The 115,343-nt window shown below is 40.5% G+C and carries 84 protein-coding genes (2 of these 84 running past the window's edge); 45 read left to right on the top strand and 39 right to left on the bottom strand.

Annotated elements, in window-relative coordinates; translation table 11 throughout:
• From UABAM_RS09195 to UABAM_RS09185, 3 genes are all read left to right on the top strand, one after another.
• Nucleotides 1-1,446, top strand: partial view of an amino acid permease gene (locus UABAM_RS09195; RefSeq protein WP_229759375.1) — the 3' portion only. The gene continues 405 nt to the left of window position 1, outside the view; 1,446 of the gene's 1,851 nt are visible here — the last part of the coding sequence; its start codon lies beyond the left edge, outside the window; its stop codon occupies nucleotides 1,444-1,446.
• Between the two features lie 225 nt (nucleotides 1,447-1,671).
• A complete protein-coding gene (locus tag UABAM_RS09190; protein ID WP_151967706.1) occupies nucleotides 1,672-2,529 on the top strand; it encodes a hypothetical protein in 858 nt (285 codons plus the stop codon).
• Between the two features lie 125 nt (nucleotides 2,530-2,654).
• A complete protein-coding gene (locus tag UABAM_RS09185) occupies nucleotides 2,655-5,135 on the top strand; it encodes a helicase-related protein (protein WP_151967705.1) in 2,481 nt (826 codons plus the stop codon).
• Between the two features lie 3 nt (nucleotides 5,136-5,138).
• Here the strand turns inward: UABAM_RS09185 and UABAM_RS09180 are convergent, their stop codons facing one another.
• From UABAM_RS09180 to UABAM_RS09140, 9 genes are all read right to left on the bottom strand, one after another.
• Nucleotides 5,139-6,881: a serine/threonine-protein kinase gene (locus UABAM_RS09180; RefSeq protein ID WP_151967704.1), complete on the bottom strand. Its 1,743-nt coding sequence runs from the start codon at nucleotides 6,879-6,881 to the stop codon at nucleotides 5,139-5,141.
• Between the two features lie 166 nt (nucleotides 6,882-7,047).
• Nucleotides 7,048-7,473 carry a hypothetical protein gene (locus UABAM_RS09175; RefSeq protein WP_151967703.1) on the bottom strand — a complete coding sequence of 142 codons (426 nt, stop codon included), beginning with the start codon at nucleotides 7,471-7,473 and terminating at the stop codon, nucleotides 7,048-7,050.
• Between the two features lie 16 nt (nucleotides 7,474-7,489).
• The gene (locus UABAM_RS09170; RefSeq protein ID WP_151967702.1) at nucleotides 7,490-8,710 is read right to left on the bottom strand and encodes a serine/threonine-protein kinase; all 1,221 of its coding nucleotides are present in this window, start codon (nucleotides 8,708-8,710) and stop codon (nucleotides 7,490-7,492) included.
• Nucleotides 8,711-8,721: 11 nt separating this feature from the next.
• On the bottom strand, nucleotides 8,722-11,085 hold the full coding sequence (locus UABAM_RS09165; protein ID WP_151967701.1) for a protein kinase domain-containing protein: 2,364 nt from the start codon (nucleotides 11,083-11,085) through the stop codon (nucleotides 8,722-8,724).
• Nucleotides 11,086-11,252: 167 nt separating this feature from the next.
• Nucleotides 11,253-12,551, bottom strand: a complete 1,299-nt coding sequence (locus UABAM_RS09160; RefSeq protein WP_173013223.1) for an ATP-grasp domain-containing protein — start codon at nucleotides 12,549-12,551, stop codon at nucleotides 11,253-11,255.
• 10 nt (nucleotides 12,552-12,561) lie between these two features.
• Complete coding sequence (locus UABAM_RS09155; RefSeq protein ID WP_151967699.1) at nucleotides 12,562-13,617, bottom strand: ABC transporter ATP-binding protein; 1,056 nt, start codon at nucleotides 13,615-13,617, stop codon at nucleotides 12,562-12,564.
• 9 nt (nucleotides 13,618-13,626) lie between these two features.
• On the bottom strand, nucleotides 13,627-14,700 hold the full coding sequence (serC, locus tag UABAM_RS09150) for a 3-phosphoserine/phosphohydroxythreonine transaminase (protein ID WP_151967698.1): 1,074 nt from the start codon (nucleotides 14,698-14,700) through the stop codon (nucleotides 13,627-13,629).
• Nucleotides 14,697-15,455, bottom strand: a complete 759-nt coding sequence (yqeC, locus tag UABAM_RS09145) for a selenium cofactor biosynthesis protein YqeC (RefSeq protein WP_173013222.1) — start codon at nucleotides 15,453-15,455, stop codon at nucleotides 14,697-14,699. Before yqeC ends, serC begins: the two co-directional genes overlap by 4 nt.
• Nucleotides 15,421-16,116, bottom strand: a complete 696-nt coding sequence (locus tag UABAM_RS09140) for an MORN repeat-containing protein (RefSeq protein WP_151967696.1) — start codon at nucleotides 16,114-16,116, stop codon at nucleotides 15,421-15,423. The genes yqeC and UABAM_RS09140 overlap by 35 nt, the downstream gene beginning before the upstream one ends.
• A 451-nt stretch (nucleotides 16,117-16,567) precedes the next feature.
• Between UABAM_RS09140 and UABAM_RS09135 the strand changes: the two genes are divergently transcribed.
• The 7 genes from UABAM_RS09135 to UABAM_RS09110 all read left to right on the top strand — a co-directional run bounded on the left by UABAM_RS09135 (nucleotide 16,568) and on the right by UABAM_RS09110 (nucleotide 24,135).
• Entirely contained in the window at nucleotides 16,568-18,184 is a 1,617-nt protein-coding gene (locus UABAM_RS09135; RefSeq protein WP_151967695.1) for an acyl-CoA carboxylase subunit beta, read from the top strand.
• A 12-nt stretch (nucleotides 18,185-18,196) separates the two neighbouring features.
• Nucleotides 18,197-20,659: an ATP-binding protein gene (locus tag UABAM_RS09130; RefSeq protein ID WP_151967694.1), complete on the top strand. Its 2,463-nt coding sequence runs from the start codon at nucleotides 18,197-18,199 to the stop codon at nucleotides 20,657-20,659.
• A 197-nt stretch (nucleotides 20,660-20,856) separates the two neighbouring features.
• A complete protein-coding gene (locus tag UABAM_RS33365) occupies nucleotides 20,857-21,018 on the top strand; it encodes a hypothetical protein (RefSeq protein ID WP_173013221.1) in 162 nt (53 codons plus the stop codon).
• A 132-nt stretch (nucleotides 21,019-21,150) separates the two neighbouring features.
• The gene (gene infC / locus UABAM_RS09125; RefSeq protein ID WP_229759374.1) at nucleotides 21,151-21,669 is read left to right on the top strand and encodes a translation initiation factor IF-3; all 519 of its coding nucleotides are present in this window, start codon (nucleotides 21,151-21,153) and stop codon (nucleotides 21,667-21,669) included.
• A 64-nt stretch (nucleotides 21,670-21,733) separates the two neighbouring features.
• The gene (gene rpmI / locus UABAM_RS09120) at nucleotides 21,734-21,928 is read left to right on the top strand and encodes a 50S ribosomal protein L35 (protein WP_151967693.1); all 195 of its coding nucleotides are present in this window, start codon (nucleotides 21,734-21,736) and stop codon (nucleotides 21,926-21,928) included.
• A gap of 12 nt (nucleotides 21,929-21,940) precedes the next feature.
• On the top strand, nucleotides 21,941-22,303 hold the full coding sequence (gene rplT / locus UABAM_RS09115) for a 50S ribosomal protein L20 (RefSeq protein ID WP_151967692.1): 363 nt from the start codon (nucleotides 21,941-21,943) through the stop codon (nucleotides 22,301-22,303).
• 431 nt (nucleotides 22,304-22,734) lie between these two features.
• Nucleotides 22,735-24,135 carry a DUF11 domain-containing protein gene (locus UABAM_RS09110; RefSeq protein WP_151967691.1) on the top strand — a complete coding sequence of 467 codons (1,401 nt, stop codon included), beginning with the start codon at nucleotides 22,735-22,737 and terminating at the stop codon, nucleotides 24,133-24,135.
• Nucleotides 24,136-24,288: 153 nt separating this feature from the next.
• On the opposite strand, the gene UABAM_RS09105 is transcribed toward UABAM_RS09110, so the two are convergent.
• Nucleotides 24,289-24,768, bottom strand: coding sequence for a putative molybdenum carrier protein (locus UABAM_RS09105; protein ID WP_151967690.1), 480 nt, complete (start codon nucleotides 24,766-24,768; stop codon nucleotides 24,289-24,291).
• A 234-nt stretch (nucleotides 24,769-25,002) separates the two neighbouring features.
• On the bottom strand, nucleotides 25,003-25,764 hold the full coding sequence (locus tag UABAM_RS09100; protein ID WP_151967689.1) for an SIR2 family NAD-dependent protein deacylase: 762 nt from the start codon (nucleotides 25,762-25,764) through the stop codon (nucleotides 25,003-25,005).
• A 44-nt stretch (nucleotides 25,765-25,808) separates the two neighbouring features.
• On the opposite strand from UABAM_RS09100, the gene UABAM_RS09095 reads away from it, so the two are divergent.
• From UABAM_RS09095 to UABAM_RS09075, 5 genes are all read left to right on the top strand, one after another.
• A complete protein-coding gene (locus UABAM_RS09095; RefSeq protein ID WP_151967688.1) occupies nucleotides 25,809-26,645 on the top strand; it encodes an alpha/beta hydrolase in 837 nt (278 codons plus the stop codon).
• 154 nt (nucleotides 26,646-26,799) lie between these two features.
• Complete coding sequence (locus UABAM_RS09090; RefSeq protein WP_151967687.1) at nucleotides 26,800-28,299, top strand: TolC family protein; 1,500 nt, start codon at nucleotides 26,800-26,802, stop codon at nucleotides 28,297-28,299.
• Nucleotides 28,296-30,437, top strand: a complete 2,142-nt coding sequence (locus tag UABAM_RS09085; protein WP_151967686.1) for a peptidase domain-containing ABC transporter — start codon at nucleotides 28,296-28,298, stop codon at nucleotides 30,435-30,437. The genes UABAM_RS09090 and UABAM_RS09085 overlap by 4 nt, the downstream gene beginning before the upstream one ends.
• Nucleotides 30,430-31,839: an HlyD family secretion protein gene (locus UABAM_RS34325; protein WP_151967685.1), complete on the top strand. Its 1,410-nt coding sequence runs from the start codon at nucleotides 30,430-30,432 to the stop codon at nucleotides 31,837-31,839. Before UABAM_RS09085 ends, UABAM_RS34325 begins: the two co-directional genes overlap by 8 nt.
• Nucleotides 31,840-31,923: 84 nt before the next feature.
• Complete coding sequence (locus tag UABAM_RS09075; protein WP_151967684.1) at nucleotides 31,924-33,327, top strand: Glu/Leu/Phe/Val family dehydrogenase; 1,404 nt, start codon at nucleotides 31,924-31,926, stop codon at nucleotides 33,325-33,327.
• A 38-nt stretch (nucleotides 33,328-33,365) separates the two neighbouring features.
• Here UABAM_RS09075 and UABAM_RS09070 read toward each other — a convergent pair whose 3' ends face one another.
• Nucleotides 33,366-33,644 carry a hypothetical protein gene (locus UABAM_RS09070; protein WP_151967683.1) on the bottom strand — a complete coding sequence of 93 codons (279 nt, stop codon included), beginning with the start codon at nucleotides 33,642-33,644 and terminating at the stop codon, nucleotides 33,366-33,368.
• Between the two features lie 20 nt (nucleotides 33,645-33,664).
• Complete coding sequence (locus tag UABAM_RS09065; protein WP_151967682.1) at nucleotides 33,665-35,563, bottom strand: serine/threonine protein kinase; 1,899 nt, start codon at nucleotides 35,561-35,563, stop codon at nucleotides 33,665-33,667.
• A gap of 185 nt (nucleotides 35,564-35,748) precedes the next feature.
• Here UABAM_RS09065 and UABAM_RS09060 point away from each other — a divergent pair, with 185 nt between their 5' ends.
• Complete coding sequence (locus UABAM_RS09060) at nucleotides 35,749-36,675, top strand: TerB family tellurite resistance protein (RefSeq protein ID WP_151967681.1); 927 nt, start codon at nucleotides 35,749-35,751, stop codon at nucleotides 36,673-36,675.
• Between the two features lie 92 nt (nucleotides 36,676-36,767).
• Here the strand turns inward: UABAM_RS09060 and UABAM_RS09055 are convergent, their stop codons facing one another.
• The gene (locus tag UABAM_RS09055; RefSeq protein WP_151967680.1) at nucleotides 36,768-37,574 is read right to left on the bottom strand and encodes a DUF3592 domain-containing protein; all 807 of its coding nucleotides are present in this window, start codon (nucleotides 37,572-37,574) and stop codon (nucleotides 36,768-36,770) included.
• Between the two features lie 144 nt (nucleotides 37,575-37,718).
• Complete coding sequence (locus UABAM_RS09050) at nucleotides 37,719-38,708, bottom strand: sulfotransferase domain-containing protein (RefSeq protein WP_151967679.1); 990 nt, start codon at nucleotides 38,706-38,708, stop codon at nucleotides 37,719-37,721.
• A gap of 284 nt (nucleotides 38,709-38,992) precedes the next feature.
• Between UABAM_RS09050 and UABAM_RS09045 the strand changes: the two genes are divergently transcribed.
• A complete protein-coding gene (locus UABAM_RS09045) occupies nucleotides 38,993-40,315 on the top strand; it encodes a serine/threonine protein kinase (RefSeq protein ID WP_151967678.1) in 1,323 nt (440 codons plus the stop codon).
• Nucleotides 40,316-40,342: 27 nt separating this feature from the next.
• Here UABAM_RS09045 and UABAM_RS09040 read toward each other — a convergent pair whose 3' ends face one another.
• The 4 genes from UABAM_RS09040 to UABAM_RS09025 form a co-directional block, all read right to left on the bottom strand.
• On the bottom strand, nucleotides 40,343-41,890 hold the full coding sequence (locus tag UABAM_RS09040; RefSeq protein WP_151967677.1) for a hypothetical protein: 1,548 nt from the start codon (nucleotides 41,888-41,890) through the stop codon (nucleotides 40,343-40,345).
• A gap of 122 nt (nucleotides 41,891-42,012) precedes the next feature.
• The gene (locus UABAM_RS09035; protein WP_151967676.1) at nucleotides 42,013-42,834 is read right to left on the bottom strand and encodes an FHA domain-containing protein; all 822 of its coding nucleotides are present in this window, start codon (nucleotides 42,832-42,834) and stop codon (nucleotides 42,013-42,015) included.
• Between the two features lie 136 nt (nucleotides 42,835-42,970).
• Nucleotides 42,971-43,240: a chorismate mutase gene (locus UABAM_RS09030; RefSeq protein WP_173013220.1), complete on the bottom strand. Its 270-nt coding sequence runs from the start codon at nucleotides 43,238-43,240 to the stop codon at nucleotides 42,971-42,973.
• Nucleotides 43,241-43,306: 66 nt separating this feature from the next.
• Nucleotides 43,307-46,735, bottom strand: coding sequence for a serine/threonine protein kinase (locus tag UABAM_RS09025; RefSeq protein ID WP_151967674.1), 3,429 nt, complete (start codon nucleotides 46,733-46,735; stop codon nucleotides 43,307-43,309).
• Nucleotides 46,736-46,965: 230 nt separating this feature from the next.
• Between UABAM_RS09025 and UABAM_RS09020 the strand changes: the two genes are divergently transcribed.
• A complete protein-coding gene (locus tag UABAM_RS09020; protein ID WP_229759373.1) occupies nucleotides 46,966-50,874 on the top strand; it encodes a WD40 domain-containing protein in 3,909 nt (1,302 codons plus the stop codon).
• A 165-nt stretch (nucleotides 50,875-51,039) separates the two neighbouring features.
• Here the strand turns inward: UABAM_RS09020 and UABAM_RS09015 are convergent, their stop codons facing one another.
• Entirely contained in the window at nucleotides 51,040-52,497 is a 1,458-nt protein-coding gene (locus tag UABAM_RS09015; RefSeq protein ID WP_151967672.1) for a DegQ family serine endoprotease, read from the bottom strand.
• Nucleotides 52,498-52,880: 383 nt separating this feature from the next.
• On the opposite strand from UABAM_RS09015, the gene UABAM_RS09010 reads away from it, so the two are divergent.
• A complete protein-coding gene (locus UABAM_RS09010; protein WP_151967671.1) occupies nucleotides 52,881-54,179 on the top strand; it encodes an FHA domain-containing serine/threonine-protein kinase in 1,299 nt (432 codons plus the stop codon).
• A gap of 422 nt (nucleotides 54,180-54,601) precedes the next feature.
• Here UABAM_RS09010 and acpS read toward each other — a convergent pair whose 3' ends face one another.
• Both acpS and UABAM_RS09000 read right to left on the bottom strand, forming a co-directional pair.
• On the bottom strand, nucleotides 54,602-54,997 hold the full coding sequence (gene acpS / locus UABAM_RS09005) for a holo-ACP synthase (RefSeq protein ID WP_151967670.1): 396 nt from the start codon (nucleotides 54,995-54,997) through the stop codon (nucleotides 54,602-54,604).
• On the bottom strand, nucleotides 54,997-64,479 hold the full coding sequence (locus UABAM_RS09000) for a type I polyketide synthase (RefSeq protein WP_151967669.1): 9,483 nt from the start codon (nucleotides 64,477-64,479) through the stop codon (nucleotides 54,997-54,999). Before UABAM_RS09000 ends, acpS begins: the two co-directional genes overlap by 1 nt.
• A gap of 228 nt (nucleotides 64,480-64,707) precedes the next feature.
• On the opposite strand from UABAM_RS09000, the gene UABAM_RS08995 reads away from it, so the two are divergent.
• The gene (locus UABAM_RS08995) at nucleotides 64,708-65,526 is read left to right on the top strand and encodes a helix-turn-helix domain-containing protein (RefSeq protein ID WP_151967668.1); all 819 of its coding nucleotides are present in this window, start codon (nucleotides 64,708-64,710) and stop codon (nucleotides 65,524-65,526) included.
• An 82-nt stretch (nucleotides 65,527-65,608) separates the two neighbouring features.
• Here the strand turns inward: UABAM_RS08995 and UABAM_RS08990 are convergent, their stop codons facing one another.
• Together UABAM_RS08990 and UABAM_RS08985 are read right to left on the bottom strand one after the other, a co-directional pair.
• Nucleotides 65,609-65,845 (bottom strand): DUF5654 family protein, encoded by a 237-nt coding sequence (locus tag UABAM_RS08990; RefSeq protein ID WP_151967667.1) that lies wholly within the window; start codon nucleotides 65,843-65,845, stop codon nucleotides 65,609-65,611.
• A gap of 187 nt (nucleotides 65,846-66,032) precedes the next feature.
• Entirely contained in the window at nucleotides 66,033-67,250 is a 1,218-nt protein-coding gene (locus UABAM_RS08985) for an N-acetylmuramoyl-L-alanine amidase (protein WP_151967666.1), read from the bottom strand.
• A gap of 99 nt (nucleotides 67,251-67,349) precedes the next feature.
• Between UABAM_RS08985 and UABAM_RS08980 the strand changes: the two genes are divergently transcribed.
• Nucleotides 67,350-68,363: a phospholipase D-like domain-containing protein gene (locus tag UABAM_RS08980; RefSeq protein ID WP_151967665.1), complete on the top strand. Its 1,014-nt coding sequence runs from the start codon at nucleotides 67,350-67,352 to the stop codon at nucleotides 68,361-68,363.
• A 419-nt stretch (nucleotides 68,364-68,782) separates the two neighbouring features.
• On the opposite strand, the gene UABAM_RS08975 is transcribed toward UABAM_RS08980, so the two are convergent.
• The 3 genes from UABAM_RS08975 to UABAM_RS08965 all read right to left on the bottom strand — a co-directional run bounded on the left by UABAM_RS08975 (nucleotide 68,783) and on the right by UABAM_RS08965 (nucleotide 75,331).
• Complete coding sequence (locus UABAM_RS08975; protein WP_151967664.1) at nucleotides 68,783-69,562, bottom strand: hypothetical protein; 780 nt, start codon at nucleotides 69,560-69,562, stop codon at nucleotides 68,783-68,785.
• 67 nt (nucleotides 69,563-69,629) lie between these two features.
• Nucleotides 69,630-73,085, bottom strand: coding sequence for a protein kinase domain-containing protein (locus UABAM_RS08970; RefSeq protein WP_151967663.1), 3,456 nt, complete (start codon nucleotides 73,083-73,085; stop codon nucleotides 69,630-69,632).
• Between the two features lie 11 nt (nucleotides 73,086-73,096).
• Complete coding sequence (locus UABAM_RS08965) at nucleotides 73,097-75,331, bottom strand: serine/threonine protein kinase (protein WP_173013219.1); 2,235 nt, start codon at nucleotides 75,329-75,331, stop codon at nucleotides 73,097-73,099.
• Nucleotides 75,332-76,230: 899 nt separating this feature from the next.
• Between UABAM_RS08965 and UABAM_RS08960 the strand changes: the two genes are divergently transcribed.
• Complete coding sequence (locus UABAM_RS08960) at nucleotides 76,231-77,016, top strand: class I SAM-dependent methyltransferase (protein ID WP_151967661.1); 786 nt, start codon at nucleotides 76,231-76,233, stop codon at nucleotides 77,014-77,016.
• Nucleotides 77,017-77,048: 32 nt separating this feature from the next.
• On the opposite strand, the gene UABAM_RS08955 is transcribed toward UABAM_RS08960, so the two are convergent.
• The 3 genes from UABAM_RS08955 to UABAM_RS08945 all read right to left on the bottom strand — a co-directional run bounded on the left by UABAM_RS08955 (nucleotide 77,049) and on the right by UABAM_RS08945 (nucleotide 80,815).
• On the bottom strand, nucleotides 77,049-79,355 hold the full coding sequence (locus UABAM_RS08955) for a glycogen debranching protein (RefSeq protein ID WP_151967660.1): 2,307 nt from the start codon (nucleotides 79,353-79,355) through the stop codon (nucleotides 77,049-77,051).
• Nucleotides 79,356-79,358: 3 nt separating this feature from the next.
• On the bottom strand, nucleotides 79,359-80,162 hold the full coding sequence (locus UABAM_RS08950) for a cysteine peptidase family C39 domain-containing protein (protein ID WP_151967659.1): 804 nt from the start codon (nucleotides 80,160-80,162) through the stop codon (nucleotides 79,359-79,361).
• A gap of 233 nt (nucleotides 80,163-80,395) precedes the next feature.
• The gene (locus UABAM_RS08945; protein WP_151967658.1) at nucleotides 80,396-80,815 is read right to left on the bottom strand and encodes a (deoxy)nucleoside triphosphate pyrophosphohydrolase; all 420 of its coding nucleotides are present in this window, start codon (nucleotides 80,813-80,815) and stop codon (nucleotides 80,396-80,398) included.
• Nucleotides 80,816-80,861: 46 nt separating this feature from the next.
• Here UABAM_RS08945 and UABAM_RS08940 point away from each other — a divergent pair, with 46 nt between their 5' ends.
• The 8 genes from UABAM_RS08940 (at nucleotide 80,862) to UABAM_RS08905 (ending at nucleotide 89,671) form a co-directional block, all read left to right on the top strand.
• Nucleotides 80,862-81,956 (top strand): FHA domain-containing protein, encoded by a 1,095-nt coding sequence (locus UABAM_RS08940; RefSeq protein ID WP_151967657.1) that lies wholly within the window; start codon nucleotides 80,862-80,864, stop codon nucleotides 81,954-81,956.
• Nucleotides 81,957-82,059: 103 nt separating this feature from the next.
• Nucleotides 82,060-82,977: a 16S rRNA (cytosine(1402)-N(4))-methyltransferase RsmH gene (rsmH, locus tag UABAM_RS08935; protein WP_315854380.1), complete on the top strand. Its 918-nt coding sequence runs from the start codon at nucleotides 82,060-82,062 to the stop codon at nucleotides 82,975-82,977.
• Complete coding sequence (mraY, locus tag UABAM_RS08930; RefSeq protein ID WP_151967655.1) at nucleotides 82,977-83,984, top strand: phospho-N-acetylmuramoyl-pentapeptide-transferase; 1,008 nt, start codon at nucleotides 82,977-82,979, stop codon at nucleotides 83,982-83,984. Before rsmH ends, mraY begins: the two co-directional genes overlap by 1 nt.
• Nucleotides 83,969-85,057 carry an undecaprenyldiphospho-muramoylpentapeptide beta-N-acetylglucosaminyltransferase gene (gene murG, locus UABAM_RS08925; protein WP_173013218.1) on the top strand — a complete coding sequence of 363 codons (1,089 nt, stop codon included), beginning with the start codon at nucleotides 83,969-83,971 and terminating at the stop codon, nucleotides 85,055-85,057. The genes mraY and murG overlap by 16 nt, the downstream gene beginning before the upstream one ends.
• A 1-nt stretch (nucleotide 85,058) precedes the next feature.
• A complete protein-coding gene (gene murC / locus UABAM_RS08920; RefSeq protein WP_151967653.1) occupies nucleotides 85,059-86,411 on the top strand; it encodes a UDP-N-acetylmuramate--L-alanine ligase in 1,353 nt (450 codons plus the stop codon).
• Nucleotides 86,408-87,316, top strand: coding sequence for a UDP-N-acetylmuramate dehydrogenase (gene murB, locus UABAM_RS08915; protein ID WP_151967652.1), 909 nt, complete (start codon nucleotides 86,408-86,410; stop codon nucleotides 87,314-87,316). The genes murC and murB overlap by 4 nt, the downstream gene beginning before the upstream one ends.
• Nucleotides 87,317-87,360: 44 nt before the next feature.
• Complete coding sequence (locus UABAM_RS08910; protein ID WP_151967651.1) at nucleotides 87,361-88,512, top strand: LysM peptidoglycan-binding domain-containing protein; 1,152 nt, start codon at nucleotides 87,361-87,363, stop codon at nucleotides 88,510-88,512.
• Nucleotides 88,513-88,588: 76 nt separating this feature from the next.
• A complete protein-coding gene (locus UABAM_RS08905; RefSeq protein ID WP_151967650.1) occupies nucleotides 88,589-89,671 on the top strand; it encodes a hypothetical protein in 1,083 nt (360 codons plus the stop codon).
• 63 nt (nucleotides 89,672-89,734) lie between these two features.
• Here UABAM_RS08905 and UABAM_RS08900 read toward each other — a convergent pair whose 3' ends face one another.
• Entirely contained in the window at nucleotides 89,735-91,360 is a 1,626-nt protein-coding gene (locus UABAM_RS08900; RefSeq protein ID WP_151967649.1) for a hypothetical protein, read from the bottom strand.
• Nucleotides 91,361-91,759: 399 nt separating this feature from the next.
• Between UABAM_RS08900 and UABAM_RS08895 the strand changes: the two genes are divergently transcribed.
• From UABAM_RS08895 to UABAM_RS08880, 4 genes are all read left to right on the top strand, one after another.
• Entirely contained in the window at nucleotides 91,760-94,480 is a 2,721-nt protein-coding gene (locus UABAM_RS08895) for a protein kinase domain-containing protein (RefSeq protein ID WP_151967648.1), read from the top strand.
• A gap of 90 nt (nucleotides 94,481-94,570) precedes the next feature.
• Complete coding sequence (locus tag UABAM_RS08890) at nucleotides 94,571-95,533, top strand: hemerythrin domain-containing protein (RefSeq protein WP_151967647.1); 963 nt, start codon at nucleotides 94,571-94,573, stop codon at nucleotides 95,531-95,533.
• An 8-nt stretch (nucleotides 95,534-95,541) separates the two neighbouring features.
• Nucleotides 95,542-96,609, top strand: a complete 1,068-nt coding sequence (locus tag UABAM_RS08885; RefSeq protein ID WP_173013217.1) for a right-handed parallel beta-helix repeat-containing protein — start codon at nucleotides 95,542-95,544, stop codon at nucleotides 96,607-96,609.
• Nucleotides 96,610-96,630: 21 nt separating this feature from the next.
• On the top strand, nucleotides 96,631-97,221 hold the full coding sequence (locus UABAM_RS08880) for a hypothetical protein (RefSeq protein ID WP_151967645.1): 591 nt from the start codon (nucleotides 96,631-96,633) through the stop codon (nucleotides 97,219-97,221).
• Nucleotides 97,222-97,276: 55 nt separating this feature from the next.
• On the opposite strand, the gene UABAM_RS08875 is transcribed toward UABAM_RS08880, so the two are convergent.
• From UABAM_RS08875 to UABAM_RS08865, 3 genes are all read right to left on the bottom strand, one after another.
• On the bottom strand, nucleotides 97,277-98,098 hold the full coding sequence (locus tag UABAM_RS08875; protein ID WP_151967644.1) for a peptidylprolyl isomerase: 822 nt from the start codon (nucleotides 98,096-98,098) through the stop codon (nucleotides 97,277-97,279).
• A gap of 199 nt (nucleotides 98,099-98,297) precedes the next feature.
• Complete coding sequence (locus tag UABAM_RS08870; protein ID WP_151967643.1) at nucleotides 98,298-99,584, bottom strand: MFS transporter; 1,287 nt, start codon at nucleotides 99,582-99,584, stop codon at nucleotides 98,298-98,300.
• A 128-nt stretch (nucleotides 99,585-99,712) separates the two neighbouring features.
• Nucleotides 99,713-100,570: a hypothetical protein gene (locus UABAM_RS08865; protein WP_151967642.1), complete on the bottom strand. Its 858-nt coding sequence runs from the start codon at nucleotides 100,568-100,570 to the stop codon at nucleotides 99,713-99,715.
• A 99-nt stretch (nucleotides 100,571-100,669) separates the two neighbouring features.
• On the opposite strand from UABAM_RS08865, the gene UABAM_RS08860 reads away from it, so the two are divergent.
• Both UABAM_RS08860 and UABAM_RS08855 read left to right on the top strand, forming a co-directional pair.
• Nucleotides 100,670-101,356 carry a hypothetical protein gene (locus tag UABAM_RS08860; RefSeq protein WP_151967641.1) on the top strand — a complete coding sequence of 229 codons (687 nt, stop codon included), beginning with the start codon at nucleotides 100,670-100,672 and terminating at the stop codon, nucleotides 101,354-101,356.
• Nucleotides 101,353-102,015 carry a class I SAM-dependent methyltransferase gene (locus UABAM_RS08855; RefSeq protein WP_151967640.1) on the top strand — a complete coding sequence of 221 codons (663 nt, stop codon included), beginning with the start codon at nucleotides 101,353-101,355 and terminating at the stop codon, nucleotides 102,013-102,015. Before UABAM_RS08860 ends, UABAM_RS08855 begins: the two co-directional genes overlap by 4 nt.
• On the opposite strand, the gene UABAM_RS08850 is transcribed toward UABAM_RS08855, so the two are convergent.
• Both UABAM_RS08850 and UABAM_RS08845 read right to left on the bottom strand, forming a co-directional pair.
• Entirely contained in the window at nucleotides 101,991-102,815 is an 825-nt protein-coding gene (locus UABAM_RS08850) for a TIGR02452 family protein (protein WP_151967639.1), read from the bottom strand. The two genes, UABAM_RS08855 and UABAM_RS08850, sit on opposite strands and share 25 nt — an antisense overlap.
• Nucleotides 102,816-102,896: 81 nt before the next feature.
• Entirely contained in the window at nucleotides 102,897-103,313 is a 417-nt protein-coding gene (locus UABAM_RS08845) for a Fur family transcriptional regulator (RefSeq protein ID WP_151967638.1), read from the bottom strand.
• A gap of 380 nt (nucleotides 103,314-103,693) precedes the next feature.
• Between UABAM_RS08845 and zigA the strand changes: the two genes are divergently transcribed.
• From zigA to UABAM_RS08815, 6 genes are all read left to right on the top strand, one after another.
• On the top strand, nucleotides 103,694-104,908 hold the full coding sequence (gene zigA, locus UABAM_RS08840) for a zinc metallochaperone GTPase ZigA (RefSeq protein WP_151967637.1): 1,215 nt from the start codon (nucleotides 103,694-103,696) through the stop codon (nucleotides 104,906-104,908).
• A 2-nt stretch (nucleotides 104,909-104,910) separates the two neighbouring features.
• Entirely contained in the window at nucleotides 104,911-106,056 is a 1,146-nt protein-coding gene (locus tag UABAM_RS08835; RefSeq protein ID WP_151967636.1) for an FAD/NAD(P)-binding protein, read from the top strand.
• Entirely contained in the window at nucleotides 106,053-106,454 is a 402-nt protein-coding gene (locus tag UABAM_RS08830) for a MerC domain-containing protein (RefSeq protein WP_151967635.1), read from the top strand. Before UABAM_RS08835 ends, UABAM_RS08830 begins: the two co-directional genes overlap by 4 nt.
• Nucleotides 106,455-106,457: 3 nt before the next feature.
• Nucleotides 106,458-107,501, top strand: a complete 1,044-nt coding sequence (locus UABAM_RS08825) for a metal ABC transporter substrate-binding protein (protein ID WP_151967634.1) — start codon at nucleotides 106,458-106,460, stop codon at nucleotides 107,499-107,501.
• Nucleotides 107,502-107,539: 38 nt separating this feature from the next.
• On the top strand, nucleotides 107,540-108,094 hold the full coding sequence (locus tag UABAM_RS08820) for a phosphatase domain-containing protein (protein WP_173013216.1): 555 nt from the start codon (nucleotides 107,540-107,542) through the stop codon (nucleotides 108,092-108,094).
• Between the two features lie 143 nt (nucleotides 108,095-108,237).
• Nucleotides 108,238-108,897 carry a PEP-CTERM sorting domain-containing protein gene (locus tag UABAM_RS08815; protein ID WP_151967632.1) on the top strand — a complete coding sequence of 220 codons (660 nt, stop codon included), beginning with the start codon at nucleotides 108,238-108,240 and terminating at the stop codon, nucleotides 108,895-108,897.
• Nucleotides 108,898-109,005: 108 nt separating this feature from the next.
• Here UABAM_RS08815 and UABAM_RS08810 read toward each other — a convergent pair whose 3' ends face one another.
• A complete protein-coding gene (locus UABAM_RS08810; RefSeq protein ID WP_151967631.1) occupies nucleotides 109,006-110,529 on the bottom strand; it encodes a Na+/H+ antiporter NhaC family protein in 1,524 nt (507 codons plus the stop codon).
• A gap of 131 nt (nucleotides 110,530-110,660) precedes the next feature.
• Here UABAM_RS08810 and UABAM_RS08805 point away from each other — a divergent pair, with 131 nt between their 5' ends.
• The 3 genes from UABAM_RS08805 to UABAM_RS08795 are packed head-to-tail and all read left to right on the top strand — an operon-like array spanning nucleotide 110,661 to nucleotide 112,939.
• Nucleotides 110,661-111,284 (top strand): tetratricopeptide repeat protein, encoded by a 624-nt coding sequence (locus UABAM_RS08805; protein WP_151967630.1) that lies wholly within the window; start codon nucleotides 110,661-110,663, stop codon nucleotides 111,282-111,284.
• Between the two features lie 44 nt (nucleotides 111,285-111,328).
• Nucleotides 111,329-112,054 (top strand): acyl-[acyl-carrier-protein] thioesterase, encoded by a 726-nt coding sequence (locus UABAM_RS08800; protein ID WP_173013215.1) that lies wholly within the window; start codon nucleotides 111,329-111,331, stop codon nucleotides 112,052-112,054.
• Between the two features lie 36 nt (nucleotides 112,055-112,090).
• Nucleotides 112,091-112,939, top strand: coding sequence for a LysR family transcriptional regulator (locus tag UABAM_RS08795; RefSeq protein ID WP_151967628.1), 849 nt, complete (start codon nucleotides 112,091-112,093; stop codon nucleotides 112,937-112,939).
• 25 nt (nucleotides 112,940-112,964) lie between these two features.
• Here UABAM_RS08795 and UABAM_RS08790 read toward each other — a convergent pair whose 3' ends face one another.
• Together UABAM_RS08790 and feoB are read right to left on the bottom strand one after the other, a co-directional pair.
• Nucleotides 112,965-113,150, bottom strand: coding sequence for a hypothetical protein (locus UABAM_RS08790; protein WP_151967627.1), 186 nt, complete (start codon nucleotides 113,148-113,150; stop codon nucleotides 112,965-112,967).
• 2 nt (nucleotides 113,151-113,152) lie between these two features.
• On the bottom strand, nucleotides 113,153-115,343 hold the 3' portion of the coding sequence (gene feoB / locus UABAM_RS08785) for a ferrous iron transport protein B (protein ID WP_151967626.1). Its footprint extends 164 nt past the window's final position; only the last 2,191 of its 2,355 coding nucleotides appear in the window; its start codon lies beyond the right edge, outside the window; the stop codon is at nucleotides 113,153-113,155.

Raw genomic sequence — 115,343 nt, 5'->3', positions numbered from 1 at the left:
AATCTTGTTTCCGTAAAAAGCGTTGGAAGACTTCAGGCGATACTCGTTTTTTCATTGCTAGGTATTCTCTCATTACACAGTTTCTCGGGGATTATTGTGGTAGAAAGTGCCAAATACTCCCCATTTCTGCATGCAGATCTTCAAACTCTTTTCGCTGTTGCGGGCATGATATTTTTCTCTTTTGGTGGCCTAACCAAAGTTGCGAGTGTTAGCGAAGAAATTCATAATCCTGGACGTAGTTTGCCCCGAGGAATGTTTGCATCATTTGCCGTTGTAAGTTTTTTTTATGTGTTTATCGTTTTTATTACGGTGGGTACCGTCGAAGCAAGTGAACTTTCTGGCTCTCTTATACCCATTGCTTTGAGTGCAGAACAAATATTTGGAGAACGGGGGATTATTGCGATTGAGGCTGCTTCGCTTTTAGCCTTTGTCACAACGGCGAATGCGGGTATTCTATCTGCTTCGCGTTCTCCTTTAGCGATGAGCGAAGACGGTTTATTACCCGAAGTATTCTCGCACACCAACAAATGGTTTGATACTCCTCATATTTCCATCTTTTTCACCTCGGGTTTTATCATTTTAGTCGTGGGGGTTTTGTCTATTGAAAATCTTGTCAAAACAGCTTCTACGATGATGATACTCCTGTTCATTTTAGTAAACATTTCGGTCATTGTGATGCGCAGTAGCAAGTTGCAAAGTTATCAACCTGTTTTTCACTCACCGTTTTATCCATGGTTACAAATTATTGCAATTGTTTTGTACACATTTCTCATTTTTGAAATGGGTATTGTTCCCCTATTGATGACCGCTATTTTTGCTCTATTGACCGGTTTTTGGTACATTGGTTACGTTGGGAGAAGGATTGACCGCGAGTCTGCCTTTGTGTACATGGTAAAATCCATTACCGCAAAAGACATTGACCGCAGTGACTTGGAGGATGAACTACGGCACATATCCCTAGAGAGACACGGCGTTGAGTTAGATCATTTTGATCATGTAATTAAAGAGAGTCTTATTTTAGATATCGAGGAAGCCATAAGTGGCAAAGAATTGTTTCGTCGGATGTCAGTAAAACTATCTCAGCGTTTAAATATTGATGAAGAGGTATTGTATCAGTCATTTCTTAAGCGAGAAAGAGAGTCTAGTACGGTTGTGAACCCTGGTTTGGCAATTCCTCATGTTATTGTGGACGGGCAAAATATTTTTGATATTTTGTTAGTGCGATGTAAAGGTGGTGTAACTTTTTCTGAACTGCACCAACCTGTAAAAATGATTATCGTATTGATCGGCTCCGCAGACCAATACGACGCACATTTGCGGGCATTGATGAGCATTGCACACTTAGTCAAAAATCCAAAATTTAAGGACGGGTGGTTGCATGCGCGCAACAAAGAGCAGTTACGTGATGTGGTTTTACTTCTGCGTCCACGCGAAGGTTTGTCGTAATAAAATTTGTCGCTTGTGAAGGCTTGTTGTGTTTTAGCGAATAATGTACTTTTTTTTGGACACTTTTACGCTTGTTCGTATGGATTCAAGATAGGTAATATGTTTCGATCGCTTTCTTTAGAAGGCTCTGGAGAATTTGCATTTTTTTTGGCACGCTATTTGTTAACTAAAAAAGGCAATATATTTAGTGATAAAGTCCGTACCCCTCTTCGAAAGGATTTTAACATGAAGAACCTAACGAACATATTATTGATTGTTTGCTGTGTAAATGTTTTCGCTGAACCACAATATTCTCCATGTGTACAAAATGAAGTCGTGATATTGCAACTACAAAAATTACAGGCACAGTTACAAGAATTACAAATAGAAAATACCAAGCTCGTTACAAAAAATCAGCAGTTGCATAATGCTCTTACCATCGTACAAAACGATTGGGTACAGATGTCTCACGAAAATAGTAAGTTAAAGAAACAAGTGGTGCATTTACAAACAAAAATACAGAGATTTCTGCCACAGTCAAAAAAATATGATAGACTTTATAAAGAGCATGCGAGCTTGAAGACAAAATATAAAGAAGTTCGCGATAAAGTGAATCTTGACGAAAAAAAATACAATGCTGCGCTCCGTCTTTACACAAATAATGAAAAACTACAGTGGCAAAATTCACAGTTGACAAAGAAAAACGCTCATTTGCAAAAAAAAGCCGTTGCTTTGCAAAAAAATTGTAAGCAGTATCAAAGTAAGTACGACAAACTGTACAAAGCCCATAAAAAACAATCTAGGAGTTTTGTAAAACCCCAAGCAAACTACGCCATTAAGTTTGTCGGTGAAAAAATGCAACGAGCATATATTGAAAGCGAAATGTTTAAACTTGCAAATGTGGAGTCTTTTTCCGTTGTGGCAACCGAGAAAGACGATAGTGGTGTCGAAGTAAAAATCCACTACGCAGATAAAAATGTCCAACATCTTGCAAGGGTTATTGTGCGACGATTTGCCAAACAAGGAATATATACCGGAGTGACAAAAATAGCAGCACAAGAAATAACGATGAGAATTTCTCCTTGGAGTGTGTACTCTTCTTAAAGTGATAATCTTTATTTAAGCCCAGTGTTCACTGGGCTTTTTTTTTTGAAAAATTTGTGGTATTATTAGGGTGTGTACACGTCCTAATATATTTTCAAAAAAACGAGTCTATAAGGAACAAATAATTGAAGTCCACGCTACAAATACAGCGTTTTATTTTAGAATCTCTTGTAGAAGCAGGTGGTCAAGCACACGCCAAAAAAATCAAAGGTTTACCGAATAAAAAAAAAGCAATTCATTTATTGTTGAAAAACGGAAAGATTACCGAAAAAAGTGGCGTTTATACGATAACTGATAAAGGGATAGCAGCATACAAAAAAATGCTGAACTGTGATAACAAAACGCACGATGATTTTTCCAAAAAGTACCAGCAACAACAAGAAATACACGATAAATTTTTGTCGATCTTGCAAAGAGAGGATGTTTTATCTGCGGCGCAAGTAAAAAAACTATTTCCAAAAAATCGCGATTATCGATACATCTATAAAACATTTAAAAACACCAGTACACAGTCGAAGTCTCTTACTCACGATGAGTGTCTGTGGTTTTACTTTGGTGAAGAGAAAAAAGCCTTAAAAAAAATTCGCGCAAATGTACGCGAAGTGACGATAAGAAAATGGCATGGTTTTATCGATGACATGTGCCGTAAATACAAATTTGCTCTTCCCACAAAGAACATCACCACGGTAAAAGGTGCAAAGACGTGGATTGCACAGTACGCTCTAAGTTTACATAAATTGCACAAAGAAATAAACATGCCAATGTCTATTTTGGAAAGGTATGTCCAAGAGTGTGAAGTTGACGCAATTGTTACCCCTGAGGGGACAACACTTTACATTCTAAAGTTCTTCGAAAACGTCGAAAAAATGGAGGACTTTTACACTCTCACCACCGCACATATTGCCGCCTATTTTGATGTGACCCTGCCAACGGTACGTGGTTGGCTGAAGAAAAACGACATTTCACCGTATCAAACCTTTACTTTTGGTAGTTATCTTTATCTGTGGCGTGATATAAAGATTCTTTTTTCCAAAACACAAATTCACCCGCAGCAGGTTATTGAACATTTTGTGCGCCAGAAGGATGTATTTTTAGCCAAACAAAAACAACGAAATGTGGAAAAAATACAGCAAGAAAAACGTAAAATTCTAGAGTTGCGTGACCGAGTCATTACCATGTTTCCCATCCAAATACGCAGCGATGTGCCTAAGATTTTTTTCCACGTTGGTCCGACAAATTCTGGAAAAACATACAAGGCGCTACAACGATTACAATCATCACAAAAGGGCGTATACTTAGCACCACTGCGTTTACTGGCTTGGGAAGTATATGAAAAAATAAACAACACTTCTGCATGTACTTTGCTAACAGGAGAAGAGGTAATTTACCAAGAAAATGCTCGTTTTGTGTCGGCCACTGTAGAGATGTTTCCCCAAGACACCGACTGGGATGTGATTGTACTCGACGAAGCGCAAATGGCCGCTGATCCAGAGCGCGGGTGGGCGTGGACGCGTGTTCTGGCACAGGCAAGAGGTAAAGAGCTACACATTTGTTGTATACCAGAAATACAAGAGTTTCTAGAAGAGTTTCTGCGGGAAATTGGTTACAAAGATATTGAAACACACACCTACGATCGCCTAGCACCTTTGCGTACCGCAAAAAAAACCTGGAGTCTCGCCGCACCGCCACCGCAAACTATTTTTGTGGTATTTCGCCGCTTAGATGTTCTCGATTTGATGAATCGCTTCAAGAGAAACGGTATCAACACTTCCGTTATCTACGGCTCCTTACCTCCAGAAGTACGCAAAAACGAAGCCGAAAAATTTCTATACGGAGAAACCTCTATCTGTGTCGCCACAGACGCAGTGGGAATGGGTATGAATCTACCCGCACAAAATGTATGTTTTGTGAAAATAGAGAAGTTTGATGGTTATGAAGTGCGTAAATTAGACCACTTTGAGGTAAAACAAATCGCGGGAAGAGCGGGACGTTTTGGCCACCATGAATACGGAGAAGTAGGTGCCACATCGATAGAGATACTCGATTACATAGACGAAACTCTACGCGAAGAATTGCGGTGGACAAAAAAATTGCGCATCAGTCCCAACCTCTTAGATTTACAAATTCTCAATGGTTCTCTACATCGCAGGCTTGTTCTATGGCAAGATATGGGCGCTATCCCGCAAACCTACCAAAAATTTGTCGAACCATGTGATATGCAACAAAAATTAATGCTATCACAAATGCTCTCCTACGAGTACGAAAGAGAGTTGGGTTTAGAGATTTGCTTTACTTTGGTGAATGCTCCGGTAACAAAAAACACCGAGGAGTATTGGTTGTCGACAGTGGAAAGTATATGTGACTATGGTTCCATTCCCATTCCTCGTGAACCGATAAAGACTTCTCTATTGTTTGATCAACTGTACGAATGGGAGATTTATGTACGCAAACTAGACATTTTTTTGTGGCTTACAAATCGTTATAACATTCGCGCCAAGCTTCGAGACTATGAAGATGATGCTGTTTTTGTTGCCGAATGCAAAAAGGATGCGGTGGAAAAAATCAATGAGTTGTTGTACAAAATCAGTGAAAAATTATCGCGGTAGCGTTTAATTAAAAATAACCGGGTAGTAATTGAATATATACTGTTTGGTTACTGGTTCTTTGTCTTTGAATTTTTTAATGAGTGTATTGATTAAAAATTTGTTGTGAGGATCTTTTTTTGTTTTTGGTAACCTGTTGGCTTTCTCTAAGTCCTCTATCGCAGTTTTTTTGTCTTGGCGCAGCCAAAAATGATATGCTATTGCTCTATTACAGTAGTGAGATTGTTTTGGTTCGCCATACTGGAAACAAAATTCGAAGGCCTCAAGGCATCGTCTTTCGTCACCCATAAGAGAGTAGCATACACCGAGGTTACTGTATACATCGGCGAGTGTTTGTTTGCGCTTTGCTTCATCTATCGATTTGTGTTTTGCTTTTTCTACCGCTATTTTAAAATTTTCTACCGCCTTGTTCAGGAAATTTATGTTTTTGTCGTCGTTGATCGCTTTGACTAGATACGTTACTCCTCTGCCAAAAGGGATGTTGGGGTCGTTGCTATAGTTTTCGGCAATATTGTAGATTTTTATTGCGTCATCGTATTTTTTTTCTTCCTTACGTCTTGAGCGAGCTAATTGATGTAAGTCGTTTATCAATTTGTTTCTGCTCAGTTTAAAGTTCATGATTTGTTCTTGCAATTTGATCAATTGTCGATCTTTCACCGAGATCTCTTCTTTTAATTTTTGAATTTGTTTTTGACCAACATTTTGCAATTTTTTTTGTAATTCATCTACCTTTAACTTGTTAAGATTTTTGAATTTGTCCTCTAAGTCATTTATTGTTGTTTTACTGAGTTTTTTATGGTTTTCCATCTCTCGTTGTTGCGATCTATTCTGAAACCACAGAACCACGCATAAAGAAATGGCAAGTAGCAATACTATTTTTTGAGTGTAGGAAAATAGTGTTTTTAGTGAGGCACTTTCACTACGTTTGGCCTTAACTCTACGATCATTTCTGAAGTTTCGCAAATCGCGCAGTAGTTCAAAAGCTGTTTGGTAGCGGTTCTCTAATTTTTTTTCCAGGCATTTTATGCATATATTTTCAAGTTCCATGGGAATCTGTGGATTTATTTCCCTAGGTCGCTTTGGAGCTTCATTGAAGATGTTGTATATCGCTTCGTATGTTGACTCGCTGGAAAATACCTTTTGTCCAGTGAGACCTTGATACAAAGTCGCTCCCAGGGAATAAATGTCGCTTCGGAGCTCTGCTTTGCCTCTGGCTTGTTCTGGTGACATATAGGAAACACTACCGAGAATTTCTCCGGTAACGGAGAGTTGGTCGTTGTGTAAATCACTTTTGGCTAGACCAAAATCCATCAATTTGGGCTGTTTGTTCGCCGTTAACATGATATTGGATGGTTTTATATCGCGGTGGATGATTTTCCTTTTGTGTACTTCGCATATCGCTTCGGTCACTTTTTCGACAATTTCTGCGATTTCTTTAGGTGAAAGACCAGGATTTGTCTTAAAAAAATCACTGAGGTTCTCTCCCTGGACAATCTCCATGGTGAAAAAAGGAGTGGGGGTTTCACCATACTCATAAATACGAATAATATTTGGATGGTGAAGTTGTGAAAGAGCGCGTACTTCATGTATGAAACGCTTGATGTCCTTGCCGCTCTTACACTTTTCGAGGATTTTGAGTGCAACCATTCGATCTAGGCGGGTATCGTGGGCTTTATAAACGACTCCCATTCCACCACGTCCTAACTCTCCTAAAATTTTATATCGCGAAACCATAAAATTAGAATCCACTACTACACTCCTATATTAGGACAATGTTTGTATTACGGCGTTGATTTTCTTGAGTAGAGTCACTGCGTCGATAATCAGAGAGTAAATCACTGTGATGGAAAGGTTACGATGTGTTATTTAGGGCGGGTACTGTACCGCCCTGGATTCAGAGTACTTTGAATGATGGTTACTTCACCAAGTTTTTCAAATCATACCAGGCATCAATGAACTCTTTTTCAACGGTCAAAGAGTTAAAGCCACCGTCATTTACTTTTTCGCGCCCTTTATCTTCTAAGTTTTTCATCGCATTGCTGAGTTTCTCGTTTTGTGACTTGTAGTCATTGACACTGAGTTTTTTGTTACGTAGACCTTGGCGCAAAGCGACAACTTTACTTTCGGCTTTTTTGGCAATTTGTTGCTGTTCATCGGCAACGTTCTTATCGTAAGAAAAGATCCATTCGTATTTTGCTCTGTCTTGGGAGACGGTTTGTCCGTTGTCATCGGTGTAGTTTAGGTCACCAACTTTTAAGACGAAACGCGCGGAGAAAAATCCTCCTGGACCAGCGCAACTACAAATGCATACAGCGAGTAAGAGTAAAAGTAATTTGTTCATCGTTTTTCCCCTGTAGTTATCCATTTACCTTGTTGAAAAAAATGACAAGTGCCAGTGACGAGGTTAGAATGGCGGTAATGATAAAGAAAATAGTAATAATAATAAGCCACAGTTGATCAACAGTTTTTACCGGAAGTTGGTATTCAAAAGTTCCGGAGATGCTATCTATTTCCTCTGTGGAGGAAACCGCGGCGGCGGTAGTGACTTGTGGTGATGTCAATGTCTTTTGCGGAGTTGTCACCACTGTTTTTTGCGACGCAACGCGTACTTTGGTATTGTAGGCACTACGGTCTCTCTTTTGCACCATTGGCATGCGCTCGGTGCTAGTTTTTAATGTATCAATCTGTCTACGGTTTCGCCGTGTGGATACAGGCTTTTTTTCCACAATTCCTTTGCGCAGTTTCTGTAGGAAAGTATCGAGAAACGTGGCCACATAGTTTGCACTCTGTGGACGATCTTGGGGGTTTTTTGCCATTAGCTGTTGTACGAAATCGTCTAGTGCCTGAGGCACCTCGGAGCGTATACTGCGCACAGAAGGAATGGGGGCTTTGGCGTGCTTGTTAATGACAGCGTATGCACTCTCTCCTTGGTATGGCAGTTTTCCGGTTAACATTTCAAACAATGTGATTCCCAAAGAATACAGGTCAGAGAAAACAGTCGGATTTCCCTTCATTTGCTCTGGAGCAGTGTACCCCATCGTTCCCACAATAGAACCAGTATCGGTTAACTTGATATTGTTTTGTGAATTTAAACGCGCTAGGCCAAAATCGGCTAATTTGACAACTTCGTCTTTACGACTAATGAGTATATTTGCAGGTTTCACATCGCGATGCAGAATATTTGCCGCGTGTGCCGCTGCCAACCCTTCGGCGGCTTGCTTTATTATTTTTATAGACGTTTTTATGGGAAGTGCACCTTGTTTTGCTAGGTAATCATCTACACTTTTTCCATCGACGTATTCCATCACAATGTAATGAATATCTTCCTCTTGACCTATGTCAAAAATCTTCAATACATTGCGATGTTCCAAGCAGCCTGCGGTTTTCGCTTCTCTCTGGAATCTCTGAGTTGTTGAGCTATTAAAAAAGGAGGTTTGGGGCTTTAACAATTTTACCGCGACATCGATATTTAAGGTAAGATGACGTGCACGATATACAATTCCTATCGCACCTTTTCCTATCTTCTTTTTTAAACGGCATTTTCCAAAAGTTTTTCCTACAAAAGGGTCTGCAGCCAAGTTTTATTCCTTTAACGACGAATTTTCTTCAAAACGTTTTGTAAATCACTAACGAGTTCGGCGGCAGTGCTATGACGTTTTTTGACGTTTTTGTTCATCATTTTTTCGATGACACTGCATACTGGTTTTGGTAAGTCAGGTTTTACTTTACCTGGTCGCGGCGAACGTTCCAAACGTTTTTGGATTACGTCAATGGGGTTATCCCCTGGGAAGGGAACTTCACCTACTACCATGTGGTAATATGTTGCTCCTAAACTGTAGATGTCACTGCGGATGTCTACGTTTGTTTGATATGTCTGCTCCGGAGAAAGATAGTAAGGGGTTCCTAGAATAATACCTTCTGTAGTCAATGAACACGTGCGATCGGTCATTTTAACAATACCGAAGTCCACTAGTTTAGGTGTACCTTTGTCTATGACGATGTTTGCAGGTTTCACATCGCGGTGTACCAGACAATTTTCTTCCAAATATTGTAGCGCTTTTGCGATTCCCCAGATAATTTCAGTGGCTTCGATAACATCCAGTATGCCTAAATCATCTAGCATATCTTCTAGAGATTCTCCATCGAGGAATTCCATTACAAAGAAAGATAAGTCTTTACTTTGCTGTAAATCATTACCCGAAATTAGGTTTTCGTGATCAAAAGAGATGATTGTACGTGCTTCTTGTACAAAACGCATCAATACCTTTAAGTCAGACATTCCTTCAGGTAGTAAGGTTTTGATAACAACAATTTCTTGGTCTGTACTACGAATCGCAGAATAAACCATACCCATACCACCGCGGCCAAGTAACTTCTGAATCTCATATGACATTCCATTACTACCAGGAAGTACAGCGCCTGTTTCTAGTTCTCCATCTATATAGAGTTGTTGCACGCGTTTTAATTGGCCTTGTAGAGCTTTTAGCTCTTCTTCTAAAGCAACCTTGCTCACTTCAACCTTCTTAGCATTGTCTTGAGCAGCTTCAAGCTTTTGCTTTATTTCATCTATCTCTTTGTCTTTATCATCCCATGCAGCCAAAGATTCTTGATATTGATCGAGTTTGGCTTGAAGACTTTCATTTTTCTGTTTGTATTGCGACACTTCACTCTCGTATGTCGATTTTTGCTTGTACAGCATTTCCTCTGCCTGAGCTTTTTCCGTTTCGAGGTTATCTTCTAAGGTACGCAATTGTTTACGCATATCCTCGCTATTTTTCATTTGCTCGTCTTTGGCATGCTGTTCTGTTTCTAGCTGTGTTTTTAAATGACTAACTTCTTCGTTATATTTCTTTTGTAGTTCTTCAAAATCTTCTTCGAGCTTCTGTTTGCGCTCTAGCTCTTCTTTTAGCTTCGCATTTTCTTCTTCGTGTTCTTGTTTTAGCTCGTCGGCAACATTGAAGAACTCTTGGTATTCCTCTTTGTTTTGTGAGCTTTTTTGTATCTCTTCTTCCAACTTGGATATTTTATTGGAAAGATCCTGTTTGTCGCCTTTTAGATTTTTGATTTCGCCTTCCATGTCGAGGCAAGTCTTTTGTGACTCTTCATAGTATTTTTTGAGTACATCTAATTCATTCTGCGTTTGCGCTAACTTGTTTTGTAGCTGAATGTACTGGTCTTCGGCATTTTGATATTTTTCTTTGAGTTTTTTGCGCTCTTCCATCTCTTTTTCGGCTTTGTTTTTAATGAAGTCAGCCGAATTTCTGTATTTGTCTAGCTCAGACTCAAGGGCGACAAATTTCTCTTCTGTGTGTTGTAGGTCTTCTTGTAATTTTGCCATTAGCTTTTTTAAGCCACTGGAAGTTTCTTTTTCCTTGCGAAGGGTCTCTTCGTAACCTTTTAACTTATCTTCGTTGCCCTTTGATTTTTCGTAAAGCCCTCGGTAACAAGCCAACTCAGATTCGAGACTTTCTATTTGCGATTGTTTTCTACCCAGAACTTCTTGAACAGCCTGCTTTTTCTTTTGTTCAAAATTTGTGAGTAGTTGGTTTCGCTCGTTTAGTTTTTGTTGTAAACGTTCCAGCAAGCGGTCTTTTGCTGCTATCAAGCGTTCGTATTCTTCTTTTTCTGAAGTCGTTATTGATACCGGTGGAGGCTGCACTACAGTTCTTTGAGGTGCGTCATCTTGAGTTTTTGGAGCGCGTTTTGCAGCCAGCCCTTCTCCAAAAGCTTTCGCTATGGATTTGTCCATACGCTTACTCATCAAGTGATTTACTTGAGAAGGCTTTAGGTAGCCCTTTTGTTTACAGATGGTGAGGAGCGGTATGGGGATTTCCTGTTTTTCGAGTTCATCAATACACGAAATTAGGTGGTCTTGTGTTAAATAACCTAGCTCTACAGCTTGGTAAACAAATATTCTTTCTAGCGCTTTTTTCTTACTTATGGCAGCATCCATAAATCATAACTTTCTATATGTATCTATCGTTATTTGAGGGACGGGCGGACACCGGGTCCGCCCCTACATCGCACTGTGTTAAAGTTCGATTTTTGTTATGTGCAGTTCCTCGATCGCGTTACATTCGTACCTTTATTTTGTATCACAATGTCTTCTACGACCAAAGACTATTTCTTTTGGCTTTGTAATCTTTTTTCTTCCATACTTAACCAGTAGTGATGTATTCCTCGATAATGTTGTTTTTTCTCTGGTCTCTCACTTGGAATATTAAAATAGTAGTCGACCTCTTTGTCAATGATAGAAAAGAAATCTTCACTGGCAAAAAACTCGTGGGCTTTTTCATCAAAGGAACCAAGATATTTGCTACAGAACTCATCGAATTTTTGGGTTTCAAAATATTCGTCGGCAATTTCTGTGTATTTGTCGAGTTTTTGTTTGTAAGATAAGCTACTATCCTCGGCAATTTCGAAGTAACGCGGCCAGTTACGTGCAAAATTGTAAGATCTTTTCTTTTCTGTTACGGCGCAAAAAATTAACCATTTCGCCATACTTTTTACTAGTGTAGGAAAATGGAAATGTAGAGAAGTCAAAGTACTATCAGGGTATGCATTGGCAAAGTCAATGGGGTAAATGACATTGTCATGGCCAATTAGGGCTTCACAGGAGTTGTGGTCCCAACCATAGAAAGAGTTGATGATTTTACCTATTTTCTTGATTTCGTCTTCTTCTTCTGCGGTAAGGAAATCGAATTCAACCGCTTCAAATTCGCTACGCATATAGCGGTCATGAGAATGTTCCGCACTTGCGTTATAGTGCATTGGCATCATTTGTGGTCCAACACCTACAGTTCTTACAAATTCGCGATAGTCTATGGCTTTTTGTAAGTTCATCGGCTTACTTCCTGACTTGTTGTATGCTTCAACAAGTTCCTCTGGGCTCTCTACTTTTACAACACCAACCCAACCACCACCAGATTGAGGTTTTAAAAAAGCAGGATATCCTACTTCTTCTCCGAGTTCTTCTAAAGAGAAGAATTCGTGTTCAGAAAAAATCAGTTCAGGTATTGCCTTACTATCTTTTTTTAATTTTTTGTAACTTTGCTGTGGAAGAGCGATGGTTTTTGGTATATGTAAACCCAATTTGTACATGTGACCATAGCTTGTGTTTTTGTTAATGGCCTCAAAAGTAATCATATCGTTTAATAGGTATGTTTGATAACCTATTGTCATAAAGAAACTGTTGTGGTGAGGATTCCAGTGAGCACCACGGTTTATAATTGCTTTGTAGGGGCATTCGGCATGTAGAATATCATAAGGGCGCGTCGCGATACGTCGACTTGTAACATGATACGATTTTTTTTTGTATTTTACTTTGGGATCTACAAATGCAAGTAGTTTTTCGAAAGCCACTCGGAAAGAATAACTATTCGGGTCCATTACACCAATAAGTGCATTTAACTGTTTCATAAAAAGTCCTTTAATTAATACGTTTTGTTCCATCTTTGCTGAATAAATGAATGTTTTGTTTGTTTACACTAAAGGAAATATTTTCCCCTTCTTTGACTTTCGGTAGTCCGTCGCATTTGGCAACCCATTGTTTTCCTTCTACGGTGAAGTATATATAGGTTTCGCTACCAATGGGCTCTACTATGTCGATTTGCGAAGTCAAAAATGCCTGATCGCTGTCTAGAGTGATTTGTAAGTCTTGTGGACGTATTCCGAGTATGATTTCTTGTGGGGGAAATTCGTTGTCTAGCGTTAGACTAAACCCTTCACCTGTTATTTGCGACTTATCTACTTTTCCTTGGACTTGGTTCATTACTGGGCTACCAATAAAGCTTCCCACAAAGGCATTTGCTGGTTTTTCGTAGAGTTCAATAGGTGTTCCCACTTGTTGGATATAACCGTCCTTCATTACCACGATTCTGTCAGCAAGTGTCATCGCTTCTATTTGATCGTGTGTTACATAAACGATAGTTGTATTTAACGTTTTATGCAGTCGTGAAATTTCGACACGCATTTGCACGCGTAACTTTGCATCTAAGTTGGAAAGCGGTTCATCAAACAAGAAAACTTTGGGATTACGTACAATGGCACGTCCAATAGCCACACGTTGGCGTTGTCCTCCGGAGAGTTGCTTGGGCTTTCGCTGTAGAAGTTCTTCTAGTCCCAATGTTTTCGAAACATCAGATACTTTGTCTTGTATCTCTTGTTTTGGGACACCTTGCATTTTTAGACCAAAGGCCATATTGTCGGCGACAGTTAGGTGTGGATATAGAGCATAATCTTGAAACACCATAGCTATATTGCGGTCACGTGGTGCGACCTTATTGACTATAGTGTCTCCAATCAGTAGTTTACCGGAACTTACTGTTTCCAATCCCGCGATCATACGTAGAGTTGTCGATTTACCGCAACCACTAGGGCCAACAAGTACGAGAAATTCTTTATCGCGAATTTCTAAGTTAAAGTTTTCCAAAATGGAAGTGCTTCCATACCTTTTAGAAACATTTTCGAATTTTACCTGAGCCATAAAATATCCTTAGCTATTTTTTTGCGCGAATTCTTTCATGAATTCTGTTAATTTTTCTATCGCCTCTAACGGCATCGCGTTGTACATTGAAACTCGAACTCCTCCTACGGAACGATGCCCTTTTAGTCCTGAGAAATTTTTTGACTCAGCAAGTTGTATAAAATCTTTCTCTAGTTCCTCGGAGGGTAAACGAAAAGTTACGTTCATGAGTGAACGACTATCTTGTTGCGCTGTTCCCTTGTAGAAGTCAGACAAACTATCCATGGTCTCGTATAGTAATTTTCCTTTTTGGATATTGCGTTTTTCAATTTCTTCTATCCCGCCTTCTGCGCTGATCCACTTTGCAATTAGTCCCACTAGGTATATTTGGAACACTGGCGGTGTGTTGTAACAAGAATCTTTGTCCGCGTGTATTTTGTATTGTAACATTGAAGGCAAGGATGTGTTGGTTTTTTCGATTAAATCTTTGCGCATAATGAGAATAGTAACCCCGGCAGGGCCAGCGTTTTTTTGTGCCCCTGCATACACCACATCGAAATTTTCCACATCAAATTTTCGCGATAGAATGTCTGAAGACATATCGACAAATAATGGAGCACTTCCACGTTGTGGAAACTGCGACCATTGCGTTCCAAAGATAGTGTTGTTGGAAGTTATATGGTTGTAATCAACATCTTCTGGCAAAGTAATGTTTTGTGGAATATGGTTAAAATTTTGTTCTTCTGAGCTAGCAGGGACATTGACATTTCCAAACAGTTTTGCCTCTTTGATGGCTTTTTTCGACCAACTCCCCGTATTGACATACCCGGCTGTATTTTTCAAAAAATTCATTGGCAACATGGCAAATTGCGTGCTTGCTCCACCTGTCAAAAACAGTACTTCGTAGTTGTCAGGTATTCCAACAACTTCGCGAAGAGCTGTCTTGGTTTCTTGCAAGATAGTGGTGAAATCTTTTGATCTATGACTCATTTCCAAAACAGACATGCCAGCATCTTTGTAGTTTAACAATTGTTGCTGTGCTTCCTCAAGCACTGGTAGTGGTAATGTTGCTGGACCAGCACTAAAGTTGTATTTGCGATTCATCTTAAAAATTCCTTTACTGAGATATATGGATGTAAGTGTCCATAAATGATTTTTATGTTTTGGCTGTTTTTGCAAATTATATTTGCCAAATTCCTTGCTGCTTGTATACGGTTATTACTTTGAATTTTGTTGATAAATACAATTTTTTTTGCATCTTGAGGACTGTGAGCAAATAAGCCATCTTGGTCTAAAAACAAACGCGATATTGCGTGTAAATTTAGTGGTTGACCAATATTCATTTGCGTTTTTTGGGCAAATAGTTCTGCGCGAAACACATTTTTTTCTTCGAGTGTTTTGCCAAAACAATCTCCACCAAGTACTGCAATCACTGTAGTTGTACTTTGGGGAATTACCGGTTCTTTTTTGGTGTCAGGCCATTTTACATCACATCTTCGTGATCCATCTGCTTCTACGATGACATAATCAACTTGTGTTTCTTTTACCCAAGAATCAACAACTTGCGGAGAGAAACCACATACTTTGCTATTGGGTAAGATTTTGTCAATAATAGTAATATGGCGTCCTTTAGTAAAGGATATTTCTTTACTACTACGACAACCACGCTTTATTATAGATGTTTCTTGTGGCGATGGGTAGAAAATTTTAGTGGTAGTTGTGGAGATTACGTTAAAACTTTGTGACAATTGTTTTGCCAAGGCAAACATCAAAGTTGTTTTGCCTCCACCTCCCACAAGACTAATTACTTCGCGTGATTCTAGATTAAGAATTTGTTTCCACACGGTGTTGGTAGTCAATACTTTCTCCATTGGGGAATGTCATTTTCCCTGTTTCGTGCGGCTCTCCATTTTTGAAAGTGCCTTCAAACTTACGACCATCAGGCCAATAATATGTTCCTTGCCCATTATATTTATCGTTGGAAAAATAACCAGTATATTTTTCTCCGCCAGAGAGTACAAGTTCTCCATGGCCGCTGTACATGTTTTGTGAAAATTCTCCGTCGTAAGTTTCTCCCGTGGATAATACGAGTTTCCCTTTCCCATGGTATAAATCATCTACAAATTCACCTTCGTACACCTCTCCCTCACTAGATTGGAATTTTCCCGTGCCGTGGAAATGGCCTAGGTTGAATGTACCTTCGTAAACATCGTTGTTTGGCCATATATATTTACCTTGGCCTGTGCGTTGGTTGTCTTGGTACTCACCTTCGTAAGATTCTCCATTGCTCCATGTGTAGATACCTACACCATTCATGGCGTCTTCGTGGAAGTCTCCGCAGTAGGTGTCACCGTTGGCGAACAAAATATTGCCACGCCCATGGCGTTTCCCATTGTAAAAACTTCCACGATACTCGTCACCGTTTGCATATTGTAAAACCCCCTCGCCGTGCATTCTGTTGTGTTGCACGTTGCCGGTGTATACAGCGCCATCTTTAAATTTAATCGTTTCCTGATCCATGTAAGCCTCCAAAATCAAAAATTATAGCGTACAAATTTTTTTTTGTCAAAATAACATAATCACAATCAACATAAAAAATACGACTCTCGCTATTCGAAAAAGAATAAATCAATGCGGTTTCTGAATTCTGATCCTGTTCGCGGATAATTTACAAACAGTACAATTAAAGTGATTTTTTATACAGAAGATAATGAAAAAATTATGGAAATTATAAGAAAAAGAAATGTTTAATGAATGTGGAATCGTAAATTCTAGTCAAGGACTTACAACCTTTTTTGTTTCGGTATTAGGAACGGGAACGAAATCCGAATCGTTTTCGATAAATGAATAGCGCAAGAGGTAATATTTTCTTTGCTGTAAACTTTTTGCTAGTGCCTCTATTTGGAATTTTGTAAACTCTAGCGCAGTTAACTAAAAAGTAAATTTCAATTTCATAATAGGTAAATGTGCAATGTCTGACAACGAAATACCTCTAGCAAAACAGCTTGCAGTAAAAGAACTAAAACTATTTACTGCGAAGGAAAAGGCAGCAAATAGTACTTTTGCAGCGAAAGAAAACCTGTTTTCTGAAAAACGCAGTCTCGCTAAAAAAGGCGGGGGAGAAAGAGCGGTTCGCGTTTACCACGGATCAGGGAAAAAAACAGCACGTGAAAGAATACAATCTTGTGTTGACGGCGGTGCTTTTTACGAAATCGATCAATTTGTGGGAAAGACGATTCTCGGTGATGGCGTCGTTACTGGTTGGGGATTTGTCAAAGGACGTAAAACTTTTTTTGTCAGCTGGGATTTTACGATCATTGCCGGAACATGCGGACATGACAATGCTAGCAAGGTCGTGAAAATACAAGAGATGGCTCTTAAGGAAAAGTGTCCTTTGGTGGTACTTAACGATTCGGGGGGAGCACGTATACAAGAAGGAATGCTCTCTTTAGCGGCGTATTCGCGTATTTTTTATGGAAACTCCAGTAAACTCTCTGGCCGCGTCCCCCAAGTTTCTCTCATTATGGGAAATTGTGCTGGTGGTGCGGTTTACTCACCGGCAATGACGGATCTCATCATAATGACGGAAAAGTCATTCATGGCGATCACCGGTCCTGTAGTACTCAAAGCCGCCACAGGGGTCGACGTTAAAGCTTCGGAACTTGGTGGAGCTCATATACAAGAGGAACATGCCGGAGTGGTCCATTTGGTCGCAAAAGATGACGACGATGCTTTACGTATGGCCCAAAAATTTCTTAGTTTTTTGCCGCAGAGCCACCGCGAAAAACCGTTGGTGAAGGACACTGCCGACTGTAGTGAGCGCGAAACGAAAGTTACCTACGAACTTTTAAAAGAGGTCGGCGAAAATGCTTTTGACATGCGTGTTGTTATTAAAGATGTTGTCGACGATGGCTACTACTTTGAGATACAAAAAAACTTCGCACCGAATGTTTCTGTAGGATTTGCTCGCGTTGCAGGTGTTCCTATTGGCATTATTGCAAATAATAGCCGTTACAAGGCGGGATGCTTGGATATTGATAGCTCATGTAAAGCCGCAAAATTTGTCAACTTATGCAATTTATTTAACGTTCCCATTGTAAATTTTGTTGATGTTCCCGGGTTCTTGGCGGCACTTGAACAAGAGCGCGGTGGAATTATTCGTCATGGTGCCAAACTACTTTTTGCACAATGTATCGCAACTGTTCCAAAAATTTCACTGATTATCCGTAAATCATTTGGTGGTGCCTACTGTGTGATGTTGAGTAAAGACATTCATACCGATCGCGTATATGCTCTTCCAAATGCAACGTTAGCGGTTATGGGAGCGGAAGGGGCAGTTGATGTTATTCATCGTAAGATGCTGGCAGGGATAGAAGACAAAGACGAACGCCAGAAAAAACGTCAAGAGCTTATCGATCAGTACAACGAAGAGCACCTCAATCCTTGGGAAGCGGCGCAATATGGTAAAGTGGATGATGTTATTGAAGCGAAAAACTTGCGTCGTGTAGTTGCACGTGAACTACCGCAGCTGTTTCGTAGTTACGAACCGCCTGTTGCTGATCGCAAATATCCGAATATTCCTTTGTAATGGTGAGTTAAAATGAAAATATTAATTATTTGCCGGGGGCCTATTGCCGATGAGGCTCTTAGAGTTATAAGTGAAACAAGTTTGCCACGGCCACATATTCTTATCTCGCGACGTGAGTGGCTTGACCATCTCGAAACCCAGGCTCCATGGCTTTATAACTGGTCGCGATTTGCTCAGATACATCTTGTCGACGAATATTCAGATATGGATGCCATTATCAAAATAGTCCAGGAAAATGGTTTAGATGCTGTATATCCTGGTTACGGTTTCTTAGCTGAAAACCCTGTTTTTGCAGGTAAATGTGAGAAGGCGGGAATTCGTTTTATAGGTCCAAGTAGCGAAACCTTGGAATTAATGGGGCTAAAAGACCGCGCGCGATGTATTTGTAAAGAAATAGGTGTGCCCGTAACGCCAGGGATTGATTCTTTAGAACGCGTAATTCTCGAAAAAAATGAAGGCGAGTGGCGTGAAAATTTGGGAAAAATACTTCGTGAAAAAGGTATTGATTGTGAAGTCGCAGAAGAGTTTTCTCAGGCGATAGACAAAGCTTATGATGCTGCCGCACAACAACATATAGATCTTTTTAGTGAAGACGAACTCATTGGTGCGGCGAAACATGCTATTGACGACTTGTGGAAAAAACATGAGATGCCTATTCGTATTAAAGCAAGTGCGGGAGGGGGAGGAAAAGGACAACGTGTTGTTACTAGTGATAGCGATATCGCCAAAGCAATGCGCGAAGTGTGGAACGAAGTCGGAGACAATTCGAAGTCGGTGATTTTAGAAGCGAATATTGAAGGTCCACGCCACATGGAGGTGCAGATACTCGGCGATGGTGAAGATGTTATACACTTTGCCGTTCGCGACTGCTCTCTGCAAACGATGTTCTACCAAAAGCTAATTGAAATTGGTGTGCATGAGGGACAAATTGATACATTGTTGGCCCAAGAATCCGCAGGAAGTGAAATGTACAAGGAACTGGAGGCCGAGAAGCAACTTATTGCCAATTTACAAAATGCCGCAGTGAAAATATGTAAACATATTGGTTACCAAAACGCTGGTACGGTAGAGTTCCTTGTGGATAAAAATCGCAACTTTTACTTTATGGAAGTGAACGCGCGTATCCAAGTAGAACATGGCGTTAGTGAAGAAATTTCATATGTGAAAGGGCAAAAGCCACGTCTGATTTCTGAACAAATCCGTATCGCCTCTGGAGAAAAATTAGGGTACACGCAACAGGATATTGCTTTTCGCGGTTATGCCCTAGAATTACGTATAAGTCTACTTGACAGCTTTTCTTTACAACCAGCTCCTGGAGCGGTTATTGAAAAATTCTTTTTCGATGACAATGAATGTGTACGCGTGGAAGACAGTGGGATCGCTGCAAGTTTGCGCCAACACCGCGTTGTGATGTCTCCACCACAGTACGATGCCAATATCGTTCTCAATATCTATCGAGGTGAGGATTATGGTGTTATGCTGGAAAATGCTGTTGATAATTTACAGAATGCAATGATCGAGGGACGGGATCTACATACGACCATTCCCTTTCACATGGCAGTTTTGAGTTGGTTAAGAGCAAACCAGCCATTGCCACATGTCACGACAGATTTTGTGGAAATTCATTTGTGCTTGTTGCGTTTGTACCATAAAAATATCAAAGAGTTGCACGAAGAAGTTTTGACCATGTGTAAAAAAGAACGTCGCAATCCGTTTGCTCTTCTTTCTTGGGTACGGCAAGTAACAACTCGTTTGATGGAAGATCCATCACACATTATTGCATTTTTTACGCAACGAAATACATTTCGTGATGTATTTCAATTTGTTAAGAGTACTAGCGAGTGGTTGGGTATTTCGTTGTGGAACGAAGATAGCGAATATCTGGAAAGTTGTGAGTCTTTTTACAAAAACTTGTGTTCTTTGACCGAGGATTCGCTACCTATGGAAGATTTACATGGCGAAAATCCTACAGATTCGTGGCAAGAAACGGTGTCGTTAATTGCACAAATAGAACAAAAGTCCACACAAGAAGTATGGGACAAATTACAAGGACGACATAAGAGCATTGAAGAAAGTGCCACGTTTGCTCTATTGAAAAAACTACAGAGCACATTGCTGAATGTTGCACATAAAGATCTATATAAATTGCCAGAAAAAACGGAGATACACGTACCCGAAAGTGTACGTTCCAAAGAAGAACGCCGCACAATTTTGCATGCAACTACAGTGCAAAAACAAGATGACAATCATATCGTTTCCCCAACTTTGGGAGTTTTTTATGCGAGTCCTAAGCCAGGAGAACCTCACTTTGTGGAAGTAGGACAGCAGGTAAAAGTGGGACAAACAATGTTTCTGGTGGGAGCGATGAAGGTCTATACCGAAGTACAATCACCGCGTAGTGGTGTTATAAAAGAAATACGCGTCGAAGATGGTACCCTTGTAAAACAAGGTGAAGTGGTGATGATTATTGAGTAGATGTTTTCTAGTATGCGATCCCCGCCGGCGAATCGCCGGTTGTGGGGCATCGTATCCCTAGAGCCGCAGTACCTTAAAATTTATTTTGACATTTGCCAATCCATGGATGTAAGATGTATACTATGTGGACAAGCGTGTTGAAGTGAAATATCGTCCTTCTGATTTTCCCATCCAATTTCTAGTTAAAGGAATAAAATATGCCTGAAGATACAAACAAAGATGATGATCGACATAGCACACATGTTTTTTCCAATGAGGAAGTTGCGAAAATTAAAGAAGCTAGTCGAAAATCAGATACCCATGTTTTTTCAAGTGATGAAGTAAACGAAATAAAAGAGGCTAGCAAAAAATTGAAATAAGCGGATTTTTTTGTGGTCGCATATTGACTTTTTGTGAAAATTTGTGTATATATTAACTTTTTATGTTTATTTTATGGTGCCCTTTGTAAGGGGTATACCTACTCCCACTATGGCTAGATATAAGTTATTATTTTGAGTTTAGGAGATGGATTTATTAGCCAACAAAAGTATAGAATTAACGACAAGATTCGCGCTCCCCAAATTTTAGTTATCGATGGTAATGGACAAAATTTGGGAGTTATGACTGTTGAGGATGGTTTGAAAATAGCAGAAGAAACAGGGACAGATCTTGTAGAAGTATCCCCTGATGCTAATCCACCTGTATGCCGCATTTTGGACTATGGAAAATTAAAATATCACCAAAAGAAAAAAGATAAGAAGAAAAAGAACCCTCAACAAAAAGAAATTCGTTTACGACCCAAAATCGGAGAACATGACAAGTTAGTAAAATTGAAAAAAGTAAAACAATTTATTGGTCAAGGTGATAAAGTTCTCATTAGCATGAATTTTCGCGGAAGAGAGATGGCGCATGTGAGCATGGCTGAATCATTATTAAAAGGCTGGGTTGAAGAGTTATCCGAAATAGCCAAAGTGGAAAAAATGCCCAAGTTAGAAGGCCGACGCATGACAATGTTAGTTGCTCCTAAATAAACTGAACAAAATAACTTATGATATGTATATATGGAGGCGCAGTATTCTGGTACTGTGATAAACTATGCCAAAGCAAAAAACAAATAAATCAGTTGCTAAAAGAGTCAAGATAACGGCAAAGGGAAAGTTGAAGCGCAACAGACCTGGAAGACGTCACTTGCAGGCAGCAAAATCGCCTAAAACAAGACGGCAATTGAGAAAAAAACGATTAGTAAGTGATGGACTTGCGAAGAAATTCCTGGATAGTATCGCAAAATAAAGGAAAATTAAAATGCCAAGAGTAACGTGTAGCGTTGCAAGACACAAGCGCAAAAAGAGATTAATGAAAAACGTAAAAGGGTATCGCGGAGGACGCAGCAAACTTTTACGTACAGCTAAAGAGAGTTACACTCGCTCTCAAAATTATGCTTACAGAGACCGCAAAGCAAAAAAGAGAGAGTTTCGAAAATTGTGGATTATTCGCATTAATGCCGCAGTAAGGGATAAAGGGCTTCGATATAGTGAATTTATTAATGGTTTGAAAAAAGCCAACATCGAACTTAATAGAAAAGCTTTATCTGAAATGGCAATCAATGATCCTCAAGGTTTTGAACGCCTAATCGACATGGCGAGAGAAACTTTAAAAGCCAGCTAGAGAAAAACAAGCATTGTTCACAATGCTTGTTTCACCCCACATTTCATTACTCCACCACACCTTCAAAATTTACAATGACTTAGTTGAATTATCCCCCCCTGAAATCTGCGCAAATTAAACCAGTTTTATTTTGGCCGTTAACATAAATTTTGTTATATTAAAAGAAATAATACAACTTGTGTTGATTGGATTCGTGTGTATTTTATACATACCTAATCCCACACCTGTGTTGTGAAACAATTATCACCCTCTTTTCCTAAAAACATTATTGAAATTTGGGGCAGGAGTGGGATTGAGTTTCTAATGACCACAAATGTAAACAATATATTGACAAAATAGGGATATACCCTAGTTGACGGTTATTTTACTCTCAGAAGGGAGATACGGGGTTTAAGCTAATACCTTTGCGTAATAAGAATCCTCGTCACGACATGATGAAAATAAGTAAAAATCGCTGTATTACAGCACTATGTTTTTCGATAGTGTTGTTGTGTTTCGCTTGCGAAACTCAGCAGCAACAAGCAAATACTGAAGAACAACCAGTACAAATCGTAATACAAGAAGTGGATACCCGTCCACCATCATTAAATAATATCGAGCCTGCAAACGGTTCTGTTTTCAATCATAGCACCGAAAACATTACTATATCTGGAGTAATTACCGATGCTAGTGATATAAACACCATGACAATAAATTCGCAAAAGGTTAACTTCGCGCAAGTTGCAGAAGAAAACAGTCTTAAAATATACGGATTTACAACAAATATGGATATCAAAGAAGGAACAAACTCCTTCGTTCTTGAAGCGACTGATCAAGATGGTAATAAATACGAACATCGTTTTTCTTATGTAAGAAAAGAGCCGGAGTTTGTTAAAGAACTTATTGTCAAGCCAGAAGTAAAAGAATTATCTCTTGCAGGCACCACTTTCGTTGAAGTTTTTGCTACTGACGGCGAGAAACAACGACCATTGACCGCTGCCGAAGTAACTCTTAAAGCGCAACAAGGATATTTTTCCGGTTTTCAATACCATGCACCTGCTTACGGTGGAATGGATGTCATTACTGCAACATACCCTGATCAAAAAGCCAAAGGTAAAGTGTATTTGGTTATTCACTCTCCTAAGTTAAAGCAAACTGTAACTGGTCCGGATAACATCCAAATTGGCAAAACAGGAAAGTACAAGATTAAAATCGAGAATCCTGGAGATCGCGATGCCGTTGACGCACGCATTGCGGTTCAACTACCTGATTTTCTAAAAGCGGAAGATATCAACAGTGGCAAATTTATTGCTGCGGTAAACGAATTACACTGGAGTCTTGGGGATATGAGCTCTGGTGCAACAAAAGAGATCGAATTTTCCGTTCGTGCATTGAACGCGCAAAGAGGGAAAATAGTTGTTTCCGCATTAAGTGCCAAAGAAGAGATTATCAAAGAAGCCCATGCTGTAAAAGTTACGGGAGAGGTTGCTGTAGAACACTTTTGCGTACCAAGCATCGCGGAAATTGAAAAAAATATTACGACCCAAGTGCAAATCGTGGCAAATGAAGATGTGAAAAATTTAAAATTGAACTACGAATTTTCTGATGAGTGTGTGTTTGTCAGTGCAGAAGTTATCGTTGACGGCGCCAAAGTAGGATCTGCTAATTCAGGAAAAAATATTCAATTTTCTGCCGTTGCGAGTTTGGATAAAGGTAAGTCTGTTACTTATAAACTTACTTTTTTAGTAAAACGTTATGGACAAATGAATAACACCGCTAGAGTAACCTTAGCAAGCGAACGCGGCGAAGAAGTAGAAACCGCAGATGTTTTGACTATTCCTACTTTAGACTAGTTTTGTCTTTTAGGTATTGGGTATTCGTTGGTATGCGGTGCCCCCACATCGAGGCGTTGCCTCGATTGCTCCCCCACAGGGGGAGCCTAATACATCTAACACACACAAAAAAAACGACATGTTAATGCGTTACAAGTGTCGACTGTGGCTTTCTTACCTACTCATTTTCCTTGCTTGAATATCAGCAATGACCTTGCACAAGATATTTTCCACATAGACACGTATTCCGGCGAATTTGCTCTCACGCGAACCTGCGATGTTGAGTATTCCATCAAAGTTCACAAGTAAACTGTGCAACAAATGCATATTTTCGCTTTTGGGGCATAGTATGTCGAAGTGATAACAATTTTTGTTATGTTTTCGTGCGTATTGGATTGTTTGTAATGAACCACCAGTGGCTTTTCCTGGCGTAAATACCAGTGTTAAGTCAGCATCTACGACATTTTTTTCTGTGCGTATGCGATAATCGCGACCCGCTGTTTCTTTTAAGTGATAACGTGAAGAAATACTGCCATCTTCAGCGCGCCTTCCTTTGGGACACCAACCGCCGTGATCTATATTTAATTTGATGGCCGCATCTAAACCACCACGATCTGCACCTGTTTGTCCACCAGAGATTATTTTTTGTATCATTATTTATTCCACTATAGTTTAGAATAGCAAATGTTCTATTGTAGAACACCATGGTTATTTTTGCAAATAAAACCGTACAATATTCGTATTTTTATTGAAAGTTTATGGAACTGTGATGATGAAAAAGTTGACAAATAAAATAGACGATGGGAATTTGGATGAAAATGTAGGGGCGGACCTAGTGTCCGCCCGTTCCCTCAAATACAGGTAGATGCACTGTCTACGAGCCAGTAATTATACGATTTTGTGCAAGTACGCCTCCCAGATATCCTGCAAAGATTTACTTGCCCCTGATTTTAGATGTACATTTGCCAAATCGGAAACGTCAGTAACTTCAGGGTTTATTTCGGTAATAAACGCTTGTTGTTCATACAATTTATAGATTGGGGAAACAATGTACACAAAGCGACTGGATGTTCCGATTACAAATACCATGTCAAAGCCACATGCCATTTCTTCGCCAAAAGCGGACATTTTCTTATAGCAGAGCATTTCGTTAAAAAAAACAACATCAGGGCGCATGATTTTTTTGCACTTTTCACATTTAGGTGGGATAGATAGGTTGGCGATATCGATAACGTTGCTTCTGTAATCACAGTTCATACAGCGCAAAACACGCATAGTGCCGTGAAGTTCAATGACATTTGTCGAACCAGCTATACTATGAAAACCATCGACATTTTGTGTGCACACGCAAACCGTGAAATATTTTTCCATTTCGGCGATAATTTCATGTCCGCGATTCGGCAAGGCTTCGCCAAAAAAAGCACTGTTTTTTTGTAAACATTCCCAAACGAGCCGTGGATTGCTACGAATCATTTCTCCGGACATAATTTCTTCGATTGTCTTTCCTTCCAACAATTTGTCATTGTTGTAAAGTCCACCGACACCGCGATAGGTAGGAATTCCTGAATCCGCCGACATTCCTGCTCCGGTAACGAATAAAATACGCTTACTTTTTTGTAGTGTCTTGACAATTGTTTCGATATCATTCATGATAAATCCTTTGTAAGGCAAAGTTTGTATTCAAGGAGTGTACGATGAGATACAAGATGTTGGTGATCTGTTTGTTCGGTAACTTTTTTTTCTGCGCATGTATAAATACCAGTTCTTCTGTGGTTATGTCAAACGGCGAACAATATTGTTTCTCAAGCCGCCAAGATTTCCATTCTTTTATGCAGCAGCATGTTCATCCTCAGAAGAAACTTGTTCTTTATGTAAACGGCAAAGGGCCTGAGCCAATACGCAGCCAGATATCGGTAATTCCTTATATTGAAAAAAACTATGATGTGCAAGTATGCATGTTTTGTTGGCCTTCTTTTAGCTGGGTAATTGGCTATCCTTTGGAAAGCGCAAAGCAATCGGGAGAAGACCTGGCAGTTTGTCTTCGTGAAATAAACGCATATTTGATAAAACATAATCGCAAGTGTACATTGTTTGCGCACAGCATGGGAAATATTGTTGTGCAGAGCTTTATTGAAAAATATGACGGTTCTCTTCGTGGGGACCTATTCGATAACATTATCTTAAACGCCGCAGACACTCATTTTGCAAATCACACGCAGTGGTTAAAAAAGATAAATTTTGGCAAACGTATTTATGTAACTTATAGTAATTGCGATCGCGTACTGCGTTTATCGCAGATATTCAAGAATCGCGGCAAGCTACGTTTAGGACAAAGAGGTTTCGCAAAAAATTCGCCGGCAATATATGTCGATTTTACAAAAAACACCGGCATTTACCACGAATATTTTCGTGGCCCTTCCCCAAGACGTAAATTGGCAATACGTGACTTTTTTTACGATGCCTTCCACGGTGAAAAAGTTTCTATGCATCACTTTAAGGCCAAGGGCAAAAATCACTATTCGTTGTTTTAGTCCATGTAAAAATATAGCGTTCTAAAATTTCCCTAAAAAAAAGTTGTTTTTTTCTTGATTTGCGATGTATAATAATTATTATATTAACGATTGTTAAAGTGTTAAAATTATAAAGTTAATAAAACATAAACCAGGGAAGTGTTAGGAGCCGACCGTGATTTATTGCATGATAGTAGTTATGTTGGATGTAACGTTGTTTATGGGTGATCATAAACCTGTAGAATTATCTCTACAAGAGAGCATACAAAGAGCGATTGCTAATAACCTTGACCTAAAAGTAGAAAGATACAATCCACGTATAGCCAAAAGAGATATTACGATTCAGGACAGTAAATTTGACCCTGTGTTTTCTTTCAATTTTGGATACGACAATTTTGAAAAAGAAAAGTTCGACAAAACTAGCTCTAGCGACGGTTTTGACGTGGACGTAAATGCTAAATTATACAAAAAATACTTTTCTGGTACAACGACGAGTTTACAATACAGCAATGGTTACGATCGTTACTACGATTCGAATGATATTATTGGCTTTGAAGGCACAAATACGTTTTGGTCACAAGAACTTTCGTTTAAGGTAACACAACCACTACTGCGTAACTTTGGCGTTGCAGTGAACACTACAGACTTAGTAATTGCAGAACGCAATAATAGAATACGAGAATACGAACTTCAACAGAAGATATTAGAAGTTATCACTGAAATGCGATTTTTATATTTGGATCTTATCACTGCGCGGGAATCTGTGAAGTTTCAGGAACTTTCGCTGCAGTTTGCACGTAACTTTCTTGAGATGACGGAACAAAGCATCGAAGAAGGAATGATGGCGCCAGCTTCGTTAGTTGAGGCAAGAAGAATTGTGGCGGATCGTCAGCAAGAGTTAATAGGAGCAGAGAAAAAATTTCTTCTCGTGGGTAACAAGATAAAGAAGTTTATTACACCGCTTGATCGCAATTTTTACAGTGAGGTTGTTCTTTTGCCAATGGATGCACTTAACTTTACCGATTTGAACGTTGATTTTTCAATGAAAATTACCAATGCTCTCAAATACAGACGAGATTTATTTAGTGGTCGTCTTTCATTGGAAAATGCCGAAACACTTGTCAATTTTTATCGCAATCAATTGTTACCAAAGTTGGATGTTTCTGCCAGTGTTGGTGTACAAGGACTGAATGAAGAATGGTCACAAAGTTACGACTCGGTATCTCAGGGGGACTTTTTTACTTGGAAATTTGAAGTTGCTTTTGAAATTCCGTTGGGAAACAGACTAGCAAAGTCTAAATATGAACAGTCGCAATTAAAAGAACGACAAACACGTGAGAAACTAAATAAGATTCAAAACCAAATTATGTATGACGTACAGCAATCTATTGTTACACTACGTGCAGAAGCACTACGAGTGAAAGCGGTGAGACAGAATCGCGAACTTGCCGAGCAGCAGTTGCGCAACCAACAAATAAAATACGAAGAAGGTTTGATTCCTCTTTTCCAACTTCAAGACACAGAGCAAAAGTTAACCAAAGCGCGTATCAATGAAGTAAAGGCAATTGCCGATCACGAGAAAGCCATTGCGGCCCTTGATTTCGCAGAAGGAAACATTCGAAAAGTTATGGAACAATTTTTTATTCGCATAGACAATGAAGAGTTTAGCCAATGAAAAAATATACACAGCAAGAGTGCTACGATGAGTTCGTTAGCGTTTTAGAATTTTTATACAGCAATCTTCACTTAGACATTGACTACGAAGAATTTCGTAAAGCCATTGAACAAGGTGACCTAATTGTTGATTCTCAAAAAAGTTTGTACACAGAGTTAACTAAGGTATGCGCTACTCTAGGTGTACAAATATACAAGATGCCGATACGCATAGAGCAAATATTTACCACAAAAAACAAGAATGAGCCGTGGTTGTTTTTTAACGATCGACCAGGGAAATTTAACGGATGGCTAGGAATTTCGGAAGTGTATGGTCGAAAAGCCAAGGTTCATTTTTTGACAAGTGGTGTAACAAAGTGGATCTCCTTGTCTAAAATTAGGAAAATCATCGGTGAAGAAAAAGTTTCTCTAGGAAAAACTTGGCTTGCCGCGAGTTCAGGTTTACCTCTGTCCCCACTGGAATCAAGGTATCATAAGAAGGCCTTGTCTCCGCAAAGACGATTGTTTCAATTTTTAAAAATTGAAAAAAATGATTTGTACGCTGTTTTCATATATTCATTGGTTGCTGGATTTTTCTATTTAGTAACACCGATTGTTGTACAAACTCTCGTGAATACAATTGCTTTTGGAACGCTTCTGCAACCGCTACTTATTTTAACAATAGCACTGTTTTTTATCTTGGCCTTTGCCGCAATCATTGGGACTTTAAACTCCTATGTTGTGGAGCTTATCCAGCAGCGTCTTTTTGCAAAATTGGCTTGCGACCTTTCGTACCGATTACCACGTGTAAAGTTTTCTTCGTTTGATCGCCACAATCCGCCAGAACTCGTCAATCGTTTTTTTGACATTGTGACGGTACAAAAAAGTGCGTCTTCTTTGGTAATCGATGGTCTGTCTATCGTTTTGCAAACGATTATCGGTATGATATTTCTCATGTTATACCATCCTATACTACTCATTTTTAACGTTGTACTTTTGGCCTCCATATGCTACGTACTTTTTGCACTTGGATACGGTGCCATACGCACAAGTGTTAAGGAGTCATACGCCAAATACGATGTTGTTGGCTGGCTCCAAGACATTGTACGCAACCGCATTGTTTTCAAATCTCAGGGAGGGTTGAATTATCTGTCGAAACAATCGGACGCTTACACGCGCAACTACTTAAAAGCGCGTAAAAATCACTTCCGCATTTTATTGTGGCAAATTATTGGTTTTTTCGGTGTTCAAGCGTTCGCCAATGCCGCTGTCTTGGGTTTTGGAGGCTACTTGGTGATTCAAGGCGAATTAAGTCTAGGACAACTTGTTGCTGCCGAAATTATTATTGCACTGATTACTTTGAATTTGACAAAATTCAGTAAACACTTGGCGGTGTATTACGACTTGGTGGCTGCTACCGATAAATTGGGTTATCTGATTGATTTGTCTATGGAAAGAAATAATGGTGACTTTATCAACATCGATAAACCTATCGAGGTAAAGGTGAAAAACTTGACATTCTCATACAAGACAAATACTGTTTTGCGCAATGCCGAGATGGTAATTCCCCAAGGGAAAATGGTAGGACTCGTCGGAAAAACTGGCTCTGGAAAGAGCACACTACTCGAAGTTCTTTACGGTTTACGCACGCAAAGTTCGGGACGGGTACTTTTTAACAATGTTGACAACCGCTATTTCTTTTTACCTAACTTAAGAGCGCATCTTTCCCTGTCACGTGGACAAGAATTGTTTGCGGGAACAATACGTGAGAATATTTGTCTAGATCGTCCCCTGGAGATTTCCAAAATAAACGATGTACTTTATGAGTTGGGAATTTTAGATTTTATACAAAAAATGCCCGACGGACTAGAGACAAAAGTTACCAGTTTAGGTAATCCGTTGTCCCAAGGTTTGACGTATTGTATCGTGATCGCACGTGCAGTACTTTCTGGAGCAAGATTGATTATTATAGACCAGCTACTAGATAGTATCGATGGGGATTTACGCAAAAAGATTGCGGACTATCTAAAGAGCTGCTGCGAAGAAGGTTTATTTACCGTACTGATTAGCGCTTACAACCTGGACTCTTTACAAGATTGTGACTTGGTATACGAAATTGTAGATGAAAAAATACAATTGATAGAGGGAAAAAATGGATAATTTAACAGAGTATAGCTCACATTCAGATAGCGAACACGACAATTTAACAGATTATAGTTCATTGTCGGACAGCCAACTTGTGAGATACAACACGTATCCTCATGGGGAAGATTTACCCGCTCTACGCTACATTAAAACTCCTAGAGTAGTTTCTATATTAACCAAAACACTTTTTTTAGGATTTTTTGGAGTGGTTGTGGCTTTGATACTCACCCCTTGGGTACAAAACGTCGTTGGTCAAGGAGGGGTAATTGCGTATGCGCCTTTAGAGAGAAGGCAAACGATTGCGGCTCCCATAGTGGGAGTTGTTACAAAGTGGTATGTTCAAGAGGGGGAACTTGTTGAAAAAGGCCAGCTTCTTGTCGAAATTAGTGACAACGACCCACAATTGATGGTACGACTAGAGCAACAAAAAACTGCTTTAGAAAACCAACTTCTTGCGGCAAAAAATAAATTGCAATCTTACCGTACGCAATATATCGCATTAGAGAGTTCCCGAGATAGCGCTCTAACAATCCAAGATGCCGAGATCAAAGCCGCTATCGCAAAACGCAAGGGGACAGAACGTGAACTCGACGCTAAAAAATCCGATTTTACGACAACATCACTCAACTATAAACGCCTTTTAGCATTGAAAGAAAAGGGGATTGCTTCACAAAGACAAATAGAAGTTGCCACCTTTAAATATGAAAAAGCTCGCGCTGATGTAAGAAAAGCTAAGCAAGACTTAAACGCAGCAATCAATTACGTGAGAGGTAGTTACTCGAAAAGAAAAAAAATTAATTTCGATGCCGAAGCCAAAATGAGTTCTACACAGAGCTACATTGCCTCAAGTGAATCTGATATTGCAAAAATACAAGCTAGTATTGCGAAGTTAGAAACGTCGATTTCGCGACAATCTACACAAGTGATTAAAGCACCACGTAAGGGTTATGTATTTAAGATACTCAAAGCACCAGGTAGCGAACAACTGAAAAAAGCGGATGCTGTGGCTATATTTCTACCCTACACAGAAGAAAAAGCGGTAGAAATATATATTGATGGGAATGATATTCCGCTGATAAGTGAAGGGCGCAAAGTCAGATTGAAATTCGAAGGATGGCCTGCTCTTCAATTTGTTGGATGGCCATCCGCAGCTATTGGAACCTTTGGTGGAGAAGTGGCGGTGATCGATTCCACTGATAGCGGCAAAGGTAAGTTTCGTATTGTTGTGGTGCCTGATAAGAGTGATGTTCCATGGCCTGATGGCCAATATTTACGTCAAGGGGTACGCGTTGTCGGATGGGTACTCTTGGATGAAGTTTCTCTTGGGTTTGAATTATGGCGTCAGTTTAATGGTTTCCCACCAACGGTTGACAAACCAGAAAAACTAAAAACATCCATATACAAGAAGAAAAAGTAAGTTTTGTATTAGACCTTGGTTACGATTGGGCAGTCCTCATTTTGCGAAGAGTTTAACAGCATGATTTTATGATGGGAGCAAATAATGTCAAACATAAGTTTTTTCGAAGAAGTCAACAATTGTTTTGATAAGGCATCTCGCCATACGAGTATTGATCAGGGACTATTGAAGTGCATAAAGGTGTGTAATAGTTCCTACCATGTGACTTTCCCACTTGTAAGGGATAACGGAGAAGTTGAAGTCGTTCAAGCATGGAGAGCAGAACATTCTCATCACAAGTTGCCCACCAAAGGAGGAATTCGCTACAGCGAAATGGTGAACGAAGACGAAGTGATGGCTTTGGCCGCTCTTATGACATACAAGTGTGCGATTGTTGATGTTCCCTTTGGTGGTGCAAAAGGGGGAATTCAAATAAATGCCCGACAACTTTCAGAGAAGGAACGAGAACGGCTTACGCGTCGTTATACATATGAGTTAGTGCGCAAAGGCTTTATTGGACCAGGTGTCGATGTTCCCGCTCCTGATTATGGCACGGGTGAACAAGAGATGGCATGGATTGTGGACGCATTTGCGGCGCTGAATCCGCAAATGGATGCCGATGCATGTGTTACCGGCAAACCTGTCGCTCTTTCTGGAATTCGCGGACGTACTGAGGCCACAGGACGCGGCGTGTTCTTTGGTATTCGCGAAGCGTGCGCAGTGAAAGAGGACATGGAGAAATTAGGACTTTCGCCAGGGTTAGAGGGCAAAAAAATCATTGTACAAGGCCTGGGAAATGTGGGTTACCATTCGGCTAATTTTTTTGAACAAGCAGGTGCCATGATCGTTGGGGTGATGGAATACGAAGGCGGCATTTACAATGACCAAGGTTTGAACTTACAACAAGTGGTGGATCATCGCCGTGCAAATAATTCTATTCTTGGATTTCCTGGATCTAGAAATATAGAAGACTCGAAACAAGGTTTGGAACTACCATGTGATATTTTGGTTCCCGCAGCATTAGAGCATCAAATTAGCGAAGAAAATGCACCGCGTATACAAGCGAAAATAATTGCCGAAGCCGCGAATGGACCATTGACATCAGAAGCACACGAAATTCTGGTCAAAAAAGGCGTTTTGATCGTTCCAGACATATACCTCAATGCTGGAGGGGTCACGGTTTCGTATTTTGAATGGCTAAAAAATATTTCCCATGTGCGTTTTGGACGTATAGGGAAAAGATTTGAACAAAGTTCGCAAAATAGTATGTTGCAAGCTATTGAGATGGCCACAGGTCGCAAGTTTAGTGAAGAGGAACGCAAACTTCTCTCGAAAGATGCCGATGAGGTAACACTTGTGGATTCTGGATTAGAGGATACGATGGTGAATGCATATGGCGAAATATGGGAGACACACAAAAGACACAATGTCGACTTGCGTATCGCTTCTTTCATCAATGCGATTAACAAAGTCGCGGTTATTTATCAACGGCGCGGAATATTTCCCTAAAGGTGAACTAATTTGGTTATGTAGACGATCGCTGACATTTATAGTAAATAGATGATCGTTTGGATCAACCACACCAAGGTTCCTAAAAACATGAATGTCGATAAAAAGGCAAAACGAATTGCCCAATTCTTAGGTAAGCGAACGGCGATAAGGTTGCCTATCACAAAAGACGGAAGGGGAATTAAATTTATGGCTAAGTATATATAAAAAACCCCTACCATTTGTTCCAAAAGCGTTGCTTTGTTTACAAACGATGCAATTTTTTCAAGGTACTGCCGCGTATGTGTTGGGATCATGCCATCGAAGAATGTCAACATGTACTGCGGCTAAGTTTTGTTTACTCAGAAGCCAGTGTTGTGTGAAATTTTACTTTACGATAGATGTTAACATATGACATCACCGATACGACGACGAGTATAGATATAATAAGAGTGACGAGCGATAAACAAATAAAACTTCGCCAAATATACGCCTCAACTGCCAACATTGTTCGATTATCAATCATGACAAAAAATTCGTCTATCGGACGGGTAATCGTCTGTTTATTTTGCTGATATTTTTCATCAAACATTAAACGTATAGCGCGTTGTTGCTGTCCGTCTTCCACAGCTTGCATTGCTTTTACTTCGGTGGCGACGAGATCATTTGAGTAATCTTCTGATTCTTTTAGTTTGGCAAACTCTTCTGTTGTAAATCCCAATTCTTTCATAATGTTTCGTAGTGGAATGGTTCTACCGTCTGCACGCGGTTTTTTGCCATTGCGAATGTCAAGAATTTCACGGTACATTTTTTTGTATTTTTTATCCCCAGTGGCAACATAACTACGCGCCGTTCGTGTCAAATCGTCGGAGCTTTGGCGCAACTCCTGAGCCGTAAGATGAGAAAGATAGCGAATTTTTTGCTTGTTGTTGAGATCTTTTTGTACATCAAACATATACACAACAAGGCTTCCCAGAATAAGGAGCAGTACGATATATATGGAAGAAAGGAACAGAAACTTTAGGCTTTCGCGGTTACGTAGGTATTTATTTACGGCCTTTTGGAATTCTTTTACAGACGGATAACGATCCTGCGGTTCTCTGGCCATCGCCTTAAGGCATATATTTCGTAGTTCACGGGGAAATGCATTGTCAAATTCTGGCATGTTGCCTTTGTAAGATGAAACCAAAACTTCCCACATGGTGTCACCACGATGGGGAGGCTTTCCGGCAATAATTTCATATAACACCGCACCGAGTAGATATACATCTGTCCACTCACCTATTTTGTCTCCCTCTCCACCAACAAGTTCTGGAGCTATATAGCATGGCGTTCCCATCGGAGCGGCGACTTCTGAGCGATGTATCGTGCGCGATTCTTTGTGCTCTTTGATGTTCACCGCAAGTCCCCAATCCATGACTTGTACTTCGCCAAATTCTCCAATCATAACATTTTCTGGTTTGATGTCGTTGTGCACGATTCCTTTGCTGTGGGCAAAGGCAATCGCATTGCACACCACAAGTAGTATACGTAAATGTGTATCGCGATCAAAATTTTGCGCTTTTTGCACACTATCTTTTTGGGTGGGATGGAGTAGTTCCTTCCATGAGGTACCACCGACCATTTTCATCGCCAGCAATATTTCATTTTCTGTACCCCTACCAAGATCGTGAACAGGGACGATATTGGGATGTTCGAGAAACGCCGTCACCAGGGCTTCGCCGATAAACTTCTTTTCCTGATTTATCTTTTCTGGACGCAGTTTTTTGATGGCGATTTCGCGTTGTAAATTATTCTGGAATCCACGAAAAACAATTCCCATTCCTCCTTTGCCAATCTCTTCATTGCAATGATAATTTGCTGTTGTCACATTGTCCCTAACTTCACGTACATACTTAGAGGTTTCTGCAACGAAATTCATTGTTTCTGATGCATCTTGAGTGACATCTTGCGTTACTTTATTGGCGTAGTTCACTGTGGGAGCATGAGGAGAAACGTCGGGCTCACGGTCATGACCATCAATGCGAATGCTGTTTGGCAGTGTCTCATTTCTTAGAGCAACTGTTGTGTCGTGTGCATCGATAGTTTGTACTGGTTGTGTTTCTTGGTAACCTAAATGTAATATCGGTAAGTTGTTGGGGTCACCCATTGTACGAGTAGTGTTTATACTTTCATACGTTACGGAGGTGCGATTTTGCTGTAGTTGTTGCGCAGAAGCGACTTTTTCCCAAATTTGTCTCAGTTTGTGCTCATCCATACCCGATCCTTTTCCCAATAGATAATTTAAATGCGCCCTAAATCATACAAAATAATCGAATCGGTAGCAAACGATCTTCTAAACTTGCTATGGCGATAAATATCTAAATGTATTTACATTACCATAGTTTCATCATAGAATAAAATATTGAATTAAGTCACAAGCTTTTTTAGTGGGAAACAGCTATGATTAGAACAAGAGGTGTGGAAAGAACCATAAAACGTGGTCGTTTTTTATGTCCAACATGCAAAGAAAAATGCAAGTATAAGCTGGTAAAAGTGGAACGCTACGTTTCCGTACATGTTATCCCTGTGATCCCCAAAGGAACGGCGGGCAATTATGTGGAGTGTCAATCATGTAAGGGAACTTTTAAAAAGAGTGTTTTGGCTCTTGCGAAAAGGCAAGAAAAAAAAGTGAGTGAAGAGGTCGAAGAGCAGGTATTTGAAGCACAGTACAAGCAAGCAATCAAAAATGTAATGTTTTTGATTATGACGGCTGACAGAGTGATCGAAGAAAGTGAAGTGCAGCATATCATGCTTGTATACAAACAGTTGACAGGTGAAGATTTGCAAGCGCAAAATATAAAACGCAGCGGTATTGAAATGGCGATGCAGCAAAAAAAATTACGAGATTACTTGAGCGATATTTATCCGTCGCTAAATCTTCAGGGGAAAATGAAAGTGCTACAATCGGCAATGGAGGTCGCCAGTGCCGACGGACGATTTCAACTAGAAGAGCAGCAAATGATTCATGATCTCGTTAAAGTATTACAAATTCCCGTTAAAAACGCCAATTGTACTATTCAGCAATACTTTGACGTAGATGTTGTCAACATCGCCTTTGCGTGTCCTCACTGTCAAAGACCTACACGCATTAAGCACAGCCTAAAACCTATCGGCAAGAAAAAAAAGTGCAAAGGCTGTCAACAAACATACCAATTATCGCGAGATGTGGTGAAACCAACATCACTTATTTGTGGGGTAGGGCAGTTCGTTACCAAACCATGTGATGTTTGCGAAAATCAGATTCACATCAAACCTGGAATCGCTATTGACAAACAACGGTGTACTTATTGTTGTAATGAACAAACCAGACCTATTCCTGAGACATAACATGCCCTAACAACAAAAGGTACATTTTGGATATTTGAGGTTCCATATTCGATCACGAATCGCAAATATCGAGTTATGTCATTAATATAATCTTAATCTTTGTCGGTTTGCAATATAAACCGTAGCCACGGAATGAAAACCATCAACATAAGGATAGATAAAACAGATAGTCGCGACAGTGCTGCCTGCAAATCAGAGTATGGAGAAAACGCGGTGAGATAACACTCATAAGCGGCGACAACAATACCTGAGAAATACCAAACAAAAGTGAGGGTAAATCGTGTTAGCTTCGCACGACGTGTGGCACTAAACTCATTGCATTGTGGCCAACGTATTGCCAAAATGGGAAATAAAAATAGAATGACTAGGTGAAAAGGTAGTAGTAGAGACAGCCAAAAAATGTAAGGGTAGGGATTGACGACTTTCAATAAGAACGTTTTTTGCGGATCTTGCGCAGAACGATACGCACTAAAAGATTCCCCAACGGGAAATTGATCAATGACTTTTTCGACCATACGTCGTGGCATATCCATTGTTTCGGTATCAGGTAGTAGGCGTTTACTCGTGTAGGTTTGGCCATTTTCTTCATAACTGTACTGAACTTCCGGAGAATAAGAAGGGTTGTTTTTGTCTTCCTGGCCAAATTTGTTTAGTGGATATGTCTCTTTGATTTGCGTTTTGGTAATCGTAACGGTTACTTGGTTTTCCATCACAAAAGAAACATGCTGTTCATAAAGCATTTCTCCTACCTTGTAGACACAAAACACACCTGTTGCAAAAAACGCAAGCCATGCGATAAATGCCACACAAAACCCTAGAGTGTTTGGTTTTTTCTTTGGTAAATGCTTCTTAGAGGATTTTTTGTTCGACGACTTTTTTTTTCGTTTGTTTTTTGCCATTTTTTTCTCCTGTACATTATGACACCTAATCGCAAAACGCTTTGAATTATTCAGAATAGAAACACAACTCTATTATTGAAAATAACAAATTTGTCAAAGAATCGCAGTAAAATTTAGGGGGACATCAATTATTGATGACATGTTCTATTGCAAAATATAATTCTCATAAGGAAAATCGCAGTTCAATTCTTGCAAATGTTGACGACAGTAGTCATCTATTTGTTTTTGCTCTTTTGTAGAAATGAGTTCTTGCGAATTATTTTTTTTGCCGCTGCGAATCATACTTCCTTGTGTCAGAGCAAACGGAGTAAGCGGCCCAGGGTAAAATTTATGGTCAATGGATTTCATGTACTTATACGAACTACGATGTGCAACATTGGCAAACTGCTCTTCGTTTAACTCCACCCCCATTACTGTCGCGATTTTACGTATCGCTTCAGGTAAATCGTCCTTCATTTCTTCGAAGGTAATAAACAGCACATTTTTCCTATGACGCCACTCCCAATATCCCGCGGTAAATTCCGCCCAAGGACCATGTAAAGCGTATTTTCCCATGTATGTTTTTAGCCATGTTTTTGGGAGTGGCATCAGTTTTCCAAAAAACAATGAGCGCACAAAAAAGTAACTGGACACAAAGACGTCTTTGGGATCACGAACGACGCATATATATGTCGCTTCGTTGTTATAGGGCATGTTTTTCGCTTGTAGATGCGTTTTAATAACCCGCAAGTTGGTAGGGGAGTCAAAAGGATCTTCTAGTGAAATACTATAATGGGGAATAGGAGAGTCTGGCCAAGGAATCACATTATGGATGTGGTCGAATTCCGCTTGACCACGGTGAGCAATTTGTTGGGCAATGTGCATTGTCCAATTTGTACCGCTCTTAAAGTAAGAACATATAAAAACATCATGCTTTTTGGGAGTGTAGTCTTGGAGTCTACAGTTTATTTTCGCATGTGCTATCGTAGAAACCGCGCGAAATGGTAGGTAGATCAAAAAATATTCTAGACCCAAAAGTCGCGGAATAAAAAAAATGCATTGTATGAGAAATGCAAGTGGCATGAAAACAATGCGCAAGCTTTTCATGAGCTTTTTGCGGTGTTCGCGTTTTTCATGAATGATAGTTGTATGCATGATATTTTCCTGCTATTTCTGATGAATTAGATGGTCATTTTTTGACCGTTGTTTTTGTAATTTAGACCTATTATAAATTGGTTTTTTATAACAACAAACGAAAAAGTTTTCGCAGGATATTCATCCATTCGTGGCGACGAACGACAAATTTGCAAATTTGAGATAAAGTTGTCGTCCGCTATGGTTTAATTATTTGAAAAAAAAGTCAAATAAAATAAAATAAAACATACCCAGATTATTTAGCGCGACAAAATGACGAGTTGTTTGTCAAGAAAGTGGATTATATGAATGAATTGAAGGCAAAACTACAAGAACTCAAAGATTTATATGAGAATAAACTGATCACTAAAGATGTTTATGACAAAATGTGCTCTCATCTTGTCAATGAACAACAAGTCCACTCTGCCAGTACAATGACCATGCCACAGGAGACGACTGAAAAAAAACCTGTGGTTCGCAATGCTGCGCACAGACCATATGACAAACTACGTGTGGGAGACGTGATCAACGACAAATATCATATTGAATGCTTGCTAGGAAAAGGAGGAGTGGGAAGCGTTTATCGTGCACAGCACTTGCTTCTTGGAAAAGATATTGCCTTTAAAGTGCTAAATTCACATGGCCGCCGTAATCCTGAGACGCAAAAGCGGTTTATCAGTGAAGTAAAAATGGCAATGGAATTCATCCATGAACATGCATTGCAAATTCGCGATTATGGAGAAACCAAGGAGGGTCTTCAATATTTTACGATGGACCTCTCGGATGGGATCTCTCTAGAGAAACTCATTGTGCAACAAGGTGTCCTCGAAGAAAAAAGAGCCCTGAATATTGCACGACAAGTTTTGAGTGCCCTTAAAATTGCTCATGAAAAGAGTATCATTCACCGCGATTTAAAACCAGCGAATATTTTAATCGAGAAACGTTTGGGACGCGATCACGCGTTGGTTTTAGATTTTGGGATTGCAAAGTCCATCTCTTGTGAAGATGCGGAGATGACAGGGGATCGGATAATAGGTACTCCAAAATATATGTCTCCCGAACAGGCCGGAGGAGAAAGTGTCGACCATCGCAGCGATCTATTTTCTGTGGGAATTATTCTCTACGAAATGATCACGGGAGCGTGTCCTTTTAATGGAAAATCGGTGCGTGACATTGTGATGGCGATTATGACGCAAAAACCACAGGCGATGACAAAACTGAATCCCAAAATTTCGCGTGGTGTGAATTCTTTGGTGAATAAGTCTCTGCGTAAAGATCGTCGCGAACGCTTTTCTTGTGCGGCAGACTTCATCAAGGCGATTGACAATGCTTTGCAAAAAATTGACTCTCGCGTTGTGCAAAACAATAAAAAACCAGCCAAAACAGAGTCGTCTAAAAAATCTTATAGCAACATATCAGCAAAAGATTTAAGTTTGCAGTCGCAAATTAAAGCCGAAATTCACAAACAAGATCAGCAGAGTAAAGTTTGGTATCGCTTTTTCCTACGTGTTGTCAGACCTCAAGTATTGTTGGGCAAAGAGATTGGTTTTCATGCTTTACTCTTTTTAGATGCCTTTATCGTGGCGATCTTTGTAGGAATTATCTATTTGCTGTTTTTCTTTCTGTAGACAGGATAGACTACCCTGTCCAAATTTCTATACAAAGAAGAATACCATCGCCACAGCGCCAACCATGGCCAAAATCATCGCATACAAAACACCTTTGAGTCCATAAGAAATTACCTGCCAAATTTTTAAGTGCATATTCCATGTCGTTATTTTCTCTTTGTAGAGCATTTTCATTATATCTGCGAAACAGTGTTGTTCTTGAATGTCTTTGACTTCGCGATAATCGACCGGTATTGATAATGATTTTGCTAACGTATTTGCAAGGCTTAAAGCGTGATTGTACAAGCGCTCACTATTTTTATACACCTCTTCGCTTTTTGTCAAATTGGGTATTTTTGTGATGACATGAGGTGTTTGCGCAATCACCACAGGTTGTGGGGTGATTCCTTCGATGACAACTTCGGCTTTACTGTAGTATTTGTTTGAACGGCGCTGTAGCAAAAGTCTGTCTAAATGTTGTACTCTTACAGTACGAATTTTTGATGTGTCAAAAGTTTGTTTGTGATTTGCGCACTCCAGGTATAGTTTTTTGCGTGCAAAATCAAAATTCCATATTGTTTTGGTGAAGCGTTTACTGATAAGCCACTGCCATAGAATATAAAGGGCACCACCCATAATAACTACCGCAAGCACTGGTCTTTGAAAATAATCTAGCAAAATAGGAAACAATAAGAAAATCACGGGGCCGATGATAGCACTTACGAGTAGCGTAGCGATAAATGTCGGGGCCATGTTTTGCCATGGGTAACGATATGCGATGGTGAGCTGCTTTTGCGGTTGATAGTGAAGTTGATTATTCGCGAACTCATGGAGTTGTGGATTGAGTTCTTCGCATACAATTTCGTTGAGGCTTTGAACAGCTTTTGTACCAACATTTTCTATATAATCCTGCTGCCTATAAAAATTGACGACCATTGTTTTATGTGTATTGTGTTTGATCGCCAATTGTTCGCATCCGCAAATTCCTGCCAAGTTTTTGGCAAATTCCAAGAGTTGATCGCGATTGCAGATTGTTTTTATTTTCCACTGTGTGGAAATTGTCGTGTCTTGTAAATGAAAATCAATCGTCCATAACAGACGGTGTGATTTTTCTGTAACGGTAAATCCGTTTAAATTTGAGACCTCTATGACATGTGACTGGATTTTTTTTCGTGTTTGTTGAATAATGAGTGTAATTTGTTGCGCGTTAATTTGCGCATCACAAACATAGGGTTGCCAGGCAAATTTATCGGCAATGTACGCCGCAATACTGGGACCAACGATAAGACCTACCGTAGATATTGCCTGATGTTGTGACCCAGATAGACCTACAATCGGGAAATACCAAAACCAGAATGCCATGACGATGAGCCCCATCAAATGTATGGAGGTGGTGCTGCGGAATACCAAAGCGTGTATACCTAAGTAAACACAAGTGGCGATCCAGTACAAAAAGTGCGGCGGAGTAATTGTCGAAAGAAATAGGCATGCTACGCAAGTGTAAGCTACTAGTAAGAAAACGGCCTGTAAGCCCACGACATGTGTTTTACCGGAGACATGCATTTGTTGTTGTGGAGTGTAGTGCTTGATATTCATACATCACCTCTATCTCAAATAGTTATTGTTGACTTTTCAATGATGTATTGGCAATAACATTGCGAAAGGTGATGAATAAAAAATATTTTATTTAAAATAATCTTGTTTGCTAGGTTACGCGCTTAGTTGGAATCACGTTGCGATTCATCCTCGCTTTGGGCGAATTGTAGAAGTAAGTATTCCACATCATCGTTCATGGTTTGCTCAGGAGCTTGTTTGTCTGGGACAAACACAAACTTACCATTCTCACACCCCATAATGATAAAAAAAGCATCTTCGCCTTTTATATCAGTTACTTGGCTATGGACAACAATCCCTCTTTCAAAGTAGATAAAGGCGCGTATTTCTTTTTCCGTAACCTGCACATAACCCGTTTTCTTTTTAGAAGCGACCATCTGCAAAACGCTACCTAAGTCAATAACCTTTAAGTCTCCTTTGAATAAGTTTTCCACTTGGCCAAAGGTGGCTTCGCGTGTTTTGCGCACCGTGACTTGTTTTGACTGCAATCCTGGGTATATCTTGGTTGGGGTGACAAGACTGATGTGATAAAAATAAATTTTATGTTCGCCTATCTGGATAATATCTCTGTCTTTTAGGGCGGTGGTGGTGCAGTATACACCGTTCACCAATAGGCCATTGACACTTTGCAAATCGGTAATGATGTAGCTATCTTCTTCAATGTTCCATTTGATGACAGCATGTTGGCGTGACACATCCTCTGAGTTTAGGGATAAGTTGCAACTGCTTTCACGTCCGATGACAAATTCTTCGAGTTTGTTTAGTTTGACACGTGGGGCAGGAAAACACTCTAGGTAGTAGCCTGGCATGATTTCATTGTTTTGCTTGATGGAAGCTATTTCATTTTTTGAGCTTGTGGTACTACTTCTTTGTATAACAGGCATTCTTTTTGTACGGTGAAATTCTTTTTTATTTTTATCAGACATATTTCAATTATTTTTCAAAAAAGCGGTTTTGTTACTTTAAAATTATATTTACACTATGATAACAAAAATATTTGTATTCACATAAAAAAAATAACTGTCGTACACTTGAAAGACGAAAAAAATTTACTGGTAAAGACTACTCAAACTTTTTTTGCATACATGTGCGTGATACATGAAAAATTTCGCGAAAAATTTGTTCGAGCATTTGGGCGGATAGAGGTCCGTCGTTATGTTCTTTTAGATGATCTAACATGTGTTTTTCACGCGCGGGATCAAAAAACTCTACACCTTGTTGCTTTTTGATATCTGCTATTTGTAGGCTAAGTGCAATTCTTTGATTCAAAAGACCTAAGATATCGCCGTTGACTTTTTCTATTTGACTACGTAGAGATTCCAACCTATCCATTTTTTTACTAGGCTCCATAAAAAATAGGGCGCAATTTGCGCCCTATTTTATGTTGTACTTGGTGTACTATTCGTTATTGCCTCTTTTTCGGGCAATTTGTAAATACTGCTTACTATTGCGTTGTACATTTTTCGATATCTCTTTTACCCAGCCTTCATCGAGCGTTCCTGTCAATCTGAACTTGGAAAATAGCGCTCGTGAATTGGAGTAAAGGCCCACATAACCCTTGGTGCTGCGAATTTTATCTGTTCTGGTTTTGCGATCAGCAGCATAGGCATATATGTAGTTCTTCTTTACTTCTACAGACAACTTTATTTCTTTTTGATTCACCACTTTACGCAAATTAATTTTCTTGATGGGAATTTCGTTGTACTTTTGTTTAAAACGTAGATAAGCGGCTTTTCCGTCTACATAACCGAGAACAGCCATATCTCTTTCTTTAGGAATTTGCTTAATTTGCGCTTGGTAAGAAATGGCATTACTTACTTTGTTGTTGATTTCATGTGTTACGAGTTGCTTTGCAGAGTAGTTCACAAACAATAGGTGTTTATCCAGTGCGATTAAATCTTCCGATTTTTTGAAAAAGCACAATCCTATGTTACTCGTTTCGTCATCGTTAGGTGTAACGAAAACTTCTACATTGATATTTCCACGTACTTTACCTTTCCAATAAATCTCAAAAACATCTTTGGTTTGATTGGCAAAACTGTGCAGTTGTAAGTCTTTAATGCCGCACAGTTGTTTTTGCGTGGTACCGAAGAAATCTTGTAAATGCTTGTTACTATCAAATGCATAGTCAACGGTAAACTCCATGGTTTTGTGGTCTAGCTTGGTGAATGGATTGGCAAAATAAAGTTCTATCGCATACTTTTTTAAGTAGCTAGACTCTACATTTTTTTGTAGACGATTAATTTTCTTGGCGTTTTTCTTGTAATAAGTGGTTTTTTTGTACTTGCGCGATTGTAGTTTACTTATGTAGGAAAAGGCCTTTTTTAGATCGTTCTTTAGGGCTTTGGAAGCCTTTTTATACAGGATCTCTGTATCTTGATTGGCAATCTTTTCCGAAAGATAGTCGGTATATATTTTGTTATTGTATGGATTTTTACTTAAAATCTCATAAGATTCGCGTACATAACCGTAAGGAATGACCGCAACGGCAAGTGCCCATAGGCTGGAGTCATTGACATCTATACGCATTTTGCGCAATGCGCTTTTACCATTATCGAGCTCTTTTAACAGTTTTTTATTTTTTAACTGTTTGGCCACTTCGGTGTAATAGCGTAGTTTTTGTAACTCTTTTTCTACAATGCTCTCAAAACCCGGTTTATCTTGGTAACTTTTGCAATGTTCTTCTGCTTGACCATAGGAGTCAATGCCTTTTAGTAGTGGACGATCGATTCCGGCGCGAAATGCGGCTCCTTCTTTTTTTAGCACGCGTCTTTGTAGTTTTTTGTATTCGTTTTTTGTTTGTTGTAATGCTGATTTTAAACGCAGTTTGTCGGCATCAGGAGCGAACAGCAACATTTTGTTATAGATCTTTTGTGCTTGCGGATACTTTTCTTTTCGACGTAAGATTTTGGCTCTTTTTTCATCGCGTTGTAGTTCTTGGTTGAGAACATATAATATGTTGTCTTTCTTTTGTAGAATTTCTTTGCCTTTTTCTGTTTCATCCAGCCCCTTGGGAAAAGACTCCAAAAGATCGTAAGCCGTTTTCAAATCGATCGAAGGATCATTTTCATCTTTGCGTTCCCAACGCTCTTCGGCTTTTTTGACATCCTTCATTATTTTTTCATAGTGTTTTTGCGATTCGATCTTGAGGTTATTTACGAATTTTTTTTCTTCGTCATCAATTAGGCTTAAAATACGCTTCTTGTAAGGCTGTAGTTTCTCATCTTTTTCTATTTTTGTCTTATATTCTTTTTTGAGATCGGCGTATTTGCTTTGTTCCTCTTTTACAACTTCGCGGTTATTGAGATCTATGACACTGGTGTTTGGCAAAGACACAACAATGGCGGCTTTGATTTTTTCAAAGTCGTCTTTTTGCGTAACGGGATTGGTATTTTTTTGTGGTGGTTTTTTGCCTTTGTCGGCAATGAAGTATGCGTAAATAAAGTAGCCGGTACCAGCAAATAAAATAAGTACCGAGAGAACTGCAACGACAATGGACGACGTTGAATAGCTTTTGGCAGCAACAACTTGACGTACGGGAACAGGGCGGTAAACCGCGCGTCGTCTCGCTCTGCCAGAACGCTGTTGTTGTTGTGGTTCATCGACAAATTCCAAGGGTTTTTCTGTTTCATCGTAATCGTCATAATCATCGTAATCGTCGTAGTTGTCTCCTTCGCTTTCTATATCGCCCTGGAAAGGTGTATAGCCATCAAGGAATTGACGCAAATCGTTTACGATTTCTGCGCAGGATTGGTAGCGCTTGTTTTGTTTTTTCTGCGTACAGCGCTCTATGATTTTACATACTTGTTGTGGAATACTCTCATCGATAGAATGCGGATGTGGGAATGGTTTTGTGGCATGCATCGCACAAACCACTGCCGGATTTTTTTGTGGAAAAGGTGGGCTACCTGTGATCATGTGATAGAAACTTGCCCCAAGGGAATATATGTCAGAGCGGTGATCAATGCTGTCGCGAAGACCGCGTGCTTGTTCTGGAGATATATAGTGAGGAGTACCTAACGCATGTCCTTCCATGGTGAGGCGACTATCATTTCCAAAATCTCTTACTAATCCGAGGTCACATAGTTTGGGAATACCTTCTTCTGTTAGGATGACATTGTCTGGTTTAATGTCACGGTGAATAATGCCTTCTTGGTGGGCATAATCTAGAGCGTCCGCTATTTGCAATACAATATTAGCTGCCTCTTCTACTTCCAATTTACCTTCTGCATCTAGTAGGTCACCGATGGATTGCCCTTCGATAAACTCCATGACAAAGTAGTGAATGCCATCTTTGGTTTTTCCGGCATCAATACCACCAATGATGTTGTCATGACTTAAACGAGCTGTGGTACGCGCTTCTAAAGTGAAACGATCCACTAGGTTTTTATCCTTGCTGAGTTTCTTTTCCAGAACCTTAATAGCAACGGGACGTTCCATCGAAACTTGTATACCGCGATATACACTTCCCATGGCACCTTTACCGATTTCTTCGACAATATCATAACCATCAATTACAGGAACATTTTTTGTGGGAATTATCTCTCTTTCTATTGAAGGCACTGTTTCGTCTGATTCGCCTAACTTTACTGTTTTATGAGTAGAGTCGTTGAAAGGATTTCCATCAAATTCCATTATGTTATTTGCAGTCTCTTGCCAATTTTCTTGAGAGATGTACTGCTTGGATACAAGGATTTCTTTCAGAGTTTTTTGGTCCATTCCCAGAGAACCGATGTCTTCTTGTATCTTTAGACATTCGTCTAATTGACTCTTTGAAATTAATCCGATCTCTATTGCTTTTTGGGCAATTTTAAATTCGTTAACCATGGTTGTATTCCTGTATTTATCGGTTAGAAAGTTTATCGCAAGTTTTTTTTATTATAGGCGGTAAATGTGTTTTTCGCAAGTGCTTTCTTTCACACGGTGCATTGGGAAAATTTCATAAAATAACTTTGCAAAAAACAAAACTACGTAATAGATTAATAAAGTTGTACTCACTTTTGTATCCTTGGAAAGTACCCTAGAAAGGTTGCGCTTGTATGTACGTGTGGAAGACCGTGAAGATTTTTATCAGCTCTACATTTAAAGATTTGGAGTTGGAGAGAGACAAACTGGCTCAAATTTTTCGCAATTTGCAGCAAAAATTTTACGAACGCAAGATAGCGATTGTTCCTTATGATTTACGTTGGCGGCAAAAACACGACGAAGAAGATCTGGTAGGCTGGTGTTTGGAAAAGATAGATGAATGCCAGTATTTTGTTGGAATTTTAGGCCATCGTTATGGTTGGCGTCCCGAAAAAAACGTTGCGGGGCAAGAGAACATAGAACGTTTATCGATTACCGAAATGGAAATTCGCCATTCACAGGAAAAAATAGATCGCGATAAACGTTTCTATCTTCTCGAAGACCGAGAACGCGACGATGTCGATGAACTTGCCGAAGATTTACAATCCATGAAAAAATTAAAGCAAAAATTGCGCGACGAGGGTGAAGAGGCTTTTCCCTATATATCTAGCGAAACCATTTTACAGGTAATCGAGAGTGAGTTAGAGGCGCGTTTGGAGCGCGATTATCCACAACAGATGAGTTTTCAAGTTTCGTCTATGGCGGATTCGCGCGTAGACATCATCAATGAGAAAGTCAAAGGTTTTGTGGGTCGTGAAGCGTATTTGCAGCAGTTACGCGACTTCGTAGAGAGTGAAGATGCGCATAACTACATGTGCGTTTGTGCCGTTGCTGGAACGGGAAAGTCGGCACTGTTGGCGTATTTTATCCATGAACTTTTAGAAAAAGAAGCTAAAGTTGTATGGCATTACATGAGTATGGGGGGAACGAGCACCGCACAGGTGAACAAAATACTGGAAAGTATTGGCGAACAGTTACAAAAATTACAGATCTTAGACGAAGACTTTAGCGAAGATGACTTACGTGGAACGATTGCGAATGCATTAGAGACGACAAAAAACAAAGTAGTTCTATGTATTGATGGCCTTGACGAAGGACAAGGCAGAGCTCTTGAACTTAACTGGCTTCCACGTAATTTGCCACAGAATATACGCGTTATTTTGACGACGCGTCCTGTAGAACCGTGGCCAAAAATTTCACAAATAACCAACCTGAAGACAATTGACCTTCCCCCTCTTCAAGAAGAAGAAATCGAAGCGCTGATCAAATACTACGAAGAAAACCACAGTTGTGAATTGGATTACGCGGATAAGGCCATTCTCAAAAAACGCGCAGCGGGAAGTCCTCTGTTTTTAAAAGTGGCTTTCGATGAAATGTTGTCTTCTGGTATGGCGGTAGGACAACTGGCAGAAAGCATTGACAAATTATTTGAGCAAGTTTTGTTGCGATTAGAGAAAAAATATGGCGAGAATTTAATCGAACGTTACCTCGGATGTATTGCGGCAAGTCGTTCTGGTCTTTCCGAAAATGAAATTGAAGAAATTTTGTCATGGAAAAAAGGCGATGAAATGGTCGGCGGGGATCTTGTTCTTGTCATTCAAAAGTCCTTGGCAAACTTTATCACGAGGCGTAACCATTTGTTTACTTTTTTTCATCCTGAATTTGAACGTACAGTAAAAATGCGTTTGGGGAAAGCAAAGTTACGTTTCTATCATCAATTTCTCTCTGAATATTTACAACACAAAGGATTTGATTACGAACGAACACAGTACGAGTTGCCATATCAGTTGCAGTGGGGGGAGGAGTATACAACTCTTATTGAAATGTTGACGGATATTTCTTTTCTCGAAAAGAAAGCAAAGATGATGGAAGATTTGGCTGAAGATTTAAAACGTGTTTTGTTTGAAAAATCAGTACCTGTCCCCAGCGATATAGAAGTACAAAACAAATTTTCTTTGTGTTCTAACTTGAACCTAATCTCTGATTTATATCGTATTATCCAGTCACAACTACCTTTTTTACGCCGTAATCCGCAATCGCTTTTCCAAACAGCATGGAATCTTGGCTATTGGACAGAAAAGCAAAGTGCCATTCACTTATTCGTTGAAGCATGGCGCGAAGAGAAAGAAAAAACACCGCACTACTGGATTCGTAGTTTAAAGCCACCGCAAAATCTTTTACATTCTCCTTTAGAAAAGAACTTGCGTTTTCACTTCGGAAGAATCCACGATGTGACTTTTTCGCCGGATGGGGAAACCATGGTATCCACCGGTGGATTATACGATATGAAAATACGCGTGTGGGATGTGGCGACTGGAGAGTGTTTTCAAGTCTTGCGTGGTCATCAAGCCGGCGTTACTAAAGCGCGTTACACTTGCGACGGTGACTATGTCATCTCGACAAGTCGCGATGGTTGCGTTAAGGTTTGGGATTTTAAAAGTGGTGAGTGCTGTCACACTATTGAGGAAAATCTCGATAAACTAGAATGCCTTGATGTAAATGGCGAATTTTGGGCATGTGGTGGTCGAGAAGACAATTCCATTACCATAAGACGTATCTCTTCACATGAAAAAGTCGCTAGCTTGCATGGACATGAAGATTGGATAAAAAGTGTGGCTTTTCATCCAAATGGAAAATTTTTAGCGTCGGGATCAAGAGACGCAAGTGTACGTATTTGGGATTTGGAAAGCAAGCAGCAAGTTGCGAAGTTTCAACACGATGCGGAAGTGTGGAGTGTGGTATTTCATCCTACGCAAAACAAAGTCATTTCTAGTTCGAGAGATAAATCGGTTCGCATATGGAATCTGGACACCAATGAGTGCGAAAAAGTATTACTTGGCCATACCGTTGGTGGCGTAAACGCTGTGGATGTTTCTCCTTGCGGAACACTGATTGCTTCTGGTGGTGAAGATAAACACATACGCGTTTGGGATTTTGCCAGCGGAAAATGTTTGAGCGTATTACAAGGGCATCAATCGCGTTTGCACGGTGTCGATTTTTCTCCTAGGGGAAAGTATCTTGCTTCGTGTTCAAAGGACAAATCCGTTTGTCTATGGAATCTGGAACAAAAAGCTGTTATCGAGCAAAATGATGAACACCAAGATAAAATATGTGAAATCAGTTGGCAAAAATCGCAGCACTTCATCTCGGCTTCGTGGGACCGCAGTGTAAAGTTGTGGAAAGAAACTGGGGAACTCGTGACCAGTTTCTGTGGTGGAGAGGGACGTATTAATACGTTGGCATACGCACCAAATTCGCAGAAAATACTCGCTGCAGGTAATGATCGCCACATCTATATATGGAGTGATGATGAACATCGCTCTATTCGCACAAAACACAAAAGCGGTATCACGCACATTTGCGTAGACAAAGAAGAAAAACTAGTTCTTTCCGCGAGCCGAGATAAGACAATATGTTTGTGGGATATCGCGAGCGGAGAGTGTATACAAAAATACGTAGGTCATGAAGATTGGGTACAAAAAGTTATATTTCACCCTGCGAATCAGCAAATTGCTTCGTGCAGTAAAGACAGTCGCGTTCGCATTTGGAATCGCGATTCTGGTGAGTGTTTATTTGTGCTACATGAACATAAAAAATGGGTGAGAGATATTGACTATAGTCCCGATGGAAAGCATCTCGTCTCTGCTTCGGAAGATTGCCGTTTGTGTATATGGGATACCGAAAATGGCAAGTGTCTTCACAACATTGCTGGTCACAGACGCAATATCTCCAGTGTACGCTACAGCAAAGATGGACAACGTCTTGCTTCGTGGGGCTGGGATGGCATGGTCAAAATATGGAATGTGCAAACCCTAGAATGCATGAAGGAAATGTATGGCAAAATTCATATCGATCATGTATTGGATGACGATGTACGTTATCTTGCTTCCTCTACGAATCTACGCACGGTAATTATCGATCGCGAGAGTGATGAAATCGTTGCATGGTGGCCACAGAGCATTGATTTGATTTGTATGAACAAAAATAATGTCATTTCCGGAAGTACAGGTAGTGGGTATTTGCCTATTTTCCAATTGTGTGGTGGGAATGGTTCGTTTTAAGAGTTGTCCGAAAGTGTTTTCTGCCCACATCAAAGATGAAACCTCTGATGTGTCACTCCTACGAAAGCACATGGCTGTCAAGCTAAGATATAAACCCCTTATGGTGTCATCCCTGCAAAAGCAGGGGCGACACCCAGAGGGAATTTTTCATGTATTTATTTGTGGTTAGTTGCCTTTTACAACAACATAGCGACGTGAAACGCCGGTGATGACGCGGAACAAGTATAGTTGTTTTTGCTGAGACAATACTTTCTTGGCATCACTGATTGTTCTAATTCTCATACGATTGATTTCACTAATTACATCGTTGGTACGTAGTGAAGATCGCGACGCAGCGCTGCCATCGGTGATAGCGGTGATGACCACACCTTTGTCTGTTTGTACTCCGAGAGCTTCTGCTAGGTCTGGCGTCAATTGTTGAATTTCAATTCCCAGACTTTCGATAATGGCAGAATCTTGAGTCGGTTGCTCTTGAGGTTGTGGTTGAGTGCCTTGTCCGTTCCATGTGGCTTTTTTGATATCACCCAATACAACATAGATGGTTTTGCGTTTTTGGTTGCGGAAAATTTCCACAGGAACTTTTGAGCCTGCAGGTGTTGTCGCTACTGTGTTACGCAATTGTGCTGAGCGAGTGATTTTTTTTCCGTTGAAGTAAAGGATAATATCACCCGAGCGTATTCCTGCTTTTCGTGCGGGACTGTTGGGAAAAATTTGTTGAACCAAACAACCGAAGGCTTCATTTAGTCCAAATGCCTGTGCCATGTCTGGTGTAACTTCTTCAATTTGTACACCTAACCACGAACGCTGCACCTTTCCACTGGCAATGATTTGCTTCATGATTGTGCGTGCTTGGTTCACAGGGATGGCAAAACCAATTCCTTGGTATCCACCACTACGGCTAAGAATGGCAGTATTAATACCAATAACTTCTCCGTGTAGGTTGATAAGCGGCCCACCGGAGTTTCCAGGGTTAATCGCTGCATCTGTTTGGATAAAGTCTTCGTATTCGGTGATTCCAACACCTGAGCGTCCTTTTGCACTAACGATACCAGCAGTAACGGTTTGGCTAAGGCCAAAAGGGTTACCAATGGCAAGTACCCATTGCCCTACTTGTAAAGACGATGAATTTCCGAGAGGAGCGACGGGAAGATTTTTAGCCTCTATTTTAATTACCGCAACATCTGTTTTGGAGTCAGATCCGATGACTTTGGCCTTGAATTTACGACGGTCATTGAGGGTGACGGTCACTTCTTCTGCATTTTTCACAACGTGATGGTTACTCAAAATATATCCACGTGGATCAATGATGACTCCTGAACCAGCGCCTTGCTCTTTTCTTTGACGTGGAGCCTTTTTGGAGCGTGGATTGTCGCGGAAAAATGGATGATTGCGAAAAAAATCCATGCTTCCATTTCGACCAGAGACCTTACGCACTACAGCAATATGCACAACTGCGGGGGTGGTTCTTTTCGCTACTTGTACAAATGCTTGAGACTGCTGGTGCAACTTGGCAATCGCAGCATCTTGGGAATCATCGGCTTGGATACTTGGAGTGTGGAAAGCAATAACACCAACTGCCATTATGGCAATAACACATGTCATAATGAATATTTTTTGTCGCATTTTTATTTCCTTTCCTAATAGGAATTAAATGAACTATTGCTTGTTGTTGTGTAACAACATGTTGTTTGTGCCGATTTGCAAAGTACTGGACAATAGTGGTTTGCTTAACGACTATTGTCTGGTATTGGCATCGCACAAAACCGAATTGTTATTGTGGAATATAAGGAAATTTCCTACTTGAAATGCAAGTAGTGTGCCAATTGTGCGTAAACATGAAAAATATAATGATAACTCCTTTTAAAATTTACTCTTAGGAATATTTTTGTTATATTTTGTACTTGTAGTGGTTTGGAAACTATGTATTCAAAAAACAACACTTTTTTGCCATAAGTATACACAAAGGATTTTTCAATGAGATCATTCCTTAGAGGAAAAATACAAAAATGAAGATTTGTTTGAAAGTGGTAGCGGGAGCTTTAAAGGGACAGACTTTTAGTTTTGAAGATTACAATCAAATATCCATTGGCCGTTCACCAAAGGCGTATTTTTCTTTTCCTCAAGATCCGAAAATTTCACGTTTGCATTGCTTGTTGGAGTTTGTGCCGCCCTATAATTGTTACATCCAGGACTTAGGTAGCAGTAATGGCACTTTTTACGGAATACCAGATAGTAAGACGCAAAAAATTCTTTTTCAACGCATTACCGAAGCACATGTCGAAAACAATCACTACATACGCGTGGGAGGAACGACATTTCGCGTGCACATACCACCGTTTAAGATTACCCGCCATTGTGAAATATGTAAATGCTTAGTCAAAGATGACTCCTTTGCTAAAGGGGAGGCCAGTTCTTTTGGTAACAAATATTATTGCCAAAAATGTAAGCCAAAAGAGGAAAAACCTATTTCCATCATCGAGGATTTTGAGGTGTTGCGCCGTATTGGTAGTGGGGCGATGGGAGCGGTTTATTTGGCAAGACACATAAAAACAAAACGCTCTTTAGTTTTAAAAATTGCGCATCCAAATATGCAACCGAATGAAAATCAAATCAAACGTTTCTTGCGTGAAGCGGAATACGGTGCCGATTTACGCCATAAACACATCGTGAACTACTATCGTGCTGGTTATTCTAGGGGGCATGGTTTTTTCTACATTCCCATGGAATACGTACCAGGTATTGATTTACAGCAATATATGAATAATAACAATGGTCCTTTAAGTCTCAAGGTGGCAAAAAGATTTATACTACAATTAGTAGAGGCCATTGAATTCTTGCACGAAAATAAAATCATACACCGCGATATCAAACCGTCGAATATATTGGTGGTGAAGAAAAAAAATGATTTTAACGTGAAACTAGCAGACTTAGGGTTGGCGAAAAGGTATGAAGAGACAGGCCTAGGTGGGCTTACCATGTCGAACAAGGGGTTAGGTACACCTGACTACTTAGCTCCCGAACAATTGGAAAACGCCAAGGGCGCTGACGAACGCTCTGATATTTATTCTACGGCCGCGACTATTTATCACATGGTCACAAATCACAAAATTTTCACCGGCAACTTACGAGAGATGTTTACGAAGATTCTCAATGAAGAGCCTATTTCAATGCGCGAGTATATTCCGTCTCTTCCCGAAAATTTTGAAAAGATAGTGATGCTGTGTTTAAACAAAGATCCCGATCATCGCGTACAAACCATGAAGGAATTTCGTGTGTTGTTGCAAGGGGTTTTGGCGGGGTATTAGGTATGGGTGCAAGTGTGGGGAATTTATGATTGGTGCTTCTTTCTTCGTATTGATGCCCTCACCATCGAATTTAAGGTTTTAGCTTCGCTAAAAGCCTCAATTCTCATGCCTCTCCCACGGGAGAGGCTTAACACGTCTTAATTTGCTTCCATTTGTGTTATTTTGTGCTGCCGCATGCATAAGGATAACTGTATAGAAATAGTAACACCATACTATTGTCTCGCAACTCAAGCGAATTTAGTTTTTAACAAAAGAGAAGCATTACACCTCTCCCTGTGGGAGAGGTATGAGAATAGCAGCTTACAGCGTAGCTGTAACTGCTTTTTCGATGGTGAGGGCATCAATACGGAGAAAAAATCACTAATCTTTCCCTCAATTCGATGGTGAGGGCACCAATTCGGAAGAAGAATATCACCCAAAAATCACCCCTCCAAAATCACAAATCCCAGAGCATAACCTTTTTCATGTGAAATGCTCACATGGATGTTTTTTATGCCCATTTCACGAGCAATTAGATCCATTTGTCCATGTAAAGATAGATATGGACGACCGATGTGATCTACACACACTTCTATTTCTTTGGCGATCACATTTATTTTGCGATTTTGGTGGAGCATCGTTTGGCTAATCGCTTTGAAGAAAGCTTCCTTTACTGCAAATCTGCCTGCCAAACGATGTGCGGTCGGTACGGGACCACGTTCACTGGTGGTAATTTCTTGAGCAGTAAATGTTTCCTGGATGACACTGGTCTTGTTGTCATTTAAACACTGCTCGAAAAACTGTATATCCGCTAGGTCGGTCCCAATACCTTTGATCATTACTTACTCCTGTGATCTGGAGAGAAGAGCATTTTTTTCTCTTGAACATTTTCACCGTCGGCGTTAGCGACAAAAGGTTTCTTATCGCGAATAGCGAGTAATTTTTCTTTTCCGATCAAGAAGTTTCTCTCGCGCTTATAACGATGTTTCCATCTTTCGCTGCGTAGAGCCACATACTTTTCCTTTTGCTCACTAGAGAGCATTTTGAAAAATACATCGGGGTGAATTAGGCACAACATGGCACCTACGTGTCCAAATCCCAGACTTGTGATGAGAGCCGCTTTGATGTTTTCGCTACCCACATGTGTTGCATGACTGTTGTATTGTAAGAACGTGTGTTTTTTCATACGAATGTCAACATCTAGGAGATTTGCATTTCCAGGAACAATACCACTTTGCATTGCTTGAAGAACACCGTTGATCTGCCACGCCGCAGCGCCACCTTTACTGTGTCCGGTGAGTGACTTTTGCGAAATCACCATCATAGGTAGCCCTGGGGTTCGCCCCAGTTTTTGCATGAGTGAATGGTACAGCTCACTTTCGTTTTTGTCATTGGCCTCTGTCGAGGTGTCGTGTTTGGATACCAGTGCAACGTCGTCGGCAGTGAGCCCGTATTGTTGCAGTGATTGGCGCAACACCGATGGATTTTTGTCGTCTTCGCATCCTACGCTCAAAAGTCCTAAGCCCGGCGCGGGAATTGATTGGTTGATACCATCGGTTGCTGAGTAGCTCATAGCAGCGACGGCGTATACTGGTAAACCAGCTTCTAAGGCGACAGATGCACGGCAAAGTAACATAGTTCCCCCACCTTGGGCTTCGACAAATCCACTGCGCATTACGTCATTCGGACGCGACATCTCCTGTGGAGTAAAACCGCGCTCGCGCATATCGTCATTGTTCGCCGTTGCGTTCATATCTTTGAAGCCAAGAACGCCGGTGTCGGTCAAATCGTCATAACTTCCGGCGACGATAAAGTCGGCCTTACCTGCGAGAATTTTTTCCATGGCTATTTCCACCGAGACGGCAGCAGTTGCACAGGCATTCGCTGGCGAAGCGACGGTACCATAGCTCCCCACATAGCTTTGTACGTTGTAAGCTCCCATGACGTTTACCAGAGTTTCTTGTATACGGTCTCCTTGTCGTGGAGTGTTTAAGGTAACATCTCTCGCAAGGTGTGCTAGAGATTCTCCACCACCAAGTCCACTTCCCATGGTGTTGCCTACTTTACTTGGATGGATATATTTGTACAATTCTTCTGGCTCAATTCCAGCACTCAGGAAGGCATCTGCTGTACCTACTAAACTATATTGGGTGTTGTAGTCCATTTGTTGGCACATATCGTTTGGTAGACCCATGCGATTTGCGCTCCAACCGCTTGGTATTTGCCCGGCGACGTTGCGATCAAAGGTCATGCGTTTGGGTACGCGAATCTTCATCGCTTTGCGTAGTAGAACCCAGTAACAGTCCATTTCCACATCGTAGAAAAAGTCGACTTTTTCTGGATTGGCCTCTTTGTAACTTATCGCGGTCTCACGGTCATCTATGCGGAATTTTACTTCGTTTTCCAGAGAAACTTCCGTATAAACATCTACATTTTTCGGATCAAAGTGCGTTAGCTCTGGGTCCATATCGCGAATTCCAATTGCCGAAAGAAGTTGATCGCGATATTTGCTACCTACCTCATCTTCGTTGATTGGATTCCCGGTTTCGCTATCCAACCAGCCGACGTATTTCGGAGTGATGGAAAATTCTACAAGACCTATGATGCGCGCTAGTTCGAGTGCACGTGCATTCGAAAGTTGTCCTGTTGTTTCTTGGTCCCAACGTATTTGTGCATTACCAAATGTTCCCACTTCCCCGTAACCCACAATGACGACGGTATCTTCTAGTTTGACCTGAGTTTCGTTCCATTTCTTTAGATGTTCATCTTCTGGAATCTTTGGAAATTGTGAGACGTCGAGTGGAAGCACTTTTTGTTCGTTACTTGCTGTGGTTTTGACCTTTTTCTCTGCAAGTTGTTTTTGCAAATCAACACGAATGTTGCGTAGTACTGCGCCTAAGTCGTCTACGTCTTCCATGCCGCCCATCAAGTTGGCTTTGAGTGGTGTCTTTTGTGCGACTTTACACATATCTTCGTGTAACAAGCCCGTTAGTAAAAATGCCATTTCATCGCATGAGTACGTGCGTACAGATCTTTGCGATTCTAAACCGGCGGCAACAACATCATTGGCACTCATGAGACCTGTGCCACGTACCCAACCAATTTGCGCACCGACAATACTACATGTTTTACCCCAAATATCGTACTCGGACTTCCACTTATTGAGAAGTACTTCTAAGCCTGCTTTGGTCTCCGCATACATACCATCGTTACCAAATTGACCATGGTTAGGTGAAAGAGGTAAGATAACCTGCATTTTTTTGTGCACATCAGGACCTTCCAGTGCTTGCTCAGCTATTTTGCCAAGTAAGTACTCTAAGCCGAATAACATAACGCGCATCGTGGCCACAGAACCTTCGTCGAGTGTCAGAATGTTATTTTCTTCTGGCACAGCGCCAAAGGGAATAAAGTAGTCTAGTTGCCATGCCGCACGTCCTTCTTGCGGTTGGTAAATCCAGTCGACGATGGCGCGGATGTCCGATCCACAGCCTTGGTTAAAAGGTACTATGTGTAGTTCAGCTCCCCAGCCAGCGTTTTGTTGGTAAAGCTCACGATAGTAGTTTAAACGCTTTAGAGTCGGTCGTGTGGTGGTCACAATCACTTTTGCTCCGCCGCGCAACAAGTACTTCACTACCGATGTGGCGATTGCTCGCTCTCCTGCACCGGTAACTAGTGCGACTTTGCCTTGGAATTTGACACCTTGACTCGCTTGTTGTCCAAGTACCTCGGCAAAAGTATTGCTTGCATCTTTGTTCGAACATGCTTTGGCGTCTTTTGTGGTGATTTGTAGTTGCAAGTTATTGACAAAATCATCGGCGTTTTTTTGCTTGTCGCGCATAACTTCAGAAAAATGTAGTCCTGAGGCGTCTATCTTTACTTGTGGAGCCGTAGGATGTAAATTTACAGCGCGTTTGCCTTCGCGGTCGGCATTTTTTACCAAGTCATGTAGACATTCAAAAATGTCGCTGGTTTCTTTGTCATTGTCTTTTTGTGCTTTGGACTTCAAACCGCTAATCAGTAACTCCACTTCAGGTATAGGGTTTGCCAAAACGCATTCTTTGACGAACTGATATTTTTCTTCGTTGCTGTTGTTGTTTTTTAACGCCCAGTACAAAGACATTACTTGACTACGTGTCCAGTTCCATATAGAAGTGAAACTGCGTATTTTGCGTTGTGAAAATCGCGGACGAATAGAACGTTCGTATTTCGGTCCATGCTCACTTTTATACAGTTCTAAACGATCTTCTTCTAAGAATTCTATTTCGCGTTCGATAATACCCGCATAAGGATCTTGCCCGAGTAACTGTTGTGTACAACGTGCCACTTCGGCGAAAACCCCGTGAACACCAAAATAGCGTTCGAGTATTTTGTCGATGGCGGCAGAATCTACCTGAGCTCCTGAACTTTCTGCAGATTTACGCGCAAAACTCCAGCCATAGATATCTTTATAGTGCATGAGCACACTTTCGATAAAAGTGTGTGCGTCTTTACGGTTCGATATATTGCTGTCTATGGGGCTTTTTTCGTTGCTGCGCGATGAGGCGTCGATGCCCTCTATCACTGCTATTGTCGATAGAACTTGGAAAGTGGTGGCATCATCGATAATCCAGTTTTCCTGTAGAAATTTGATGATATCGCGCAGGGTAACGTTACCGAGCTTATCAAAATTGCGCTTGATGGCTTCGGTATGCGCTACTTTTAAGTACGCTCCTGGAGAGGTATAACGACCCGCTGTTGCCCCTTCTATGGCTTCTTCTAATTGCGAAAGCGGAATTTCGTGTCCGCCGTCGATGGGGGCTGTATTGAATTCTGTCCAAATGTCGACAACTGTTTGATTGCGTCGCGAAGAGTTTCCTCCGAGAAGTTGATCAATGCTTTCGTCATCGGCCATTTCTTCGGGCCATATTTTTGTTTGCAAGGCTAAAATGGTGCGCAAAGCATGTTTGACGGCAGATGTTTTTGGCGGAGCGACACTTCCGGTGTCGGAAGCAGGAACAACAGGGAGCTTTACAATTGGTTGACTTTCTTGTGTTGCCACTTGTGGTGCCTCTGGTTGTGGTTCGTCTTCGACTACATTGCGTGATGAAGGAAGTTCTGTTTCTCCTTCGAGAAAATACAGTACTGCGCGATCTCTCTCAACGTTAAGTATCGGTTTTGCTAAATGTGACTTTCCGATGAGGGTCTGCCCAAACATATTGGTGAGAGTTGGTTGATAACTTACACCTACTTCCCATATTTGTGTGACGTCAGAGTTGTCGAGAAGTAGATCCTGTGTTTCTATCCAACGCACGGGAAAAGCAAATTGATAAGCAAGGAGTTCAATAACCACTTTGCGTGCGCACTGCGCTTCGTTTTGCAAAGCTTTCTCCACATCGTTGAGAATTTCGCCCATCACTGGAGATTTTGTCAAATGATAGACATCATCAAAAAATGATTTAGAAAGCTCAAAGGGACGTGCGACCAAGTTTGGTATGTAGCGATGTTGCAATTTGCTGAGGTCGTCTTTTTCGTCGAATGTGTCAATGAGTACCTTGCGAAAGTGATCTACTCCGCGGTGTAGTACCGAGGAGTGAAATGGTACATCCAGTCCTGGTATATCCATATATGCTGGTTTTTTAGGAGAAGAGAGTTTTGCCAAACGTTGCTGCAACACACTAATGGCGTCGACGTGTCCGGCAACGGCGTATTGACGTCCGCGGACGTTGTAGTTGACGATTTCTAAAGTGGTATTGGTATCTTCGCGAATTTCATCTACCAATGTGATGGCCTGTTGTTCTGTCATTTTTGCGCGGTGTGGACAAACGACTCCCATGCGATATGGTGATTGACCTTGGTCATCGCGTGGCACAAAGTTTTGCATAGTTAGACCGCGTTGATATACAACTGAGATTACTTTTTCAAGTGCCAAAGCGGATGAACAAGCGGCCATTGCCGAATATTCCCCAATACTGTGACCGCAAAAATAGTGATCTTCTATGTAGATTCCCGCTTCTTTCAATTCCACGATACTCGCCATTGCGTGAACAACAAGTGCTACCTGCGTGAATTGCGTTAAAAATAGCACACCTTTTTCATGGCGCAGTGTTTCGCCTTTTACAATCAATTTTTGTGGATTTTTTTGTACGATTTGTAAAATGGAAAATCCAAATTGATCTCGTGTATACGCGTCAGCGCGGTCCCAAATGTCGCGTACCGCAGTAGAGCGAGCATAACCCTCCATTCCCATGCCTTTGGCTTGAATTCCTTGTCCTGGGAAAATTAGAGCTATTTGCGGGGTAGAAGTGAACACCTTACCTGTTACCGTTGCAGTTCGTTGTCCATTTTCTTCTGTCGCACAATTGATTTCATATACCTTTTGACCTTGGTTCATCGCGATGTGGCGACCATAAGTCCATACCTTACTTGCATGTACTGCTGGAGCAGAGAATTGTACTTCGATACGCGAAATGCTTTTGTGAGGTAAATTTTCTTGTTCACGTAAAGTTTGCAGCGCCATTCCTTTAGACCACATTCCATGTAGAATCGGCGAATCAAATCCCGCGATGCGTGCAATAAGAATGTCACGGTGTAGTGGGTTAAAATCGCGACTGACAATAGAGTAAGTGTCGCCACTACGTGGGGCTTTTACACTTTTTTCGTAGGCGTAGTATGGTCGTTCTAAGGCAACTTGTTGTGCCTTAGGATAAGTGAATGTCGTATCGAATGTTTGTTCTTTTCCTAGCTGATTTCCCACTTTTTCACGGATGAGAAACTGACTTTCTAAAACAACAACGGGCTTATTGTCATGGAGAATCTGGGCCACAGCAACAATTTTTTTGCCTTCACGTCCATAGCTTATACTAGATAGCTCTGCTGCGACATTATAGGTTTTACCCGCTTGTAATCCAGCGTTGTCGACTTTGGCGACGTTATTGGCTAAGTGCACTAGAGTGAAAAAATCACCGATGCAATCTGGATCGAGTAGAATGCTAAAAAGCGGCTGCCAAGCAATCACAAATGACATGCTCAGAGGGGCTACGGAGAAATCATTGTCCTTGCCACCTATCGCGGCAATATATTGGCGAATACTTTGCTCCGTTAATTCAAATGTTGTCTTGTGCTGTTTTCCTGGTTTTTGTTCTGGGTTATCTAGTAGTAAACCAGCGTAGAAGTCGGCAATGCGTTGTACGCGGTTTTCTTCTATTTCCATGACATTATGCGGGGCCATTTTATTGGTGTCACAATGAAAGTATGTGGCGAAACTGCTATTTTTTTCACCATCAATGGTTAGGACACTGTGTAGTATTTTGAGTTCGACTTTGTTTTCGTGTTGGGTAATTTGCAAGATGTCTTTTTGATCTCGCTGCATCGCAACACTGGTAATTTCACCGCCAGTATGTTTGATTTGTAGGCGTTCATTTTCGGCAAGAACCAATAAGTCATGAACAAAATTTTGGCGAATTTCGCGGCCGCGCACAATCGATTTTGCTTGCAAGAGCAGCGCTATGTCACCGCGATAGTGATTCCAATTGTAGTTGTTGACCTCTTGCGCTGTTACATAGACTTCGCCTTTTTCTTCTCCGAGAGAGGTGGTTTGCTCTGCGGTGTTATTCATGAGATCTTTATGATAGCGATGGAAAAGAGCAGCGATGGGCTCATCTATGGTGCGAATGCCGCCTACAGCACGTGGGCCGGGTGTTTGGAAGACTTCGCTGGCTTGGTAGCGTGAATCATTACAAGTGTGTAAGCTATCGCTTTTATACCACTTGCGAATATTTTCGTCGATAACAGGAATGAAATTTACTGGTTTTCCCGGGATCTGGCATACTTGGTATATGAAAAAAGCCTGGTCTTCGGGAGACAGTGGAATTTCATTTACTTGTGCACACGCGTCGCTGACTTCCTGCAGTAGTTTTTCTGGTTGTTGTAGCTTGTCGTCATCTATGGCAACTTCGAGGCTAAATCTTTGTAAAACGCGGTGTAGCATTTTTTCAAAACGCGAACGGTAGGTAATGTCCACCCAACGACCATCTTCATAGCGACCGTTATTACCCACGGCCATATGTTCTACCATTTTACGCAGTAATTCGCCGTAGGACATGGTTTCTAAATCACCGAGATACGGACGAGATGTTTTTGCGAGCATTGTAATAATTTTCTCGCGATTATTCGCAACCGCCTCTTTGTCTCCGGCGACGCGATCTAGAAGACGACCTATCTTGGCGGCGTCGTTTTCTATGTAGTAGATATCGGCATCTAAAGGGCTTTTCCCCGAAGTCATGCTTCCTTTGATTTGCCCATTGGCGACTGTGGTTGACCAATCATCAATTCCCTCTGTCTCCACAAGAGCTTTTTTACAATCATCGGACGCTTCTGATTCGCGGCATGCCATGACCACTGTTCCTAAGAATACACCATCAAGAGGCATGACGGGTAAGTCGAATTCTTTGTTCCAGGTTCCCATGATGAATTCTGTGGCGTCTTTTTCTTCGCGGATACCACCACCACCGAGAACCAATACATTGTCATGCTCGCGAATGCGGTGATAGTTTTTTAAGAGTACATGGCGCACATCATACCAACCGTGGTGTCCTCCGGCAAGTCCACCTTCGACATGCATGCAAATAGTGTACTGCGGACGTTGGGCGGCGATGGCGAGAATGTGCTTTATTTGCTCATCCGTTCCTGCCTTAAAGGCGTTTAAGAACATACCGTGCTCATGTAATTTATCGAGAAGAGCGACACCCTCTTCTACTGGTGGTAGACCTGCAGAGATGGTAATGCCTATGAATGGATAGCCTTCGTCTTTGAGTTTGAAAAGCAGTTGTTGCTTGGATATTTGTAAACCCCAGAGGTAAGGATCGAGATATAAGGTGTTTAAAACAATTCCCTGATGAGGGTCGAGTGTTTCGGTAATTTCGTCCATGCGTTTGCGGAACATTTCTTCGGTTACCTGTCCGCCACCCGCCAATTCAGCGAGATAACCGGCATTTGCTGTGGCAACCACAATTTCTGCTGTGGCAGTTGTTGGAGTCATTCCCGGAAGAATGATGGGGGAACGTCCACAAAAGTGGCTAAAACCGTTATGTAAAAATTTTTCCCCATTTTTTTCTACGATTTGCGGTGCGTATTTTTCCCAAGAACTGCGAAACGGGATATCTTGTTGCTGCATGCTGATGATGGTTGTGCGCTCTGCGGGATTTGAAACGCAGAGTACTTCTGTTCCGAAACCTGTAATGTAGGCACGACTTAGTTTAGCAATGCCGTCACCAGGACCAAAATCGAGAATGTGAGTGAAACGGCCTTCACTGACAAACTTTAGTGCTTTTTTCCACGAAAGTTGCCGTACTGCCTGTAAGGAAACAAGTTCGCGCATTAAATCAGGATGAGAACGTAAATCTTTTCCGTCGCTGAAGGAATATAACGGAATTTTTAAAGACTTGCCATCAATTTCCCAACCGACGCGCTGTAAGTCTTGGAGAACGCGATCAATACACTTTTCAATTAGTGGAGAGTGAAAAGGTGCTGAGGTGTTGAGATAAGTAAAACGGGCATTTCTAGCAGGAAATGGATTTTTCTTCGCATGTTCATTTTGTAAATAAAGGCGTAGCTTTTCCAATGAATCTGGGGCCGCAGATACTACTTTGCGTAGAGTCTCATTATCGAGAGATAAATAAATGAACTCCTGTGGTGAATGGTTTTTATTGAACTCATCCAGAATGTTTTGTAGTTCTGTAGATGTAAAACCTTGTATTGCGGCCATGTATTTTGGAGTAGTTCCCAACTCTTTTTCTACTTCTGCGTTAGGGGTGGGAATAAAATCATGGGCGTCTTCCATGCGTATACCTTGCCATAGCAAATAGCGTGTAGCAAAAACAGTTTGCTCTATGATGCCATCGAAAGATAAACCCATCGCTGCGATCGCCGCAGGAATGACACCTTGACTATGTCCTGTGGCTCCTTCTGCCCACGCTTCAATATTTTCGCTATCGTAACCTTCCATGCAGATACTTAAATAGTTGGCCATTTGCGTTAGTAAAACAAGTGGTTGCGATATGGGAGACGAGAATAAATACTCTGCTTCAGGAACAGTAGTTTCGTCGCGTAGCCATTCTTCGACAAAAAGTCCTTGGGAAAAATAACCCGATAGAATGGCTTGGGGCGTTTGGGTTTCTTCGCGCAAAGATACATCTACTTTTTGCACTAAAGTTTTCACAATAGAGTAGCGCTGCCACAAATCACGCAATTCGCGAATGTAATCATTCGCTTGCCCAGCAAACGTAAGTGCGATACGGGCTTTTTTTTCTGTGGCTAATTGACATAGCGCTGTTGTTGAGTTCATTTTATTACCTTAATAAATGTAATTATGAGTTCTGGAAAGATTTGGGTACCCTACAAAATTTATTAAAATTTTGTACTCTTTCGCATTTTGTTATTTTCATTATGAACATTTGTTTATACAATAATTTCAATTGTTTGGTATGTTAACAACATTGTACGTGATTGAAAATTCACTATTTTCATAGTAAATGCGTTACTAATGCGTTACTAACTACTTCATAACATTAATATGAAACTTTCAACAAAAATAAAAAAACAAATTGCCAACTATGTGATCGATCATTATTTTTGCAATGCACGTATTGAACGCATTGTTTTAGAATATTTGATTGACAATGCCATTGCCAACGAAGTTGTTACCACAAAACAAATCGTTGAGTACTTGGAAAAGAAAGAATTCGCTACTTCAGACGGGGCGATTCGCGGAACCATTCTGCGCATACGTCATAAGCTTTTGAAATACAGAGAAGAAACGGCGGATCATCCTAATCACCTCATTTTCCCCGAGCCACAACGTCGCAGAGGTTATTTGCTACAGTTTGAAAAAAATCCCAATTACCAAGTATCGCGCAATCAATCTTTTGATCCGTGGTTGATGAAAAACTGGGAAGTATTACGCGAGGGAAATTACCGCGGGTTGTGGAAAGGTCTTAGCCTGCCAGATGGAGGAAGGTGGCCTCTGAAACTATATGTCTGTGTACATTCTATACGCGATGAAGGGACACAACGCGAAAAATTTATGTTTTTAATTAATTCGCCATCGAAAAAAAAGCCGCGGATGGGTATTCTGGAAGGGGAAGTAAAAAATAGTATTTTACATATGCAAGGACATTGGTCGACTCGCTACGAAGACAAAGGAATTATTGATTTTAGCATGAAATCGCAAATGTGGCCCTTTCGGCGAAGCGAAGATGAGGCGATATGTTTTTCTGGAAGATTTTTTCTCTACACTCAGGACAATAGTTTATACCAGGAAGGTCAAGTGGAGTTAAAGTATTGTCCGCTAAATAGTTTGAGTGAAGAAGATATCACTTACCTTTCTCAGTGATTTTGAGACCGCTTCCGATATCGAGCCGTTTCCACAATAGTATTCCATTTGGACGGCTCGCAAACGGATTCGGGTTTGGGGATTATTCTTTGCCTTTTTCTTTTTCTTTCCCCGCAGCGCGTCCTACCCACACTGCTGCAAAAACCGCAATGACCGTGACTATTGTTGCATAAACTACTTGCGCAGATAGTCCTTCCCCGCGATTGGGGTAGTACTGTTCAAACATTTTCTTTATAGCATCATTCCACGCTAAGGCGGCGACTAAACCAAAGGCACTTGTGATAAGAGTTGCCATTTTTTCAATGATTTGTTCTTTCATTTTTTCTCCTTTTGAAGAGCGATTTATAGATATTTCCTGGTATGCGATGCCCTTCGCCGGCTAATCGCCGACTGTGGGGGCATCAAATGCTAGCGAATATCTATACTGAAAAGCACCTTAATCAATCTAGTAAACACAATTTTTTTGTCAAAGTAAAGCACGTTATTTTGATATAGGTTGGTATTTGTTATTTACTCGTGGTGCAATAAGCGACAATGGCTTCAAAGTACGCTTCTGCGACTTGGCGAACACGATGAGATGTTTTTACGCCGGCGATTTCATCGTCTTTTTGCGCCAGTAAGTAGGCCTCCTTGAAGTTATCCTGATACAGAGATTCCCCATAGCAAATCGTACCGTGTACCAAACGCGTCAAAGTCAAGTTTCGCGCATAAACTCCTGAAGCAGAGGTTGGTAAGCAATATTTATGTAAATAGTCGGCTTTATTGGGATCTTCAAGAGGAGGCACGTTAAGTTTTTCGGTGAATTTGTGCACGACTTTTTGCGAAAGTTGCAGCGAACTTTGGAGATCGTTACTCAAAAGTAAACGCAGAAAATGATAACGAGCGACGGGGGTGACCAATTCACCTTGTAAAAAGCTTCCCGGAATAAACGCCATGTTGAAATTATCCTTGCTACCAATATTTTGTCCACGCTCATTGTTTCCTGCACCGACGTTGTAGTGAATGATGATAGTTATGTGCGGACGAAAAGCATTTATTTTTTGTGCGCGTGCTTTCAAGTCCCGTGGATTATAAAATTTGCGAAATATCGACCACAGATGACTGCGTGTTAACCACCAAGTGCGCTCCTTGGCTCGCTCTTCTAAATTATTTATTTTCGCAACGTAGTCTTCTACATCATTGCGAAAATCTTCGCGTAGCCATGTAAAGAAGTCTTTTTGGTACACACTTTGACCTAAATGTTTTTTGGTGAGCATGACATTTGCTCCTTTTTCTTGTAGGAGCTTTTGCAAATGCAGTGCTGTTAAAAGAGCCAGTTGTCCCTCGTGAAAAGTGACGTCTTCTCTGCCTCCCACAGATTTGGGGTCCATCCATATGTAGCGACTCTCTAAGAAACAACATGTCTCGCCACCGATGTGCCCCGGATCAATGGCAATGCGCATGTCTTGTAAATTTTTTGGATTGATTTGTGCTGTTGTTTGCGTTGCAAGTTGTATTTGGTATTCATATTTATCTTGGTTTTTGTCTTCAAGTGAAGCATATATTTTAAGAGAAGTTTTTGTTAGAGAATAATGATCTTTCAACTGCGGGCTTTTTTGAAGAAGCGCAAGATTATCGCGAATGTGTTGATACGTGATTTTGTTTTGATAAATGTCAAAGTCTTTATAATCCTGTGCAAATAGTAGGGGAAGAACGCAACACAAGTATAATATATTTTTAAACACCGATTTCTCCTTTGAGTTAGAGCTTTATACTTAAAAGTTGTCGCAAAGCATGTTATCATAAAAGTATATTTATAGACTATATAATTCAGGAAGATCAAAATGAAAAAATACCTACTATTACTATTTGTTTGCGTTTCGTGTATACATGCACAACAGTTAGAGGCTGTGTGCAACGAAGAGTACCCTAAGGCACTAAAAAAAATCTTAAAAAAGGCATCGAAAAGTATTTCCATTATTAGTTTATCCATGAAAACCAATACGCGTCTTGGTCGAGAAATTATTTCTATTCTCGAAAGAGCTAACAAGCGCCGTATAAAGGTACGTGTTTTGTTGGAAGGGGATTATAAATCTTTGGGCAAACAAAATGAGGAAACGTTGGCGTATCTAAAAGAAAGAAACATCGATGCGAAACTGGATGGTGAAAAATATATTACCCATGCCAAGTTGATCGTGGTGGATTCCCTACACGTACTCGTTGGTTCTACAAATCTTACCTACGCTTCGATGATATATAACAATGAATCGAACATACTCATTGAATCGCGCGATGCCGGAAAGTTTTACCAAAAGTATTTTGATGCGTTGTGGAAAAATGACAACAAAGAGTACTCCTTTAAGGGCTACAGTAGAGATAAACGTTCGATTTATTTTACCGATGACAATTATATTGATTTTGCCGGAAAAGTGATTGATGGAGCGCGTAGGGAAATATGTATCATGATGTACATGATAAAAAGACTACCATGGAAAAAGCAACACCCTGTTGAAAAGCTACTACAAAAATTAATTAAGGCACGTAAACGCGGTGTTCGTGTACGCATTGTCGCCGAAAGAACCCCCAGGGATGCCTTTAATTCGCATGTAACGAAGTTTAATAAGGAAACCGCAGAGTATTTACGCGAGTATGGTATAAAAACGGTTTTTGATGATTTGGAAACAACGACACATAGTAAAATTGTTTGGGCTGATGGAAAACAAGTGGTGATTGGTTCATATAACTGGTATAGCCAAGAAAAGACGAGTAATCATCAAACAGGGATTGTCACCGGAAATCGCAAAGTGGTGCAGCAGTTTAAAAAATATTTTGATGAGATTTACAATAAGTATAAATAGTTTGGAGGTTGGGGTTAGGGTTAGGGTTAGGGATTCTTTCTTCGTATTGGTGCCCTCACCATCGAATTTATGGGGATTTACGATTGGGATTCTTTCTTCGTATTGGTGCCCTCACCATCGAATTTAAGGTTTTAGCTTCGCTAAAAACCTCAATTCTCATGCCTCTCCCACAGGGAGAGGCGTAACACGTCTGAATTTGTTTCCATTCGTTTTCTTTGATGCCATTACAGGTATAAAGCTAATGAAACAGTTTGTTACATCACTACTATTGTTTCGCAACTCAAGCGAATTTTGTTTTTAACAAAAGAGAAGCATTATACCTCTCCCTGTGGGAGAGGTGTGAGAATAGCAGCTTGCAGCGCAGCTGTAACTGCTAATTCGATGGTGAGGGCACCAATCCGGAGAAAGAAACAATTCGCTTAATTGCTACCTTCTTCCTTAGCATCCGCCTCAGCTTTTTTGTCTTCCTCTTTTACGTCAGACTCAGCCTTCTTGTCTTCCTCTTTAGCGTCCGCCTCAGCTTTTTTGTCCTCTTCCTTAGCGTCTGCCTCATCTTTTTTATCTTCCTCTTTAGCGTCAGACTCCGCTTTTTTATCTTCCTCTTTAGCGTCAGACTCCGCTTTTTTATCTTCCTCTTTAGCGTCAGACTCAGCCTTCTTATCTTCCTCTTTAGTGTCAGACTCAGCCTTTTTGTCCTCTTCTTTTTCCTCTTTTTTGGGGTTTAACCCCAGCCTTTCTTTTAGTTGATCGACCGTCGCTTTGGCGTCTGCCGTTTGTTTTTTGTATTTGTCTAGTTTTAGCTCTTGTAGTTTTGTGGAGCACTCTTCCAATATGGCTAAATTTTTCTTGAGTCTTTTATGCTGCCAAGCGGGAATTTTTTTTGCTTTTAGAATACGCTTTGTGGCATCGAGAGGTCCACGCATTTTTTTTAACAGTGCTTCTGCGGTGTGTACCTTTTCGACTTGTAGATATTGTTTCTGCAATTCTTTTACTTGTGGGTGATCAGGAGCTTCTTTGACTAGTTGGTCTAAGTGTTTTTTTATTCTCTTTAAAATGAATGAATTTGATGTATTTTTTTGCGCGCGAGTGAGTAGTTGATTGGCTTTTTTTAATTTATCTTGTTGTGAGAAAGTGAGTTCTTCTGCGTTTAAACTAAAGCTCAACATCATTGCTAGTAGGATAAAAAAAGTTTTTTTCATAAAATTACTCCATCTTGTATGTTCTGAAATATTGGGGCAGTTTATATTGTTAACATCTTGCATCAATTTACATAAACATTCTAGTTAATTTTTTTTGTAAATGAAAAGAGCGATGTAGGCTTGTTTTCTCGGATGCCTGTAGTCGTTTGTCGTCATCAAATACTATGTTGTGTTTTTTTACAATTTGTGCAACGCATTTGGTTAGGCGTATTTCCCATTCCAAAAGTAATAGAGGATCACAATCTTCATTGCGACGTTTGATCTCAGCGGTAAGGTCTTGTAAACTCCACTTTTGTGGGTTAAAAAATACTTCGGCTTTGCATAGCGCCCATATCATTTTACGTAGCGTTGTGCGTGAAGCGTTGATAACCTCGTCGATATTTTGTGGGGTGTCGGTTTGTCGTTGATAAAAACTTTGCTCCTGATAAAGCAGTAGGTAGTTGTGATGTGCAGTAATATCGTGTTTGTCTTGGAGTTTTAGCATTAACTGGTCGTAGTTGTGTAGCAGCAACACGTAAAGTTTGTTGATTTCATTTCGTGAATAGTTCATGGCAAATGCCAAGATAAAGAAATCTTTTATGGGGGCGAAAATCGAAATTGGATTGGGGATAAAACTCAGCATAGCGTCCTTTATGGTACTTTTCGTGGTGTTTGATATTTCTTTTTCGGTGATAAAATCTAAATCGCGGCGCATTTGATCTAAATGATGACGTGTTTCTAGAACAAGCTTTAGGACAATGTCTCGTTTGTAATCTTCTTGTAAGAGGGCAATTTGTTTTGTGGTGGCATTGGAATTATAAGTTAGTCGATACAGCAAACAACGCGCTTTTGTGTAATCTTGCCAAAGTTCGGAATGTAATATATTTGGGTCACGTCTTCTCATCGCTCTTTTTATAGTGTGCGCCATTTTCCAAGCGCGAAAAATTCCTTGTACATAGCTGCTTACGGTGTCAATAAACATATCTATGGCATTGGCAAAAAGAACAAAATATAGTCCGAGTGTGGCTTGCATTGTTTGGAGCAGTAAACGGCTATGTGCGACGAGCCTTTCTACCGGACCGGGAATGCCAGCATCGTCATTTAGCCATTTTTCCCAATTTTTGTCCACTTGCGCAATTTGTGGCGGCTCAGGTTTGCGGGTAACAACTACTTTTTCTTTGGCGTCTTTGAATTTTTTCTTACCGCTTTCGACTTTCGATATTTTCTCTACAGGTTTTTCTTCCGCGGTTTTTTCTAGGGTGACTTTTTTGCGTTTTATTTCAGGTTGTGGTTGCGCTGTTTTGGGAACTTCTTTTTCTTCTTCTTCCGAAAGGAACCCCAAGGTTACATCTGTTGATGTAATCTCTCGTTGTGCCGCTTCGTCGTCATAGACGGTTTCTTGTGGCTCTATGCTGTAGTCAGCCGCTTCGGCCTCTTCGAATTCTATCGCCTCTTCGAATTCTATCGCCTCTTCGAACTCTATCACCTCTTCCTCTGCGTACACCTCTTGCTCTACCTCGTCCAAATCGGCAGACGTGACGATTTCATACATATCTTGGAGTTGTGACGTGTCTATTGTATAGTATTTCTCAATAGCTAATTTCATCGCTTGTGGGTTTGTGAGTACAGTATCGACTTCGCAACCAAGTAAAAATCTTAAATCTTCGATTGTGAACAGGTCTAGAGGGTCTGTGATGGCTACGACGAGAGAGCGTGCGGTTTTTGTTACGGGACAAATATTTCTTTCTACTACGACGTTTCGTGGAACACACTCAATTACCTCCATGGGAATGTCTTCTTGTGAAATATCGATAAAAGGCAAGGAGAACTGCTGCGCAAGAGCTTTGTATAGTTCTGTTTCTGAGAGAAACCCCAGTGTAATTAGTGCTTCTCCAAGCTTTTTGTCATACTTCCCATCCTCTTGCTGTAAAAGCGCAATTCGCAATTGTTGCTCGGTGATGAGGTGTAAGTCGATGAGTATACGACCAAGTTTTTTACGGGGACGGTTTTCTTCGGGAAGATCATCGATACTCTGTTGTGTTTGCGATGGCCGTTCTTCATGTGTAGGTTGTGATTTTTGGTGTTGTTGTAACTCTTCGCCTTGTTTTGGTGGATCATCGTTGGATGGGCTTTGTGGTGTTTGCAAATTGCTATTTGAATCATCGCTCATTTGTACTTCTTGTTGTTGATCTTGGTTTTCGTTTGTGTGGGTAGCCGGTGTTGGGCTTCGTTCTTCTTTCGCTTTATTTTTTTTCAGTTCTTCTACGAAAGACTTTTCTTGTTGCGCCACGTATTCTAATGCTTCTTGTCTTTTTCGTAACTTACTTTGCGTCTTCTCTATCTTCCTAATCTTAAAAGAGTCTAGCGCAAAGTCACAGTTCGCAAAAATGTCATGATCGTCACCGCCAGATGGATTTTCAAAAAAATGTGGATCTTGTAGAATACTTTTTTCAATAAAATCTTCGATTTTGCGATTTGTTGTCGGGACACTAGAATTCATGAGCAGAGTTTTTATTTTTTGGACGCCGCGTCTCAATTTCGAAGTCTCGTTTGTATTGTTCACCGTCAGTTTACCATGGAGAAATAGCAATTCATCTACATGGTCACTTGTTGCGTTTTGTTTGATCAATTTTATTAAATATTTTTGGGTTTGTAATAAGTTTTTCGTACTCTGACGTGCAACGGCCAATACTTTTATGGGCGCACTTGGACTTGTTGTTATTTCTGCGACTAGTTTTTTGGGCTTTAAGACGTTTTTATTGGAAACGGTTGTACTATAAATGAGCTTTTTACTTTGGGGGCTAAGTATACAATCCAAGTCGGCAAGAACATCTTCAGCATTTTGATAACGTTGCTCTTTGTCTGCGTTTAGCATTTTCATAACAATTTTTTGTAGTTCGTCGTCAATGTGCGGCGAATGTTGTTTGATATCGGTTGCTTGTGTGTCGAGGAGTCGATTGAGATAAGCAAGTCCTTCGCCTTTTCCCAATGGATAATGCTTCGTTAACAAATAGTAAAAGAGGACTCCTGTAGAATAAATATCTGCTCTTGGATCGAGCTTTTCTCCCGCGTAAAGTTCGGGAGACCAAAAATAATAGCTTTCTTCTTCGGAGATTGTATAGGTTCCCTTGTTTTTATGAGAAAAGCTATCTAGCTCAAAGCCACTTTTACCTGTGACTAAGTTTAGGCCAAAAGCACTCATTTTGACTTGACCACTGTTTTGCAAAAATATTTTTTTGGGATGGATGGCGTGATTGAGAGCTCCTATTTTGTGACTGATGGATAGACCTTGTAGTACCTGATAGATAATCGCTATGGTCCAAGCTTGCGAAAACATTCCCTTTTTCTCTAGCCACGTGTGAATAGAGTCATCGTCGATGGTCTCTAACACCATGTAATAGTTTTCACAATCTTGCTCTATGGAGTAAACTTTTTGAAAACTGCGCGGCGCAAGTTGTAGCAAACTTTGAGCAGCATTGAGTAAGTTTTGGCTTTGATGGCTGTTGTTTTTCGGAACTTTGGTTACGTGTAATGATTTTGTCATATCGGGCTCCGCTATTTTCCATATTGTTTTTGCAAGTATTTTTCTACTCTCTTGTTTGCTTTGTAGTATTTTTGTATTCTTGTGCGTACTTCTTCAAAGTTGGCTTGTTGCTGGGCGAGCATTTTGCCTTCGATCGTTCGGTAAAAGACTAAATTGGCACGATCGTACCAAAATATGTTGAATTGTAACCAACGTTGATATGATTTTACCAATTGTGGGGTGTTAATCCACTGATGTGGATTTGCGGCGATCACTGTCCACTGCTTCCACATTTGTTCGTTGGGAATCCACGCAGCATCTGACATGCGCCATGGATGTCCTTTTTGGGGATATTCTTGCCCAAGAAATCTTTTGCTATAAGAGAAGTAGTTCTTTATTTTCCCTTGTAAATTGATTGCCAAATTTGTAGACCTCATTGTAAGAGGAGCAAACGCCGCTGCTTGTACGATGTGATTATCTCTTTTTGAAAAATGCTGTTGAACGTATGCGACAAGCGATGCCGCGAACAGGTAGTCATCGACATGTGGCTTTTCTTGAAAAAGATTTTCGATATCACGAATGTTGTGTAGGGGATATTCTGGGTGTAAGAATTTTACAAAAAATATCCATGTTCCGCGCCATCGGGTATTTTTGGGCTGTTTTGTAAACCACTCATAGCTTAAGTTACTGGTATTTATCCATAACTTTTTTGCTTGTGTTTGTTTGTGTGCTAATACGTTTTGGGCAAGATATTGTATCGGTAACGTTGTAGATACTTTTTTTACAAAATGATAGGCGTTGGGAGTATGTTTTTTGAGATGTACGTTTTTGAATAAGTAGTTGTATATTTGTTTATACTTTTTGGTGGTGAGCGGTACCTGCGGAATGTAGTTTTCTACTTGGCGTAAAACGATTTCTTTTTCACAACTAATGCTAAATTTGGCAATACTAACTTTCGCATCATAGCTAAATGGTTTTTTACTCCACACCTCATCGAGTTTTTTATGGAGCGAAATGCACAAATCAAGGGAAAGCGCTTTGCCTTTCCACAGCGGAAGTAATTCGTTGATAACTTCCTGTAAACGCAAAGGGTTTGCTGTCGCTTGTGCCGCGTGTTTTCCAATAAAGGAACACAAAAAAACAATGTCTTTTTGGTAATTCTTAGCCGAGAAATTGGCATCGAGTTGCTGCTGTACATTGATAAATTGCAAAACTTTCTTTAGTGTTGTAATTGCGGCGTACCACTCGTTGAACGTCACTTTTTTATAGTCGCGTATCACATCGACCATTTTTGCATAGGGCCCTTTTTTTGTTGGGGGGAGTTGTGTCGTTGTATCTCTGGGATAACAAAGGTAAATTGTCGTAGCGAGAAAAACAACTGCAACAAGTGATAAGATTACTGGACGAAAATAACTACGATTTAGGGCAAGTACTCTTTCACCACGTGAAAATCTTTGCAAATCATCGGCAAGATCCTGCGCAGACAGGTAGCGATTTTCTTTTTTTTTGGCCATTGCTTTGAGGCAAATAGCCTCTAAAGATTTTGGTACACGCGAATTAATTTTTGACGGAACTACCGGATCTTTTTCAATGACTTTTAGGAGAACCTCAATGGCAGATTTCCCAAAAAAAGGTACGCGGTCGGTGAGCATTTCATAAAGAATAATGCCGAGTGAGTACACATCGCTACTACAGTTAATCGCTTTGGTATCTCCGTGTGCTTGTTCTGGCGACATATAGTACGGCGTACCAATAATAGACCCTGACTGCGTTAGCCTTTTACTTTTGACATTGGTAATTTTTGCCAGACCAAAGTCCATGACATACGGTGTTCCTTCACCATTAAGCATAATATTCGACGGTTTTAAATCGCGGTGAATAACTCCATTGTTGTGGGCAAAGTGTACTGCACGAGCGATGGTTTCGAGTAGAAGGACTTTTTTACGCAAACTGTACTTTTTTGTCTTTATTGCTTTGAGTAGGCTGTGTCCTTCGATGTAGTCCATCGTAAAAAAATACACGTTATTTTCTTGTCCCAAATCATATACACGTACAATATTAGGATGCAATAATCGCGCACTGGCTTGTGCCTCTTTTAGGAATCTTTCAATATGAGTGTTGTTACCGTCATTATTACTGAGCAAGATCTTTAATGCAACGAATCGTTGCAAGTGTGGGTCCCAGGCTTTGAAAACTTGTCCCATACCACCTTGACCAATTTTAGCGACAACACTGTATTTTCCAAATTGTTTGTGTGTAGCACTCATCGTAATATACATCCCACAGGCAGAGGTCAAATACTTTTATCTTAATGCGCATAGAATAAAACAATAAAAGTAAATGAAGACGTGTTACGCCTCTCCCTGTGGGAGAGGCATGAGACTTGTTGCTTTCAGCGAAGCTGAAATCTACAAGGCGATGGTGAGGGCACCAATCTAAAATACGAACACACTTTTATTGTAGCGAATCTAGGCACAACTTGCTAATAAAGAACTGTGATAAGTTGTTTTTTTCATAATGATTACTCTGTGATGTTTGTTTTTGAAAGCTTTTTGTTGGTTGACACGTTCTTGTGTTCTGTAAAATAAGCGTTTGAGATTTTGAGATTTCTGAAAACCTTTTATTTTAAGGCTTTGGCGTTTTGGGTGATTGGGCAGAGTTTTTCCGGTAATATATAAACATAATAATTAATTAACGACATCAACCACTTACAAGGAGATAAGAATGAAAGCTATCAAATCATGTTTGATCAAATTATTTGTTTGTTTATTTGTTTTAACTTATTGTTTGTATACTTCTAACTGTGAAGTAAGTTTTGATACAGTTGCTTTATCTATTTTATCTTGCCGTTATTTTGCTATTTTGTGCATTGAGTTTTTATATATAAATCTAGATTCAGAAGTTCTACCAGTGTAATACCTCTTTACTAAATTTTTATAGTCTCAATGTAAGAAATGCTATAATCCATATGGATTATAAGCATAATCTTACTGTGATTATCCCTCTCTTTAAAGCCCCCTAAACCCCACGTACCAAAAACTACAATCCTCCAGCCAAACCACAAAATACCTTCGCGATAATATACTTGTTGTTATTCTACACCAATGATAATATCATTAATATTTACCAAGTTTACTACAATTTATCATTGCAGGTTTGGAAATTTATGGCAAATGACAAAGTTATTATTCGTATATACTCACCTATTCGTAGAAAAAAAATTCGCTTTCGGGGAGACCGCGGGTTTGCACAATTTTTAAAGCAAAAAGTGGAGCCTCTATTTTTGCAGTCGCCGGTTGCGTCTGTTTTGCATCAAGTTGTGGAGGACACTTCAATTCGCGATGGTATGATTGCGGAGTTTGGAGTATTTTCGGGGCGAAGTATCAATATGATTGCGGCACATTATACCGAGCATACAGTGTGGGGATTTGATAGCTTTGAGGGATTTGAGCGTGATTGGTGTCCCACAAGCTTTGCGGTTAAGGTAGATAAAAAAACATTCGATCGCCACAATACTTTGCCACAAGTCCACGATAATGTACGTCTTATCAAAGGCTTTTTCCAGCAGTCACTACCTCCTTTTTTACAGCAACACCACGATACATTTTCTTTTCTCCATATCGATTGCGACACATATGAAGCGACAAAAACAATTTTTGAGCTTTGCAAAGAACGAATTGTGCCAGGTACGGTGATCGTGTTTGATGAATTTTTTGAGTATGCTCACGAAGCACAGGCATTTTATGAATATTTGCAAGAATCTGGACGTTCATTTTCGTGGTTGTGTTATGGGGGAGATACAGGGCTCCTTTTTGATAAGGAAGCCACAAAGTTGATGGAGAGAAATTTTTCCTTACCACTACTCATCGGCTGGAGGCTAATGCATGCGTTTTTACCGTTTTTTTATAAACACAAGTATGTATCAAGTGCCGCGGCGGTGGTGATTGAGTAGTGGTAGGACATTTGTCCTACCACGAAAAAGCTTTACTTCAACTGTAAAACAGTAATCGACCATGGTTTTACAGAATACTTTCCTTTAATAATCGCTTCGCCTTGTGGCCAAATATTATCGTGCGCCTCTGCCCAGTGAGCGGTGTCGATTACACGACGCCAATTTCGCGCACTGATTGCCGGAATGGTGAAAGACACATTTTCACGCCACATATTGACGAGCAAGATAAAATGAGTTCCGTTTTTCCCATCGATATGAATGCGCATTGCGCGATCGTAACCTTGCAAAGCACCACCATCTGCTTTGGTAAAGTGGTAGGGAACGCTGTAGTTATCTTGGCGTAAGATGTCATGCCTCTTACGTAGATCAATAATTTTTTTGGTGAAAATGAACGCGTTGTTGAGATCGTCGTTTTTGCTATCGCGTCCGAAATTGTCGGTGTAATTTATGTTGGGTTGGATATGTGGAGTGTCGCTATTGATCATATTGTAGTTATTCCATGTGGCGATGGAATCGATATTGTACGGATTATTGTTGCCGTTTTGTGTGCGGGCGAACTCATCTCCCCAAACCGACATCGGAACACCACGCGAAAACATTTGAATCGTCCATAGATTGCGCAATTGTTGACGACGAAGTTGTTTATCACCACCACAATCCCAAGCATCATTGCTATTGTTTCCGCCATCCGATGGACCAAAAGGCCATGCATTGTTATTATTTTTTTGGTTGTATGACACCAAATCCATTAAGGTAAATCCGTCGTGGGCGATAATGAAATTGACGCTTTTGTGTGGACCACCTTGGTCCATATACAGTGAGTAACTTCCGTTGACAAAGTTGGCAAAACCAGTTCCGGCACCATCTCCCTTGACAAAACGACGTACGGCGTCGCGGTACTGACCATTCCACTCGCCCCAACCATGTGGAAACTGGCCCACTTGATAGCCTCCTGGCCACGCAACATCCCAAGCTTCAGCAATCATTTTTGCTTTTGTCTGTTGTTGCAATTTTACGATATCTTTTAATAGTTGTGCGTCGCGGTTGAAGTCAAAGTTTGGTAAAATGTCGCGACCTAGTACTGTGGCAAGGTCAAAGCGAAAACCATCCACTCCCATTTCTTCCGTCCAATAACGCAGCGAATCGAGAATCATTTTTTTGACCACGGGTTTTGCACAATTCAGATTGTTTCCACATCCCGTAGAATCCCAATATTTATTGGGTACGCCAGAAGGAATCGCATAGTATTCCGCGTTGTCAATGCCGCGAAAGAACAATATATCGGCGGTGTCACCACTCGCATCCCATGTTCCTCCTTCACCGGAATGGTTATAAACCACGTCGAGATAAACCTCAATACCTTCGCGGTGAAAAGCAGCGACCATTTCTTTGAATTCTCTTGTCGGTCCTCCGGGAGATTTATCGTAGGCATAACGACGGTCAGGAGCGAAGTACCCATAAGTCGCATATCCCCAGTAATTGCCTCCTGGGTTATTGTCTGGATTACCATCGTTGTCGGTTTCATGAACCGGTAGAAGTTCTATGGTATTAAATCCCAGAGCTTTGAGATATTTGGCAAAGTAACCAGCGCCTTTGTATGTTCCCAAATATTTTTGTGGAACATTTACCACGTTTTCAAAACCGTGAATGCCGGAAACAATATCGCGCAAACGCATCGCTGATTTGTGTTTGGTGATACCGCGTACATGCGCTTCATAAATAATCGCATCTTTTTGTGGAATATTTGGTTTGTTGTCGGAAACTTTAACATTTTTGAACAATATGCTCTTTGGAGCCCATTTTCCGGTGTCGATATTGCGGCGTGGTTGACCTTTAAAATTTCCGTCTCCCGAAGCAAATATTTCCGTTTTGACCTTTGCCCCGGATTTGTCGTGAGAAAGTTCGCGTGCGTAGGGATCGAAAACAACTTTGTTGGGGTTGAAGCGGTGGGCATTGTCGTCTACATCGCAAACGAATCCCGCAGCGCTATTGCCTCTTTGCCAAGTGTTATCGTATTTCCAGTTAGGGCCCCACAAACGAAATCCATAGTAAACAACATTATCAACATTGCGTAGCTTGATCTGCCACACGTTATCGTGTTTTTCCATCCAGTAATCGTATTTGGCCTCTTTTCCCAAAGGGCTGTCGTAAATTTCCAAAAGAACACGGGTGGCGTTTTTGGCATACAGGGCAAACGTAGCATCGTTGCCCACAAAGTGACTACCTGGAGAAGCGTTTTTTACGCTGGTAGGAGAATATGAACCTGAGTTAGGGTGTGTATTACCTATATCGGCACAAACCCACGTGATTATCAATACATATATAAAAAACAGTCTCATTGTTTACTCTTTCTCATCAATAACGATACAGCGTTGTAGCCAAATATTCTTGTAATCCGCTCGTTGGCGTTTCACGACACCACAAAGCGGGTCGGCTATTGTCAGTTGTTTTCCATCTATAGTTTTGATCATGATCCAGTGCGCAATCATACCATTTAAACGAATCACTCCTAGAAATGGCTGCGGCTGTTGCTCTATTTTGCGAAATTCGATCGCTTTCATTTTGAACCGAAGTGGCGAATTGTTGCGCTTCGCGAGAGAGTTCATCACACTGCATAACACAAACTCGTTCGTTCCCGTTAACGGAGATACTCCACACATACGTGCTACCTCACTCTCCGAGGCGGAAATGCCGTGATGCAACAATAATGTCACCGCCGCCGCCGGACCGCAAGTGTGCCCAGTAGATTGCATGCAACATCCATCTTTGGTAATTCTTCCCTTTAAGCTTTGGTAATCAAAGGTAACGACATTTATCTGAATGTACAAATAAGCCACCACACAAAAACCGGCAATCGCAGAGTACAATACACGCCGCGATGGATGTTGACGATACTGCGCGGCAATTCCCATCAAAAAAAGCAAAGGCAGCAACGGTAGAAAAAATCGCAAGCGGCCGTAAAAATAAAATGGAAATAGTAAATAATCCGCCGTAGGAAATTTTGACAGTAAATATAGAACTAGTATGAACAACATCGGCGGAATTGTCCACAAAATTTTCCGCTTTTTACCTCCGCAAATCCAACCAGCGTAAAAACACAGGAGGAATAGCAGCGGTGCACAAATAAAAATAACCATATTTTCCATATTATCGATCCTAATTTTGCATACGAAATATTCGCAAATCCGATCCCGACCCCGATCCCGACCCCGATCCCGACCCCGAAATTTTATATAATGAAATATCAAAAATCGACGAATTGTTTGTATTTATCGAACTTCGCATTTGCAGGTAGAGAAAGACAGGATCGGGAACGGGATCAGGATCGGGATCGTAAAAAGCCGTCTCCACATACCATTAAAATAACTCTACTTCCGTTTTAATAAGTGAATTCGATATCATGTCTTTGAACATCCATCAATTTTTCAACAACGGGAATGTCTGCGGGGGCCCATGAGACCGTTTGCAAATCTTCTTTTCTTAACCATTGATATGCGATATGCTCATTCAAACAAAGCTGAGGAGATTTTGTTGTGCATAGATAGCTGTCCATGGTAATGGCAAAATCGGGATATTCATAGTAGACCGATGCAAATAATTCACCGACTTGTATATCCATTTGCAGTTCTTCATGAATCTCACGGCGCAAAGCGACCGTGTTGCTTTCTCCGGGTTCTACTTTTCCTCCGGGAAATTCGTATTTGAAGGCAACATATGGATACTTATTCTCCCCACGTTGTACGCATAGATACTTATTTTTGTGGCAAATAATGGCGGCGACGACATGGTGTTGTTTCATAAGATAACTCCGTTTGTGATTGCTAACTTGCGTCAATGATGTGCTTATGATAACATCGTGTGCAGAAATTTGCAAATTAGATGGAAACTTAAAGGAACAGAATTCGATGGTGGTTAAAAAATACGTTAGTAGTAGTAAACAGCTGGAGCAACGTGCTCCTGATTATGCGCATGAGGTGTTGTCTATTATTCCCATTATCAAAGATATTTTTGCGGCTTTTCATCACCAGGAATGTCTGTATGCCATTATTGCGAACCTTGATGAAGAAGAGGTGGCTGCTGACTTGGTGGTGGTCACACGTCGTGGAATTGGGGTGGTGGAACTCAAGGGAAATTACGGTTTAGTGCACTACAATGAAAAGCGTGGCCATTGGCATGCGGGAAAAGTGGTTGTTAAGGGGGGGAGCAATAACAAATATGGCAATCCGCATAAGCAGGTGCAAATGTATGCAAATAGAATCCGTACATTACTGCAAGAGGCGGAGGCGGCCTCTTTTCCGTGGGACAAATTCCGCTTCAATACCGCGGTGTGTTTTACGCACAAGAAAGCAAAGTTTGGCAAATTTCGCGATTGGTATATGCAAAAGCAGGAGTTTTGCGAAGAGTGGGAGCAATTTAATATTCTTTCTCCACAAGAAATTCCCGACTGGGTTGCGTCACTACGCTTTGAACACAAGAGAAATTTTGCGGAAGATTACGAACCGTATTCGCTATCCAATGAACAGATTGAGCACATCGTAACGCAGTTGTTTCGCACCGTAGAATGGTCGGAAATCGATCAACTTATGCCCGATGGAAATCCTTACGGATATTTGACAATTGCCAACAGAGGTACGGTGGGCAATCACAGTTTAAAATTTGATTGCGAAATTATCGGGCGCAGTGCTAAGAAGAGTAATTTTATTATTCCGGCATCTTTTGAAAAAGTAAGCGGCAAACACTTGGAGATTACGCGAACGGTTGCCGGAGTGTTTATCAAAGATGCGGGCAGTAAAAACGGAACGTATATGGATGGTGAAAAAATACATGAGAAAATTTTACTCAAAGACCAACAGAAGATCTACCTTGGTGGTAAAGATGAGAGGGAAGCGTGCATCCTAAAGTTTTCCTTAACACCACCAGATGCTTCACAGACAATTTGAAGTACGAGGTGGATTATGTTCCGAAATTTTGAGCACGCCGTGCGAAACTATTTTTTATTGTTTTCCCTATAAAAAATAGTAGACTAATAATTTTGTACATAGGATTTTATATGTTTGTATTTTTGTATGGGGATTTGTCATTAGTATTCACCAATCAGTTTTGATGGATGAGGTACTCTCTTTCTTGAACCTCAAAAAAGGTGGTATATATGTAGACCTTACGTTAGGGGCTGCGGGCCATAGTTGTGCGATTTTAGATCACCTACAGGGAGACGCTCACCTTGTAGGCGTGGATCGCGACGCAGGTATCTTAGAATTTGCCAAGCAGAAACTAGAAAAGTATGGCGGGAAATTTACTTTGTGTCATGGAGCATTTGTCGATATTTGCAAAATTTTAGAAGAGCACAACATTGGTAAAGTCGATGGAGTTTTGATGGATATTGGAGTTTCTTCGTGGCAATTAGATCAGGGACAAAGAGGTTTTAGCTTTCGCAAAGAGGGACCTCTTGATATGCGTATGGACAGATCGCAATCTTTGACAGCGGAAAAAATTGTCAATAGTTATCCCGAAACACAACTCGCCGATGTCATTTATCGCTATGGCGAAGAACACCGGTCGCGGCAAATTGCTCGGGCGATAGTTCATTATCGCGATCGTAAAAAAATATTATCGACACTAGAATTGGCAAATCTTATCCAAAATACCTTGCGCTATCGCGGTAAAATACATCCCGCAACAAAAACATTTCAAGCGCTGCGCATTGAAGTTAACCAGGAATTGCAACAACTACAAACAACATTAGAAAATTTACCCAAGGTTCTCAAAGATAAAGGACGCGCCGTCGTGATCTCTTTTCATTCATTAGAAGATCGCATTGTGAAACACGCCTTTAAGAACAAGGAATTTTGGAATAACTTAACAAAAAAACCCGTTATTGCCTCTCGCGAAGAAACTAGAGAAAATCCGCGTTCGCGTAGTGCTAAATTACGCTGTGCGGAAAAATTAAGTGATGGCGTGTAATGTTGTATTATTTTTCGCACTCGTTAAGTGCCCGAGCACTGTACGCTTTTTTTATCGCTTTTTTTTGTGGGATGGTATTTCTACCGCTTTTTATTCGACTGAGCAAACGCCGTAGACTTGTCGAGAAGATTAAGGTCGAAACGGAGGTGATGAAAAAGCAAGGTGTGGGTAAAAAAAACACGCCGACGATGGGTGGGGTTATCATCGTTTTTAGTTACTTACAAACTATTTTGCTTTGTGGTAATTGGCACAATATTTATTTGCTGATTGCGCTGGTAATCGTGGTTGCTTTTTCTTCTTTGGGAATTAGTGATGATCTCATTAAGACATATACAAAGCGCAAAGGTTTAAAAGCGCGTACGAAACTCGTTGTGTCATTGATTTTTGCGTTGGCGATTTGTTATTTTATGCATCTATTTGTGCAAGATACATCTGGTGCAATTGCATTGTGTCCTGTTCCCATATCAACGGGCATGTGGTTTATTTTGAGTACGATTGTTATTGCTGGTTCGTGTCATGGGGTAAATTTGACAGATGGTATAGATGGACTGGCGGCGGGTTGTTCTCTGATGGTAATCGCTTTTTTTACAGGACTGTTGATTTTGTCTCCGGAAAGTGCAAGCGAGCAGGTCCGCGAAATCATTGTCAGTAATTTCGCGCTATGTGGAGTTTGTTGCGCTTTTTTATGGTTCAATAGCTATCCTGCGCAAGTTTTTATGGGAGATTGCGGAGCATTGATGCTCGGCGCCTATATAGGTTACGTCGCGGTTATTACACAACAGCATCTTCTTCTGGTGATCGCCGGAGGTGTTTTCGTCGTGGAAACCTTGTCATCGATGATACAAATGTTTACCAAAAAGTATTTGGCGCGTAAGGTCTTCATATGTGCACCACTTCACCATCATTTTCTTGCAAAGGGAATAAGCGAACCGCAGCTTGTGGTACGCTTTTGGATTTGCCAAATTTTTTTAATTTTTGCGGCGATTTCACTATGTATACATCTCTAACAAAAACAATTTTATTTGTTGGCGGAGGAAGTGGTGGGCACCTATTTCCTGGAATTGCCGTAGCAGAAAAATTGCGTTTGCATGCAAAAAATTGTAGAATAGTATTTTTTGTAACAACCAAGAGAATTGATGCAAAAATTATACAACAAACACCATATACATGGTATACTTGCCCGACAATTCCTTTTCCAAAGCGTCGTAATTTGACAAACTGTACATCGTTTGCGCAAAAATTTGCGATGGGATTGTGGAAAAGTGAGCATGTGTTGCGTATGACAAGACCAAGTTGCGTTGTGAGTTTAGGTGGATTTGGAGCTTTTGCTGCGGTTATTTTAGCGATACTACACAAAGTTCCTCATGTTCATCTAGAAGGCAACGCCATTGCTGGAAAAGTTGTGCGTTACTTGTGTCCGTGGAGCAATGCTGTTTTTTGTCATTACGAAAACTGTTTTGGGGTTTTACAGGACAAAATCGTCTGGAGTGGTTTACCGATACGCTCTAATATTTTCAAAGAGATGAAGTTGAGTACTACGTTTACCATTTTGGTTATGGGGGGAAGTCAAGGCGCAACGTTTATGGAAGAAAATGTATTGCGCAGTTTACGCCACCTAACAAAAAGTCGTCACAAGATATCTTTTATTCATATTGCGGGAAAAAAATCGCAGCGTAGTGTTGTTGCGCAATACAAAAAATTTGGTTTTCGCGCCAAGGTTTATTCGTTTGTTTCCCATATGAAAGATATTTACCGCGAGACAGATCTGGCGATTAGCCGCGCGGGGGCAAGTACCATTGCCGAAGTGACAGCTTTGGGTATTCCTACTATCTTAGTGCCATTTGCGAAAGCAGCGGATAACCATCAGTATGAAAACTCACTTTATATGGAAAAGAGAAATGCGACAATTGTTATGGAAGAAAAAGAGTTAACTCCCGAGAGCATTGCTCAAAAAATTGTATATTTAACAAATAATAGACAAAAACTTTCGCGCATGTCTTTTGCGGCAAAAAAAATAGCAAAACCTCACGGCGCAACAATAGTTTCCGACTACATTGTAAAAAATTTTTTAGGTTCTTAGTATGAGGCATGTACATTTTATTGGAATAGAAGGTGTCGGTTTAAGCGGAGCAGCGAAAATTCTCCTTGAGTCAAATGTTCATGTTTCTGGTTCTGATTTGCGCCCAGGTAATCTAGCGCGTAAACTGGAAAAAATGGGTTCAATGATCTATTGGGGTCATTCCGATAAAAACTTAATGGACACGGTGGACACTGTTGTGGCCTCTAACGCGATCAACGATAGTAATCCTGAATATTCCGAGGCAAAGAAGCGCAATATACCTATATTGCGTTATCCGGAACTTCTAGGTGTACTCATGGCCGAAAAACCCATTGGAGTCGCTGTAGCGGGCACACATGGCAAGACAACGACCTCCGGACTGATTTCTTATATTTTTAAATACTGCAAACAATTTCCGTCGTTTATTATTGGTGGTTACGTGCACCAACTCAGCGGCAATGCTGGTAAGGGAACAGGATTACATTTTATTACCGAAGCATGCGAATACCAGCGTTCTTTTTTATGCCTGAAGCCTAAAATAGGTGTCATTACTAATATTGAAAAAGATCATCTCGATTACTACAGCAATATAAACGATATACGCAAAGCTTATATTCAGTTTGCTCAAAAAATACCCAAAGACGGTACGCTAATTATTGAGAAAAAAGCATGGAATAAAATCAAAGACGATATCCACTGCCGCGTTTTGACATATGGTCTAGATGAAAAAGCAGATTTTAGTGGTAAGATACGTGACATTACGACGAAATATTCGCATTTTGCGGTGAAAACCCCTGGAGATGTACATTCGTTATTCACACCCCTTTGTGGACGGCACAATATCGAAAATTGCATGGCCGGATTTGCTGTGGCCTACACGGCGAGAATTCCTGTAGGAAATGTGATTAAATCGATCGCGAAATACCGCGGAGTACGCCGAAGATTCGAGATTTTGCAAGAAGACCCATTTGTGATTGTTGATGATTATGCCCACCATCCAACAGAAATCGTATCGGTGCTAGAGGCGGCGCGAGAAAAGTACCAAGGAGCCAAAATATGGTGTATATTCCAACCTCATCAAGCAAGTCGAACCTACTACTTATTGAAAAGTTTTGCTAGCTCTTTTTATGACGCAGATGAAATTGTCATCACCGATATTTTTTACGCACGCGATAGTCAAAAAGATCGTTCGCGTGTTAGTAGCCAACAACTAGTACAAGAGCTGCGTAACAACGGCAAAAGTGCGTGTCATATTTCGCGATTTGATAGTATAAAGAGGTTTTTGATTCCTAAGGTAGCTCCAGGAGACGTCGTTTTGTGTCTCGGAGCGGGTAACATCGACAATCTTGCGCACAATCTCACAGAATTTTCATGAACGAAAAATTAAAAAAGCACATGGGAAGCTGGTCGCAAAATCATGGTATTCCCATCGCTTTTGATGTGGATTTAAGAAAGTTTACATATTTTTATATTGGCGGCAAAGCCCAAGTTTTATTCACTCCAACGAACATCGAGCAAATGCAACAATGCATTGAATTGTGCACAAAATGGCAAATCAAACCAAAAATTCTAGGCAAGGGTAGCAACTTATTGATTGCTACACAACAAATTCCCGTTGTCATTGCGACAAAAAATCTATGTGGTTATAAAATACAAGACAATATTATTATTGCCCACAGCGGGGCTTCTCTTGCAATCGTAGTGCGGAAAGCCGTTTTTGACGGACTGTCTCTCGAAAAGTTAGTGGGAATTCCTGGTACCGTAGGAGGGGCCGTTTATGGAAATGCAGGAACGAAAATAAATAATGAGTTGTACGCTATTGGTGACTTTGTCGAAGAGGTGAAAACAGTTTCTTTGTGCGACGCGAAGATGAAGCGTTGGCAGAGATCAGAGATGGAATTTGCATATCGCAGTAGTGGTTTGTGCGATGAGTTAATTGTTGAAGTGCAAATGAAAATACCGCGCAATGAACGTCAATTTCTGATTGCGTCTTGGAAAGAGTTGGCGCGCAAAAAGTCTGCCACTCAGCCGTACAAGAACAAAAGTGCTGGATGTATTTTTCGCAATCCTCCACAGTTGTCGGCATGGAAATTAATTCATCAGGCGAAATTGGCCGAGTTGAGTGTTGGAGACATCATGGTTTCCCCACAACATGCAAATTTTATCATCAATAAGGGAAATGGCTGCGCGCAAGATGTTTTACAAGTTATTGCAAATATTCAACAAAGAATCTACGAAGAATTTGGCATCCGTCTTGTTTTGGAAATACAAATATGGTAATCTAGATTCAAATGGTAATTTAGTTTAGCAATGTGGAGAATGCAATGACTCATATAGAAAGACGCGCGCGAATCATTCGTAAAGCCAGGCGAATCGTCATTCTTCTTTTAATCGGTGTTACAATTGCAATTGCCCTAATTGACATTACGGAAGAACAACCACAGAATACTACTACGAATGTCGTTACAGAGCATAAAGCACCACAAGAAGATGTTCCTCAACACAATGAGGTTGTGGTAAATAAAGAAAAAGTAACAACAGAAAACGAAGACGAGAGTGCGCCGCAAAAAAAAGCTAAAAAGACACTTGAATTTGATAATAGCGACAATAAAAAGCGAGTGGTGTCGTCAGAAGTCGATGATAAAAACGAACGCAAAGAAGCAGTTGCAAAAATTGAAGATAAAAAAAATGTAGATCGAAAGACAGCGAAAAAAACGCCAAAAATTTCCGAACAAGAATCTACTGTTAAAAGAACCAAAGAACAAAAAAAATCACAGACAGTTGAAAAACAAGAAGAAACAACAGAGCATTATCGCGACGTTAAAGAGTATAACGAAAAACCTCAAGTTGCTGAAACTCCAAGACAACCTGAAGATAATCGTCGTGAAGAGCCACCTGTACTTGAAGAAGAAGTTAGTGAAAAGCGCTTTGTTGAAGAAACGGTGGAAGAAAAATACGAAGACTCAGTGGATAATACTGTTGAAGAAGTAATTGTTGAAAATGAAAATAAACGCCAAAATGTAGCATATGAAGACAAGAGTGCTTCTTCGGAAAAAGAAACATTTGTTGATGCTAAAGCAAGTGAGTACATTGTACAACCAAATGACACCATGTCACATATTGCGTTGTATTATTATGGTAAAGGAAAGTCTTACTATTGGAAGTACATTGCCGCTTACAATAATATTTCGCAAGAAAAGCGTTTGAAAATCAAGCAACATTTGTACATTCCGACCCTAGAGTTTATTGAAAAACACTATGTTGTAAAAAAGCCTATCGAAAAACTACACAAAAAGACAAGTGAATATGTCTACTACATTGTCGAAAAGGGCGACAGTCTTGACAAAATAGCGGAAGACAACAAGACAACATGTAAAAACATACTAGATTGCAATAATTGGCTAAAGCGGAATCCACAAATAAAAGTAGGGATGATATTGCGTGTGCCCAAAGGGAAGAAGTTAGTAGGAAAATAGGAAAATGTATCGATTGTGTATACTATTAGTGTTTGTAGTTGTTTCTTGTCAAAATTCAAAGCCTCAAGAAAAGTTGATGGTTGATGAGACCCTTCCTCCCAAAAAAGTGGTAAAGGTCGAAAATAAGCAACCTGTGTATGAGGCGGAAGTGGTCGAGAAACAATCTATAGACTTATCAGCAGGTAATGAATATATACTGGACCCCTTTGATGCCGAAACCGCTGCGGCAAACGCAAAGTTAAAGTCCCAAGTGAAAGATCAACAATTACAGATTGCGAGACTACAGCAAGAAAACATGCACTTGCGCGATCGGAAAAAGCATGTGAAAAAGACGCATGCAAAACAAACGAATACTACAACAAAGCAACCGCGAAAAGCAGGTACGACGGAAAAGACACGTGCACCGCAAAAAGTAGCGAAATCTGTAAAAAGAACAGCAAAACCCACAAAAAAAATTCGGAGATCGAAAAACGTATCACCGAAAACAGAGAATATTTTGGAAAAAGATCGCGATGTGATTCTCGGGGAACAAACTGTACAAAGAAAGATGATTGTGGAGACAGGTGCTTTACCTGAAAAGCCTGTGGTAGAAGAAAAGCTTGTGGTAAAAGAAAAGCCTGTGGTAGAAGAAAAGTCTGTGGTAGAAGAAAAGTCTGTGGTAGAAGAAAAGTCTGTGGTAGAAGAAAAGTCTGTGGTAGAAGAAAAGTCTGTGGTAGAAGAAAAGCCTGTGGTAGAAGAAAAGCCTGTGGTAGAAGAAAAACCTGTGACAGAGGTAAAGCCTGTGGCAGAGGTAAAGCCTGTGGCAGAGGTAAAGCCTGTGGTAGAAGAAAAGCCTGTAAGAGAACAGTTAGTTTACAAAGAACAGGACGATTTTCTTAGGCAAAATGTCGCGTATCATGCCCGTAAACATTGTTTGCGGATTATTTCTCTTCCGGCATACCAAGATGAACGCATTGCTGAAGATATAGTTTTATTTTTGAAACAGCAAAATATCGAGGCGGCATACACCACGATACAGAGGTATCGCGTTGTGGATATCATCAATATACCTGCTTTTGGAACGCTGGAGGCAAAAGAGTTTCAAAAGAGAATACACCAACTTCGCTATCAAGGAAGATTGCAGTTTAAAGACGCATACTACACCGTACGTAAATATTAATATTTCTATCGCCAACAAAAAAAGCCGCCCATTTTTGGGCGGCTTTTTTTGTTACCATTTTGATTAAGTTGTTTGGGCGTGTTCTTCTTGATCTAAATTTGCAAAGCTAGACATCGCTCCTAAAGCAAGTAGAATAAAGCTAATGGCTATTACAATCCATCCTTTGTTGTTCAACAAAAACTCTCCACTTGAATATAGAAAAGTTTGTCCATTCACCATTGCTGGTAAAATCGTAGGGGCGAAAGCTTTGAAGTCGCGATAACGCCACGAAAAAATTCCACCACAGAAAATAGCGCCTAGGCTTGAAATTGCCGGTGCATAGAGGTCTTTAATATTTGCGTCGGCAAAACAGCCATGTATTCCAATAGCAAATAGTATAGAGGCGATGACCAACACTTTTTTAGGGGTTTTTTGTGGAACCAGTGCACACAGTAGTAAGGTCATTGTACCTAGTAATAAGCAAAAAACTTTTACATAGGACAAACGAATTTCCTGTGCAATATGAAGAAATTGAGGTTCGACAAATATGTTTGTCACAGATAAGAGTGCGACCGTGACTGCCCAATAAAAATTTTGATAGCGAAGCATCAACATAAATGCAATTAACAAAGCGACGCGGAGTAGCCATATAAAAACAAGACTGTTGTTCCACACAACTATTGCCGATAAAAAGTATATCGCGGCGATGTATAAGAAAAAGTGTTTGTATTTGGCGATATAAGAGCGCTTTGAAAAATGTAAAAATAAGGTTGCAGCGCTTGTTACTCCAAGAAGTAACGCTGGATACGATGCCAACTCATAAGCACTTTGCGCTGGTTGGTTTGAAGCAACGACAAATGCTAAAACAACAGGACTCAGTATCCATGATAGGTCACCTATGGCAAATTTTTTCTGAAGAACACGTTTAAACTCAAATCCAAGAAAAATGCCGACTATAACGAGTGGAAGAACATTGGCAATGGAAATTCTCAAGTCAAAAGAAAAGCTCATGGTATATTGGTGGCAAATAGTTCCCGTAAATACTATTAAGCTAAATATCCACTGCATAACACGACGTGATAAAAATGGTTTTACTTTATCGTTTACAATGTCTTGGGCCGAAACTTTTCGTGCTGTGAAGACAAAGAGTATTCCTGCAAAAATTGTTAAAAACCACCCAATACTCCAGATGGGAATAAGTTGTCTATTGTTTTTTAATCCGTTTTCTAAAGCGAGTCCCAAAATACCTGGCATGATAAAATTTGGTAATAATAAAATAATTAGTGCAATAAATAATAATATATTGTTGTTTCCAAGTATTTTTTTAAATAAAAGATGAAGCTTTAAGAAGACAAATAGGAGACTGATTATTCCGAGAATAAGGGTTGTTTGCGCGAACTCCACCGAAACAGTATCGAGGGAGATTGTGGAACCGATGATAAATATACCGAGTAGACATACGAGCGAAATAGCGTCTTTATTACTTTTTTTCCAACGACATACTAGTAAAGACACACATAGAAGGGCAATTTCGTAACTGTGAAGAACCCCTACCAAATAAAAGCGTTTTGCTAGCAAATTGCTATTTTCGTAAAGCGGAATGGTGATCATCGCTGCGCCTAGTAGAATACATGCAGCACTCAAAATGTAGAAAAAGCTTGGTCCGGCTTTCCATTTCAATAGTTTAAGCACATTTTTGGAAAGATCCATATGTTTCTCCTTATATCAAAATTATTTCATGCTTTTTCCTCCAAAATAGCCACTCTATTTTAAGAGGGTGTAATAGTTAGTTTTAACTACTGCACCATCTCAAATATAGAAAAAATAAGTAAATAGTTGCTAACAGTATACCCCAAGAATGGGGGACATGCAAGAAACGTTTTTATTATCGTAGCCGTCACCGTAGTCGTCGCCGTGACCGTGACCATGACCGTCACGGTGATGGGGACGGGTCAGGGTCAGGGTCAGGGCAATCATGGCACTTATTTTTAGTGTAATGTTTGAGTTTGTTTTCCTGTTGGTTTATGCAATGCTTACTTTCTTGACGTATAGTACTGGGTTTCGTATTATGAAGTACATAGTATTGGCTATTCGTATTTAGGAGGCGGCATGGACGAGAATTTGGAAAATTCTGGAACAAATGAATTTGATAATACAATTTTAGAGGTGGGAAAGTCAACGCCTACGGGAAAGTCTCTCGAAGGACGTGAGTTTGGATGCTACAAGGTTTTAGCGGAAATTGGTCGTGGGGGAATGGGGGTTGTTTACAAGGCCTACGATTCTAAATTAGAGCGTGTTGTTGCTCTTAAAGTATCGTTACAGGAAAACGACGAACGGTTTTTACGCGAAGCGACAACGATGGCAAAACTTTCGCATCCTAATATTATAGGTATTTATGGTTTAGGTACTGAGAATCATCGTCCTTATTTCATTATGGAATATATTGATGGTATTTCATTGCGACAGTTTTTGGAAAAATATTCACCTTCTTATAAACAAATAGCTGAGTGGATGGCTGCCATTGGTCGCGCGGTGGATTATGCTCACAAACAAGGGGTTATACATCGCGACCTTAAACCTTCGAATATTATGTTGGCGAACGAGAAAGATCCCAAGGTGATGGACTTTGGCTTAGCAAAAGATTTTTCTGAACAAAAACAGCTTTCTCAGACAGGAATGATCATCGGTTCGTTATTTTATATGGCGCCAGAACAAGCAAATGGGGACATCCACAACACCGATGCCAAAACAGATATTTATATGCTGGGGGCTATCTTATACAATATGCTGGCCCACAGACCACCACATGAAGGTAGCCATGTTGAGATTTTATACAAAATTCTCCATGAGGAACCAATACCACCAAAAGATCTTATCGCCAACGTACCAGTTGAACTTGAGGGAATTTGCTTAAAAGCGATGGCGAAAGACAAAAACAAAAGATACTCTTCGGCAGAAGAAATGGTGGATGATTTAGAAAACTTTCTCAACCATCAAAAAATTAGTGCTCGTCCACTGGGAAAATGGGGACGTAGCGTTCGCAAATTGAAAAGAAATGCTCTGACCCCGTGGCTTTTTTTAGCATTACTTGCTAATCTCGTCTTACTATATATGTATTACTTTCAAACACAAGAAAAATTTCCTATCGACAATGTGAAAGTTGGCGTTGTCGACGAGAAAAGACAAGCTAAGGCAGTTTTTAGCGATAATGATACCGTTTTACTAGATATCTCGTGGATGGCAAGCAATGTGGGTAACTATACGTTTGTCGAAGTGTATGGCAAAGATATACTCTTTTCTAGTACCAAACACAAAAATACCGTAGGGAAAAATCAAATATACATTCCTGTCTCTATGACCGAAGATATCAGCGAGGAAGCGACAGTTCACGTTGTTTTTGACTTGGGGAAAGAACACCTGAAAAAAGAGGTAGCTGTAAAGTTGAATTTTTCCAATATGGAAGGGTTTCGTGGCGGCCCAGAACGAACGGGTTCTTTCAATGAAGAAGGTGTCGAAACATTGACGGGTGTTCTTTGGCAACAAAAAGTGAACTTTTCGGTGAATAAGAGGTTGTCTTCTTCACCGGTGATCTACGGAAATAACCTTTATGTCGTTGGACAAGGAGTCGGAATTTCATCACAGTCGTTGTTCTGTTTAAACAAGAACACGGGAAAAGAAAATTGGCGGCACAATGCGATTATAAAACGCGATATTGGAGCGACAATACAATCCTCTCCTACGATCACACCACGTTACATTTCTGTGTGTATGAATGGGGATCTTTATTGTTTAGATAAAGAGTATGGAGATTTACAGTGGCGCGTTATCGAAGTAATGACTCCAGAAGAAAAACGTCGTTTTGGCAATGTATTTATCAAAAGTAACGGTTCACCACTTGCATATAAGAACAAGATTTTCCTCGGAGGAGAAAATTTTCACTTTGTGATGAACGCCAGAAATGGAAAACCGATGTGGCGTAAAAATAAGTTTGCGTGGTCAAGGCATATCCAAGACACCGGTTCAGATAGCCTGGCAATGGATGATGAAAAGCTATACTATTATCAAGGTTATACCAATTTTATTCCTGAGAAATACGACTATGTCGGTGCACGCAAGCGCAGCGACGGAGAAGAACTTTGGCGGTGGAAATTACCGACACGCTCTTTTTCTCCGACAATACCTGCGGTAGGTGAAAAGAATATTTATGCGTTGGTCAGCAACAAGTTGTATTGTATCAACAAGTTAGAGGGGAAGTTGGTATGGGAATACAAGCCCAAAATACGGCGTTTTGTCTGTGACATTCCTGCAAAATATTCACAAGAGTTTGATCAAGGGAAAATAAGCAGAACCCTAGAACGCGAGTTGGGAAGTCACTTTCGCGTATACTACATTCGCGATAGCTTGAAAGTCGTTGAAAAAGGGAAAAAGTGGACAGGAGTAATGCAAAACAGTGGCAAGACTTATAGCTTTGAGCTTGAGGGGGATTTAATCAAAATATGGGGAGAATTTACCAATGTCTCTTGTCCAGCATTAACAGAGGATAGTGTGTACTTTGCAAGCCAAGATCAACATGTGTATGCCGTGAATCGCCAAGATGGTAAACTACGATGGAAATTCAAAGGTGGAGCGGAGTTTTATTCTTCGCCGACGGTTGCTCGTGGGATTGTGTACGTGGGATGTGACGACAACACTTTCTATGCTCTAGACGCCAAAAATGGTACCGTAAAATGGAAGCACGAAATCGAAGCGAAGATTCGCTCCTCAGCATGTGTTTCCGAAGGAAAAGTTTATTTTATGAGTGTTGACGGTATCGTTTACGCCTTGCATTAACGAAAGATAAAAATTAAGGTAGAAATGTCGGGACGGACCTAGTGTCTCTCGTTCCTTCAAACACAATTAAATATACGTTTGAAACCATGAATGGAAAAAATATATCATGGAAACCGAGGGCTGCAAATGATATTGTTTCACGGAACTTTGGAAGAAAATATTAAGAATATTAAAAAAAATGGCCTTTTGAGCCATACTTTAGATCAATGGATTGTCGAAGTTACGAACAAAAAGGTATGCTGTGTTAGTAATCAGCCAACTTCGGGAGAAGGTGGTAATGCCTCTTTTTTTGCCTATGGCAATGCCCAAGTGAAAAATCAAAATGGTTATTTGGTCGTTATTGAGATGGAACAGCGAGATTTTGCGCAAAAATTGATTACCATTTTTGACAATAAAATACTCGATGATTATGTGCGCTACCATTTTTTTGTTCGTGAAGAATTTCGTGCGATTGGCTATGATCTTTTTCAGGCAATGAAAGAACATAGTCGTAAAGATCATCTATTACGTCGTTTAGATAGTTATTTTGCAGAAATGGATACCTCTGAAGTTTCCTATAACCAAGACCAAAAACATTACTATCGCAAGCTTTATAAAGGGAATAGAAAAAATTATCGGATATGCGATATCATTATCAGTGATGAGTTTTTCGATTTTATACAATTGATCGGTAAATGGAAACCTTTTTATCGCTTTTTGGAGTTGCATTTCTCCAATATAAATGAAGAAACATACCGGTCATTTGTCGAAAAAAATAATCATGTGGATAACAAAACATATTGGACAAATTTTTACACATTTTTTCCTGTGGAAGCAACACAGGCAAAAGAAAACTATTTTAAAAATTGGTTTTCGCCACAGTGGTTGGAAGCCAGACAACAACGGGAAGTGTCGGATAATTGCCAAATTTTGCTTAGCGATATCGAGGCATCTTTCCTCAAAGGATTTATCCATATTACAACTCCTTCCGGCTTTGCCGGTAAATTTCGTTCGTGCCGTTCTAAATCGGGCTTTGCTAAAGAAGTTTGGAAAGAAGTTCATCGTTTAAAATGAGGATTTTTATGAAAAAATATTTGTATAGTGCCATCGCCGTCATGTTTTTATTTACTAATATTTATGCCACGGATTACTATGTTCTTCAGGGAGCAAAACGCGGCAAGGGTACAAAGGAACGTCCGTACAAGGGCATTTATAAAGCATTGAAAAAAGCCGCCAAAGGTGACGTGATCCATGTAGCAGCAGGCGTATACCACGGAAAATTGAAGATTGGTTACCTTACGCTCGATAAGAGCGGTATTACGCTACTCGGAGGTTACGATAAAGATTTTTCACAGCGTAACCCATGGGAAAATCCTACATTTATCGGCATGCCAAAAAAGAAAAAAACTTCGGGGGCCGACCTTGGGATCATCTACGCGACCAAAGATCACTCAGGGCTTGTTATCGATGGTTTTATTTTCGACAGCGCAACGCGCAATGTATATAAAGACGACTCGTTGGTGTTGGGTATGTCGGCACGACGTCCTGCCGTACTTCTTTCAAGTCCTGATTGTGTGGTGCGCAATTGCGTTTTTATGAACTCAGCCTTAGGCGCTTGCCGTATTAGTGGTGCCAATTCACGCATTGAAAATTGCTTATTTGTCAACAACGTGTACTATGCACTTGAATTAGATGCTACCGGAAAAGTGGCCGTTATCAACAACAGTTTTATCCGAACATACAAGCAACGCTTTACTGGTGGTATTGGTGTGTCTATTGGTCGGCGCAGCAAAATGCAGATTCACAATAATATTTTTGCATTTAACGACGAAACAGCGATCAGCAATAAACAAAATAACCCCCATCACTCTTTTGTGAACAACATTTTTCATAAGAATAAAAAATCATGTTATACGTTTTACAGTAGTGAAAGTAGAAATACCATTGAAGTGGAAGATGCCGAAGATTTAGAAGATGCTGAGCTAGAAGAAGCAGAAGACAACTTTTTACTTGACCCACAGTATAATTTTGCGGAAAAAAAAGGGGAAAAGAAACTATATGCACCACCCCTAGATTACGCTAGAGTAAAGGCATACCTAAGTCCACAAGAAAGCGAAGCTAAAGGTATTGGAGTACAATTAAACAAGTAGGTTGTAAAAGGAGACTTTTATATGAGTTTAGATCTACATCAAGTTATCTCGGGTTACATGGAAGTTGCTGTTGGGGTTGCGATCGCCGTGGCGATATTAGTTTTAACGCGCCGTCATGAAAAACGCAATATGCGTTCGCGGCGACTACTTGATATCCATTCAGGTGTTTCCAAATCCTATCATCTTATTTGTGATGCACGTTGGATTTGTCGTCCACGTCCTACGAATGTAGAGGCATACTACAAATTACTCATTGCCATTGGCGAGCAGAGAGGTGTGTTCATTGATGCTTTGAATGAACTAAAAAGCGCTTCCTTGTTGAGCACTGATGATCTTTCTGTTGCCAACGATACACTATGTTCTATTGATAAATATCTATTGGAATTATTAGAAGAATCGACGCATTTTGACGCGAAGAGCGGTATTCCTATTCCGAAAGACGGTGAATTACAACATCTTTTCACTGACGAGGGAAAATTTCCATTATACCGCGATTTTGTTTCGGTGTGGTCAACACTGGCAAAGTCAGAAAAGGGGTGTATGGCCAACGATCGTTTTCGCGTACCATATAAAAAATTAGCGGCATTGTTAGAGAAATATTTACAAGAATAACCATTGTTTTACATGTATAACGTCGAGAAACGTTATACATGTAAACACAGCAAAACTATTTTACCTCACGGATGGAAATGATTTTTATTGCTTCACGAGGTTTGTTTGCTGGACTTGTTTTTACATTTGAAATCGCATCAACAACATCCATGCCTTTTAGAACCTTACCAAAGACAGTGTGTTTTCCTGCCAACCATGGGGTGTCAATAACGTTAATGAAAAACTGTGATCCGTTGGTATTTGGACCTGAGTTTGCCATAGCCAAAACACCGCGCGAAGGTTGGTGAGACTTCAGAGTATCGTTGTAAGAGTACCCTTGGTTTTCAAAACAGTCCTGTACTGTGAGTGCTTCAACAGCTTTTTGTACTTCTGCCGAGCGTTTTTGTAGCTCTTCTTGCGAACTAATACCTAGTTTTTTAAGTAGAGGCATTAATACCACTTGGTAGAACTGTTGCTGCGAGCGAATGCCTAAATTTTGATGAGGACGACCGCCTTGAAAAGCTTTTAGTTTGTGTAATCCTAAAGACTTTGCGCTTATTTCATCTTCAAATTTGTATCCTGGACCTCCGGTACCAACCCCTATTGGACAGCCACCTTGGATCATAAATTTCGGAATAACGCGATGGAAAATGAGACCATCGTAATAGTTACGCGTAGCTTTTTTTTGAGTTTTTGTTTCAGTAAACTCTTTGCGACCTTCCGCTAAATCTAGAAAATTTTTCACGGTTTTGGGAGCTTCTTTTGCAAAAAGCTCAATATAAATGTCACCCTTGGTTGTTTTCATTAAGACAACAGGGTCATCTGCATACTCTTTGTTGAACTCTTGGGCAAAAATAACAGCAGAGATAGACAACAAAGAAATAAGTAACAATTTCATCAAACTCTCCTAGACTGAGTATTGGTAATAAAATAAGTATTGCACTAAATTTTGTGCACTACTTATGATTATGTACTATGATTACGCTAAGTACATATTTTTTTCTGATTATAGCAGAAGTGGTGAAAAAAAGATAAGAATTAAATGTTTATTTTCGACCAAACTAGGTCCCGTTCCCGATCCTGTTTTCCGCACCCATTTATCCCTGTTTACGCTGTAAATACTGCTGGTGCCATTCTTCGTGTTTTGCTTCGCTATAAGGGATAAAATAAAAAACAACCGCTGACACCACCAAAAAGCAACCCACTCCCGGTCCAAACATGTACGCAATGTACGACGCGACTTGTGGTGTTTGCAATGTGTTGGGTTTGAAGCCAATGTAATCGAGCCATAGTCCGCACAGCGCAATGGCGGCAGCACGTGATGCCTTTGCTCCCATACGCCATACGCCAAAATATAGGCCTTCTTGACGTTGTCCGGTTTGCGCGGCGTCGTAATCTACTGTGTCAGCAACAATCGCATCCAAGAGAGCCGTAGCCCCCACCATAATCCCACCTAAAACGGCAGCGCAAAGTGGAAAGAATATATTGTGTTTTGGAAAAAAGGGGTATGTGGTTACGGTCATAATCGCCAAAGCTAAAATTCCGCCAAATGCAGGCCATTTTTTTCCATACTTTTTAGAAATTTTTACCCAAAATAGTATGGAAAGGCATACAACGAGAATAAATACGCCGATAACTATTTGAATTTGTTGCTCGGGTAACTGTATGTAGTATTTGTAGTAGTACATAGCAAATGTGGAATTAATGGCAAGTCCGATAGTCGCGATCACATAAGAAATGAGTAAATATAAAAATACGGTGTTCTTTAGTGCTTGAGGAATTGCGGAGAGCAGTTTTGTCGATTGGCCTTTATCAATAGGAGTATGATCGTATTTGTTTGTGGAAATAACCGTAACGAGGGCCGAAAAAAATACAACACCTGCGATGAAGTGACCATTTGGTAAAATAGCGGCAATTAGTGCACCAAGATTGGCAAATAGAAAGCGCCAACCGTAAAGTTCCGTTCGGTCGTCGTTGTCATCGCTAAGCTCTCCACCAAGTGCGGCATGTGGTATCGACAGTATGGTCATGCTTGTATTTAAAATAATGTAGGTGATGAGAAGATAAGTGAATTTTTGTGACTGTGTATCAAGTTGCGGAGGTGTGAGGATGATTAAGACCGACGCGGCCAGTAAAACGCCACCACAGAAAATAAAAGGTGTCCTTTTCCCCCACTTTGTGGTAGTACGGTCAGAGATCACCCCAACAATGGGGTCGGTAATTGCATCCCAAATGACGGCCAGCGCCACGGCATATCCCGCATACCTAGGATTTAGTCCAACAGTATCTGTATAGAAAATCAGCAGATACAAACGCATGACCATTTCGACACCAATGATACCTAACTCAGCGGTACCATAACCTATCTTTGTACGTAAATACATGTTGTTCCATTCTATTGTTAGTTGTACGGATTTGGTAGTGTTCTAAATGTCGGCTTCTTAACCGTGACTTGATATGAACAATGATATGTACATTGTGGAGGAATATTTCCCCCACAATATATTTTACACTACTTACTCTTCGTAAGTCGCGCACTTTGTTGTTCGCGAATTTCAAAACTGTGTACTAAAGGTATTTGGCCTTGGCCTCCTGTTGTTTGATATGGAGTGGCATTGGAAGTGGTTACGTTGAAAAGTAATTCATTTCCTTCAAATCTATATGTTGTTAGCAAGTAGCCAAATGTGGCGCCAAAATGGGTGTATAAAGTACCGTTTATCATAAAACTCGACAACATGATCGAATTTTTTTCATCGATGGTGTAAATTCCGCGACGGCGATCGATGATAATGAGTTCGTAGTTGCGCGCCTGTCCATCATAAACAATTTTCCACGTCCAACGGTTCGGGTCATCGGTTTTTTGAATATGGAGTTCCATGTTGACTTTGCCGATGATACCGTTTGTGGTTTGTCGTACCAGAGTTCCAGAGTAAACTCCGGCCCAATCATCGGGAAATGTACGTTCTTTTTTACTAAAAACTTGTTCCATTGTCAGTTGTGGCCATTTTTTCTTAATGCCAGCAAAATTTCCAATGTGGTATTTCCCGGGTGATTTTACACTTTTGCATTTGAGAACGGCAAAATTTAAAATAACCACACCGAATTCCGCATTGACATGCCCTTTTATTGTGTAGGTCTTACCTTTCTCGACTTCCATCGGAAGCTTTGGACCATATGACAAACGAATTTCGATTTCTCCCGTAATCTGCGAAGTAAAACTTTCCAAGAAAAATCCTGCAGGAGCTTTAACGGAAATACTGGCGATACGGATTTCTGGAAAATCGGGGTCTATGGTTAAGTCGACGCGGTAGCTTTCCGATTGCGCAGCAAGAGAAATGGTCATTAACATTAAAAGAATGTATTTTTTCATTAAACTCGTATCCTCCCTTGTTTTAAATTATTGGTGAAAATGCTATTATAAGAGAATGAGAAAACAAAGTCCAGGCTTACATAGAGGGGGTTCTGTTATATGAAAAAATACATTCTTTTATATGTACTGTTTTCGTTAATTTTTGCCGAGAGTCAGGTGATTGAGGGGTGGTACAATATTCGTCGCCAGGACAACAACAAAAAGATTGGTTATGTACACCATCGAATGGTCATTTTCGGTGATCGTATCGAGCAAAATGAAGATGTCTATATATACCGGTCCGCGTATAATAAATATATCCTTCTTGTTGCTGCTAGAGAAACGATGGAGCGCGACTTGCAAATGCGTGTTAAACAAGTTATTCGCTATCGCGAAGGAAAAAAAACGACAACAAAAACTGTTGTGCAAGGTAATGTTGTCAAGTTTTTTGAAAATGGAAAGTTGGTTCACGAAAGAGAAAAACCTAAAAAGTTATATGGTAATTTTGGGGCACGCCTAGTCAAAGTTATGACCAAGTTTGTTCCTAAAACAAAAGGCAAAGCATTGGTGGCGCAAAATGGTCAAGTGGTGGAAGTGACATTTGAGGTTTTGGCTGAAAAGAGCATAATGGCAGAAAAACAGCCTTTTCATGTGTACCCAGTTAAATTTTCTGGCGAAGGATTTGTGGGAACCACGTATGGGAGTGACGATGGTCGCGATATCATGTTTGAAATGGAAGATCCCTACTTACGGTGGCTCATAACTTCAAAGCAGGATGCACTCTCTTTAACGGAAGTGGAAAAGTGAAATTAAAAGCACAACAAAATCTCGATGATTCGGATGTGGTGGCCAACAACGCTATGAATCGTGAACGGGGACTATCAGGAATAAACAGCTACGAAAAGGAATTACGTTTTTCCATCGTTGATTTTATAAATAAGCGGTTGGAAACGCAGCCGCAAGTGGCATGGTTGGATTTGTGTTGTGGCAAGGGGTATGCTCTTCAGCAAGCTTCACAAAGATTTTCTTCGGATAAACTCATTATTTACGCTGTCGATTTGGTCGGAGATTTTGTACATGTTGCCGGGGGAAAATTTACGGTGGGTTCTTTACCTGAGGCGCTTCCGGATCGCTGTTTTGATCTCATCACTTGTGTTCACGGACTTCATTACATTGGGGACAAATTGCAAGTTATTTTTCGTGCCACTCAATGTTTAACTTCACAGGGAATTTTTCTCGCAAATTTGGATCACCGCAACATTAAATCAATTTCGGGAAAAACGTTACGCGGTATTGTCAAATTACTGCGCGACCCCCCGTGTAAGTATTCTGGACATGTACTGTGTATTTCGTCGCAAATATCTGCATTTCCATTTGCGTTTATTGGTGCAGACGACAAGGCCGGTGCAAATTACACGGGCCAACCTGTCGTCGACTCTTATTATGATTTTCGATCAAAAGCATGAGTGAAGGGTTGAATATTTTGGCCTTTTTTCGAGTGGTCGGTAATGGCAAACGATACTTTGCTAAACACACCGCTAAAGAGTTGCAATTCCTCGTAAAACAAATGGGCAATGGTAGTGCTGTCGTTGCCAAATACTCCGCAACCCCAGGCTCCTAAAACAATAGCGTCGTGTTTATATAGGGCCGCAATAGTCAATACTTTATGAATACGTTGTTGCATTTCATCACAAATTTGCTGTGCATTCTTGGTTTTTCGTTTGCGTATAACACCGGCGTTTACCGCAGGAGACGTAATGAAAGAACATAGGTACGGTTGATGTAGTAATTCTCCGCTATCGCGTTTAAATACAGGAACATCAGGAGAATACAACGCATAGTTCGTATAAAACGGATCCTTGCGTTGACGATGAAACGTGTACATCTCGTTGTTGACAAGACATGGATACAATGCCGACGAGCGCGCTAGTGATTCTTCTTGGGCACGTGCGCCGCTGCGAAAACCACCGCCGGGATTTTTTGCCGAAGCAAAATTCAGGGCCACGGTATTTAATCCTTCTTCGACGACCAAGCGCTCTGTGGCACTCAATGTGGTTTCATTCGTGACCTGTATTTGCGTATTTTTTTCCCCTGGTTCTATGGAGGGGAGTTCACTGTGTGGTGGATAAGAATATGTACCGGCAATGGCCCTTTGCATTTCTTTGTCTATGGGAACTTGTTCTTTTCCAACAGTGTAGTAACCTTGTTCGATGATTTTTAGAGTGTCTGTGGCAATTTCTGCCGCTTTTTTTCTATTCACATGCATTATTTTTCCACCAATGTATGAATGTTATGTTGTCGTAGTCGATTATACCATAAAAAAGATGTCGTTTCACATGCAACTGCTCTATTCATTTTGACAATCTTGACAAATACCAAAAAACTCTAAGGTATGAGAAACATCTTTGTAGCCCTGATCTGTAAGCATTTTCTCCATTTCCTTCAGAAAACAATACTCAACAGTGGTGATTTTTTGGCAGCTACGACACATGATATGGTGATGATGATGATTGCAATCTTTGTATTCATAACGTGAGATGTTATCGCCAAAGTCACATTTTTTCACAATCTCGTGTTCTTCGAATTTTTTGATACAGCGATACACCGTGGCGTAGTCACCATTTGAAATATGTTTGTGTATGTCATCAATAGAAAATGGGCCATGGTTTTGCATAAGAAATTCTAAAATAGACTTGCGAATCTTTGTATTACTGAGTTTTGCGTCTTTCAATACTTGTGTGCTATTACGGTTGTCTTTGCCCATTGTTATCCTCTTTTTCCAATATCAAAATTGTAGTATCATCACAATTACTATTGTAAGTTGTTATCTCTAAAAATGCAATTTTTTAGCAAAAGCAGCTTTAATGCAATACTATTGCTTTTTTTGTCGCGTGTTATTTCATTTTTTTGCTAAAAAATGCAAGTCAATTGCGTTTTTTAGTTTGACACACCTATGACAAAGTGATATCTTACCAAAAGTTTAATATACTCTAAAGACCTCCAATCTTTAACTAAACAAAACCCTCATTGATAAATGAGGGCTATTTTATTTAGTGTTGTTAACTAGTAGTCCGCTTACACGGAGTGGGTCGATAAATTATCGCCTATTGCTGACTACTAACTCAGTGGGTTAAGGATAAAAACATGAAAAAACTTCCTGTTACGGTGTTGTCTGGCTTTTTGGGCGCAGGTAAGACAACTTTATTGAATCATGTACTCAATAATCGCCAAAATTTAAAGGTTGCGGTTATTGTCAACGATATGAGCGAGGTAAATATCGATGCTCAGCTAGTGGAAAAAGGAGAAGCGTCCCTATCGCGCAGTAAAGAAAAGCTTGTAGAGATGAGCAATGGGTGTATTTGTTGTACTCTTCGCGAAGATCTCCTTATCGAAGTAAAAAAATTAGCGGAAGAAAAACGTTTTGATTATCTGTTGATTGAATCTACAGGTATATCAGAGCCGATGCCGGTCGCAGAAACATTCACTTTCGAAGATGAGAATGGCAACATTTTATCTGACTTTTCCGAGCTAGACACAATGGTAACGGTTGTCGACGCATACAATTTTTTACATGACTTTAATGAAGCTCAGTACTTAAAAGCACGTGATCTGGCCCTTGACGAAACGGATGAGCGCACGATTACCGACCTGTTAATTGATCAAATTGAATTTTGCGATGTGATTGTACTCAATAAGACAGATTTGATTAGTGAAGACGAAGCGCGAGAGTTAGAGGCCATTCTACATAAACTCAACCCCCAAGCAAAAATAGTTCATACACAACATTCCAACATTGATTTAAATGAAATTATCAATACAAAGCTATTTTCTATGGACAAAGCGTCTTCCTATGCTGGGTGGCTGCAAGAACTTAGAGATACACCCAAATCGGAGATAGAAGAATATGGGGTTTCTAGCTTTGTTTATCGGGCGCGTAAGCCATTTCATCCTAAAAGGTTATGGGAAGTAATACAAAAAGATCTTCCCAAAACTTTGCGCTCCAAAGGATTTTTTTGGGTCGCAACACAACCTGAATTTGTGGGTGTTTGGTCACAAGCTGGTGGAGTAATTGGCATGGAGGCCTCAGGATATTGGCACGATGCGATTCCACGAGAAGAATGGGATGTCGAAGAAGAAGACCTTAAATATTTAGAAGAAATTTGGGATGATCGTTTCGGGGATCGCCGCCAAGAAATCGTCTTTATTGGACAAAACATCGAGAAACGTGAATTTACCAATATTCTAGACAGTTGTTTATTGAGTGATGACGAACTACAACTTGGACCGAAACATTGGGCGGATGCCAGAAATGAGTTTCCGGTTATCCTCGCACAAAACCCCGAATATACGGAAATTTAGTCATGCTAGAGTGGATTATTATTGGCGGAGGAATACATGGCACACTACTCGCCAACTTTCTGATTTCTTCGCGTAAAGTACAAGCGCATCAAATACAGATTTTAGATCCTTATCCGCGTTTATTGTCGCGCTGGCAACACTGTACAAGCAACTGCGGAATGGAGTTTTTGCGTTCTACTTTAGTGCATCACATTGATGTCGATCCTTTTTCGCTAAGAAAATACAGTCGTAAAAGCCCTGTGCGTCATCGATTTATAGAACCGTACAGTCGCCCATCGTTAAAGTTATTTAATGAACATTGTGAAAGTGTGATACAAAAAAATAAGTTAGCAAAACTACATCGGCAAGCAGCGGTAAAAAACATTCATGTAAAACGCGGATATCTACAAGTGGAATCTTGTGCAGGAACTGTAGACACAAAGCGCGTTCTTCTCGCGATAGGTTCCGACTCTTTGCATTTACCCGACTGGGCGAAAGAAGTCAATGCACAACATATATTTTCTCCTACATTTCACCGACAAAAATTAGATCATTGTAAAAGTGTTGCTGTTGTTGGTGGTGGGATCAGCGCAGCACAAACAGCCATGGCCATGGCGCGGCAATGTGCTGAGGCCAAAGTTGTGCTTGTAACAAATCATGAGCCCGACATTCACCGATTTGATAGTGACCCTGGTTGGATCGGCGGTTATCTAAGAGAGTTCCATAAGATAGAAGATTATAGCGTACGGCGCGAGACAATTAACAATGCACGCCATCGTGGTTCTATGACACAAGAGGTGGCAATGACATTGAAGCAAATGATTGCAAAAAATAAAATTCGCATGGTGGTTGATCACATAAAAGATGTGCGTTCGCGCGACGATGATTACGTATTGCAAACCGCAGAAGAGTCTATAAATTGTGATCGTGTAATTCTTGCCACAGGTTTTGAGAAAAAGTGTCCTGGTCAGTGGCTACAAAGCATTATCAGTCAGTGTAACCTACCGCAAGCCGCGTGTGGTTATCCCATCGTTGACAAAAATTTGCATTGGGCGTATAATATTTTCGTTAGTGGAGCTTTATCCGAATTGGAAATAGGTCCTGTTGCCAGAAACATCGTTGGGGCTCGTATTGCTGCAAGCCGTATCGTTGAAGGAGTAAACCATTGAATTTTCAGAAGAAACTCGATAGCTTAGCCATTATGTTTTCGATGGTGTGTGCAGTTCACTGTTTTTTGACACCGTTTATTATTGTTCTTTTTCCACTGTGTGTATCGCCTTGCTGTAGTAACGAAGGTAGCAATTTTCACCAAATCATGGTATACATGGTGTTACCACTAAGCAGTATTTCTTTTTTTCTAGGGTGTCGACAGCATGAGAAAACATCGATTGTCGCGATGGGAGCTGTAGGACTTATTATAATAACCTATTGTGCTTTTTGGGGTTATTCCACATTGGGTGAGCTCGGTGAAAAAATTTCGACAACCACTGGTGGCGCTATACTAGCGTTTGCCCATTTGCGTAATTTTCAATTATGCAAATGTACCAGTTGCAAAAAGGAGAGTTAACCTGTGAAGTTTGTTTTTTCCATCTTAGTATTTTTGTTACTTTTAGGCTGTGACACTGGTTCCAAGACCGACAGTTCTGCCTCAGACAAGTCTAAGCTCAAAGTGTGTGTGACCACAACCGATTTAAAAGATATCGTTGATGTTGTCGCCGGAGAACATATCAATCTTTATTGCTTTACCGACAACTGCAGTGAAGGTGACCCTCATGAGCTAGACATTACCAATGAGTTTGTTCGCCAACTCAACAAAGCGGACTTACTTATCGATGTAGGTATGGGAATTGCGGAGGGATGGTTGCCCGAGTTGCTAAAATCAGCCAAACGCCCCGAACTATTTCGTGGTAAAGAGAGACACTTAGAAATTGCCAAAGTGATACGTCCGTTGGCAAATCCTGAAGATCACGCATATGAAAACAGTGTGCATGCGGAAGGTAATCCACACTTTCTTCTAGATCCTACGGAAGGAATCCGCGCAGCGCGGTTTGTTTGTGAAAAACTTAGCGAGTTGGTACCGGCGCACAAAGACGACTTTGTCAAAAACTACGAAAATTTTCGCAATGAAATTTCAAAAAGACTGGTGGGAGAAGACTTAGCCAAAAAGTACGACGTGGAAAAACTGGTTGTCCTGAACTCGGAGAACAAGCTCAAAGAGTTTTTGGCAAGCAAAAACGATTACGATAAATTGTCGGGCTGGATCAAGGAAATTGAATCACTACGCGGTACCTTACTCGTAGGGGATCATGACCTATGGCCGTACATGGCGCGAAGCTATGGATTTGAAATGCTCGGATACATCGAAGCCGAGCCTGGTATACCACCGACGACAAAACATCTCCAAGAACTGATCAAAAAAGTAAAAGAAAAGAAGTTAAAAGTATTACTGACATGTTCGTATTTTGATAAACGCCACGTGAAATTCGTTGCCGAAAAAACCGGAGTCAAAGTTCTTCTCATGGCACACCAAGTAAGATCGGTAAAAGGTGCGGATACCTATATCAAAATGCTGGAGCACAATTTTAAATTACTTTCCCAAGGTCTAAAGAATTGAGTTGATGAATGCATAGTGTCGAAAAAATAGTATGGATAATGACGTTTTTACTCTGTACAGGATGTGGAGTTCTCACCGATAATTATCATTCGGTGAGCCAAGGCAAGGAACTACCGATTATGTATCGTTCTGCGCAGATGAAACCCGAGCGTTTGCAACGTGCTATTCGCGAACAGAGCGTCGACACTGTCCTCAATCTACGTGGGGAAAGCCCCGAAAAAGATTGGTATCGAGAAGAAGTAAATGTTTGTAAGGACACCGATACCGAGCATCTCAGCATCAAAATGTCGGCGTACAAAAGGCCGTCGAAAGAAAAAGTGCTACGTTTGATATCCATTCTCGAACAAGCCAAAAAACAAAACAAAACGGTACTTCTGCACTGCCAAGGCGGTGCAGATCGCTCTGGATTTGCCAGTGCTGTTGCGCAGATGGTCGTTTACGACAAATCTGCGCAACAAGCACTCAACTCCTTTTCCATCTGGTATGGTTGCTTGTTGTTTTATATACCCCTAGATGAAATCATCGAAGAATATCAGGCATACGAGAAAAAGATGAGTTTCCGCGAATGGGTAGAGAATGTGTATGTTCCCTGAGGTAAAGTTTTAGCTATTTCATTCCTATAAGCGCAAAAAAATAATATTTTAATATTATAATATTTTGGAATTTTGTAATATATAAAAATACTCAGAATTTTATGTAGAAATACTCATAATTTTTTTGAAAGGGATGAATACTTATGCCAAAATTTTTATTTACTTTACTACTTGCTTTCTCATTTGCAAGCACTGTTTCTGCTACAATTATCACACATACATTCACAGGAACAGTCAACAGTGACAATGGGGGAGAATTTGTTGTTGGTGAAACCATCACCGGAACAATTACCGTCGATACCTCGCAAACAAATGGTTTCCCCGCTAGTGGTGGTGCCGATTTCTTTTTTACAGATGCTGTCCAGAGCTATAACTTTTCTTCCGGAACCTCGGGACATTTTGTCTCTGGTGATCGTGCAAGCGGTTCAACTCCTCTGCAAATGAATACATTTAACAACCGTAACTTGAGCCCAGGTCCCATCGATGTTGATGGTGTTCGTTACACTGTTGCAAGTGGAGTGGCAGGCAACACGTCTGACTTAGACACCTCAAGACTGGATGTCTTTTTAACTTCATCAAACTCAAATCTTTACACTACTCACGCGATACCTACCGTTCTTGATGTGAATGATTTTGACCATGTCAACAATGTAGACTGGTTCTACATAGACGGTGGAGTTGAACGCATCATGAAATTTACCCTCACCAACATAACAACATCATCGGTTCCCGAACCTTCCACGTATTTGTTGTTTGTGATGGGTATTATTGGCATTGGCTTTGTGCGTCGCAAAAAGAGTTAGTGCACGGCCAATAAAATAGTTATATTTACAAAACAAGGTCTGTAATATTTTTTTTCAAAACTTTACCTCGTCGACTTTACAGGACTTGTTTTACAGATGATCCGTTTATCAATCTTTCGCTTTGTGGTGTGAATAAACAACAGCACAAAGTAAGAAAATCCCTACCCCCATGCCGAGGGCCGCTGACGCTAAAATCCCCCATGAAATCGTTAAACCACTCAGCAAAAAACTCACACAACAAATCACGGCCACAAGCGTACTATAAGGTGCTTGAGTAACGACGTGATCCATGTGCCGGCATTCTGCGCCAATACTGCTTAATATAGTTGTATCAGAAATGGGTGAGCAATGGTCTCCATAAATTGCTCCCGCAAGAGAAGCCGCCAATGTGGGTATGAGAAAGTTATTTTCCATTTCTTGGGTCATGGTTACGACAATGGGTATCATAATGGCGAATGTTCCCCAGGAAGATCCTGTGGCAAAAGCGGTAATACACGCCAAGATGAAAATGAGCATCGGTAGAATGTATTTTATCGTGTCTCCGGTTAAAAATTGCGCTAGGTACTTTCCGGTATACAGTTTTTCTGAAATAATTGTGCCAATGGACCACGAAAGTATTAAAGTGAACAATATGGGAAACATGGATTTTATGCTCTGCCAAATAATCATTGCTATTTCAAAAATGGAAAATGTGCGACGTATGGCGAAATAGACGATACTAAAAACAAGAGATACCACTCCTCCCCAAAACATTGCCTTTCCGGCATTCATACTTTGCATTGCTTGTATTAAACCGTTTTCTCCGCCGACAATAACGGCATTTCCTGTATATAACATACCTGCGATAATACTGACGATGAGTACGGCAATAGGCAATAACAAATCATATATAGAATTCGACGGTTGTTGTGAATCGTTTTCCCGAGGAGACAATACATTCTCTTCATGGTATTTCATGGCGCCAATGTTGATGTCAAATACGCATACGAAAAATACCATCAGTATAGATAACCACGCATAAAAATTGAAAAGTATGGTGTAGAGAAATATGGTAAAAGAACTTTCTCCGAGGCCGGCTTGATTGAATTGGCTGACCACATAAATGACCCAGCTGGAAATAGGAGCGAGAATACACACCGGGGCTGTGGTCGAATCGATGATATAGGCCAGTTTTGCACGCGAAATTTTAAACTTGTCGGTCACCGAACGCATTACCGCACCTACGGTTAAGCAGTTAAAGTAATCGTCGAAGAAAATAATCATGCCCAAAAACATCGTACTTAAACTCGCTTGGGCACGCGTAGCAATATGATTTAGTGCCCATTGTCCGTAAGCCTTGGCACCTCCGGCGCGGTCCACCAAATGCATGATGGCTCCTAGGATAAAGCAAAATAGCAAAATAAATAAATGCCAACTATTTTGAAAATTTTGCCATGACGAAAAATTCTTGATTTCGGAATTTTTCCATAGAATCGATGCCACCTCTTGAAAACTTTTGCTGATGCTACCATTGTGCACAATAAGCGCACCACTTAAGACACCACTAAAAAGTGAAATGATGATTTTACGCGTTATAAAAGCCATTGCAATTGCCAGTACCGGTGGTACCAGAGATAGCCATCCATATTCCATAATAGTTGCCCTTGATAAAATTTTTCCTGTAAATAAAACATTACTTTACCAATTTACTGCGAAGCTTATTATAATTATATGAATGCGTATCGGCAATGAGAGTTTATTTGAAAAACAAAAGAGGTTTTGCTATGAAGAAAATGGTACTTTGTTTGCTTGGTTTGTGTACGTTGAGTAGTTGTACGTTTCCCTATTTTTATTGGAATGAAAAAAACGAAGATTTGATTCGCGTACGCAACAATTATTACCTCACCTACGACCACGAAGTCAATATTGATTTTTTCCCTCATGTTTCTGAAGAAGAGGCACGTGAGGAAGGATTGGTTTCTTCACTGTTTATGGGGGTGGTTACCTTGCCTGTAAGTGCGATCACTTTACCATTCCAATATCCTTTTTTAGCATCGCAACGCGCTATAGATTATACAGAGGCGCGTAGTATGGTAGACGAGTACTTTGCTAGAGGTCAATACGACAAAGTTTTGCAAGTGGACCCCAATTATAGCAGGGCTTATTATGAAAGAGGTCTGATCTTTCACGCACGTAAGGACTATAGCGCGGCCATACGCGATTACTCTGGTGCCATTTATTGCGATGAAGAATTTAAGGAAGCTTATGCCAAACGAGGCCTTGTGCACTATGAAATGCAACACTTTCCTGCAGCGATGAGCGATTGGCGCCGCGCTGTTGAACTCGGGTATTCTGCAAATAAACTGCAACCACTTATTGAAGAAGCCACTAGACAACTACAACGTTAAAGCATTGTATAAGTTCAATAGAATAAAGCAACATGGAGAACAGCATGGACATCAAGACATTCAAACAACAATATGAAGTTTCCCTTTTCTTTGTCAACTCCCAACAAAATGTGGGACTGTATCAACTGCTCAACATTTTACAAGATGCGGCATTTCGCCATGCCATGGTGACGAAATATCAGCAGTCCCCTAACGTATATTGGGTACTGACGCGACAAAGTTTACAAGTAACACGTTGGCCACGTTTAGGAGACCATATTGAAGTGCAGACATGGTTGTCCACAGATGAAAGAGGTTTTTTGCTACGCGAATACAAGGTTTATTTAAATGAAGAAGTGGTGTGCGAATGCTCAACAAGTGTGGCAAAGTTAGATGTAAAAGCCAAAAAGATTTTAGCGATTTCTCAAGATGATGTTCTTAAATACACCACGGAAAAGCAGTTGTCTTTTACGCCAAAAAAAGTACAGCGCTTTACCGAAGCCGAATTATTGAAAACATTTTCGGTACGCAATAGCGATATTGATTTTAACCAACACGTGAACAATACCGTATACGCAAAGTGGATACTTGATGCCGTATCCTACGATAAACATTTTAAATATAAATTACTATCGTATGAGGTAAATTTTTTATGTGAAACGCATCTTGGCGAGGAGATACAAATTCAAAAGGACTCTACTGTTGGTGAACCCAAATTTGTATACCAAGGAGTACGACTGAGTGACAACAAAATTGTCTTAACTGTGGAAATAGAGGCTGTTCCCAAGTAGGGAGTGCTCTTACCCTTTTACATTCTGTGGAGAGAAATGATGCTTCCTTCGCCAACAGAAATAGAATATTTTTTAGAAATATCGAAAACGCTAAATTTATCGCGCGCCTCGGAGCGTTTGGGGATTACACAACCAACGTTGAGTATGTCTGTCAAGAGATTAGAGCAGAATATAGGTACTAAATTACTCATACGTAGTAAATCGGGCGTACAACTCACAAAATTTGGTCAGAGGTTTGTGGGTAGTGCGCAAAACATGTTACAAGAGTGGGAAAAGTTACGCGCAATTGCCTTGAGTGAGAAAAATGAGGTGCAAGGGCAATACGTGATTGGTAGCCACCCCTCGGTAGCTTTGTATTCGCTGGCGCATTTTTTACCGCAGTTATTACACGATTATCCCAAATTGCATATCGAGTTAGCACACGACATTTCGCGGCATATTACCGAGAAAGTCATATCACATAAAATTGATTTTGGTATTGTCATTAATCCCATCGCACATCCCGATTTGGTGATTATCAAGTTAGCAAGTGATCAGGTGACGTTTTGGACAACAAAGAAAAATCGCAATCCACATACATTGATTTGTGATCAAAATTTATTGCAAACGCAAGATTTATCCAAAAAGATACGCAATCACGACGATTGGAATTTCGAACGCATTGTGCATTGTTCTGATTTACAGGTGATTACAGACCTTGTGGGACATGGTTGTGGAGTGGGAATTATACCGACGCGTGTGGCAAAAAAAGGAAAGAATTTGGTGGTGTACGGAGAAGATCCACCTGTTTTCGAAGATGTGGTTACGCTAATTTATCGCTACGACGCTCACGATTCATTGGCGGCAAAAACAATTATTGAGTCCATCAAAAAGGTTTTTGTTTAGGGCGTACATTGTACGCCCTAAAGATTTACACCTGAAAACTCATTTGTTCGTTTGTTTGCGATTCGCTCAATTGACAAGATTTTTCGGCGGCACAACTACTGCAACCACCGCATGTTCCCTGAGCCATCTTTTGTATAGCCGCATGCATTTTTTTGGCCAATATCAAAATAGCACATGCGACAATACCTAATGTTATCAAGTCTTGTATCATAGCTACCAACCTAACAAGGTTCCAAACTGATAAATGATCAGTGCTGCCACATAAGCGAGAACGGTCATGTATGTAAAGGTGAAAACCGGCCATTTTATGCTATTTGTTTCACGCCAAATAACTCCGAGTGTCGCACCACATTGACAACACAATGCAAAAAATACCATAACAGATATGGCAACAAGAGGTGTGAACACCAACGAACCATCCGGCCAACGGTCTTCGCGCATCGAGGTGCGTAAGCGATTAGATTCTTCGTCCTCTTCGGCACCTAAGTTATAGATGATTCCCAAAGTGGCGACAATGACTTCGCGTGCAGGAAACGATGCAATGGTGGCAACGCCGATTTTCCAATTCCAGCCAAGAGGTTTTACCACTGGCTCGATCCATACGCCTACGCGTCCGAGAATCGAGTGACGTAGGTGTTCGCCCGCTTGCTGCTCTTCATTCGACATTAGAGCACTTTCAAGATTCTCTTGTACCGTTTGCTGTCTTTCGGCCATGGAAAAAGAGGCGGGGGTAATGCTCACCAATTCTTCTCTAATTTTTTGGCGTTGCTCTTTGTCTTCTGTATCTTGCCATTTTTGCCACGAACTCAATATTTGTTCTTTTTGTTCACTGAATTCACCCCATATTTTTTCGGACTCTGCATTGTATTGCTGTTCGATTTTTTCCGCTTGCTGTGCATACTTTGCTTCGATTTCGGCGGAACGTGGAAAGTAAGCCACTGCCCACACAACGATCGTCACGAAAAATATAAATGTACCTGCGGTAACGACAAAAGCACGACCACTGTTGTACATGCGCATGAAAACGGTGGGGAAATGCGGAATTTTATAACTAGGCATTTCCATGACAAACTCGTTTTGTGAACCCTTAAGTATGCTTTTCTTCAAGAAGAAAGCGACAAAAAATGCCACGACAAGTCCGACCATGTACATTGCAAATAATACTAAACCTTGTAGGCCAATCCACCCACCAAAATATGTTGTCGCCGGGATAAACGCTGCGATTAATATTGTGTAAACGGGTAACCTAGCCGAACAACTCATTAAGGGAAGGACGAGAATGGTCGCGAGGCGATCGCGGGGATTTTTGATGACACGTGTTGCCATAACTCCAGGTATTGCGCAAGCAAAAGAGGAGAGCATTGGAATAAAGGAATTTCCCGATAAACCAGCTGCTTTCATAATGCGGTCCATGAGAAAAGCGGCGCGCGCCATGTAACCACAATCTTCTAAAATAGCGATAAAGGCAAATAAAATGACTATCTGCGGTAAGAAGATGACAAAAGCACCGACACCTGCAATCATCCCGTCAACCACCAAACTTTGTAGTGTACCCTCGGGAATGTAGCTAGCGGCAATCTCTCCGATGTAGGCAAAACCTTCATCGATAAAATCCATGAGTGGCCCTGACCACGAATATATTGCTTGGAATACGACCATCATCAGCAACAAAAAGACAATGGTACCCATAATAGGGTGAATGAGTATGTGATCCATCTTACTACTCATCGTGGCCTTGGTTTCTTTTTGGGTACTGCAAGAACTAATGATACCTTCTATTGTTTTATAACGCGTTTCGGCTTCGATCGTGAGACGTTGTTCTTCGCCACCTATTTTTTCGCGTAGTGCGGTACATTTTTCGCGGAAATCATCGCCGAGGCTTTCACTGAAACGTTGAAAATATACACTGTTCGAACCCAGTAGTATGGTCAACGCTTCGCAACGGTGTACGTTGTGCTCTACTTTGTCGTTGTTGTTTAGGTAAGAGCAAAGTTCCTCAACAGAGCCTTCTACTTCGTTACCGAGATCTACGGTTAGATGAGCGGCTTGTTGGGCGAAATTTTCCTGTACGGTGGTTTTTAGCTTATCAACACCAACGCCGCCTTTTGCGGTAATTTCGACAACAGGGCATTTTAGTGCTTCAGAGAGTTTGTCTCCATCAACACTGATTCCTTTTTTTGTGGCGACATCTTGCATATTGAGAGCGACCACCGTAGGAATTTGTAGTTCTAAAACTTGTGATACCAGATATAAGTTACGTTCAAGATTCGAAGCGTCGACAATGGCGATAACCGCATCTATTTTTCCGATATCTTGTTGGTGACCGAGTAAGGTATTCACGGTAATCCACTGGTCTTCAGATGAGGCGGTTAAGCTGTATATTCCTGGTAAATCAATTAGTTCG

The organism is Candidatus Uabimicrobium amorphum (assembly GCF_009002475.1).
Lineage (GTDB): Bacteria > Planctomycetota > Uabimicrobiia > Uabimicrobiales > Uabimicrobiaceae > Uabimicrobium > Uabimicrobium amorphum.
The sequence above is the reverse complement of the archived record's forward strand: the minus strand, read 5'-3'. Positions and strand labels throughout refer to the sequence as shown.

Excerpts from the sequence above, each read along its gene's own strand:
- UABAM_RS09085 (WP_151967686.1), top strand. The coding sequence starts at position 28,296 with ATGAAAAAATATACACAGCAAGAGTGCTACGATGAGTTCGTTAGCGTT.
- UABAM_RS08790 (WP_151967627.1), bottom strand. The coding sequence starts at position 113,150 with ATGATACAAGACTTGATAACATTAGGTATTGTCGCATGTGCTATTTTG.
- UABAM_RS09135 (WP_151967695.1), top strand. The coding sequence starts at position 16,568 with ATGTCTGACAACGAAATACCTCTAGCAAAACAGCTTGCAGTAAAAGAA.
- UABAM_RS08955 (WP_151967660.1), bottom strand. The coding sequence starts at position 79,355 with ATGAGACTGTTTTTTATATATGTATTGATAATCACGTGGGTTTGTGCC.
- UABAM_RS09025 (WP_151967674.1), bottom strand. The coding sequence starts at position 46,735 with ATGGTTAACGAATTTAAAATTGCCCAAAAAGCAATAGAGATCGGATTA.
- UABAM_RS09075 (WP_151967684.1), top strand. The coding sequence starts at position 31,924 with ATGTCAAACATAAGTTTTTTCGAAGAAGTCAACAATTGTTTTGATAAG.
- UABAM_RS09040 (WP_151967677.1), bottom strand. The coding sequence starts at position 41,890 with ATGAATATCAAGCACTACACTCCACAACAACAAATGCATGTCTCCGGT.
- UABAM_RS08950 (WP_151967659.1), bottom strand. The coding sequence starts at position 80,162 with ATGGAAAATATGGTTATTTTTATTTGTGCACCGCTGCTATTCCTCCTG.
- UABAM_RS09105 (WP_151967690.1), bottom strand. The coding sequence starts at position 24,768 with ATGATACAAAAAATAATCTCTGGTGGACAAACAGGTGCAGATCGTGGT.
- UABAM_RS09165 (WP_151967701.1), bottom strand. The coding sequence starts at position 11,085 with ATGGATGCTGCCATAAGTAAGAAAAAAGCGCTAGAAAGAATATTTGTT.
- UABAM_RS09160 (WP_173013223.1), bottom strand. The coding sequence starts at position 12,551 with ATGAAACAGTTAAATGCACTTATTGGTGTAATGGACCCGAATAGTTAT.
- UABAM_RS08885 (WP_173013217.1), top strand. The coding sequence starts at position 95,542 with ATGAAAAAATATTTGTATAGTGCCATCGCCGTCATGTTTTTATTTACT.
- UABAM_RS08890 (WP_151967647.1), top strand. The coding sequence starts at position 94,571 with ATGGAAAAAATATATCATGGAAACCGAGGGCTGCAAATGATATTGTTT.
- UABAM_RS08905 (WP_151967650.1), top strand. The coding sequence starts at position 88,589 with ATGGTTGATGAGACCCTTCCTCCCAAAAAAGTGGTAAAGGTCGAAAAT.
- rpmI (WP_151967693.1), top strand. The coding sequence starts at position 21,734 with ATGCCAAAGCAAAAAACAAATAAATCAGTTGCTAAAAGAGTCAAGATA.
- UABAM_RS09010 (WP_151967671.1), top strand. The coding sequence starts at position 52,881 with ATGAAGATTTGTTTGAAAGTGGTAGCGGGAGCTTTAAAGGGACAGACT.
- UABAM_RS08895 (WP_151967648.1), top strand. The coding sequence starts at position 91,760 with ATGGACGAGAATTTGGAAAATTCTGGAACAAATGAATTTGATAATACA.
- UABAM_RS09055 (WP_151967680.1), bottom strand. The coding sequence starts at position 37,574 with ATGGCAAAAAACAAACGAAAAAAAAAGTCGTCGAACAAAAAATCCTCT.
- UABAM_RS08815 (WP_151967632.1), top strand. The coding sequence starts at position 108,238 with ATGCCAAAATTTTTATTTACTTTACTACTTGCTTTCTCATTTGCAAGC.
- UABAM_RS09070 (WP_151967683.1), bottom strand. The coding sequence starts at position 33,644 with ATGTTGACATTCTTCGATGGCATGATCCCAACACATACGCGGCAGTAC.
- UABAM_RS09060 (WP_151967681.1), top strand. The coding sequence starts at position 35,749 with ATGATTAGAACAAGAGGTGTGGAAAGAACCATAAAACGTGGTCGTTTT.
- UABAM_RS08810 (WP_151967631.1), bottom strand. The coding sequence starts at position 110,529 with ATGGAATATGGATGGCTATCTCTGGTACCACCGGTACTGGCAATTGCA.
- UABAM_RS09175 (WP_151967703.1), bottom strand. The coding sequence starts at position 7,473 with ATGAACAAATTACTTTTACTCTTACTCGCTGTATGCATTTGTAGTTGC.
- rplT (WP_151967692.1), top strand. The coding sequence starts at position 21,941 with ATGCCAAGAGTAACGTGTAGCGTTGCAAGACACAAGCGCAAAAAGAGA.
- UABAM_RS08795 (WP_151967628.1), top strand. The coding sequence starts at position 112,091 with ATGATGCTTCCTTCGCCAACAGAAATAGAATATTTTTTAGAAATATCG.
- UABAM_RS09050 (WP_151967679.1), bottom strand. The coding sequence starts at position 38,708 with ATGCATACAACTATCATTCATGAAAAACGCGAACACCGCAAAAAGCTC.
- UABAM_RS08970 (WP_151967663.1), bottom strand. The coding sequence starts at position 73,085 with ATGACAAAATCATTACACGTAACCAAAGTTCCGAAAAACAACAGCCAT.
- UABAM_RS08880 (WP_151967645.1), top strand. The coding sequence starts at position 96,631 with ATGAGTTTAGATCTACATCAAGTTATCTCGGGTTACATGGAAGTTGCT.
- UABAM_RS09030 (WP_173013220.1), bottom strand. The coding sequence starts at position 43,240 with ATGGATAGGTTGGAATCTCTACGTAGTCAAATAGAAAAAGTCAACGGC.
- zigA (WP_151967637.1), top strand. The coding sequence starts at position 103,694 with ATGAAAAAACTTCCTGTTACGGTGTTGTCTGGCTTTTTGGGCGCAGGT.
- murG (WP_173013218.1), top strand. The coding sequence starts at position 83,969 with ATGTATACATCTCTAACAAAAACAATTTTATTTGTTGGCGGAGGAAGT.
- UABAM_RS08820 (WP_173013216.1), top strand. The coding sequence starts at position 107,540 with ATGACGTTTTTACTCTGTACAGGATGTGGAGTTCTCACCGATAATTAT.
- UABAM_RS08835 (WP_151967636.1), top strand. The coding sequence starts at position 104,911 with ATGCTAGAGTGGATTATTATTGGCGGAGGAATACATGGCACACTACTC.
- UABAM_RS09015 (WP_151967672.1), bottom strand. The coding sequence starts at position 52,497 with ATGCGACAAAAAATATTCATTATGACATGTGTTATTGCCATAATGGCA.
- UABAM_RS09035 (WP_151967676.1), bottom strand. The coding sequence starts at position 42,834 with ATGTCTGATAAAAATAAAAAAGAATTTCACCGTACAAAAAGAATGCCT.
- UABAM_RS08945 (WP_151967658.1), bottom strand. The coding sequence starts at position 80,815 with ATGAAACAACACCATGTCGTCGCCGCCATTATTTGCCACAAAAATAAG.
- UABAM_RS08940 (WP_151967657.1), top strand. The coding sequence starts at position 80,862 with ATGATAACATCGTGTGCAGAAATTTGCAAATTAGATGGAAACTTAAAG.
- acpS (WP_151967670.1), bottom strand. The coding sequence starts at position 54,997 with ATGATCAAAGGTATTGGGACCGACCTAGCGGATATACAGTTTTTCGAG.
- UABAM_RS08980 (WP_151967665.1), top strand. The coding sequence starts at position 67,350 with ATGAAAAAATACCTACTATTACTATTTGTTTGCGTTTCGTGTATACAT.
- UABAM_RS09000 (WP_151967669.1), bottom strand. The coding sequence starts at position 64,479 with ATGAACTCAACAACAGCGCTATGTCAATTAGCCACAGAAAAAAAAGCC.
- UABAM_RS08845 (WP_151967638.1), bottom strand. The coding sequence starts at position 103,313 with ATGGGCAAAGACAACCGTAATAGCACACAAGTATTGAAAGACGCAAAA.
- UABAM_RS08805 (WP_151967630.1), top strand. The coding sequence starts at position 110,661 with ATGAAGAAAATGGTACTTTGTTTGCTTGGTTTGTGTACGTTGAGTAGT.
- UABAM_RS09100 (WP_151967689.1), bottom strand. The coding sequence starts at position 25,764 with ATGAATGATATCGAAACAATTGTCAAGACACTACAAAAAAGTAAGCGT.
- mraY (WP_151967655.1), top strand. The coding sequence starts at position 82,977 with ATGTTGTATTATTTTTCGCACTCGTTAAGTGCCCGAGCACTGTACGCT.
- UABAM_RS09095 (WP_151967688.1), top strand. The coding sequence starts at position 25,809 with ATGAGATACAAGATGTTGGTGATCTGTTTGTTCGGTAACTTTTTTTTC.
- UABAM_RS09140 (WP_151967696.1), bottom strand. The coding sequence starts at position 16,116 with ATGGATCAGGAAACGATTAAATTTAAAGATGGCGCTGTATACACCGGC.
- UABAM_RS08960 (WP_151967661.1), top strand. The coding sequence starts at position 76,231 with ATGGCAAATGACAAAGTTATTATTCGTATATACTCACCTATTCGTAGA.
- UABAM_RS09110 (WP_151967691.1), top strand. The coding sequence starts at position 22,735 with ATGATGAAAATAAGTAAAAATCGCTGTATTACAGCACTATGTTTTTCG.
- UABAM_RS08900 (WP_151967649.1), bottom strand. The coding sequence starts at position 91,360 with ATGGATCTTTCCAAAAATGTGCTTAAACTATTGAAATGGAAAGCCGGA.
- UABAM_RS08965 (WP_173013219.1), bottom strand. The coding sequence starts at position 75,331 with ATGAGTGCTACACACAAACAATTTGGAAAATACAGTGTTGTCGCTAAA.
- UABAM_RS09190 (WP_151967706.1), top strand. The coding sequence starts at position 1,672 with ATGAAGAACCTAACGAACATATTATTGATTGTTTGCTGTGTAAATGTT.
- UABAM_RS09155 (WP_151967699.1), bottom strand. The coding sequence starts at position 13,617 with ATGGCTCAGGTAAAATTCGAAAATGTTTCTAAAAGGTATGGAAGCACT.
- UABAM_RS08995 (WP_151967668.1), top strand. The coding sequence starts at position 64,708 with ATGAAACTTTCAACAAAAATAAAAAAACAAATTGCCAACTATGTGATC.
- UABAM_RS08800 (WP_173013215.1), top strand. The coding sequence starts at position 111,329 with ATGGACATCAAGACATTCAAACAACAATATGAAGTTTCCCTTTTCTTT.
- UABAM_RS09130 (WP_151967694.1), top strand. The coding sequence starts at position 18,197 with ATGAAAATATTAATTATTTGCCGGGGGCCTATTGCCGATGAGGCTCTT.
- UABAM_RS08850 (WP_151967639.1), bottom strand. The coding sequence starts at position 102,815 with ATGCATGTGAATAGAAAAAAAGCGGCAGAAATTGCCACAGACACTCTA.
- UABAM_RS09065 (WP_151967682.1), bottom strand. The coding sequence starts at position 35,563 with ATGGATGAGCACAAACTGAGACAAATTTGGGAAAAAGTCGCTTCTGCG.
- UABAM_RS33365 (WP_173013221.1), top strand. The coding sequence starts at position 20,857 with ATGCCTGAAGATACAAACAAAGATGATGATCGACATAGCACACATGTT.
- UABAM_RS08990 (WP_151967667.1), bottom strand. The coding sequence starts at position 65,845 with ATGAAAGAACAAATCATTGAAAAAATGGCAACTCTTATCACAAGTGCC.
- UABAM_RS08975 (WP_151967664.1), bottom strand. The coding sequence starts at position 69,562 with ATGAAAAAAACTTTTTTTATCCTACTAGCAATGATGTTGAGCTTTAGT.
- UABAM_RS08910 (WP_151967651.1), top strand. The coding sequence starts at position 87,361 with ATGACTCATATAGAAAGACGCGCGCGAATCATTCGTAAAGCCAGGCGA.
- serC (WP_151967698.1), bottom strand. The coding sequence starts at position 14,700 with ATGAATCGCAAATACAACTTTAGTGCTGGTCCAGCAACATTACCACTA.
- UABAM_RS08860 (WP_151967641.1), top strand. The coding sequence starts at position 100,670 with ATGAAAAAATACATTCTTTTATATGTACTGTTTTCGTTAATTTTTGCC.
- UABAM_RS08870 (WP_151967643.1), bottom strand. The coding sequence starts at position 99,584 with ATGTATTTACGTACAAAGATAGGTTATGGTACCGCTGAGTTAGGTATC.
- murB (WP_151967652.1), top strand. The coding sequence starts at position 86,408 with ATGAACGAAAAATTAAAAAAGCACATGGGAAGCTGGTCGCAAAATCAT.
- murC (WP_151967653.1), top strand. The coding sequence starts at position 85,059 with ATGAGGCATGTACATTTTATTGGAATAGAAGGTGTCGGTTTAAGCGGA.
- UABAM_RS08865 (WP_151967642.1), bottom strand. The coding sequence starts at position 100,570 with ATGAAAAAATACATTCTTTTAATGTTAATGACCATTTCTCTTGCTGCG.
- UABAM_RS08875 (WP_151967644.1), bottom strand. The coding sequence starts at position 98,098 with ATGAAATTGTTACTTATTTCTTTGTTGTCTATCTCTGCTGTTATTTTT.
- UABAM_RS34325 (WP_151967685.1), top strand. The coding sequence starts at position 30,430 with ATGGATAATTTAACAGAGTATAGCTCACATTCAGATAGCGAACACGAC.
- UABAM_RS09045 (WP_151967678.1), top strand. The coding sequence starts at position 38,993 with ATGAATGAATTGAAGGCAAAACTACAAGAACTCAAAGATTTATATGAG.